We start from the raw sequence: 94,197 nt of genomic DNA, 5'->3' as shown, positions 1-94,197 counted from the left end.
GGGATGGGCATCGTGTACCTCGCCCGCGATCGCGAGTCACAACTGGTCGCGCTCAAGACGCTCCGCCCCGGCCTGGGCGCGATGACGGGGGCCGACCTGGAGGCGCTGGCGGTGGGTGTGGCGACCGCGCTCACCGCCATCCACCAGGCCGGGGTCGTGCACCGCGACCTCAAACCCGCCAACATCCTGCTCAGCTCCGTGGGCGGAGGCGTCGATGACGAACGCGTCAGGGGAGCGGGTGCCGCTCTCCATCACGATCACATCGCTCCACCGTACGGGCGACGAGATCCGGTTCGAAGGGACGCTCACGAACCTCAGCTCCACCGGCGCGACCGCCGACTTCTTCTCGATGCTGGGCAGGCCCGCGTGGAACATCCAGGACGTCACCCTGACCCCGTCAGGTACGGCCGAGCGGTTCTTCCCCCACATGGAGGACGAGGTCTGCTCGTGTACGTCGTGGTGGAGCTACGCCAACGAGATCGACCCGAATGAGTCCGTCACCCTCCATACGATCTTCCCCGATGTGCCGGAGAAGGCCGAGAAAGTCGACCTGGACCTGCTGGATCTGGGCTACCTTCAAGGGCCTCCCCATCGACTGATGAACCCGGGGGACCGTCCTGATCAGCTGCAAGCTGAACCCCGTCACCGTGCCCGCTCGTACGGCTACGTTCGTCGTCATGACCGATACCTGGGATCCCGCAGCGGTGGGTGTCATGCGACTGCCCTCGGGGCGACTGGTGCGCGGCCGGGGGCTCAGACATCCGCTGCCCGAAGGGCCGGAGCCCGCCTTCGCCCTCTATCTCCTGGGCCGGCGCCCGCCGGAGGTCGGCTGGCAGCACCGGTGGTTGCGCTGGCCCGATTTCTGGTTGCCGTCCGACCGGCACGCGACCGCGGAGGCCCTGCGCGAGGCGCTGCGACGTGCCGGGGCGGAGCGGGTCGAGATCGCCTGCGGCGGCGGCAAGGGCCGCACCGGCACGGCTCTGGCCTGCCTGGCCGTGCTCGACGGCGTGCCCGGCGACCAGGCGGTCGCCTACGTGCGCGAGCACTACGTCAAGGGCGCCGTCGAGACCCCGTGGCAGCGCCGCTTCGTCCACGGCTTTCCCCCGGCCTGAGCGTGACCGGCGGGCTCACGTTCGGTCTCGGCCTAAACGTGACCGGCGGGCTCGCGTTCGGCGACGGCCGGCTCCTGACGCGACGGTGAGCGGGCGCCCAGGGCCAGCCCCACGGCCAGGCACACCAGCGGGATCGCCGGGATCACATATCTGACGTCGTAGGCGGCCAGGAAGGGCGGCGAGGCGACCAGCGCGAGCGCCGCGACCCCGGGCAGGAGCGCGTCCCACCGCCGCCGCACCAGCGCCGTCACCAGGGCCCCGCCGAGGGCCAGCATGAGCAGCGGGAAGGGCACATAACCGAACCGCTGGTACGCGCGCAGCCATCCCGCGACCGGCTCCACCACCCGCGTCGTGGCCGGCCCCGCCTCGTACGACTCCGCCACGTCGCGCACCGACTCGTTGATCGGCCGCTCCGACTCGGGGAGCTTGTAGGGGGTCTTCTCGTCCACGGCCGTGCGCTCCCAGCGCAGCAACTGCGCGAGGTCGGTCGCGACCGCGGCCAGATAGTCGCCAGGCTGGGCCAGGATCGCCATCCTGGCGAACTCGCCGGCGAGCTGGTTGCGGTTGGCCTTGCCCGGCACCTTGAGCAGCGGCGAGAAGTCCTCCCAGAGCCAGTGCGGCGGGTAGGGCCGCTGCTCCACCGGCATGTTGGGGCAGAGCACGGCCAGCCGCTCAGGAGGCTTGATCACGCCGCAGTCGGCGAAGCTCATGGTCCGCGACCACAGGAAGTTGCCGTCGGCCTCGGTCAGCCCGAACTTGCCCTTCTCCACCTTCGTCCACGTCGCGTACGCGCCCAGCGGGATCGCGCCGGCGACCAGCAGCGCCACCAGCGGGCGCCAGCCGTACCGGCGGATCAGCAGGTAGCCGGCGACCAGGATGAGCAGCGGCAGCCCGACGGTCCTGGTGATGCCGGCGAGACCGAGCAGCAGCCCGCCGACGGCGGCTGTGGCCGGGCTGACACGCCAGACGATGAGCACGACCGCGGCGGTGACGAGCACGATGAAGATCGCGTCCGCCATGATCATGTGCTCCAGGAGCACCATGAACTCGTCGTACAGCAGCGGCGTGACCAGCAGCGCGGCCCCCCAGCCCGGCAGGCCGCGCCGCCGCAGCAGCGCGTAGACCGCCACGGCGAGCCCCAGCACCAGCAGGTGTTGCAGCACCGTCACCAGGGTCAGGCTGTGTGCGGGGCGAAGCAGCGCCAGGAGCAGCGAATATCCGGACGGCCGTGTGGTGCCCGGCGCCAGCTCCTCGCTCAGGAACGCGAACGAGTCGCCGTAGAAGAGCAGCGCCGGTGGGTACCCGAGCAGGGCGAGCACGCGGACCCCGATCGCGGGCAGCATGGCGATGACCAGTGCGCGATGAGCCAACATGAATCCGCTTCCTCGTGAGCCGGGGCCCCACAATAGTGGGTGTTCCGGTCATCGAGCGGGCGCCGGGATCGCTGTTGAGTTGATCACATGGCCACGGACGATCTCGGGCAAAAGCTTCCTGAAGTGGACCATCGGGCCAGGAGCTGGTCCACATGGTGGTCGCCAACCACATTGCAGGGCAGATCGAGCGCGGAGAACGTGCTGTCGGCTCCCGCCTCCCGAGCGAGCTGGACCTGTCGAACATGTGGGGTGTGGCTCGGATGACCACTCGCCGAGCGATTCGCGAGCTGAGCGAGCGCGGACTGGTCCCAGCCGTGCACGGCAAGGGGACCTTCGTAACGCAGCCGGACGCCTGGGCGCGAGCGGGATCTCGGCTTGCCGGTGCTATTCCCGAATGTCATTCTGGAATTGGTGGCCCGGGCACTCCCCTCAGCGTCGCGGAGGATGCATGACCAATCACCCGATTATCGACAAAGAGGCGCTTCGCCTGAAATATCGGGAAGAGCGTGACAAGCGGCTGCGTCCGGACGGCAACGACCAGTACCTCCGCCTCACCGGCCGCTTCGCGCACTACCTCGACGACCCCTACACCCCGGTCACCGGGCGCCCGCCGAAGACCGACCACGTGACGGTCGCCGTCATCGGCGGCGGCTTCGCCGGGCTCGTCACCGGCGCGCGGCTGAAGGAGGCCGGCGTCGACGACGTGCGCGTCGTCGAGAAGGGCGGCGACTTCGGCGGCACGTGGTACTGGAACCGCTACCCGGGCGCGCAGTGCGACACGGCCTCGTACGTGTACATGCCGCTGCTCGAGGAGACCGGGCACATGCCGACGGAGAAGTACGCGCACGCGCCCGAGATCCTCGAACACTGCCGCCGCATCGGCAAACACTTCGGCCTGTACGACAACGCCCTCCTCCACACCGAGGTCCAGAGCCTCGAATGGGACGCGACTCGCTCCCGCTGGCGCATCAGCACGAACCGGGGCGACCACTTCACCGCCCAGTTCGTCACCATGGGCATCGGCCCGCTGCACGTACCCAAACTCCCCGGCATCCCGGGCATCCAGACGTTCCGCGGGCACGCGTTCCACACGAGCCGCTGGGACTACGCCTACACCGGCGGCGACCCGTCGGGCGCGCCCCTGGACCGGCTGACCGGCAAGCGCGTGGCCATCATCGGCACCGGCGCGACGGCCGTACAGTGTGTGCCGCACCTGGCGCGGGCCTGCGAGGAGCTGTACGTCTTCCAGCGCACGCCCTCTTCGGTCGACGTGCGGGGCAACCGGCCGACCGACCCGGAGTGGTTCGCCCAGGTCGCCACCCCCGGATGGCAGCAGCGCTGGCTGGAGAACTTCACCGCCAACCAGACCGGCGCGCTGGCCGACGAGGACCTGGTCATGGACGGCTGGACCGATCTCGCCCGCCGCGTGCGCTCCCGCATCCAGGCGCTCCCGCCGGGAAGGCGTACGACGGAGCACATGCTGGCCGCCTTCGAGGACTCCGACTTCGAGAAGATGGAGGAGATCCGCGCCCGCGTCGACTCCATCGTCACCGACAGGGAGACCGCGCAGAAGCTCAAGGCGTGGTATCGCCAGCTCTGCAAGCGCCCCTGCTTCCACGACGAATACCTGCAGGCCTTCAACGTCCCCGGCACCCATCTCGTCGACACCGACGGCAAGGGCGTGGAACGCGTCACCGAGAAGGGGGTCGTGGCCGGGGGCAGGGAGTACGAGGTCGACTGCGTCATCTACGCCTCCGGCTTCGAGGTGGGCACCGGCTACACCCGCCGCGCGGGCTACGAGGTGACGGGACGCGACGGGGTCAGGCTGTCGGACCACTGGGCGGAGGGCATGCGCACGTTGCACGGCATCCACGCGCACGGCTTCCCCAACGTCTTCCTCGTCCAGCCGACGCAGGGCGCGAACCTCATCTCCAACATCCCGCACAACCTCACGGAGGCGGGCAGGACCATCGCGCTCACCGTCCGGCACGCCCTCGACCACGGCTACGGCGAGATCGAGGTCACCAAGGAGGCCGAGGGCGCCTGGATCGAGCTGCTGCTGTCGGGCGGCGGCGGGATCCTGGGCTCTCCCGAGTGCACGCCGGGCTACTACAACAACGAGGGCCAGGACCTCGGCCTGCGCAGCTGGCTCAACGTCGGCTATCCGCACGGGGCCATGGCGTACTTCGGCTACATCGACCGCTGGCGTACGTCGGGCGCGTTCGAGGGGCTGGAATTCCGGTACGGGGCCGGTCCCGAGGGCTAGTACCTTCGTCCGGCATGAGCTATGACCTCTATTTCGCCCGTCGCGCGCCCGGTCAGTCCTGGGAGGAGGCGCTGGAGGAGTCGCGGTCGCCCGACCTGGCGGCCTGGGAGCGCGTCGTCGGGAGGGTCCGCGAGATCCTCGGCGAGGTGCGGATCATCGAATATCCGCCCAACTGGGAGATGGACCACGAGGGCACCGGCATCTCCGTGAACCACTGGGAGGGCGGCTGGGAGATGAGCGCCCCCTACTGGACGCGCGGCGAGGGCGCGCGGCGGACCGTCGATGTGCTCTACGAGGTGGCGCGGGCGGTCGAACGCGAGTCCGGTCTCGAGTGCTACGACCCGCAGGTCGGCCTGCCGCTCGCGGAGATCACCGACACGGCGCGCGCGGTGGAGGCGTTCGACACGGTGGCCGACCGGTTCGGCGCGCGGACCGAGGCGACCTGACCGTCCGGTTCGGCGCGCGGAGGAACCCGAGGCGGCCCTCGTAGGGATCCTCGCGAAAGGTACACCCTGGACTACTGCCTGACCCTCCGCCCCTGGTTACCGTCATAAGGTGCTGAACAGGACCGCGCTGGAGGCGTTGACCCGGCGCCCGCTGCCCTTCCTCAGGTCGGCCTGGCCGTGGCGGAGCATGGCGTACCTGCTGGCCAGCGCCGTCCCCGGCGCGGCCTTCGTGCTCGCCGCCATCGCCGCGACGCTCATCGAGCCGCCCCAGGGCTTCGCCGTGGGGGCGGTGGTCGTGGCGGTGGCCGTGCTGCCCGTCGCCTGGTTCGAGCCGCGGCGGTTGCGGCTCGTCGACGACGTGCCCGTACCCGAGACGCCGGACCGGCGCAGGCGTGAGCTGGGGCTCGCGGTCATGACGCTGCTCGCGATGTGGTGGATCGACCTCATCATGGTGCTCTTCACCGTTGTGGGCCCTGTGCTGCTCATCCTCACCCCCGTCGTCCAGCCGAACGTGGCGGCGGTCGTCGAGGTCGCGGCCTGCACGGTGGGCGTGCTGCTGCTGCCCGTCGCCGCGTACACGGCCACCGCCTGGGGCGGCGCGCGAGGGGCCATGGCGCGGGCGGTTCTCGCGCCGCAGGGGTCCGAGCTGTACGAGGTGCTGAGGTCGCGGGCGCGGCTGGTGGACGCGTTCGAGATGGAGCGCCGCAGGATCGAGCGGGACCTGCACGACGGCGCGCAGCAGCGGCTGGTGTCCCTGTCGATGAGGCTCGGCCTGGCCAGGCTGGACCTGCCGGAGGATTCGCCCACCGGACGGCTGATCGGGCTGGCCCACGACGAGGCCAAGCAGGCGCTGGCCGAGCTGCGCGAGCTGATCAGGGACGTGCACTCGCAGGTGCTCACCGACCGGGGGCTGGGCGCGGCCGTGCAGGACGTTGCGGGACGCTCGCCGGTGCCGGTGGACGTCGACCTCCAGCTGCCGGGACGGCTGCCCACCGCCGTGGAGGTCACCGCCTACTACGTGGTCAGCGAGGCCCTGGCGAACCTCGCCAAGCACGCTCAGGCGACCAGGGGCGCCGTCACCGGTCGCTTGGAGCGCGGCACGCTGGTCGTCGAGGTGCGCGACGACGGCGTGGGCGGCGCCGACCCGGCCAGGGGAACGGGGCTGACCGGCCTGGCCGACCGGCTGGCCGTCGTGCGCGGGAGACTGTCCGTGTCCAGCCCGGCAGGGGGGCCGACTCTGGTACGAGTGGAGATTCCGTGCGCATAGTGATCGCCGAGGACGCCGTCCTGCTCAGGGAGGGCCTGGCCGGGCTGCTCGAACGGTTCGGCCACACCGTGGTCGCCTCGGTCGGCGACGCGCCCGCTCTGCTGTCCGCCGTCGCCGAGCACCGCCCCGAGGCCGTGGTGACCGACGTACGCATGCCGCCCGGCTTCTCCGACGAAGGGCTGCGGGCCGCGGTGGAGTTGCGCGGCCTCCGTCCCGACCTGGCCGTGCTGGTGCTCAGCCAGTACGTCGAGCAGACGTACGCCGCCGAGCTGCTCGAGTCCGGCGGCGGCGCGGGCGTCGGCTACCTGCTGAAGGACCGCATCGGTGACGTACGCGAGTTCGTCGACGCGCTCGATCGGGTGGCCGCGGGCGGCACGGTCGTCGACCCCGAGGTGGTGCGGCAGTTGCTGCGCCGGCGGCGCGACCCGCTGGGCAGGCTCACCCCGCGCGAGCAGGAGGTGCTCGGCCTGATCGCCGAAGGGCGCTCCAACGCCTCGATCGCGAAGGAACTGGTCGTCACCGACGCGGCCGTGGCCAAGCACATCGCCAACATCTTCGCCAAGCTCGACCTGCCGCCCGCCGCCGACGGGCACCGGAGGGTGCTGGCGGTCCTGGCGTACCTGCGGGGTTGATCAGGTGATGCAGAGCTCGTTGCCCTCGGGGTCGGCGATGGTGATCCACCAGTTGGGCCCCTGGCGGCCGCGGTGCAGCACCTTCGCCCCCTTCGCGGTCAGCCGCTCGACCACCGGCTCGATGTTGTCGGCTCCCACGCGTACGTCGAGGTGCACGCGGTTCTTGACCGTCTTGGGCTCGGCCGCGAGCTGGAACAACACGCGCGGTGCGCGTTCGAGCCCGTCGGGGTGCCTGATGGCCGCGCCCGCCTTCCACACCAGCGCGCCGTTGTGCGTGGTGGTGTCGTCGTCGGTGGCGTGACCCTTCTCGATCATGCTGCGGATGAACGCCTCGTTCGAGGGCTCCACCTGCCAGCCGAGCGCGTCGGCCCACCAGTCGGCGAGTGGATGGGGGTCGCCCGTGTCGATGACGACTTGGAAGTCATATGCCATGGGTCCAATGCTAAAAGTAGGGTTCGTGGGCATGAGTGAGCAGTGGCAGGAGGTCGGTGACCGGGTCTACGTCCGGCGGCACCGGTCGTTCGACATGAACGTGGGTCTGGTCGTGGGTGACGGGCACTGCCTGGTGCTCGACACGCGTACGTCGTACCGGGAGGCGGCGGACCTGATCGCGGCGATCAGGACGATCACCTCCGCTCCGTGGACGGTCGTCAACAGCCACTCCCACTTCGACCACTGCTTCGGCAACGCCCTCTTCCGCCCCGCCGAGATCTGGGGCCACGCCAGGTGCGCGGAGGAGCTCGAGCTGTACGGCGAGCGGCAGCGCGCCAATGTCATCGGCGGTTCGCCGGAGCTGCGCGAGGACCTGGAGGAGCTCACCATCGTGCCCCCGGACCAGACGTTCAGCGCCGCGGCCGGCCTCGACATCGGCGGCCGCATGGTGCACCTGCGGCATTTCGGGCTCGGGCACAGCAGCAACGACGTCGTGGTGCAGGTCCCCGACGCGGGGGTGGTGTTCGCCGGTGACCTGGTGGAGGAGGGCGCGCCTCCGGCGTTCAGCGACTCCTATCCGCTCGACTGGCCGGCGACCGTGGGGAAGATGCTGGAGGAGATGCCCGATCCGGTGATCGTGCCGGGGCACGGCGCGGTGGTGGACCGGCCGTACGCGCTGGCGCAGCGCGAGGAGCTGGCCCTGGTGGCCGAGCTGGCCGGGCGGGCCCATGTGGAGGGTCTGCGCGACCTGATCAGGCTCTTCCCCTATCCGGAGGACGTGTCCCGGCAGGCGATCGACCGCGCCTTCATGCAGCTCGACGCGGCCTGAGGGGCCGGCGGTCGACACGGCCGGTGTCGCCGCGCTATATTGCATTTTGCAATATTAAGGAGGTGGCATGGCGCGACGGCACGACCTGGTCGGCCTCACCGTGCTGGCCATGCTCACGGTCCGCGCCGCTCATCCGTACGAGCTGCACCGGTTCATCGTCGACACGCACAAGGACTTCATCACCGGCCTGCCGCGCAGCCTCTACCACGCCGTCGAGCGGCTGGCGAAGGACGAGCTGATCGTGCCCGCGGGCACCGACCGCGAGGGCCGCAGGCCGGAGCGCACGGTCTACGAGATCACCGGCGAGGGCCGTGAGGAGCTGGCCACCCGGCTGCGCCGGCTGCTGGAGACGCCCGACCCCAACCGGCTCACGTTCGTCGCGGCCGTCTCCCTCATGGGCTGCCTCCCGCTGGCGGACGCGCAGCGCGCGCTGCGCACCCGCGGGGCCGCGATCGAGGGCATCCTGGCCGGGTTGGACGCCCACATGCGCGCGCTCGACGCCGGCGGCCTGCCGCGCGTCCTCATGCTCGAGATCGAGTACGAGCAGGCGCTCTACACCGCCGAGCTCGACTGGATCACCGGGCTGCTCGACCGCCTCGACAAGGGGGAGCTCGACTGGGCTCCCACGATCGAGATGTGAGAAGGCCGCCGGAGTGCGCCAACACCCCGGCGGCCGTCAATCCGAACAAGGCGCCTACCCTGCCCGAACTCGCCATCACAGGATAGGCGCCGCGACCGAAGGAGCAGTGCCATGTCCGCAGAAGTCACCCACCTGCTCGCCCGCATGGCGGAGACCTGGAACGCCGGGGACGCCAGGGCGTACGCCGAGTTGTTCACGCCGGACGCCGAGTACATCACGTTCTTCGGCCTGCACCTGCGCGGCAGGCAGGACATCGAGTACACGCACAGGGAGCTGTTCAAAACTTCGATCAAGCTCGCGTCCGACGGCGAGAAGCCGCTGGTCAAGGCGTTGTCCGACGACGTCGCCCTGGTGATCTCGGGTGGCGGCTCCACCGTGGACGGCGAGCCCGACCCGAGCCGCAGCTCCATCGTCACCCTCACCGCCCTGCGCACCGCTGAGGGCTGGCGCTTCGCCTCGTTCCAGAACACCCGGGTGCAGCGGCCGTGACGAAGCTGATCAGCGAGAGCTGGGGCGTGCCGCCGGCCAACCAGCAGGCGCGCCGGCCGTTCGCCGAGGGCCTGGCCCGCATCGAAGTTGGGGTGCCCGACCCGGCTCACCTAGGCTTCCGCCATGGAATGGGGACCGCTGACACGGCAGGACGCCCGGCCCTTGGCCGAGCTCTTGGCCGCCATCGAGGCCGAGGACACGACCGGCGACGTCTACGGCGTCGACGACGTGGCGGAGCGGCTCGCCGCCCGCCTGCTGGACATGACCGAGGGCACGCTGGCGGCCAGAGACGGCGACCGGATCGTCGCCTTCGGCTGCCTCCCGGCCAGGCAGGCGGCCGGCGACGTGCACCTGATGCACCTGTGGGGCGGCGTGCACCCGGCCTGCCGCAGGCGAGGGCTCGGCCGGCGGGTCATCGACTGGAGCCTGCGCGCGGCGCCCAAGGTGAGCGCGAAGGTCCATCCCGGTCTGCCGGTGGAGGTCTCGTTCGACGTCTTCGACGAGCGGCCCGGCACGCGGGTGCTCGCGGAGAGCGCCGGGTTCACCGCCGCACGGTTCTTCGCCCGCATGGAACGGTCCCTGGCCGGTGACCTGCCCTCGGCGCGCCCGCCCGAGGGCGTGTCGATCGCCGCCTGGTCGCCCGAGCTCGACGACGGCGCCCGCCACGTGCGCAACGAGTCGTTCCGCGACCACTGGGGCAGCGTGCCGCACACCCCGGAGAGCTGGCGTCACACCATCACCGGCTCCCGCAACTTCGTTCCCGAGGCCACGTTCGTCGCCCTGGCCGGTGACCAGCCGGTGGGCGTGCTGGTCACCCACTTCTTCGACCACAAGTTCGCCCAGACCGGTGAGCGCCAGGCCTGGATCCAGATCGTCGGCACGCTGAAGGAGTGGCGCGGCAAGGGCGTGGCGAGCGCGCTGATCGCCCACGCCCTGTCCGCCTTCGCCGGCCACGGCTACACCAGCACCGGGCTCGGCGTCGACGCCCACAACCCCACGGGAGCGGTCCGCGTCTACACCGCGTCGGGCTTCGCCGTCACGCGTCGCTGCACCAGCTACACCCGCTCCCTCCCCGCGTCCTGACCCCCGGCCCGCGGCCTTACCCAGGGGTCAAGGGAAATCTGGCGATAAATCCGGCATCTTCGTACACCAGGGTCCCGTCGTGCAGGGCGGCGATGTCGCGGGCGATCGGGAGCCCGAGCCCGGCCCCGCCCGCGTCACGGGCGCGGGCCTCGTCCAGCCGGGTGAAACGGTCGAAGACCGCCTCCCTGTGCTCCTGCGGGATCCCGGGCCCGTCGTCGGCCACTTCGAGCACCGCCTGATCGCCTTCGGCGCGCACCGCCACCCGCACGGTGGAGGCGGCGTGCCGGACGGCGTTGTCGACCAGGTTGGTCACCAGGCGGTCGAGATGCGCCCGCGAGCCCTTCATCACCACGTCGGGTTCGACGTCGAGCTCCACCCGCACGTCGGGCCGCCGCCTGCCCCGCAGCGACTCCTCGGCCGCCACCTGCCCCAGGTCCAGTTCCGTCGTGCGCGGCGGCTCGCCCGCGTCCAGCTTGGCCAGCATGAGCAGGTCGGCGGCCAGGGACTGCAGGCGTTCGACGTCGGCCAGTGCCTCCTGGGTGAGCTCGCTCCGCTCGGCCAGCTCCAGCCGGGCGCGCAGGGTGGCGATCGGGCTGCGCAGCTCGTGGGCCGCGTCGGCGACGAACCTCTTGTGGGTGCCGACCGCCGTCTCCAGGCGGTCGAGCGTCGCGTTGACGGTGGTGGCCAGCGCGGCGATCTCGTCCCTGGAGTCAGGTACGGGCACCCGCTGGTGCAGGTCGCGGGCCGTGATGTCGGCCACCTTCGCCCTGATCGCGGCCACGGGGGCCAGCGCGCGGCCCACCGAGAACCACGTCATCCCGGCCACCACGACCAGCACGGCGGGCATGCCGGGCAGCAGCGCCCCATACAGCGTGTTCAGGGCGTCCTCGGCGCTCGCCAGGGAGACCCGGGACCACACCATCGCGGGGCCGGCCTCCGTGCTCACCTTGACGCCGGCGATGGCGTACTCGCCCGGTTCGGCCCACTCGACGGCCGCGGCGGGCGCGGGTCTCGCCTTGGTCACCATGACGTCGGGGTCGGCGATCCTGGCCACCGTGCCGTCGTTCGCGTAGATCAGCTCTCTTGTGCTCTGCGCGCCCGCCGGTGGTTCGCCGTGCGGCTCCGCCTTCTGCGCGGGGCGGAGCCCAATGACGGGTTTGGTGACTTTATGCGCGTCCATGACCGACAAGGTCTTCGCGTACGGCACCGCCTCCGCGGCCTTCCTGACCGCCGCGGCGTCGGCGCTGCGTTCCAGGCTGCCCCGCAGCACCAACACCAGCCCCAGGGCGACGACGCCGAGTGCGAGCGCCACCACGAGCGTCGCCGCGGCGGTCGCTCGCAGCCGCACGGACGACAGCCCCGAAGACGTGGGCGACGTAAACCGTGCCCACGACAGTCTCGGCCGTTTCATGGCGCCTCCAACCGGTAGCCGGCCCCGCGTACCGTCATGAGCGTCGTCAGGCCGAACGGCACGTCGATCTTGCGGCGCAGGGCGCTGATGTAGACCTCGACGATGTTCGGGTCACCGTCGTAGGAGAAGTCCCACGCCTGGGCCAGCAGCTCGCTCTTGGACACCACCTCGCCGGGCCGCCGCGCCAGCGCGTGCAGCACCGCGAACTCCTTCGGCGTCAGCGCGATCTCCGCCGCGCCCCGGTGGCAGCGCAGACCGGCCGGGTCGATCTCCAGGTCGCCCACGCTGATCGACACGGGCCGCTCCCGCCCGCCCCGCCGTACCAGCGCGCGCAGCCTGGCCAGCAGGACCACGTAGGAGAACGGCTTGGCCAGGTAGTCGTCGGCGCCGTTGTCGAGCGCCTCGGCCTCGTCGTAGATGCCGTCCTTGGCGGTGAGCATCATGATCGGCGTCCAGTCGCCCGCCTCGCGCAGCTTGGAGCAGACGGCGTAGCCGTTCATCCTGGGCAACATCACGTCAAGGACGATGACGTCGTACGTGTTCTCGGTGGCCATCCAGAGCCCGTCGCGCCCGTCGTGCGCCACGTCCACCGCGAAGCCCTCACCGGCCAGGCCGCCCTTCACCAGGTCGGCCAGCCGCTCCTCGTCCTCCACCAGTAGCACTCGCACACGCACAAGAGTGCCGCAGCGCACCTAAAGCCAACCTGAAGATCGTTTCGGGCCTCTTCAGGGTCACTTCAGGTACACGCGAGCACGCTCGGAGGCGTTCGATCGACATCGAGTAGGGAGAACCATGTTCAAGCGACGTCTCGCGGTCCTCGGCGCGGTCGCCACGCTGGCCGTAACCGGGCTGGCCGGCTCGGCCCTGGCCGACGAGCCTGCCGGTCCCACCGCCGGCACGAAGGTGATCTGCAAGACGAGCGACGGCAAGACCATCGAGCTGATCAGGGCCAAGCCCGTCAGGGGAGTCAAGGTCGCCACCCGCGACGGCAAGGTGACGAAGGCCGAGCCCGGCACCGAGCCCTCGGCGACGGTGGAGTTGAAGGATGGCGACCACCCCAAGTGGATGAAGGCCAAGCCGCTCCCGGAGGGGGAGGTGTTGCCGGACGTGCCCTTCAAGGACGGTGCGGTGACGCTGAAGCCGGCCAGGCCGGCTGACGGGTCCGCGATCGAGGACGGCGCCACCCCGCCCGAGGGCGTGGCCAAGACCGTCAGGATCACGTGCGAGAAGGCCGAGTAACCGGCTCATCCGGCGGACGCCGGGAGCGGACCCGCGCCAGACCCCGGCCGTAGCCACTGCGCCTGTCTGAGACCCTGGACAAGGGCCCCGGCACAACGGAAGCGCGCCCCCTGTCGACAGGGGGCGCGCTTCCCAGCGAACTCAGGACATCTTGCGGGACGCCTCATCCGCCTTTGTCGAGGCGTTCGCGGCCATCCGGTCCGCGTTCTCCGCGGTCGTGCTCGCATTCTCGTTGACCCAGCGTGACGCATCGGAAGCGGAGTCCTTCATGTGCTCGGTCCACTGCTGGGCGTTTCGGCGGTAGAACATGTAGCCGATCGACCCCACCGTGAGGCCGGTCAGCAACATGAGCATCGGCCATCGCCGCGAACGCGCAGGCTTGGGGTCGATCTTCCTGGCCGCCGTGGTCAGCATGTGGCTGACCTTGGGGGCGAGTTGGTCTTCGAACCCGTGTGCCGCGGACTCCAGCCGCGGCGCCGCCCAGTAGCGGGCGTCCTCGATGCGCCGGGCGGTGACCACTTTGGCCTGGTCCGCCATCGGCGCCATCCGGTGGCCGGTACGTACGGCCTGGGCCCTCATGCGGCCCATCCACGTGGCGGGAACCTTCATGACCACGCGGCGTCTTCTCATTGTCAGGGACACGACAACCTCCCCTGTCGTTGGGTGCCCGAGCGTGACCTTCCCTGGACAAGGCGGCTCAATCATGGCCGTCCGTGGGAGGATGGCCCGGGAAGGCCGTACGGCCATAGTCCTCAAAACATGACGAATCGACCCTGTATATAGAGGGGGGCAGCTGTCTCGTGGCTGAGAAGCTGATCGCTAACCTGCAGACCAATCGCGGCACCATCAAAATTGAGCTCTTCCCCAACAAGGCCCCGAAAACGGTACGAAACTTCGTCGAGCTTGCGGAGGGCACACGCGAGTGGACCCACCCGGGCACCGGCGAGAAGGGCACCGGCCGCTACTACGACGGCACGATCTTCCACCGGGTGATCTCCGGCTTCATGATCCAGGGTGGTGACCCGCTGGGCCAGGGCGTCGGCGGCCCCGGCTACGAGTTCGACGACGAGATCCACCCCGAGCTCCTCTTCGACCGCCCCTACCTGCTGGCCATGGCCAACGCGGGCATCCGCTTCGGCAAGGGCACCAACGGCTCGCAGTTCTTCGTCACGGTCCAAGCGCCGTTGCGGCACCTCAACGGCAAGCACACGATCTTCGGCGAGGTCGTCGAGGGCCAGGACGTCGTCGACGCCATCTCCAAGACCCGCACCGACGCCGGCGACCGTCCCGTGGAGGCCGTCGTCCTGGAGTCGGTCACCATCGACCGCGTCCCGGCCTGACCCAGCACCACGCTCCGGCGCTCCGAGGCCGTCCGATCGGCGGCGGCCTCGCCGGGGTGCGGGTCCCGCGGCGTCCCCGCACAAGCCCTCAGGCCCACGGTCGCGTGGCGTCCCCCCGCAAGCCCTCAGGCCGCGGTCACGCGGCATGCCCGCGCAAGCCTTAGGCTTCGGTCATGACCAGCCAGCCGCCGAGCCCGCCCCCGCAGCCCGAGCAGCCCGCTGAGGCGGTGCCCACCTGCTACCGGCACCCCGACAAGGAGACCTGGGTACGCTGCCAGCGGTGTGAGCGTCCCATCTGCCCCGACTGCATGCGTGACGCGGCGGTCGGCTTCCAGTGCCCCGAGTGCGTCGCCGAGGGCAACAAGGGCATCCGCCAGGCCAGGTCCACCTTCGGCGGCGGGATCGTGCGCACGCCGATCGTGACGTACACGATCCTCGTCATCAACGTCCTTGTCTTCGGCGCCCAATATCTCACCGAGACGATCACCGGTCAGCTGGCCATGTGGCCCGCCGGCGTGGCCCTGCTCGACGAGTATCACCGCCTGCTCACCGCGGCCTTCGTGCACAGCGGCGTGTTCCACATCCTGTTCAACTGCTGGGCGCTTTATGTCATCGGCCCCTATTTGGAGCGCGCCTTCGGCCACGTGCGCTTCGTCGCCCTCTATTTGATCAGCGCGCTCGGCGGCTCGGTGCTCGGCCTCTGGATCGACCCGGTCAACCAGCCCACGGTCGGCGCGTCCGGGGCCATCTTCGGCCTGTTCGGGGCGGTGTTCGTGGTGGGCCGCAAGCTCAACATGGACGTGCGCGGCATCGCCGTGCTCATCGTGATCAACCTGGTGATCACCTTCGTCTTCCCCAACATCAGCTGGACAGGACACATCGGCGGGCTGATCATGGGCTCGCTGCTGGCGGGGGCGCTGGCCTACGCCCCCAAGAACAACAGAACCCTGTGGCAGGCGGTGGCGATCGGAGGAGCGCTGATCCTGCTGGTCGTGCTCGTGGTGGTCAGGGTGTCGGCCATCCTGGCCATGAGCTGAGCTTCCCCAGGCTGTGGAAAAGACTGTGGAAAGAACTAACGCCAGCGGGTGGAAAGCACCACACCGAAGATGATGAAAACAAACCCGATCAGCAGATTCCAGTTCTGGAGGTCGCCGATGAAGGGCGTCTGCGGTGCGACGTAATAGACGGCGATCCACAGGATGCCGATGATCCACGCCGTGACCATGGTGGGCGCCAGCCAGCGAGGGCTGACCTTGACCTGCTGGGACCTCTGCGGCGGGGTGTAAACCGCCTTCTTGCGAGCCTTCGACTTGGGCACTGGGTAACTCCTGCTGAGGGCCTGGGCTTCCGGATCGTCCACAGGCCTTTCGGTAAGCGTAGTTCAAGCACAGTAGTGCGAGCGTGCCAAGGATAGTCGCCACGCGCATGACATGGCGATCCCTGGAGCCCGCATCGTCCAGGAATACCCTGATCGCATGCGGGCCATGCTCCGGGCCGTGGGGGAGACGAGCATCACCGCGGGCCTGATCCTCATGCTGTTCTGCGCCTACCTGCTCTGGGGCACCGGCGCCTACACCCAGAGGCAGCAACTGCTGCTCCAGCGCGAGCTGGCGGCCGAACGGGCGGCACAGGAGCGCCTGCGCACGGTCAGGCCCGGCCAGGCCCTCGCCGAGCTGCGCATCCCCAGACTGGGCCGCGACTACGCGTACGCCATCGTCGAAGGCGTCGGCACCGCCCACCTGAAACGCGGCCCAGGACACTACCCCGACAGCGCCATGCCCGGCGAGGTCGGCAACTTCGTGGTGTCGGGACACCGTACGACGTACGCGGCCCCATTCAACGAGATCGACGAGCTCGAACGCGACGACGAGATCGTCGTGGAGGCCCGCGAGGCCCGCTACACCTACCGCGTCACCTCCCAGGACATCGTGCGGCCCGACGAGGTCGGCGTGCTTGCCCCCGTGCCCGGCAAGCCCGGCATCCGCCCCGTGCGCGCCTTCATCACGCTGACCACCTGCCACCCCGAATACTCGGCCGCCAAGCGCCTCATCGTGTACGGCGTGCTCAAGGAGACCGAACCGAGAAAGGAGTGACATGTACGCCTGGCTCTGGCACAAGCTGCCCGGCAGCCCGCGCACCAGGGTGCTGACGGCCCTGGTGCTGGTCGCGGCGGCGGTGGCCGTACTCTGGTGGGTGGTGTTCCCGCTCTTCGAGCCCGTGGTGAGGCTGGACGAGGTGACCGTGAGGAAATGACCCGTGTGCTGGTGGTGGACAACCACGACAGCTTCGTCCACACCATCGTGCAATACCTGCGCGAGCTGGGGGCCGACTGCGACGTGCGGCCGCGCGACGACGTGGTCGTGAGCGACGCCGACGGCTTCGACGGCGTCCTCGTCAGCCCCGGCCCCGGCACGCCCGAGGCGGCCGGCGTGAGCGTGCCCCTGGTCCACCACGCGGTCGCGCACGACCTGCCGCTGCTCGGCGTCTGTCTCGGCCACCAGGCCATCGCCATCGCCCACGGCGCCACCGTGGCCCGCGCGCCCGAGCTCTTCCACGGGCAGACCAGCGCCGTCGTCCACGACGGCGAGGGCGTGTACGAGGCGCTTCCCTCCCCCGTGCGGATGACCCGCTACCACTCGCTCGCCGTGCTGCCCGGCACGGTGCCCGACGTGCTCGACGTGACTGCCCGCACCGGCGACGGCGTCATCATGGGCCTGCGCCACCGCCGGGCACCCGTCGAAGGCATCCAGTTCCACCCCGAGTCCGTGTTGTCAGAGCACGGCCACCGGCTGCTCGGCAACTGGTTGCGCCGGATCGTGTAACACACCTCTCGCGCCGAGCGACAGACAAGTGAGCGTCCCCGCCGTTGCCCCCGAGCGGCGGGGGCGTTCTTGCGTGCGAGCAGCAGCGCGAAGGGCCGCCCACCCCTGAGGGGATGGGCGGCCCTGCCACGTGTGGCTCTCAGTTCCCGATGCCGCCGTCGCCGATCGGGTTGTCGTCGGCCGGCGGCTCGTCCTCCGTCGGGAAGTCGTCCGTCGGCACGTCGTCCGTGGGGAAGTCGTCCGTCGGGAAGTCGTCCGTCGGCGGTGACTGGGTGTCGGTGGCCTCGGGACCGGTGGACACCACGATCGTGATCGTCGTGTTCTGTGGCAGCTTGGTGCCCTCGCCCGGGTTCTGCTGGACGACCGTGCCCGCGGGCTGCTCGTTGGGCTGCTCGGAGACCTTGACCTTGAACCCGGCGCCCTTGATCTGCGAGGTCGCGTCCTCCTGGGTGAGCCCGATCACGCTGGGCACCTCGCCCAGCTCCTTCGGCACGAAGAGGGTGACGGTGCCGCCCTTCTCCAGCGACTCGCCGACCTTCGGCCTGGTGTCGATGACCGTGCCCTGCTCCTTGGTGGAGTTTCTGGTCTTGACCGTGCCGCGCAACCCCGCCTGCTCCAGGGCCGCCATGGCGTCGGCCTGCGGCATGCCGACGAGGCCGTCGGGCACCTTCACCCGCTCGGTGCCCTTGGACACGAACAGCTGGACGCTGGAGCCCTTCTCGACCTTGGAGCTGGCGGCGGGCTGCGTCTTGATCACGGTGCCCTTCTCGACGTCGGAGCTGAACTCCTGCACCACCTGGACGTTGAGCCCCAGGCCCTTGAGCTGTTGCTCGGCGAACGTGCCCTTCTGCGTCGTGAGCTCGGGGATCGTGACCTGCGTGTCGGCCGGTGTGTCCTTGGAGCCGAACACCAGGTAGCCGGCCGTGATGAACCCGCCGATGATCAGCAGGGGAATGATGATCCACATCGCGGTCTTGACCGCGTTGCCGCCACCGCCGCCGGCGGCCCTGCGCCGGCCGCCCCGGCCGCCGCCGTCGCCCTCGTCATATTCGTAGGGCGGGATCGCTCCGCTGCGCTGCGTGGCCGGCCCGCCGGACGTCTGGGGCGAGGTCATCATGCGCGTGCCCTGGCCGTAGTCGCCGGTCATCGCCATCGTCTGGGCGTCGACCGGCATGCCGGACATCGCCCGCTGGATGTCGGCCCGCATCTCGCCCGCGCTCTGATAGCGGTGCGCCGGGTCCTTCGCCATGGCCTTCAACACGATCGCGTCGGCCCACTGCGGGATCTCGCGGTCGATCTGGGAGGGCGGGATCGGCTCCTCACGCACGTGCTGGTAGGCGATCGCGACAGGCGAGTCACCGGTGAACGGCGGCTGACCCGTCAGCAGTTCGTAGAGCACGCAGCCGGTGGAGTAGATGTCGCTGCGGGCGTCGACCCGCTCGCCCCGCGCCTGCTCGGGCGACAGGTATTGGGCGGTGCCGATCACCTGCGCCGTCTGCGTCATGGTGGCCGCGGAGTCGGCCATGGCCCGCGCGATGCCGAAGTCCATCACCTTGACGTCGCCGGCCCGCGTGATCATCACGTTGGCCGGCTTGATGTCACGGTGCACGATGCCGCCGCGATGGCTGTAGTCGAGCGCCCTCAGGATGCCGTCGACCAGCTCGACCGCGCGCTCGGGGAGCAACCGCCGATCCTGGCGCAGCAGGTCGCGCAGCGTCCGGCCGTCGACGTATTCCATCACGATGTACGGCACGGGGGTGCCGTCGGTGACGTCTTCGCCGGTGTCGTAGACGGCGACCACGGCAGGATGGTTGAGCGAGGCCGCCGACTGCGCCTCACGGCGGAACCTGGCCTGGAACGTGTGGTCGCGAGCCAGGTCGGACCGGAGCGTTTTGATCGCGACTATGCGGTCCAGCCGGATGTCTCGGGCGCGATACACCTCGGCCATGCCGCCGCGCCCGACGACACCGTCGAGCTCGTAGCGACCTCCGAGTAGCCGAGGCTGAGTCATTTCCTGCACTGTCCCTTACCGTTCATCTTGGGTACCGGCCTGCTCGGGGGGCCGCCGGTGTCCATCATCGACCCCATTGCGCGTCACGTCTGCTCCTTGGGCGGGTTTGTCTCACCCGGATCCGGCGAGGCGGTGGGTGTCGGGGTAGTGGGTGTAGTGGTGGGCGTAGGGGTTGGTGTGGGCGTAGGGGTCCGCGTCGTCCGTGTCGGTGTCGGTTTCGGCGTCGGCTTCTTGCTGGGAGTTGCCGACTTGCTTACCGTAGCCGACCGAGAGGGTATAGGCCTCTGCGACTTCACCGGAAGCGCCGGTGGCCGCTTGGTGCGCTTCTTCTTTGTGGGCTCGGCCCGCTCCGGAGTCGGCGGCGCCGACTCGCTCGGCTCGGCCACGTCAGGCGTCGGCGCGGGCGGCTGCCGGTTGGCGAAGGTGACGGCGCTGAGCCCGACCGCGGCCACGCAGCCCGCCGTGGCGACCACGGTCAGCGTCCTCGCGCCCTTGCGGCGCCTGCGGGCCGGCGGGGCATGCGGCTCGGTGGCCGGGGCGATGCGGTCGGTCGCCTGCTGGTCCTCGGGCGAGGGCTCGCGTACGCGGAAACCCCCCGGGTCGGTCAGCATGCTGAGATCGGCGCCGGACTGGGCGCCCGCCAGCGACTCGCGCAGCGCGTGGGCCCGGTCGGCCAGCTCCAGCGCCGTGGCCGGGCGCTGCCCCGGCTCCTTCGCCAGCAGCGTCATGACCAGCGCGCGCACCTGCGAAGGCACATCCACACCGAGCGGCTGCGGCTGCTCGTTGAGGTGCTGCAGGGCGATCGCCACCTGGGTGTCGCCGCGGAACGGCGTGCGCCCCGCCAGGCACTCGTAGGCCACCACGCCGAGCGAGTAGAGATCGGTGGCGGGCGTGAGCGGGAAACCCTGCGCCTGCTCGGGGCTGACGTATTGGGCGGTGCCCACCACCGTGCCCGTCTGCGTCACCGGAGCCGCCTCCAGCGCCCGCGCGATGCCGAAGTCGGTCACCTTGATGGTGCCCTCGGGCGTGACCAGCAGGTTGCCGGGCTTGATGTCGCGGTGGATGATCCCGGAGGAGTGGGCGGCGTGCAGCGCCTTGGCGGTCTGGTGCACGACGTCGAGCGCCACCTCGGCTCCGAGCGCGCCGTTGCGCGCCAGGATGGCCGACAGCGGCTCGCCCTGCACCAGCTCCATCACCAGATAGGCGAGGTCGCTCTCCTCGCCGTAGTCGAAGATCTGCGCCACCCCGGGGTCGGCCAGCGCCGCGGTGAGCCTCGCCTCGTTGCGAAACCGCTCGCGGAAGGTGGGGTCGGCGTGGATGTGGCTGCGCAGGATCTTCACCGCGACCTCGCGCCCGAGCAGCTCGTCGCGGGCGCGCCAGACCTCTCCCATACCGCCGGTGGCGATGCGGGAGATCAGGAGATAGCGGTTACGGAGCCGCATGATCCAGCAGATTACCGTCTCTCACTTGTTCAGCACCGCCTCCATCACGGCCTTCCCGATCGGCGCGGCGGTGCCGCCGCCCGTCGCCTCCGCGCCGACGTTGGCCGCACCGGACTCGACGATGACCGCCAGGGCCACCTTGGGGTCCTCGGCCGGCGCGAAGGAGATGAACCAGGCATGCGGAGGCTGGTTGTCGGACGTCTCCGCGGTGCCCGTCTTGCCCGCTACTTGGACGCCCGGCACCTGCGCCCGGTTGGCGGTGCCGTTACTGACGACGCTCACCATCATGTCGCGCAGCTTGGTCGCCGTCTCGGTGCTGACCGCCTCGCTCAGCTCGTCCTGCTCCGCCTCTTCGATCGTGTCGCCCTTGGCGTCGGTGATCTTCTTGACGAGGTACGGCTTCATCACCGTGCCCTCGTTGGCGATGCCCGCGGAGATCATGGCCATCTGCAGCGGCGTCATCTGGTTGCTGCGCTGCCCGATGGAGGCCATCGCGACGGCCGCTTCGTCCTCACGAGGGCCGAAGTCGCTCTGGGCCACGGGCATCGGGACCGCGAGCTGCTCGCCCATGCCGAACCTGGCCGACTGCTCCTGCACCTTGTCGTAGCCCAGATCGATGCCCATCTTGCCGAACGGCGTGTTGCACGACCTCTCCAGCGCGAAGACCAGCGTGACCTGGCCGCTGCCGCAGGCGGCGCCGCCGTAGTTGGGCAGGCTGATGTTCGTGTTGGGCAGCGGGAGCCGCTGCGGCGCCTCCACGGTGGTCTGGGGGCCCCGCGAGGAGTCGTCCTCCAGGTAGGCCGCCATGGTCACCACCTTGAACGTCGAGCCGGGCGGGTAGGTGCGGTCGATGGTGCGGTTGAGCAGCGGCTGGCCCTTTTCTTTGGCCAGTTCGTCGTAGCGCGGGAACACCTTGCTCTTGTCGGTCACCGACAGCTCGGCGGGGTCGTAGGTCGGCAGCGAGACCATCGCCAGGATCGCGCCGGTCTTCGGGTCGAGCGCGACGACGGCGCCGCGCTTGCCGCTCTGGCTCAGCGCGTCGTAGGCGGCCTTCTGCACCCTGGGGTTGATCGTGACCTCGACGTTGGCGCCCTTGGTCGGCTCGCCGGTGAACAGGTCGATGCTCCGCCTCAGCAGCAGGTCGGCGCTGGAGCCGTCGAGCAGTTTGTTCTGGGTGCCCTCGATGGCGCTCGCGCTCTCCGGCGAGAAGAAGCCGGTGACGTGCGCGTAGAGCTCTCCCTCCGGGTATTTCCTGACGAACCTGAACTGGCTGCTCTCGGTCTCGACGGACTGCGCGATCACCTTGCCGCCGGCGGTGATGCGGCCGCGCTCGATGGCGTAACGGTCGTAGTAGTTACGGGTGTTACGGGCATCGGTGCGCAGGTCTTCGGCCCGTACGGCCTGCAGGAAGTTCACATTGATCATCAGAAGTGCGAACATGGCCAGGCAGGCGACGGCCGTGCGCTTGAGCGTGCTGTTCATCGCTGGAACACCTGCGTCATTCCTTCGTTCTGGATCGCCTGGGGCGGGGGCTTACGCGCCGCATCCGACATGCGTACCAATAGCGCGATAAGGATCCAGTTAGCCAGCAGCGCCGAGCCACCCTGCGACATGAAGGGAGTCACCAGGCCGGTCAGGGGAATCAGGTTGGTCACGCCGCCCACGATGATGAACACCTGCCAGGCGAGGATGAACGACAGGCCGCCCGCGAGCAGCTTGGAGAACGGGTCACGGGCCGCCAGCGAGGTGCGCAGGCCCCGCTGCACCACCAGGGCGTAGAGCATGAGCAGCGCCATCAGGCCGGTCAGGCCCAGCTCCTCGCCCATCGCGGCGAAGATGAAGTCGGAGAAGGCCAGCGGGATCAGCTCGGGATGCCCCTGACCGAGCCCCGTGCCGAGGATGCCGCCCGAGCCCATGGCGAACAGGCCCTGCATGAGCTGCGCGCTGCCGCCGACCCGGTCGAAGAGCGCGGGGTCGCTCGGGTTGAGGAAGACCTCGAACCGTTGCTGGACGTGGTCGAAGACCAGGCCGGCCAGGATGGCGCCGCCCGCGAAGAGCAGGATGCCGATGATCACCCAGGAGACGCGCTGCGTGGCGATGTAGAGCAGGGCGATGAACGTGCCGAACAGCAGCAGTGAGGATCCCAGGTCCTTCTGCATCACCAGGACGCCGAGGCTGACGCCCCACGTGATGAGGACCGGGCCCAGGTCACGTGCGCGCGGCAGGTCGATGAAGAGCAGCCGCCTCCCGGCGAGGGCGAGCACGTCGCGCTTGGCGACCAGATAGCCGGCGAAGAAGATGACCAGCGCCAGCTTGGCGAACTCGGCAGGCTGGAGCTGGCCCAGACCGGGGATGCCGATCCAGATCCTGGCGCCGTTGAGCTCCTGGCCGAGGAACGGGATCAACGGCGAGACCAGCAGGATCAGGCCCAAGGCGCCCGCCGTGTAGGTCAGCCGCTGCAGGGCGCGGTGGTCACGCAGGAAGATCAGAGTGAGGCTGAACAGCACGATGCCGACGAGTGTCCACATCAGCTGGGAATTGGGCGAGGCGAGCGTGGCGGAGGGCAGATTCGAGTCGGACTCGGAGAGCCGGAAGATCATGACCAGGCCGAGCCCGTTGATCAGCGTCACCAGCGGCAGGATCAGCGGATCGGCCCAGGGTGCGAACTTGGCCAGCACCAGGTAGGCGGCCAGCATCAGCCCGCCCAGGCTCAGGCCGTACGTCAGCATCCCCGACGGGATCGCGTCGTCCATCGCAAGGCCCACGTTGGCGTACGCGCCCATGACGACCAGCACCGCGAGAGCGAGCATGATCAGCTGGGCCCCGCGGCGCTTGGCCGGCATCGGGACCGGTTCGGGGGCGACGTCGCTCATCTATTGCTGCTGTTTCGTCTTGGTCGCGCTCGCGGTCGGCGCGGGCGACGTGCTGGCGGACGGGGACGTTTCGCTCTGCTGGTCCTCGGAGAACTTCAACGCGTTGATCCTCGTGATGCCTTCGTCGACAGTGGTGACGGGGAAGGTGCTCTTGATGAGCGCCTGATCCGCCTCCGACAGCTGGGAGAGCTGCCGGCCAGTGGGCCGCGAGACCTCGAAGAGCTGGAAGGGGCCAACCTCGACCTTGATCCCCTGGAACACGACCACCTCGTCGCCCCTCGCACCGACGAAGAACTGGTCCTGGGTCCACTGATATCCAAAGTAACCGCCGACGCCGACGGCGAGCGTGCCGATGCCGAGCACGGTGACCAGCACGGGCCACAGACGACGACGGCCCGACCGCCGGGACGCCTGCGCGACCGGCTCGTCGAAGTCACCATCGTCCGCGATCACCGGCTGGGGTGCGGTCACCGCGCCGGCTCGCCCCGGCGGCTCCGCCTCCTGCGCGGCGCCCCGCAGGCGGTTCATGCCCGCGGCGCCCACGACGGCGGCGTCGGCCGGCACCTGCTGCCCATCATTGATCTCGAGCACGTCGGCCAGCACACACGTGATGTTGTCGGGCCCGCCGCCTCTGTTCGCCAGGTCGATGAGCTGGCGGACGACCTCTTCAGGATCGTCGATGTTGGTGAGCGTGGCGTGCAGCGTCTCCGCGCTCACCACGCCCGACAGGCCGTCGGAACAAAGGAGGTAGCGGTCGCCCACCTGCGCCTCGCGGAGCGTGAGGTCGGGATCGACCTCGCCGCTGCCGTCGAGCGCGCGCAGCAGGATCGACCGCTGCGGGTGCGTGGCCGCCTCCTCCGGCGTGATACGCCCGTCGTCGACGAGCTGCTGGACCAGTGTGTGGTCATGGGTGATCTGATAGAGCTCCCCGCGTCTGAGCAGGTAGGCGCGCGAGTCGCCGACGTGCACCAAGGCCACCTGGGTGCCGTGCCAGAGCATGGCCGTGAGAGTCGTGCCCATGCCTTTGAGGCTGGGATCCCGCCCCACCATCTCGTGCAGCTTGCGGTTGGCGTCGCGTACGGCTGCCTCGATGGCGTTGAGCAGGTCACCCCCCTGTTGAGCCTCTTCCAGAGAGGCCATGGCGTCGATGGCGACTGAGCTCGCCACCTCGCCGTGTGCGTGCCCGCCCATGCCGTCGGCGACGGCGAGCAGGCGGCCGCTAGCGTACGCCGAGTCCTCGTTCCCTTCGCGGAGGAGGCCGACGTCCGAGCGGGCGGCATAGCGGAGTGCGATGGTCATTTGCGCAATTCAATGACTGTCTTGCCGACGCGGATCGGAACACCGAGCGGCACCGGGGTCGGGCGGGTGACTTTCGAGCGGTCGAGATACGTGCCGTTCGTCGAACCGAGATCTTCCACGATCCACTGACCGTCCTGAGGGAAGAGCCGGGCATGCCGGCTGGATGCGTAGTCGTCGCTGACTACCAGCGTGGCGTCGTTCGCCCGGCCAATGGTGATGGGCGTCTCCGTGAGGTTAATGGTGGTGCCTTGCAAGGGGCCACCGGTAACGACGAGCTGGCGTGGCTCACCCTTCTTGCTCTTGGGCTTGGCCACGGGTTTGGCGGGTTTCGCGCCTTTGCGCGGGCCCGCGGGAGCCGTGCGTGAACCGAACAAGTCAGTCCGGATCACGCCGACTGCGGCAATGACGAAAAACCACAGCACCGCCAGGAAGGCGAGCCGGATCAGCAGCAGCGTGAGCTCGGACATGGACCGTCTGTCTACCTCTAATCGCGCCGGAACACCAGAGTCGTGCGCCCCAACGTCACTCGCGTGCCGTTCTGAAGCTCGATCCTGCGTACCGGCTGGCCATTGACAAAAGTGCCGTTCGTCGACCCGAGATCGACGAGGGCCACGAGCTGGCCCTCGACACGCAGCTCCGCGTGATGACGCGAAACGCCCGGGTCGACCAGACGAAGATCGCAGTCGGTGCCCCTGCCTAGCAAGGTCACCGGAGTGGTGAGCTCGTAGGAACGGTCGCCCTGCGGGTCGTCCTGGGTGGAGACGAGCAGCCTGGGCCGCCCTTGGAACGCGTGCGGCCTCGACGGAGGCAGGTCGCTCGCGGGCTGGCGGATCTCGTCCTGCTCCACCGTGGCGCCGCGGATGACGCCTGACCTGATGCGGAACAGGCCGACAGCCAGGTCGCCGGCGGTCTCGAAACGCACCCGGACCGGTCCCACGAAGGAGTAGCCCTGCTCCTTGGCGTACTCCCTGGCGAGGTTGGCCAGTTCGTGGCTGATGCTGTCGGCGTAGACCTCAAGCCGCTCGCTGTCGGTCGTGGACAGCTCAACCACGAAGTCGTTGGGCACGAGTGTGCGGCCTTGGGCGACGATCGCCGCACGCTCATCCATCTCCCGCTGAACCGCGCTGGCGACCTCGACCGGCTGAAGGTCAGATTTGAACGCCCGCGCAAAGGCTCCCTCAACCAAGCCTTCGAGCCTTCGCTCGAAGCGCTGAAGGACTCCCACCGGGTACCTCCCTTCCTCCGTGCATATGATCGCGGCCCCCAGGCGCTCGCGGCGCCCGGTTTCCGCTCGTTCCACTTCACGGCGTCCCTGGCGCTCGTCAGCTGTCGCGCCCAGCTCCTCCGCTCCCGTGTCTTATGCGATCGTATCCGGGTTCAGTACCACTGGCTGTTCCGTGCTACTGTTCTTTCCGCACCCACAAGGGCGGGTGGCGGAACGGCAGACGCGCACGGTTCAGGTCCGTGTGTCCGAAAGGACGTGAGGGTTCAAATCCCTCCTCGCCCACTCGTTGACTGGGGATCCTTGGTCGCAAGCCTTTCAGGCGTTGCTCCCTCGGGTCCCCTCGCCGTGTCTCCCGGGGGATAACCCCCCGGACCTCCAGGCAGGTCGCTGGCGCTCCCGGGGGGAAACCCCCCGGGCCCCCTTCACAACCCCGTCGTGGTTGGGGTTCAACCCCACCTTGTGGTTGGGCCCCTTGTGGTTGAAGTTCGACCTTGTTGTGGTGGTGGCCGGTTGTCTTGTGGCCGGGTCCGGCGGTTCTCCTGGGTTCCTTTGTGCAGACCCACATTGGCGAAGCTTGTTGCGGATCGCAAGGGCCGGGGTCTTCCTTTTCAAGAATCTGTTGGTGATGGGTGCCTGATCGGACTGTACGCCTGGGTGGTTGCAAGACGCTTTCTGGTGGCTTGACGGTTGGTGTGTGTTTTAGTTCACAGTCACGCTGCTTTGGTTCTGGTGTCCAGTAGTTCGCCCACCAGGTCCGTGAGGCTCACCATTCCGATGACCGCGTCTTGCTGATCCGTGACCAGGGCGAGGTGGGCTCTGGCCTCCTGGAGGGCCGTCACCGCTTCGGGGATCTGGGTGGTGCAGCGGAGCCTGGGCACCTCTCTGGCCAGCTCGCGTGCCGTCTTGCCGGGGTTGAGCAGAGCGTCCCTGGCGTGCAGGGCGCCTTCTATCGCCGACTCGTTCTCCACCAGGAGGCGCAGGTGGCTCGTTGTCACCGCGGTCCGCTTGATCTCCGAGGTGTCGGCCGCGGGGGCGACCTTCGCCGCCTGGGCGATGGGGGTCATCAGGCGTTCGATGCCCTCGTCGTCGAGGCGCAGGGCGCGGGTCAGGAGATCGTGTTCCTCTCTGTCCAGCAGGCCCATGCGGCCCGACTCGCCCACCAGCATGGCGAGCTGGCGTGGGGTCCTGGTCGTCGCCAGCTCGTCTCTCGGCTTGACGCCGAAGAGGCGGAGTATGACGTTCGTCAGGCCGTTGAGCGTTGAGAGCAGAGGGCGCATCAGCCACGTGAATCCGCGGAACGGCAGGGTCAGCAGGAGCGCCGCGCGCTCCGGGTGGGTCAGCGCCCAGGACTTGGGGGCCATCTCGCCGATGACCATGTGGAGGAACGTCACCAGGGCCAGGGCGATGGTCAGGGAGATCGGGAGGCGCAGGCCCTCGGGGACGCCGACCATGGCGAAGACGGGCTCCAGATAGTGCTCGATCGCCGGCTCGGTCACCTGGCCCAGGCCCAGCGTGCACAGGGTGATGCCCAGCTGGGCGCCGGCCAGCATGAGGGAGAGCTGGCGGCCGCCGCGCACCGCCGACTTGGCGGTGAGCCTTACCAGGCGGTTGCCGCCCGAGGCCATCTCCTCAAGGCGGTGGCGGCGCGAGGAGACGAAGGCGAACTCGGCGGCCACGAACAGCGCGTTGAAGGCCAGCAGCGCCAGGCTCAGAAGGATCATGGTCATCGGGCGGCCTCCGCGTGTCGCGCCGGAGCCAGGCGCACCCACTCCGGCACCCTGCGGTTGAGTGACATGACCGTGAGCTCAGCCAGGTGCTCCTCGACGTCCTCGGCGAACGGATCGGTGTCAGGTCTGATCGGGACGGTCACCGTGTCGCCTTGGTCGGGCATCCTGCCCAGCTTGGCGAGCACGAGCCCGGCGAGCGTGTCGTAGTCGTCGCTCTCCGGCAGCGCCACGCCGGTGGCCCGCTCGACCTCGTCGAGCCTGAGACTGCCCGGCACCTCCCAGACGCCGTCCGGGTGTTCGAGGGCGCCGACCGGCTCCGGGTCGTTCTCGTCGACGAGCTCGCCGACCAGCTCTTCCGCCAGGTCCTCGACGGTGATCACGCCGGCCAGGCCGCCGTACTCGTCGATGACGCAGGCGACGTCGTCCTTGGCCACCCGCATTCTTTCCAGTACGGCGGGCAGCGGCACCGAGGCCGGCACCAGCAGCGCGGGGCGGGTGATCGTGGAGATCGGGCCCTCCTCCAGGCCGGAGGTGAGCAGCTCGCGCACGCCCGTCACGCCGACGACGTCGCCGTTCTCGGCAAGGACCGGGTAGCGGGAGTGCCCGCACTCGCGCATGGCGTCGAGCAGGTCGGAGATGGGCTGCGAGTCGCGCAGCGCGACCACGCGGGGCCGCGGGACCATGATCTCCTCCGCGTTGCGGTCGCCGAACTCCAGCGCCCGTTCGAGCAGCTCCGACAGTTTGGGAGGCAGCTCGCCCGCCTGGGTCGACTCCGCGATGATGCGCGAGAGCTCCTCGGGCGTCACGCCGTGCTCGACCTTCTCCACGGGTTCGATGCCGACGCGTCTGAGCAGCCCGGTGGCGGCCGAGTCGAAGAACCGGATCACCGGCCCCACCACCGCCAGGTAGGCCAGCGTCGAGCGGGCCAGGAACTTGGCCACCGCCTCCGGCCTGGCGATGCCGAGGTTCTTCGGCGCCAGCTCGCCGAGCACCATCTGCACCACGGTCGCCACGAACACCCCCGTGGCCACGGAGATGCCGGTGATCATGGCGTCGGGGAGCCCCCAGTCGGCCAGCCATGGGCGTACGAGCACGGCGATCGCGGGCTCGGCCAGGAAGCCGACCAGCAGCGCGGTGACCGTGATGCCGAGTTGCGCGCCTGAGAGCATGAAGGAGAGGCGTGACGTCACCTGGAGGGCCTTCTCGGCGGCGGTGTCGCCGGCGGAGGCCTGCTCGCGAAGGATGCCGCGGTCGGCGGCGACGAAGGCGAACTCCTGGGCGACGAAATAGCCGGTCGCCGCCGTGAGGAGGATGAGGGACAGCAGCCCGAGATAAGCGCTCACCGCAGTGAGCCTTCAGGGAAACCCGTGCCTGAGCACGGGCAAAGACTCCACGAGTCCGGAGCGGACACGATCATCCCTTCGATAGAGGTCGTCCATAACCGTAACGATGCCGATGGCCTCTATGTTTCCCGAGCCCGCGGGAGGTCGCCTTTCCGGTTTGGCGGAGACACGGCTCCACCGTTACGGTCGGTTGGTTCTGTGTACTTTCCCGTGGGAATTCCTTGACCGAACGCCTTCACTGCCAAGGGGTTGGACGTAGCGTCTATGTACGAAGCGAAGGGGAGAAGGCGAAGTGTCTGAGGACGACCGCACGCGGGCCATGCGCTCGCCGGGCGACGGCCGCCCGCTGCCACCGCGGCCCAACGACGTCCCGCGCTCAGGGGGCGCCCCCGCGCACCGGTTCCCGGCGGGCGGGCCGGGCGCGCCCACCCACAAGCTTCCCGCCGCCTCCCAGATCCCCGAGCCGCCGCCGGGCCCGCCCGGCTCCGAGCCGCGCCGGTCGAGCGGGCGCGTGTACGGCAGGCAGCGCTCCGGCGGCGGGGGCGGTCCCGTCAGGCCATTGAGGTCCAGGGGCGGGCAGGAGCCGAGGGAACCCCGCAGGAGGCCCTCGGGCAGGACGATCGTGAAGATCGTCGCAGGGCTGCTGGTCGCGCTGCTGGTGGCGGCCGTGGGCATGTTCTTCTGGATCGACTCGAGGCTGGCCGGCATCGACGACGTGCTCACCGATTACGAGGATCGCCCCGCTGACGGTCCCGGCACCAACTGGTTGCTCGTCGGCTCCGACAGCCGCAAGGGGCTGTCGAAGGCCCAGCGCAAGAAGCTGGCCACCGGGCGCGCCGTCGGGCAGCGTACGGATTCGATGATGTTGCTGCACATCCCCGAAACCGATGACAAGCCGACGCTCGTCAGCCTGCCGCGCGACCTGGCCGTCACCGTCTACGGCAAGCAGCGCGACAAGCTCAACGCCGCCTACAACGGCGGGCCGCAGCTGCTGGTCCGCACCATCGAGACGGTCACGGACGTGCGCATCGACAACTACATGGAGATCGGGTTCGCCGGGTTCGTCGACATCGTGGACGCGGTGGGCGGGGTCGAGATGAACGTGACGGCCGCCGTGAACGACCCCAAGGCGGGGCTCAAGCTGAAGAAGGGCAAGCAGGTGCTCAACGGCGCCCAGGCCCTGGGCTACGTACGCACCCGCAAGGGCGGCGCGCTGCCCGACTACGAGCGCACCAAGCGGCAGCGTCAGTTCCTCGCGGCGGTCGTGAAGAAGGCGGCCAGCCCGGGGGTGCTCATCAACCCGTTCACGTCGATCCCGCTGGCGATGAGCGCCACGGACGCGGTCACGGTCGACTCCGGCACCGGCGCCTTTGACCTGCTCTCGCTGGGGCTCGCCATGGGCGACAGCCCGGTGACGACGGTGGTGCCGTTCGGCGGCAACGAGACCCTTCCCAACGGCGGCGTGGCCGTCAAGTCCGACAGGCAGAAGGCGCTGGCGCTGTTCAACGCGCTGAAGGACGACAAGCCCGTTCCCAAGAGCGTGATCGACGCCCGCTGATCCCGTGGCCGTCAGCTGCCGCCGCTGCCACCGCTGGCGGCGGCGGCGGTGGTCGCGGCGCTTATGGCGGCCATCGTGGCCGCGTTGATGGCGGCGATGGCCTTGGCGACGGCGTCGGCCGTCCACGCGCCCTCGGAGATCTCCTTGATCCGCTGCTTGCTCGCTCCGGGGAAGGCCTTGCGGTCGAGCTTGGCCGCGTGCGCGATCGCGATCAGCACCGCCGTGCGGGCGTCGGGGGTGGCGCCCGCGAGCACTGCCGACACCCGCTCGCGCACGTCCGCCTCGACGCGGGGGTGCGCCTCCGGCCAGCGGGTGACGGGGAAGATGCCGAGGGCCCTGCCGCGCTCCTCGGCCAGCACGCCCGACTCCGCCAGCCTGGTCAGCAGGCGCTTACGCAGCTTGCCCGACTGGATCCGCTGCACCCACCAGGCGGGTTTCCTGGCCTTGCCATCGGTGGCGATGCGGGTCAGCGTGGCGTCCAGCTCTCCGTCGCCGAGCGGTCTCGGGTCGGTGACCGTCACCTTCTTGTCCGACAGGTCGAGGCGCCCGCCCACGGCCAGCTCGGCGAGGAGCGCGCCGGCGAGCGCGGAGTCGAGCTGCGTGGAGTTGATGAGCGGCGTGCCCTTGTCGTCCCGGTAGGCCAGCAGGAGGAATTCTTCGGCGATCGTCACAGTCATGTTTTCGACACTAACCTCCCTGCCATGAGCATTTCGGAAAGGTTGCACGCCATCGGCCGCCCCTTGCTCCAGGCGCAGCTCGACCATCCCACGGTGGCCGGGATCGGCCGCGGTGACCTGGCGGAACCGGTGTTCAGGTCGTGGCTGGAGCAGGACTATCTATTCCTGCTGGACTATGTGCGGGTGTTCGCGCGGCTGGCCTGGCAGGCGCCCGACACGCATCTGGGCGACCTGGTGGACCTGGCGCACGCGACGTACCACGACGAGCTGAACCTGCACAGGTCGTTGTCGGCGGAGTTCGGGGCCGACCTGGAGGGCGCGGTGAAAGGGCCGGCGTGTGCGGCGTACACGGGGTTCCTGTTAGAGTCGGCGGCGTCGTACGGGGAGGGATTGGCGGCGCTTTATCCGTGTATGTGGGGATATTCGACCCTCGGGCAGATATTGGCGGAGAATCCGCCTACTGAGCCGAGATATCGGGCCTGGGTGGACACGTACGCCGACCCCGGGTTCGCCGCGCTCGCCGTACGCATCGCCCAGATGATCGACGAGGCCGACCCGGAGCCGGTGCGAGCGGAGGCGAAGTTCACCGAGGGCATGGCGCACGAGCTGGCCTTCTGGAGCGTGCCGTAGCATCCACAGGCTGTGGACGGCGTGGCCCGGACCGTACTCTGGTGACATGCCGGAACTTCCCGAAGTGGAGTCTCTCACCCACTTCCTGCGCGAGCGGGCGGTGGGCCGCACGATTCTGGGGGTCGACGTGGTCGGCTTCCAGGCGCTCAAGACGTTCGACCCGCCGGCCACGGCGCTCGGCGGGCTGACCATCACCGGCGTGGCGAGGCACGGCAAGTTCCTCGACCTCGACTGCGACGGCCTGCACCTGGTCATCCACCTGGCCAGGGCGGGATGGCTGCGCTGGCGCGAGGACCTGTCGGGTGCCAAGCCCGTCCGCCCCGGCAAGGGGCCGCTCGCGGTGCGGGTCCGGCTCGCGCCCGACGACGAAGGGTCGGCGCCCGGTTTCGAGCTGACGGAGGCGGGCACCCAGAAGCGGCTCGCCGTCTATGTCACGAGAGATCCGGGCGAGGTCCCCGGCATCGCCGCGCTCGGCCCCGACCCCCTCGACCCGTCCTTCACGGTCGCCGCGCTCAAGCGCATCCTGGGCGGCAACCGCACGCAGATCAAGGGGCTGCTGCGCGACCAGAAGGTCATCGCGGGCATCGGCAACGCCTATTCCGACGAGGTGCTGCACGCGGCCAGGATGTCACCGTTCAAGATCGCCGCCGCGCTCACGGACGCGCAGATCGCCGACCTGCACGAGGCCATCGTCACCACGCTCGGCGAAGCGGTCGAGCGGGCGCACGGGCTGGCCGCGAAGGACCTCAAGGCGGAGAAGAAGTCGGGGCTGCGGGTGCACAACCGCGCGGGGCAGCCGTGCGACGTCTGCGGCGACACGATCCGCGAGGTGTCGTTCGCCGACTCGTCCCTGCAGTATTGCCCCACGTGCCAGACCGGCGGCAAGCCCCTCGCCGACCGGAGGCTGTCTCGTTTGTTGAAATAGCTCCTTCATTACGGCACAGCCGGCGTCACCGCACGCGCCGACGCCGGCCGCCGTCTGTCATGGCCGGTCGTGAAGGCTCACGGGCTGCTCGCCGTGACGAGCGCCTTCTCGGCCGTGTTCCGTGGTTCCTTCCGGCGACCCGGCCGCCCCGCGGGGAGCCCGGGATTTCCCGTGGGGCCGCCTGGTGAGCAGGGCCGTTGCCGCGACGGCGCTCGCCAGGAGCGCGGCCGCCAGCGGGACCGCCAGGGCCGTGCGGAGGGCGGCCATCCCGGCCTCCTGCGTGGTCGCGGAGCCGAGCGCGGCCACGTTGACCGCGGTGACCATCGACACGCCCAGCGCGGCGCCGAACTGGAACGACGAGTTGATCAGCCCGCCGGCCAGCCCCTGTTCGCCGGCCGTGATCCCGTCCGTGGCCGTGATCATGAGGGGGCCGTAGGCGAAGGCGAACATCAGGGCGATCAGCGCCATCGACGGCACCATCGCGGCGTAGGTCCAGTCCAGCCCGGCGCCCAGGAAGAGTGTGTAGGCCAGCAGGCCCGACAGCAGGCCGCCGAGGATGACCTTGGCGTTGCCGTACCGGTTGACCAGCCACGGGGTGAGCGTCGGGGCGATCACCACGTCGGCCGCGGCCACCAGCAGGGCGAGCCCGGTCTGCATGGGTGACCAGCCGCGCAGCTCCTGCAGGTAGAGCGTGACCAGGAACTGGAAGCCGAAGAACGAGGCTGTGAGCAGGGCGGCCGTCACGTTGGCCCGGACCAGCGCGGCCGACCTGAAGATGCCGAGGCGGACCAGGGGGTGCGGGGAGCGGCGCTCGATGGCCACGAACGCCGCCAGCAACCCCAGGGCCGCGGCGAAGACAGCGAGCGTCAGCGGCAGGCCTTCGGAGGGGTGCTCGAGGCGTACCACTCCATAGACCAGCAACATCATCGCGCCCGTCGCGCTCGCCGCGCCCGGGAGGTCGAAACCGCCTGCCGGGCGCTCGCCGGCGGGCCCCTCCTTGATCAGCACGATCGCCGCGAGCAGGACCACCAGCGACATCAGGACCGGGGCGAAGAAGACCCAGCGCCAGCCGAACTCGGTGAGCACCCCGCCGATCACCAGACCGAGCGCGAAGCCGGCGGCGCCGGTGCTCCCGTAGATGATCAGGGCGCGGTTGCGATCGCGGCCCTCGGGGAAGCTCGTGGTGATCAGCGACAGTCCCGCGGGCGTCATGAAGCCGGCGGCCACTCCGGTGACGAACCTCGCCAGCAGCAGCACCCAGCCGTCGTTCGCGACCCCGCCGAGCCCGGAGAAGGTCAGGAACACCCCCAGCCAGAGCAGGAACATGCGCCGCCGGCCCAGCAGGTCGGCCGCCCGGCCGCCGAGCAGCATGAAGCCGCCGTAACCGAGCACGTAGGCGCTCACCACCCCGCTGAGCATGCTCGTGGGCACCCCGAGATCGGCCCGGATGGCGGGGAGGGCGACGTTCAACATGGCGACGTCGATGCCCTCGAGAAAGATGGCCCCGCAAAGAACGATCAGTACGCCCCACGTACGAGCAGAGACAGGCATGACAACCCCCGGTTACGGAAAAGCAGGTCGGTTCCTTGTTGTAACCGTCCATATCATTGGCCATCATGGGGTGGCATGGAAGAAGGCACTTCTGAATCACTCGGTTACTCCGCGGGCACCGTGGACGACGACTACGACGCGCGCCAGTGGGACACCCGTGAGGACTGCGAGGTGCGCCAGATCCTCGATCGCATCGCCGACAAGTGGTCGCTGCTGGTCATCGCCCTGCTCGACTGCCAGACCCTGCGTTTCACCCAGCTCCGCCGCGAGATCGACGGTGTCAGCCAGCGCATGCTGAGCGTCACCCTGCGCCAGCTCGAACGTGACGGCCTGGTCAGCCGCACGGTCCACCCCGTCGTGCCGCCCAGGGTCGACTACGCGCTGACGCCGCTCGGCCGTACGCTGCACGAGACCATCAAGTCCCTGGTCACCTGGACGGAGGCGCACCAGGAGGAGATCGCCCGCGCACGAGCCGCGTACGACGCCCGTGCTCATGGACCCACTTCGTGAGGCGGGCTCAGTCGCCTGATGCCGTCGCTCCTCCTCCAGACGACGGCACTCCCTCGCCGGGAGATGATGGAGTCATGACCGTTCCTGAGATCGAGCCGAGTGCCATCCCCGCAGACGCCTACCTCCTCGACGTCCGTGAGCAGGACGAATGGATGGCGGGCCACGCCCGTGAGGCGGTGCACATCCCGATGACCCAGATCCAGGGCCGCGTCGACGAGGTGCCCAGCGACCGGACGGTCTATGTCGTCTGCCGGGTGGGCGGCCGGTCGCTGCAGGTGGCGGCCTGGCTCAACCAGCTCGGGCACGAAGCGGTCAATGTCGGGGGCGGCATGCAGTCGTGGGAGTCCGCGGGGCGTGCGCTGGTCAGCGAGACGGGGGAACCGCCCTTCGTGGCCTGAGCCGAACGCCCTGCTATGGCGGTTTTGCCGCCTTTGGGGCATCATGGGGGCGCTAACTCCAGATCGTCGCGGGAGCTCGGGGTGCCGGGCTGAGAGGGCAGCTATTCGATCCGCTGCCGACCGCCTGAACCTGTCCGGGTAATGCCGGCGTAGGGAGAGTGCGATGTCGCACGTCGCCGACGAAGTTCCGCTGACCCTCGACGGGCAGCCCCCCAAGACCCTGGGCGTGCTCGATCAGGGCGCGCTCTGGGCCAACCTCGGTGTCAGCCTCCTCGGCTTCTCGGGAGCGCTGCTCCTGCTCAACCCGACCGGCGACGCGCCGCTCAGCCTGTCCGCCGCACTGGTGGCGACGGTGGTCGGTAGCCTGATCGGCACGGCCATGGTGGGTCTGTCCGCCATTCCCGGCACCCGCACGGGCCAGCCCGCCATGGTGCTGCTGCGCGGCCTGTTCGGGGCCAGGATCTCCTACGCGCCCACGGTGCTGAACATCGTGCAGATGCTCGGGTGGGGCGCTTTCGAGTTGTGGGTGATCGCCAAGGCCGCCACCGCGATCTTCGACGGGGTGGCGTACCCCGTGTGGGTGGTCCTGGCGGGCGTGCTGACCACCGCGCTCACGATCTGGCCGCTCGGTGCGATCCGCCTGCTGCGGCGGTACGTCACCGTCGGCGTGATCGTGTCGATGATCTGGTTCACCTGGTTCTTCCTGACCCAGGCGCCCGCGCCCGCCGGCGGGTCGTGGACCGGGTTCGCCCCGGCCGTCGACTACGTGATCGCGCTGTCGGTGTCCTGGGTGCCGCTGGCCGCCGACTTCGCCCGGCACTCCCGCTCCGGGCGCGCGGCGTTCACCGGGATCGTCGGCGGCTACACGGTGGCCCAGGTGGCCTGCCTCGGGCTCGGCGTCTACGCCGTGGCCATCGCCGGCGCCGCCGCCGTGAACGCCGACAACACGGCCGTGTTCACCCCGTTCGTGGCCGCTCCGCTCGGAGCACTGTTCTTCGGCATCCTGGTGCTGCGCGAAACCGATCAGTCGTTCGCGAACGTCTACTCCACCACCATGTCGCTGCAGAACCTGATGCCGCGCGTCGACCGGCGGGTCATCTCCACCGCCATCGGCGTGTTCACGGTCGTGATCGCCCTGGTCGTCGACGTCACCTCGTACGGCGCGTTCCTGGGCGTGATCGGGGCGGTGTTCGTGCCGATGTTCGCGGTGCTGGCCGTCGACTATTTCGGGTTCGGCCGCTCCGACCGCTGGAACACCGACGAGGACGCCCCCTCGCGCTGGTCGATGCTGGTGCCGTGGGCGCTCGGCTTCGCCGCCTACTGGCTGACCACCTCGACGCCCACCATCGCCGCGTGGGACGGGTTCTGGGCGTCGGCCCGCGACGCCATCGGCTTCACCCGGCAACCGTGGATGAACGGCGCACTCGGCGCGGCGGTGGTGGCGGCCCTCGTGACCGCGCTCATCGGCGTGTCGCAGCGGCGCGCTGTTCGACGTTGAGCAGGTGTTGCTTGGCGTTCGCGCCACCCGCGTAGTCGCCGGGGGCGCCGTCCTCGCGCACCACCCGGTGGCAGGGCACGATCACGCAGACGGGGTTGGAGGCCAGCGCGTTGCCGATCGCGCGCAGCGCGCGCGGCCTGCCGATGCTCTGGCCGATCTCCTCCAGCGTCGTGGTCGTGCCGTAGGGGACCGCCATGGTCTTCTGCAACACCGACCGGGCGAACGTGGTGGCCAGCGCCCAGTCGACCGGCGTGGCGAACGCGCGGAGCCGGCCGGAGAAATAGGCGTCCAGCTCTCTGCGCACCGGGTCGAGCCGCCGCGCGTCGGGCCCTATGAACGTGCCGACATGCCTGGTGACCTGTTCGAAGACGTCGTTTTCCGCCTCGAAGCTGCAGGCCGCGATGCCCTTGCCCGTCACGGCCAGCACCAGCCTGCCGACGGCGCCGTCGTAGGTGCCGAACGCGATGTCGGGCGGCGTCTCCCCGCGGTAGGTGCTGGAGGTCACCCGCAACAGGGCATCGAGATCACCGCTCGCCATTCGCCCTCACCCTCCACACCCACCGGGAATCGCCGTGACCGCAGCGTATCGGACGGATCGCCCGACGCACCTACCAAGCCACGTGCACTATGGAGGTGTGGGGGACGAATGGGCCGGTAGTGACGACGAGATCGCACGCGCGGTGCTCGCCGGTTCGCCCAACGCCGTCGTGGCGCTCGACCGTGACCAGAGCGTGCTGGTCTGGAACGAGGCCGCCGAGCGGTTGTTCGGGTGGCCGGCCGAGGACATGCTCGGGCGGCGGGCGCCGATCGTGCCCGGCGAGCTGACCGCCGAGCTCAATGCCGTGCTCGAGCGCGTACGCACGGGCGAGTCGGTGTCGCTGCGCACCAAACGCCTGCGCAAGGACGGCGTCCTCCTCGACCTCCGGGTGGACATCAGCGCCCTGCGCCTGGGCAACGCCGTGGCCGGATACGTCTGCGTGCACCATCCGGCGCGGGCCGACGAACTGGCCAGGCACCGCATGGCGCGCAGGGAACGCCTCGTGCGCAGGCTGACGGACGTCGTCGGCGACATCAACTCCGAGCTGGAGTTGTCGGCCGTGCTCGACCGGATCTCGGCCAGCCTCACGGAGCTCACCGGCGCGGACGCGGGCGGGTTCGTGCTGATCGAGGGCGACCGGCTGCGGCTGGTCAGCACCTACCAGCTGCCGGAGGCGATCAGGGGCACCACCACCGACCTGCGTACGAGCCTCGTGGACAAGCTGTTACGCACCGGCAAGACCGTCATGCTGGAGACGAACGGGCTCGAAGAACTGGTGTGGGCGCGGCTGGACGGCCTGCACACGATCACCCTGGGTCTGGCCGCCGTCGGCGGGCGCCCGTACGGAGCCCTTTACGCGCTTTTCGCCCGGCGCATCCCCGGGCATCTCGAACTGGAACTGCTGGAGCTGCTCGCCGGCCATGCAGGCATCGCCGTGGGCAACGCGGTCGCCTACCAGGAGGCGGTGCGGCAGCGGGCCCATGAGCGGGCCGTCTTCGACGCCAGCGCCGACGGCATCGCCGTGCTCGACGGGGCGGGCCGCGTGGTCCGCTGGAACCCGGCCGCCGCCGCTCTGACCGCGTTCTCGGCTGACGACGTCATCGGCGGGCCCCCGCCGTTCCCGCTGCCCAAGCCGGGGGAGAAGGTCACGTTCCAGTTGGAGACGGGCCGCTGGCTGGACGTGGTGAGCGCGCGGATCGAGGAGACCGGCGAGGTGGTCATCGACTTCCGTGACGTGACCGCGGCCAAGGAGCTCGAGGAGGCCAAGGACCTGTTCCTGGCGACGACCAGCCATGAGCTGCGCACGCCGATCACGATCGTGCGGGGGTTCGCCAGCACGCTGGACTCGCGCTGGGACAAGCTGAGCGACCCCGAGCGCCGTTCGGCCGTGCACACGATCGCCGAGCGGTCCAGGTCGCTCGGGCAGCTCATGGACCACCTGCTGCTGGGCTCCAGGGCGGGGGCGGACGAGCTCAAGGTCCGGATCGAGGAGTTCGACCTGGCCGAGCGGATCCGGGCCGCCACGCTCGGGCTGCCCGTGTTGTCGGACAAGCACCGGGTCGAGGTGACGCTCCCCGACGAGCTTCCGAACGTGCTGGGCGACGCGCTGGCCACGGACATCGTTCTGGGACAGCTGCTGGAGAACGCCTTCAAGTATTCGCCCAAGGGCGGGTTGATCGCCGTGGAGGCCTGGCCTGAGGCCGGCAACGTGGTTGTGGTCGTCGACGATGAGGGCGTCGGAATCGCCCCGCCTGACCGGGAGCGGATCTTTGAGCGCTTCGTCCAGGTGGACAGCGGCGACCGGAGAAGGTTTGGTGGAGTAGGGCTCGGACTTTACATCGTCCGCAGCCTCGCGAGGGCACAAGGGGGTGACGTGAGCGCCCATCCGAGACCAGGAGGTGGCACCCGCATGCGGCTCGTTCTGCCCTATCGGATCCGACACACCGATGCGGTAACGAGGCGGTCACAGTTGCGCTGATCTATCGTCCAATGTGTACAAGCTGTGATCGAGATGCGGTTTCTGGGGTCGAGTAACGGGGCATTTCGGTCGTACCGGGGAGTGTTCCCGCGGGGGGCACAGGGAACGGGGAGGTGGGTGTGTCAAGCGTGGTGCTGCTGCCGTACGCGCCGTCCAGCGTCGCCGTCGCCCGCCAGCGTCTGAGCACTGACCTGCAGGACAGTGGCGTCTTCTCCGCGGCGATCGACGACGCCGTGCTCGTGGTGAGCGAACTGCTGAGCAACGCGTTGCGGCACGCGCACCCGCTTCCTTCGGGCATGGTGCGGGTCGCCTGGCTGCGCAACGAGGACCACATCGAGGTGGCGGTGAGCGACGGAGGAGCGGCGACGGAGCCACGCGCCGGCCGCCCGACCCTGTCCTCGCTCGGGGGCCGGGGGCTCGGCATCGTCGAATATGTGGCGGAAAGCTGGGGCGTCCGGCACGAGGGCGACACCACGACCGTGTGGGCCATCCTGCCCGCTCCCCACGGCAACGGCTCGGTGAACGGGCAGGTGGCGACGCTCAGAGAGGCCGGCTAGCGAGCACGGCCCGCTCGCTCACGGCCCACGCCGTGGAGACGAGCAGATAGATCCCGGCCGCCAGCGGCAGCACGAGCGCGGCGAGCACGGAGCCGTACGGCAGCAGCGGCATGATCTTCTTCATCAGCTCCGGCTGCCCTTCGGCCACCTTGATCTGCCTCGCGGAGAGCCACGCCACCGCTGCGACCAGTGCGATGACCAAGAAGAAGACCAAAACCGGGGTGCTGACCAGACCGTAATTGGCGATCACGCCCGCCACCTGCTGCCCCAGCGGAGCCCCGAACAGGTCATGCCCGGCCAGCGCGGTCGGATGCGTGGCCACCCGGTACATCAGCCACATGAACGGAAGCTGCGCCAGCATCGGCATGATCCCGGCGAACGGCGAGCTGCCCTCCTTGGCGTAGAGGGCGGAGACCTCCTTGGCCAGCCGCTCGGGATTGCGCTGGTAGCGCTTCTGCAGCGCGCGCAGCCTGGGCGCCAGCCTCTCCTTGATCTTGGTGGTGCGGGCCTGGCGCACGTTGAGCGGCAGCAGCACAAGTCGTACGGCCAGCGTGAAGAGCACGATGCCGAGCGCGGCATGCCCCCCGGACATGGTGATGACGAACGTGACAAGAGAATCGATCATGAGCCCTGCTTCTTCGTGAGAGAGGAAGGGCTCACCCGGCCTACGCCTGAGGAGCCCCGCTTGGAAGGAAGCGGGGCATGCCTAGGGCGCGCGTGGACGCGGGCGTCCGGCCGCGTCGGGATCGCGCAGACGCTGGAACGCCGTGCGCCGCGCGTAGGTGAGCGGGAAGCGCCGCGGCTCGCCGCCGAAGGCGGGCAGCAACGTGGCCGCCCATGTGACCAGCAGCAGGACCGCCACCAGGGTGATCCCCGCCAGCCACGGGTCGAACAGGAGTTGCGTCACCGGCTCAGTGCGACCGGCTCAGTGCGACCGTGAGGACTTGCCCATCACCGTGACCACGACGAAGACGAGCAGAGCGACCACGCCGATGATCAAGGCGATCTTGAGCAGCCACAGCACCATCGGCAGGAGGAAGTTGAACAACACGAAGAGACCCAGCAAGGTCCCGAGAACGAGCATCACGACTCTACCCATGAGGCCACCGTACGTCCTCATGGCATGATCCGCGACGCTTACGAAGTAATGACGTCCATGCCGTCTTCGTGGAGCCGGGCCGTACCGTGAAGTGGTGAACACCCGCATCCTGGTCGTGGACGACGATCCGACCGTCTCCGAGGTCGTTGCCCGCTATCTGGAGCGCGATGGGCACGAGGTCGAATGCGTGGGCGACGGCGTGGAGGCGCTGCGCAGGGCGCTGGCGCGCCCGCCGGACCTGATGGTGCTCGACCTGATGTTGCCGAAGCTCGACGGGCTTCAGGTGTGCAGGAAGCTCAGGGAACGCTGGCCCGTACCAGTGATCATGCTGACCGCGCTCGGCGAGGAGATCGACCGGGTGGTCGGGCTCGAGACCGGGGCCGACGACTACGTGACCAAGCCGTTCAGCCCGCGCGAACTGGCGCTGCGCGTCCAGTCGGTGCTGCGCCGCGCCCGCGGCGCCTCCGTCACGGGCGGCACCGGCGTGCTCCGCGACGGGGACCTGGTGGTGGACGTGGGCGCCCACGAGGTGCACCTGGGGGGTGAGGAAGTGTTGCTGACGGCGCGGGAGTTCGACCTGCTGGCCCACCTCATGCGTAACCCCCGCCAGGCGTTCAGCCGATCCGCGCTGCTCACCCAGGTGTGGGGATGGTCGTTCGGCGACTCGTCCACCGTGACCGTGCACGTGAGGCGGCTGCGCGAGAAGATCGAGCCCGACCCCACCAGGCCGCGCAGGATCGTGACGGTGTGGGGGGTCGGCTACCGGTACGAACCCTTGGAAGACGGCTCCTGATGCCTCACACGACCGCCCTGACGCAGCCGGCGGTGGCCCTCGGCGAACTGGCCATGGTCGTCGCCGTGACCGCAGGGCTCGGGCTGCTGATCGCGTTCGCGGGCGTCGCGGTGATGTGGCGGCTGCGCACCCGGTCGATCGGCGTGATGCTGGCCGTGGTCGTGGTCGTCGCCGTGGCGGCCACGCTGGCGGGCGTCGTGGCGATCATCATGAAGATGATCATCGAGGGGGCGGTCAAGGACTTCGTGCTGAGCGTGGTGACCGTGGGCGGGCTCGTGGGGCTCGGGGTCGCGTTCGTGCTGGCCAAGCGGGTGGTCGGGGAGAGCAGGCGGCTGGTGGCCGCCGTACTCCATCCGCCGTTCGTGGCGCCCAAGGGGCTGCCCGCCGAGCTCCAGACGATCGCCAACACCCTGGAGGAGGCGTACGCGCGCGAGCGGGCGCTCGAAGGGGCGCGGCGGGAGCTGGTGGCCTGGGTGAGCCACGACCTTCGCACGCCGCTGGCCGGGATGCGGGCCATGGCCGAGGCGCTGGAGGACGGCGTGGTCTCCGACCCCGGGACGGTCGCGCGCTACCACGGGCAGATCAAGCAGGAGGTGGAGCGGCTCTCCGCGATGGTGGACGACCTGTTCGAGCTGTCCCGCATCCACGCGGGCGCCCTGCGGCTGTCGCGGGCCAGGGTCGGGCTGGCTGACCTCGTCGCCGACACCCTGGCAGGGGCCGAGCCGCTGGCCCGCGCCAAGGGTGTGGTGCTCACGGCCGAGGCGGCGGACGTCGTGCCCGTGGAGGCCGACGCGGGGGCGCTGGGGCGGGCCCTGGGCAACCTGGTGGTCAACGCCATCCGGCACACGCCGTCTGACCAGGCCGTGGTGCTGCGGGCCCGCGTGGACGACACGGGCATGGCATGCCTGTCGGTGACCGACTGCTGCGGGGGGATCCCCGAGGAGGATCTGCCCCGGCTGTTCGAGGTGGCCTTCCGAGGGGAGGCCGCACGCACTCCTACGGCCGATGGTGGGGCGGGGCTCGGGCTGGCCATCGCGCAGGGGATCGTGGAGGCGCACGACGGGAGGATCGAGGTGGTCAACGACGGGCCGGGGTGCCGGTTCGAGATCCGGCTGCCCCTGGTCGCCGGCTGATCCCTCGGGTGCTCAGGCGCTTTCCGGAAGGTCGACGTCGGAGCGGGGCAGGCCAAACGACTCCGACATTGCCCGAAATGTCGGACAGGGCCAGCGCCACATGCAACTCCTGCACCGCAGGATCGGATGGGCCGTGTCACTCGTGATGCCCCCCGCGTCCCTTGGCTGGTGGAGGTCGAGCAGCCTGAGCCCGAGCTCGGAGAACCTGAGCAGGTCGGCACGCGCGCCGGCGAGGAAGTCGAGGTCCTCGACCGCGAGCCGGGTGCGGATGGGGACATAGCCTTCGTGGTTCACCAGGCCGCGGAGGCGTCCTGCTTCGTCATCCCATGAGGTGGCCTTCTCTGTGCGGATGAGGATGGTCTCCAGCCGTTCGCGGAGCCCCTGACGCTGAGGATCTTCAGGATTGTCTGCGTTCATCGATCCGGGGGCCCGCCAGACGTGCCCCAGCCCCTCCTTCGCCATGACGCGGTTGCCAGTTCCGATGTCACGTTGTCAAGCTTCGCGTACTCTCCGTTTCCATGGAGCCCAAACGGAGGACAAAAACCTGTGGTTGCCCTATCGGCGTGACAACGTGACCGGAAGCCTCCGCGCCGCTAGCCTGCCCATGTGGAGCTCAAGGTCTCGACTCGATCACAGGCCGGGTGCGCGCTCGTCGCCATTACCGGAGAAATCGACCTGTACACGGCGCCCCACCTGCAGTCCGAGTTCACTCGGCTCCTGCAGGAAGGGCCTAGCCGGGTGGTCATCGACATGTCCGCCGTGGATTTCTGCGACTCCACGGGGATGAACGTGCTGCTCTCGGCGCTCAAGCGCATGAAAGAGCAGGGCGGGGCGCTCGACGTGGCCGCACCGCGTCCAGCCGTACGCAAGATCCTGCAGGTCACGGGGCTCGACTCGGTGTTCACCGTGTACGACGAGGTGCCGCAGGAGTTTCTCATAGCCGAGGGATCATGACGGAAGCCCCGCGTGCGGAGGTGACGCCCGATGGGCGGTGACACGGCGGCCGTCATCCCGGCCGCCAACGAGGCCGACCGCATCGCGGCCACCGTCAGGGCGGCGGCGGCGCTGCCCGGCGTCGACCTCGTCGTGGTGGTCGACGACGGCTCGTCCGACCAGACCGGCCGGGTCGCCCGCGCGGCCGGCGCCCGGGTGGTGCGCCACAGCCGCAACAAGGGCAAGGCCGCCGCGATGGAGACGGGTGCGGAGTCCGTACGCCTCCTCGACGAGGACGCCGCTCCCCGCCATCTCCTCTTCCTCGACGCCGATCTGGGCGACACGGCCCAGGCCGCCGCCCCGCTCATCGAGCCCGTACGCGCGGGCGAGGCCGACATGACCATCGCCGTGTTCACCACGCGGGTGCGGCTCGGCGGCCACGGCTTAGTCGTCCGCCTGTCGAAAGAGGGCATCCGCCGGGCCACCGGCTTCGAGCCCGCCCAGCCGCTCAACGGCCAGCGCTGCCTCACCCGAGCCGCTTTCGAGGCGGCCAGGCCGCTGGCACACGGGTTCGGCGTGGAGACGGCGCTGACGATCGACCTGTTGCGCAAGGGGTTCCGGGTCACCGAGGTCGAGGTCGACATGGCACACCGCGCCACCGGCACCGACTGGCGGGCGCAGCTCCACCGGGCCGTGCAGTTGCGCGACGTGGCGCGCGCGCTGGCCACGCGGGAGCCACTTGTCGCGCAAAATCTGGACAAACTTCGCTTCAAGCGCTGACCATCTGCGCTCCGCGACAACGTTCTCACCTTATGTGCGGGAGAACGTCCGGCTCCGGAGCGTGAGGACGGTCGGCTCAGAGGCGTGACGATGTCCGGTTCTGGGGCGTGACGACGTCCGGAGCCACCTTGCGAGTGTGCTGGAATCTTCCGGTGACTTCGCAATCGTGGCGCGACAAGGCACGAGGCCGGCTCGCGTGGGCGGCCACGGCGGCGATCAGCGCGTCGATCCTGCTGACGCTCACCATCGGCCTGCTCGGTCCTTCGCCGATGGTCCCCGCACTGACCGGCCCTGCCTGGCAACCGCCCTACTCCTTCGACGTCCGCCCCGACCCCCATCTCATGATCGCCATGGCCGCCGCCGCGCTCGTCCTCGGCGGCCTCGGCCTCCTGCTCGCTCTGTCCCTCACCCGCAATCTCCGGGTCCACCCTGGTCTCGCGCGCTCGGCGGTCATGATCGGCTGCCTGGCGGCGGGCGTGCTCGCGTTCCTGCCTCCCTCAGGTTCCGGTGACCACCTCAACTACGCCGTCTACGGCCGCATGGTGACGCTGGGCGTCGACCCCTACACCCACGGCGCGGTGGATCTTCCCGGCGACCCCATCGCCGGTGCGGTCGAGGAGCCGTGGCGGGAGGAGCCGAGCGTTTACGGCCCGGTGGCGACGGCCCTGCAGGCGGCGGCGAGCTGGGTGGGCGGCGACTCGCTCCGGCTGACGATATTCGTGCTGGCTCTGTTCAACGCCGCCGCGTTCATCGTGACGGGCCTGCTCATCGACCGATTCGCCAGTGACGACCCGGCAAGGCGCCTGCGCGCCGCGCTGTTGTGGACGGCCAACCCGCTCCTGCTCTACCAGCTGGTGGCGGGCATGCACGTCGACACCCTCGCCATCGCCTGCATGGTCGCGGCCCTGCTGTCCAGGGCTCGCCCCGCAGCTTCGGGTGTCCTGCTCGGTCTCGGCGTGGCGATCAAAATCAACGCCGGTCTCGTCGCTCTGGGCCCGGCCTGGGAGTTGCGACGGCGCCCTGCCCGTCTGGCGCTCATGGCCGGGTGTGCCCTCGCCGTGGTGGTCGCCGGTTACGCGATCGTCGGCACGGCGGCGATCGAGCCGATGACCCGCACCAGCAAGGCGATCTCGCACGCTTCGTTCTGGAAGCTCGTCCAGGGCTGGCTGCAGTCCGTCGTGGGCACCGGCAGCGCCTACCGAGGAGAGATCCAGGTGGGCTCCCTCCTGGTGCTCGCACTCGTCGCCTGGTCCCTGTTCCGCCTCGCATCCGGCGCGGCAGCCGGTCGGGCGGGAACCCAGGCCGGACCGGACCTGGGTTCCCGTATCGGGTGGGCGCGGGGTGGTGTGCCGGATGGGGGAGGTCTGGAGGCTCCCGCCGTGGCGACGGTGTTGGTGGTGGCGTACGTGTTCGCGACCCCCTACATCCTGCCGTGGTACGACGGGCTGGCGCTTGGGCTGCTGGCGCTCGTGGGGGCGTCGGCGCTCGACGGGTTCGTGGTCGCGCACCTGCTGGTCCTGTCGCTGGCCTACCTGCCCGCCCGGGTGGAGAGCCAGCCACAGGACCTCGAATGGCTCAGGACGGTGCTCAGGCCTCAGCTCGCCTGGGCGCTGCTGGCCCTGACCGTGGCGCTGCTGGTGTGGGCGTGGCGAGCTGCAGGGCGCGCACGCACGCCGCCAGCGTCAGCGGCACGGCGACCGTCAACGCCATAGCGGGGATGGCGATGCCCGAGTCGTTCATGAGGAAGGCGACGAACGCGCACGTGAGCGTACCGAAAAGGCCCGCCCTGAGCACCGGGGCCAGCGCGTAGACCTGGCCCAGCGCGGAGGCCCCCCAGCGTGACGGCCGGGCGAGCACCAGGAAGAGGAAGGCCAGCGCGACCACGGAGAGGAGGGTCAGCGACCAGTTGCCGATGGTCACGCCGACCATGGCGCTGAGCTTGCGCCCGACCACCGTCCACGCCTGGCCGTCGATGATCTGCTGCACGAAGGTGCCCAGGTGGGTGCGTTGGGCCTCGGGCCGCAGCCAGTCGAACACGGACAACGTCCCCACGAGCAGCGCTCCCCCAAGGCCGACGAGCGCCAGTTTCAGCAGTGACACGCGCTTGCCCGACAGGAGGATGAGGAAGACGGCCAGACCGATCACGAAGGCCGGCACGCCGCCGAAGTCGGCCCCCCACGACGGCCATCCGTCCGCGAAGACCGCCAGGCCTCCATAGACCGAGCACACCGCGACGATCACGACCCTGGACACTCCCTTGCCGAGCAGCCACTGGGCCACCCCGGCGAGGCCCAGCACGGTGCCGGTGGCGTAGACGGCGAAGGCGATGTTGCTGAAGCCGTAGAACCGTCCTCCGGTGACGGGCTCGTAACCGGTCACGGCGTTCACCTGGAGCTTGGAGCCGGTCATGACGTCGAGGAGGAGCGCGAGCGAGGTGACGGCGGCGACCACGGTGAGGGGGCCGAGCACGTGCGAGCGCCACGGCCCCGCGAACGCCGCCGCGGTGATCAGCGCGGCGATGGCGACGATCGTCACGATCACCGACACCATCGGAACCGGCAGCGTCCACCAGGGCACCAGCTGGGCCAGGAAGGTCGACACGGGAACGGCGCCGCTGACGACCGCGACCGCCTGGACGGCGACGAGCAGCCTGGACGCGCTCGCCAGGCCCACGGCTGAGCCGTCCGGCGGCGTGCGGGGCCGGCCGTTTCCCGAGTGGTTGGTGTCGTCCTGGCCGTTCTTGGAGCGGCGGCGGAGCGCCAGGGCCGCGAGGGCGTAGAAGAGGAGTTGCACCGTCACCAGGACGGTGAAGAAGGGGCCGCGTACGTCGCGGAGCACCTGGCTGGCCAGGTCGGCGTCGGCCAGGTCCGTCACCGCGCCGGCCGGGTCGGGTGGAGCGGCGTCGCCGGACCGCCACGGACGGCCGACGACCTCGCGGGGCGCCGGCAGGCCGAGGAGTTGGACGGTGGTGGCGGTGAGGTCGGTGATCGTGACCAGGGAGTCCTGGCGGGTGGAGGTGGCCGTGAGGCGGCCGTGCGGGAACGGCGGGCCGCCCGGAGCCGACGGGCCGGCGGCGATGGCCACGTGGAGGTGGGCGTTGGGCGTCACGTCGGAGATGCCGGCCAGCAGGACGGAGGTGCCGGTGGGCAGCTTGCCGAGCAGGGCGCCGATCTGCCGGTCGGCCTGGGCCACCGCCGTTTTCCTGGCCTCGGCGGGCATCGGGGCGGGGACTCCGTACTCGTCCAGGGGGCGGGCGGCCCAGGCGGTCGCCAGGTCTGCGGCCTCGAAGACGACGAGGTCGTAGGGGGTCAGGTCGGTGACGGAGCCCGGGCCGGCGGCGTAGGCGGCGACGTTTCCCGAGGTGTCGGCCGCGGCGAGCGCGGCTCCAGGGCCGATCGCGGCAACCTTCCCTCCACCGTCCGTCACCACCCGGCCCAGGGTGCCCAGCCGGGCGTCGAAGCCGGTCTCGCCCTGGTGGGCGCTCAGCGCCTCCCATCCTGGAATCGTGGCGCCTTGACCTGACCGCCGGGGCTCGGGGGCCGGGTGACAGCCCTTGTCCGGCGTACCCGCCCGTTGGCCTGCTGAGACGGTCAGCCAGCCCGCTGCGGGGCAGGTGATGGCCCGGTCGGGGGGCGGCACCGTACGGGTGGAGAGCGAGGCGGAGGAGCCCCGGCCGACGAGGTCCCACAGGTGGGGGGTTCGTGACCGGTCGAGGTCGCTCCACTCCAGGCCGGGCACGCCGACCAGGGCCACGCGCCCCCTGACCGCCTGCTCCTGCGCCGTCTCCGCGCGGGCCGCCGCGGGGACGATGGCCGCGGCCAGGGCGATGCCCAGCAGCAACGTCATCACGCGGTGGAGGAGACGGCCTGATCGCACACGCCGCCGGCCGCGCGACTCGTGCCCGCCGTCGTACGGGTCCGGCCTGGCGTCGTGGGGCATGTGCGGAAACTCCAGCGTCTTCGGGAAGGATGTGCGTTCGATCGTAGATGCTGAGCGCAGACGGGCTCTGGTCACGGTAACGTCACTCGCTCCCGCACAGTGACCACTCGCGAGGAGGCGGCGGCCACGTTGGACAGACGCCGGCAGACCCACTCCACCGTGCCTCCTCAGCGGCGAACCCCGGAGCCCGCGTCGGGGACCGAGTGGGGCTGCTCGACGCCGGCGCGCTGGGCTCCGGCCGCGGGCAAGCCGGCGGCAGGCATGGCGTGCCGGCACGGTACGCTGCTCGGTCATGAGGTCCGTGAGTACGTGCCGCCGCAAGGCGGCAGGGCCTGTGCCAAGTGTGCCGCGAGCGACACTCCGCTGACCCTTGGCCACCTCCAGCCCCGATCCCGGAGCGCCTCCGACCGGCCCGGCACCCTCCGGCGAGCCGACGGCCACGCCTGTGCGATCACCAAGGAAGACCACCCGTGCACACCCTGACGCCGGTACACCCGCCGGAGACCCGCCTGCCCCGCGACGCGGAAGAAACGATGGAGAAGGTCCGATGACCGGGGGCGAGGTGCGGGCTGGACGGCGGCAGTGGTGGGCGTGGGCGGTCGTGGTGCTCGTCGTCGCGGCGGCCGTGACCCCGCTGGTGCACACGTGGCTCACCAATCCGGACGATCAACGCCTGGTCGATCTTGATGTCTATCGCACCGGGGGGCAGATGCTCCTCGACGGGCGGCCGGTGTACCGCTACTTCACCCCCGCGCCGCAGTTGTTGCCGTTCACCTACCCGCCCGTCGCGGCGATGCTGGCCGTCGGGCTGGCCGGGATGTCCTGGGGCGTCGCGCAGTGGGTGTGGACGGCCGGGATCTTCGTGGCGCTGGCCGTGACCGTGGGCTTCGCGTTCAGGGAGGCCCTGGGCACGTGGCGGAAGTACGCTCCGTGGGCGTTCGCCCTGTTCATGGTGGCCTGCACGTACCTGATGCCCATCAGAGACCAGGTGCGGTTCGGGCAGGTCGACATCCTGCTGGTCGCCCTGTGCCTGGCGGACTGCGTGGCCAGGAGGCCGTGGTGGCCGCGGGGGTTCCTGATCGGACTGGCCACGGCGGTGAAGCTGACGCCCGGCGTCTTCCTGATCTACCTGCTGGTCACCAGGCAGTGGCGGACGTTCTTCATGGCGGCGTTCGCGGCGGCGGTGCTCACGCTGCTGCCGTTCGCGGTGATCCCGCAGGACGCGGCCGAGTTCTGGTTCTCGGCGCTGCTCGATCCCGAACGCCTCGGTGCGAACGCGGCCACCACCAACCAGTCGATCCGCGGCATGCTGATCCGGCTCTACCTGCCCGACCTGCTGACGTCCGCGATCTGGGCGGCGGTCGTGGCCGCGGTCGGGTGGTACGGGTTCCGCGGCGCGCGGGACGCGTACCAGGCCGGAGACTCCATCACCGCGGTCGCGCTCGTCGGGCTGATGGCCGTGCTGCTCTCGCCGGTCGCCTGGATCCACCACCTGGCCTACGTGGTCGTGGTGCTCGGCGCGATCGTCGGCGACGGCCGCGATCCGGTCAGGCTGCGGGTCGCGGCGGGTGTGTGGCTGTACTACGTGGTGCCCGTCCCGTGGTGGGGCGTCTCGCTGAAGGCGGCCGACATCCCGGGCGTCAGCCTGGTGCTCGGGAAGATCGTCCAGAACGGGTTCGGGCTGGGAGCGCTGGCCCTCGTGTGGTTGCTGGCGTCCTGGGTGCCGAAACGCCGGATGCTCGCTTGACCCAGCCGTTACCCTCGGTGTCGTGCTCATTACCGCATGGGTCTTCGTGGGCGTTCTGGCCGGGGTCAGCGGCGTGCTCATCGGCTGTCTGGCGCTCCGCCGGGCCCAGGCCACGGTGGAGGACTATCAGCGGATGCTCACCCGGCGGACGCACGAGGGCGGGTGCGATCTCAAGGCCATCAGAGACGTGGCCGTCTGCCGGTACGACGCCCTCGCGGAGATGACCGGGCGCTTGTCGTTCTCGGTGGCGATGATCAACGGACTGGGCGACGGGATCGTGCTGACCTCGATCAACGGGCGCAGCGAGACGCGTACGTACGTGCGGTCGGTGGTGGGAGGAAAGGGCGAGCAACAGTTGTCACCCGAAGAGGAGGAGGCCGTCCGCGCGGCCCGCCTGGGGCTGGGGCCGCTGATCACGGCGCGGGCTTCGTGGCACCCGTAGGCGGCGGTTCGGTCACGGCGTTGTCACACGCCCGGCCGAACGGTCACCATGCGCTGCCCACCTGCGGATACTCTGGACTCATGCCCCGACTCGCCTATCTCGGACCCGAAGGCACCTTCACCGAAGAGGCCCTGCGGCTCCTCGACCCGGCCGCCGAGCGCCTGCCCTGCGCCAACGTGAGCGCCGCGCTCAACGCCGCCCGCACGGGCGATGCCGACGGCGCCGTCGTGCCGCTGGAAAACTCCATCGAGGGCGCCATCACCACGACGCTCGACGAGTTCGCCTGGGGCGAGCCGCTGCTGATCACGGCCGAGCTGCTGCTGCCCGTGCAGTTCTCGCTGCTGGCCCGGCCCGACACCGAGATCGCCCACGTCAAGCGGGTCTACACGCATCCAGCGGCCATCACCCAGTGCCGCGCCTTCATCTCCCGCGAGCTGCCCGACGCCGTCGTCGTGGCCGCCCCTTCGACGGCGGCCGCGGCCCAGGAGGTGTCGCTGCCCGGCTCTCCCTACGACGCGGCGATCGCCGCTCGCATCGCCGGCGAGCACTACGGGCTGGTCGAGCTGGCCTCCGACATCGGTGACAGGTCCGACACGGTGACCAGGTTCGTCCGGGTCGGCCGCCCTCAGCCGCTGCCCGCGCCGACCGGTTCCGACCGCACCACGCTGGTGGTCTTCCTCGCCGACGACCACCCGGGCGCGCTGCTGGAGATGCTGACGGAGTTCTCCGTACGCGGGGTCAACCTGACGCGCATCGAGTCGCGGCCTACCGGCGACGGCATCGGCCGCTACTTCTTCCACTTCGACTTCGAGGGGCACATCGCCGACGCCCGTGTCGGCGAGGCGATCGCGGGGCTGCACCGCGTCTGCGGGGAGGTGCGGTTCCTGGGGAGCTATCCGCGGGCCGACGGGGTGACGACGCAGATCAGGCGCGGCACGTCCGACGACGCGTTCGGCGAGGCGGCCGAGTGGCTGGCGCGGGTCCGCGCCGGCCAGGTCTGAGTTCCCCGACGCGCGACGGCTCATGACGCGGGGTGGCGGCGGGGGTCCGAGCCCGGCGACGCCGGTCGACGGTGAGGTGACGCGGGGTGGCGGCGACTCGGCGTAAATGGAGGGGCCGGCCGCCGCCCGGCGCCGGTAGCCTTTCCTTGTGATTGACCTGCGTACCCTTCGTGAGGATCCCGACCGGCTACGGGCGTCGCAGCGTGCCCGCGGTGAGGACGACTCCGTCGTCGACACGCTGCTCGACCTGGACGAACGCCGGCGTTCCGCGCTGACCGCGTTCGAGTCCATGCGCGCCGAGCAGAAGAGCATGGGCAAGTCGGTCTCCAAGGCGCAGGGCGAGGAGAAAGCCGCTCTGCTCCAGCGGGCCAAAGACCTCGCGAGCCAGGTCAAGGCCGCCGAGGCCGAGGCGGAGAAGCTGGGGGCCGAGCTCGACGAGGTGCTCCAGACGGTGCCCAACATCGTCGATGAGAGCGCGCCGGAGGGCGGCGAGGACGACTACGTCGTGCTGGAGACCCACGGCGAGCCGCGCGCGTTCGACTTCACCCCCAAAGACCACCTGGAGCTGGGCGAGGCGCTCGGGGCCATCGACATGGAGCGGGGCGCCAAGGTGTCCGGCTCGCGGTTCTTCTTCCTCAAGGGCGTCGGCGCCCGGCTGCAGCTCGGCCTGCTCAACATGGCCATGCAGCAGGCGATCGAGGCCGGGTTCACGCCGATGATCACTCCGGTGCTGGTCAAGCCGGAGACCATGCAGGGCACCGGCTTCCACGTGGCCCACGACAAGGAGATCTACCGCCTCCCTGAGGACGACCTCTATCTGGTCGGCACCTCCGAGGTGTCGCTGGCCGGCTACCACGCGCAGGAGATCCTCGCGGCCGACGACCTGCCGCTGCGCTACGCGGGCTGGTCGTCGTGCTTCCGCCGCGAGGCGGGCTCCTACGGCAAGGACACCAGGGGCATCATCCGGGTCCACCAGTTCGACAAGGTCGAGATGTTCTCCTACGTGCGCCCCGAGGACGCCCAGGAGGAGCACCGGCGGCTGCTCGCCTGGGAGAAGGAGATGATGGCCAAGATCGAGGTCCCCTACCGCATCATCGACACGGCGGCGGGCGACCTCGGCATGTCGGCGGCCCGCAAGTTCGACTGCGAGGCGTGGATCCCGACCCAGGGCCGCTACCGCGAGCTGACCTCGACCTCCAACTGCACCGAGTTCCAGGCGCGCAGGCTCGCCGTCCGCTATCGCGACAAGGACGGCAAGCCCCAGCACCTGGCCACGCTCAACGGCACGCTCGCCACGACCCGCTGGATCGTCGCGATCCTGGAGAACCACCAGCAGGCCGACGGCTCCGTGGTGGTCCCGCAGGCGCTGCGCCCCTACGTCGGCCTCGACGTGCTGGAGCCGCCCAAATAGCGACCGCCGTCAGCGCCCGAACCCGAAGAGTCCTCCGACCCGCCCGGCGATCCGGTCGAACTGGTAGTAGAGCGCCGGCGGGACGAGCGGCTGCAGCACCGAGTGCCGCTGGCCCAGCAGCGTGATCACCTGCATGGGCGAGCGGTCGATGTAGCGCGGGAGGTTCTCGAACCATCGGGCGCTGTAGCGGGCGGCCCGCTGCGGCGACCGGAGCTTCGACTTCGACTCGCGTTCGTAGGCGATAAGGGCCGTTTCGCGATCTTTCTCCTGGTAGAGCGCTTTGGCCAGGACGGAGGCGTCCGCCAGGGCCAGGGCGGTGCCCGCGCCGATGGAATAGTGCGTGGTGTGCGCGGCGTCCCCCACCAGCACGACGTTGCCGTGGTGCCACGTGCGGTTGGTCAGCGTACGGAAGTGCAGCCAGTGCGCGCTGCCGTCGGCCTGGGCCCGCCCGATCAGCGGGTGCCCGTCGAGGATGTCGGCGAAGAGCTTCTCCAGGATGGCCAGGCTGTCGGCTTCCTTCCCCTGGTCGAGCCCGAGCCCCCGCCAGGTCTCGGGGGTGCACTCGATGACGCAGGTGCTGTGCTCCTGGCTGTACTTGTAGCCGTAACACCAGATCCAGCCGTGCTCGGTCTCCACGAAGGCGAAGACGAACGCGTCGAAGACCTTGGTGGTGCCGAGCCAGACGTAGATGTTCTGGCCGGTGAGAAACTCGGGGCCGAAGTGCTCGGCGTGGCGCTCGCGCAGCACGCTGTTGACGCCGTCGCCCGCCACGACGAGGTCGGCGTCGCCGAACTCGTCCTCGTCGGTGATCTCGCGCTCCCACTCGATGCGTACGCCGAGCGACTCGGCGCGTTCCGCGAGGATGCCCAGCAACCGGCGCCGGCTGATCCCGTAGCCGGCCTCCCCTTGCTCGACCGTCACCGTGGCGCGGTCGCGGATGTCCGCGACCCAGGAGTCCCACCGGACCGAGCTCTCGCTGATGGCCCGCGCGGAGTCGGCGTCGGCCCGGTGGAGATCGTTGAACAGTTCGTCCCAGTAGGTCACGCCCCAGCCGTACGTCGAGCCGGCCGGGTTCCGTTCGTAGATGGTGATGTCGTGGGACGGATCCACACGTTTCATCAGGATCGAGAAGTACAGGTTGGCGGGTCCACCGCCGACGCAGGCGACTTTCACCGGAGCCCCCATTGTGACGCAAAGTAATCAATCTGTATCACAGAGTAGCAGAGAAGTGGAGTCGCCCACGCGACGCGGCCCGCCCGGGGGGTCAAGGGCCGGAACGGCTCGCGTCGTTCCTGATGAGGGCGGCGCCCGCCACCAGCACGAGAGCGGTGAGCACCGCGGCGATCACGACGGCGACCTCGTACGCGTCGGGCGCGCCGCCGGCCCAGCCGTGGAAGGGCAGGTAGACGGCCGCGTAGACGAGCGGCGCGCCCACGACGCCGACCGCGGCCGTCACGGGACGCGCCCGGCCCGCGAACGCCAGCACGAGGCACGCCAGGGTGCCGAGCGTTCCCGCGCCCACGCCGAGCACGACCACGCCGGACGCGTCATGAGCCAGAAGAGCGGCCTCGGCGACCATGGCGAAGAAGCCCAGGCAGGCGAATGTGGCGAACCCGGTGTACACACGGTGGAACTGGCGCATCCCCGCACCGACGCCGCCGAACAGCATGCAGGCGGCCAGGAAGAGCGCCACGCTCCGCTCCAGGCTCACGTCCACGGTCGCGCCCTCCTCCGCGGCCGAGCCGGGCCAGCCCACCCGCCGCCACGTCCCCTCGACGTCGCGGACCAGGATGCCGTCCAGCCCGTTCGCGACGACCACGACGTGCCCGCCGGGCCGGGGCACCGCGGCGAGGCCCATCGAGTGGTGATCGTGGCGGCCGGAGTAGGTCCTGCGCAGCCGCTCGCGGTCGTCGTCGGACGTGGGCCACGACGGCCGCCACGTCTTGCCGCCGTCGTCGGACTGCTGCACGGCCATCAGGATCGGCATCACCCGGTAGCACCGGGTCGCCTGCATGGGCACGCACGCGGCGCTCTGCAGGCCGCTGGGCTCGTCCGCCGCCACCCGGTTGATCTCCGACCAGGTGGCTCCGCCGTCGCGGGAGACCTGGTCCTGGCCGCTCGAGACGTGTACGACGATCCGGTCGCCGTCCACCTCGACGGACTCCGCGGCGGGCATGTGGACGGCCGACGTGGCGGCCACCGCCAGCACGGTCAGCGGCATCGCCGCGATGATCCGCCACTTAGGGGAGCGCGTACGGAGGCTGCGCCCGCGTACCCACCAGGCCAGGGCGAGCGCCGGAAGGGCCAGGAGGTCCGTGGGATCGGCCAGGACGCGCGACGGGCCCGCCACGAGGGTCCAGACTTGGGAGGCGACCTCAGCGCCCGTCTCCGTCGATTTCGCGAGCGTGAACAGCGCCCCGGTGAGCACGGTGGCTGCCAGATCGGCCCGCCGCCAGAAGAGCAGCGCCAGCAGGGCGGGCGCCACCAGGAGCCCTGCCACGTCGCTGACCTTGCCCGTGACGAACCCGGGCCAGGCCTGCTTGAGCAAGTGGTCGTTGACCAGTAGCACGAAGACCCCGGCGACGGTCACGGGGTGACATGACCACGCATACCTCATATAGAGGTCGATGTATCAGAGGGTCCGGCGGTTCAACGGTTGTGTGAGTCGAGTCACAGCCGTGACCAAGCCGACACATGCGAAGACCGGAGCCCGCTGGAGTGCGGACCCCGGTCTCTGTCGCTGCTACAGGTCAGATGGCTCGGACCTGCGAGGCCTGCGGCCCCTTCTGGCCCTGCGTGATCTCGAACTCGACCCGCTGGCCGTCTTCGAGGCTGCGGTAGCCGTTGCCGACGATCTCGGAGAAGTGCACGAACACGTCCGGCGCACCGCCGTCCGGGGCGATGAAGCCGAAGCCCTTCTCAGCGTTGAACCACTTGACGGTTCCCTGAGCCATAAAAGCTCTCCCTCAGGATGTGAATCTATGGGACCCACACCTCGTGGATCCCGGTGTGTCGTACAGCAAGCACCCGGGGTGGCTCAGACAAAGTCATGCTGGTTTTCACTACGGGATCAGCTAATACAACGCCATCACATCTAACACCATTCTGGAGCGTTGGTGTTCCCGTCCCTAGGAAGATTTCTGTCAGGCGGCATCACCAGGCAAACTGGAACCTGTTATGCAGAGCCTTCCCACGCCCCGTCTAGTGGCCACCGACCTCGACGGCACCGCGTTGCGCACCGACGGAACCGTGTCTCCCCGCACGGCCGCGGCCTTCGCCAAAGTCGAGGAATCGGGGGCTGCGCTGGTGTTCGTGACGGGGCGGCCACCTCGCTGGATGGGCGGGGTCGCGGGTGCGGTGCGTCACCACGGGCTCGCCATCTGTGCGAACGGAGCGCTGATCTACGATCTCCATACCGAACGGATAGTGGAATCTCACCTGATCACGGTCGACGTACTCGAGGAAGTCGTGGCTCAGCTAAGAGCGAACGTGTCCGATCTCGCGTTTTCGGTCGAGTATGAAGCCGGTTTTGCGCACGAGTCGGATTTCCTCCTCAGCGCCCTTGACAAGGCCAAGGGGACCGCCCGCGTCGACTCCCTTACCGCGCGTCCGTGCGCCAAGCTGCTGGCCCTGCACCCGGGCATGGGCGCGGACGAACTCCAGGCCACCGTGCACGAGCTGGTGGGGCATCTGGTGACCGCCACCCACTCCAGCCGCAGAGGCCTGATCGAGATGAGCGCCCAAGGCGTCACGAAGGCCAGCGCCCTGGCGGCGCTGGCCGCACAGAACGAGATCAAACCCGCACAGGCCGTGGCGTTCGGCGACATGCCGAACGACCTGCCCATGCTGAGCTGGGCAGGCACGTCGTACGCCGTCGCGAACGCGCATCCCGCCGTGCTGGCGGCGGTCGATCACGTGACCGCGGCCAACGACGACGACGGCGTCGCGCAGGTGATCGAGAAGCTCTACAGGTAGGGGCCGGAACCACCGGGCGGCCGCGGCTGCGGCTCCTCACCGTGCGGCACGCCGGGCAGCGCCCTGCGCATCTGCTCAAGCTGGGCACGGGCGGCCATCTGCTGCGCGAAGAGCGTGGTCTGGATGCCGTGGAACAACCCTTCGAGCCAGCCGACCAGCTGGGCGTGCGCGATGCGCAACTCTGCCTCGCTCGGCGGGGTGCCGGTCTCGTCGGTGAACGGGAGCGACAGGCGCTCCAGCTCGTCGACCAGCTCCGGCGCCAGGCCGTCCTCGAGCTCCTTGATGGACGACTCGTGGATCTCCTTCAACCGCTTACGGCTGGCCTCGTCGAGGGGGGCCGCGCGGACCTCCTCGAGAAGCTGCCTGATCATGCTGCCGATGCGCATCACCTTCGCGGGCTGCTCGACCAGGTTGGTGACCGACCGATCGTCCTCGCCGCTATCGCCCTGACCTTGGAAGTCGGGGCCCACCACCACGATGTGGGGGGTGTTGTTGTCCTCAGCATTCATAACTCTCACCGTACTAGCAGGATCTTGCCGACGTGCTCCCCGGAATCCAACATTCGGTGAGCCTCGGCGGCGTCCGCCATGGGCACCTCCGCGTGGACCACGGGACGCACCGCACCGGCCCCGACCAGGGGCCAGACGTTGTCGACGACGCTGCGCACGATCGTGCCCTTCTCCTCCACGGGACGCGAGCGCAGCCCCGTCGCGTGCACGGCCGCGCGCTTGGCGAGCAGGGCGCCCAGGTCGAGTTCGGCCTTGCGGCCACCCTGGAGCCCGATGATCACCAGCCGGCCGCCGGTGCGCAGCGCCTTGACGTTGCCCGCGAGGTATTTCGCGCCCATGATGTCGAGGATGACGTCGGCGCGTACTTTGTCCGCGAAGTCCTCCTCGCGATAGTTGATCACCTCGTCGGCGCCGAGCTCCTTGACCCGCTCGGCCTTCTCCGCCGAGCCGACGGTCGCGACCACGTGGGAGCCGAGCGCCTTGGCCAACTGCACCGCGAACGTGCCGATCCCGCTCGCGCCGCCGTGCACGAGCAGCGTCTCGCCCCTGCGCAGCCGCCCGATCATGAACACGTTGGACCAGACGGTGCAGGCCACCTCGGGCAGCCCGGCCGCCTCGCGCGGCGACACCCCGTCGGGCAGCGGCATGACCTGCTGCCAGGGCACGGCTACGCGCTCGGCGTAACCGCCGCCTCCGAGCAGCGCGCACACCGCGTCGCCGGCCTTGAACTGCTCGACGTCGGTGCCCACCTCGGCCACCACGCCCGAGGCCTCCAGCCCCGGGTAGGGCGACGTTTCCGGAGGAGGGTCGTAGAACCCCTGACGTTGCAGGACATCGGCCCGATTGACCGCCGAGGCGGTCACGTCGATGAGCACGTCTCCGCGCCCCACTTCGGGATCGGGCACCTCATGCCACTCCAGCACCTCGGGGCCGCCCGGCTCGGTGATCTCAATGGCTCGCATGCGAACCACGGTAGCCGGGCAAAGAAGTTGTGGGTTGGCGGGCTGCGTAGGAGCGGGTGGCGTTAATCTGCTAGGTATTTGCTGCCCCTTTAGACCCACCCGAGGGGGAACACGGTGGCAAGACACGATCGAGAAGAATCTCTCGAGGAACAGCTGGCCTGGCTCGACGCCATCAAGGAGACGGAGGAGACCCCCGTCTCTGTCAGCGTCTCGACTGCCTCCGCCGACGAGCCGGTCGCCTCGCCGTACCCCCAGGACCCGTGGCTGCTGGTGCCCCAGCAGCACGAGACGCCGACGCCGCCGCTGTTCCGCGCGGCCGTCGACTCCGTGTACGGCACGGCCGCGGCCGAGGACGTACCCGAAGGGGAGAGCGAAGCCGGGGAGTGGCTCGGTGAAGCCGGAGCCGCCAAGACGGAGGAGCCGGCGGCGCCTCCGGCGGACGACCCCTTCCACGCCCCGCTGAAGCCGCTGCCGCGCCCCGACGACACCGAGACCTTCACGCTGTCGTTCGCGCCGCCGGAGACGGCCGAGAAGGACAAGACGGCGGAGCCGGCGGACGATCCGTGGCCCACGCCGCCCGAGTGGCCGCCGCCCGCGGAGTCATCCGCGTCCCGGTCCCCGGAGCCGTCCACCCGGCCGGCCGAGGGATCGGCTGTGGAGGATCCGCTGACGGCCCGGCAGCCGGCTGCCGCGGAGACCTCACGCGTGGAGACCTCACGCGTGGAGACCTCACGCATGGAGACCTCACGCATGGAGAAGAAGGCGGAGGAGAAGCCGGCCGAGGAGGAGCCTTCCTGGGAGAGCACGCCCCCCAGGAACGAGCCTCCGCAGTGGTCCGGATCCGAGGAGACCCTTCCCGGGAACGAGGCCCCGCGGTGGACCGGTTCCGACGAGACCCTGCCGAGGAACGAGCGCCCGCGGTGGGCCGACTCCGGGCCGCAGTGGGCCGGCTCCGAGCAGCGGGCCGAGCCCGAGCAGCAGCCGGAGGACCGTCCCGATGAGCGCTCCCCGTGGGCCGAGCCGGTCCAGGAGGACCGTCCTCGGCACCAGGACCGTCCCATGCGGCTGGAGCACTCCCAGCGCCAGGACCGCCCGCCCCACGACGACCCGCTGAGCGACAGGTCCCCGCACGACGGGCCACAACGCGACACGTCCCCGCACGGCGATCCGCTGCGGGACGGCCCGCCGCACGGCGAGCCCCAGCACGGCGGTTCCCAGCACGGCGGGTCGCGCCAGGAAGGTCCGTGGCACGACGCCCCCCAGCGGGAGCGTCCCGCCGAGCAAGGAGGATCGCCGTGGGCCGGCCAGCCCGAGTGGCGCCCCGCGGACCGGGACATCCCGCCGGCGCCGCGCCGCCCCGCCCCGGCGCCCGTCTTCAGCGCCCCGCCCAGACCCCCGGTCACCGGCCGGCCGACCGCCGAGAGCCTCGACCCGGAGTCCCTGCTCCGCGGACGGCGTAACGCTCCCTCCAAAGGGTGGCGCCGCGTGGTCTACAAGGCGTCGGGAGGCTGGATCAAGCCGGGCGAACCCCCGGAGGTGCGTCGCCGCCGCGAGCTCGTCACCAGGGCCCGCACCCCGGTGACCGCCGGGCACCACCGCGTGGCCGTGCTGAGCCTCAAGGGCGGAGTGGGCAAGACCACGACCACGGTCGGGCTTGGCGCCACCCTCGCCCAGATCCGCGGCGACCGCGTCATCGCCGTGGACGCCAACCCCGACAGGGGCACGCTCTCCGACAAGCTCGTCCTGGAGACCTCGGCGACCGTGCGTGACCTGCTCAACGAGCGCGACCAGGTCAAGCGCTACGTCGACATCAGGGCGTTCACCTCACAGGCGTCCTCGCGGCTGGAAGTGCTCGCCTCCGACCGCGACCCGTCGGTCTCCGAGGCGTTCAGCGGCGGCGACTACCAGGCCGTCTCCCAGGTGCTGGAGAACTTCTACTCCATCTGCATCACCGACTGCGGCACCGGCCTGCTCCACTCCGCCATGGGTGGCGTGCTCGGGCTCGCCGACCAGATCGTGCTGGTCAGCTCCCCGTCCGTGGACGGCGCAAGGGCGGCGTCGGCGACGCTCGACTGGCTGGAGGCGCACCACTACGGCGATCTGGTGAAGAACGCGACCGTGGTGCTGTGCAGCGTCAGGCCGCGCTCGAAGTCGGCGGTCGACATCAAGAAGCTGGAGGCCCATTTCGCCGCCAGGTGCCGTGCGGTGATCCGAGTGCCGTACGACCCGCATCTGGAGGAGGGCGCGGAGATCGACCTCGACCGGCTCCAGGAGACCACCAGGGATGCCTACCTGCAGCTCGCCGCCTGCGTGGGCGACGGCTTCGCGGGCGTCCCCGAGTGAGGGGCCGGGGACTCGCATGGCGAGGGCCGTAAGACGGTGCCGACGGTGCCGGAAGGCCTGGCATGTTGCCCTGCGCGGGCGGACAATCCAAGCATGGCAGGCGCACCGAGAGGGCCAGTATTCGCGATCTTCACCGTCTGCTGGCTCGCGTTTCAAGCGTTCGTCCTGATCGCGATCGTGACGGACGTCGAGGAACAGTCAGGCCCTGTGGCCGGTTTCGTGGCCTTCGCCGTGACCGGAATCATCCTCGTCTTCGCCTACCTGGGCATCGTCTGGGTCGCGGGCGCGGTCACGGAGAAGAGCGAGCACAAGCAGCAGCGGCACACCGAGGGCCCTCATGATCGGTGAGACGGTGCCATCTGATGGCCCAGGCACGCATGGCGCGGCAGGTGCTCAGCATCCGCTGACCGACCGACGCGTCGGCGTCTCTGGCCTGTTCCATGGCGGCGGTCAACTCGCGGAAGAAGTCGTGAATCTCCTCCAGGGTGACCTGGCGCAGCCTCTCTCGCCGGTTGGTGGTGCGCGCGGACATCATCGTCCCCCTCTCACGTTCGGTGCCTCGTGGATTGACACCTTAGACATCGTATGCTCCCTTAATGCCTATAAGGTAGTTTAGTGGCATAAGGGGTTGCTATGGAGTCTCAGTGGTGGATGTCCGGGTCCGCTCGCGTACGGCGCGACCTGTGCGGGCCGCACGGCGAGCGGGAGGACTCCTGACATGCCACGTACGACGCGCAACCCGCTCGCCGGCATCTTCGGCAAGTACGCCGTGGAGTCGACCATCACGCACGTCGAGCAGGTCACGCCCACGATGCGGCGGATCCGGCTAGAGACCGATCAGCCCATCGCCTTCGCCTACACTCCCGGCCAGCACATCAGGATCCAGCTGAAAGACCCGCTGTCGGTGTCGGGCATCCTGCGCCCGGTCGAGACGTTGCGCACCTACACGATCTGGGACCTCTCACCTGAGCGGCGGGCACTGGAGTTGCGCGTCCACCTGTATGACGGCGATGGCATCGGGCTGAGATGGGCGCATGAGGCGCGGGCCGGAGAGGCGGTGACCTTCTGGTGGCCGCAGGGTGACTTCTTCACCCGCGAGGCGGCCTACCACGTGTTCATCGGCGAGGAGACCGCCAGCGCGGCCTTCGGGCCGATGATCCGAGAGCTGGGAACATCGGCCGAGGTGTACGGGGTCTTGGAGAGCGAGGCCCCCGAACACGACCTGCCCATGCCCAAAATCCGCGCACTGCGCCGCGTTCACCGCCATGGTGTGCCGGCCGCCTCCTCGCGGGTTCTGCTCACGGCGCTGTCTGAACTCGACCTGCCGGGCGGCGCCGGGGCCGCCTATGTGGCCGGGGAGGCCAGGACCTGCCAGATGGCACGGGACTTTCTCGTCCGCGAGCGCAACTGGCCGCGCACCTCCATCAAGGTCAAGCCGTTCTGGACACCGGGCAAGCGAGGCCTGCACTAACCCGATCCCTCAACGACCACACGGGAGACTCAGCAGTGAAAGCGATCATCGTGGGTGGCGGCATCGGCGGGCTCACCGCAGCCGTCGCCTTCCATCAGCGTGGCTGGCAGGTGGAAGTCCTCGAACGGGCCCCCGAGTTCACCGAGGTGGGCGCGGGACTGGTGGTACAGCCCAACGGGCTGCGCGCGCTGGACACGCTCGGGCTCGGTGACCCCCTGCGTGCCAAGGGGCTGTCCGATCCGCTCCCGGGCATCCGGCACAAGAGCGGAGGCTGGCTGACCCGCATCGATGTCGACGATCTGAAACGCCGTTTCGGGCAATGGGTGACGGAGCACCGGGCAGACCTGGTCGACCTGCTGCGAGCGGGCGTACCGGAGGACAGCTTGCGACCCGGCACCGAAGTGCGCCAGGTGCGAACCGACGGAACGGTGATCCACAACAACGGCACCTCCACCGGAGACCTTGTGGTGGGCGCCGACGGCGTGCGCAGTGTCACCCGGCGATCCATCTGGCCGCACGCCCCTGCACCACGCTACGTCGGATACACCACCTGGCGCCTCATCGCTCCGCCCCAGCCCATCGAAGGACACAGGGAGACGTGGGGCAGTGGCGAACGGTTCGGGTATCAGCCGCTGCCCGACGGCCGCGTCTACTGCTACATGATCGTCAACGCCCCCGCCGGCTCCCGCGGCGACCTGACCGATCTGCGCGAACGCTTCGCAGACTGGCACGACCCCATCCCCGCGCTGCTGAACTCCGTACCCGAGGACGCCGTCGTGCAGCACGACTCCTACGAACTGCCGAATCTGTCCACCTACGTCGCCGGAAAGATCGCCCTCCTCGGGGACGCCGCGCACGCTATGACCCCCAACCTGGGCCAAGGCGCCTGCCAGGCACTCGAAGACGCGGTCACGCTCGCGACCGTGGTGGACACACTGGGCGTGCCCGCAGGGCTGGAGGCGTATGACCACGCCCGAAGGCCCCGCACTCAAATGATCGTGCGCCGATCCCGCCAATTCGGCACCACCGCGCACTGGACCTCCGCCACATTGACCGCGCTCCGGGACGTCGTCCTCCCCCGCCTGCCCGAGTCGTTCATCGACCGCTCGCTCGCTCCCGCCTACACCTGGACGATCTGACACGCGCAGATGAACGACGAAACCCCCGAACCCGTAGGTTCGAGGGTTTCCGATGTCGTGAGACATCACATGGCGGAGGGTGTGGGATTCGAACCCACGAGGCCATCGCTGACCTGGCCGCTTTCAAGGCGGCTGCACTCGTCCACTATGCGAACCCTCCCGTGCGGAAACCACGATAGCGGCTGTGGTGCCAGGGGTGTACGTTCAGGAGGTGGCGGATCTCGACGTCGAGGTGGAGCGGGGGCGGTGCCGCGTCCTGGTGCGGCTCGACGGCGACCTCGACAAGCTCACGGCGCCGCTGCTCAAGGAGTGGCTGGTCAAGCTCTACACCGAGGGCTGCGTGCAGGTCGTCATCGACGCCTCCAGGCTCGAGTTCTGTGACTCCAGCGGGCTGTGGGTGCTGGTGGAGCACCGGCGCAGGGTGGCCGAGCACGCCGGGTCGTTACAGCTCGTCGGGGTGCACGGCGTGCTGCAGCGGGTGCTCGACGTGACGCGCCTCGCGGCCGCTTTCGACAGCGTCGCGTCCGCCGACTGCTGACGCGCCCCGTCAACCGATCTCTGCGCGCCCCCTGACGCCCGTTCCCGACGCCGACCGACCGGTGACGCGCCTCTCATGCCCGGACCGCCGGCGGTCCTAGGTGCCGAGCTGTGCCAGCAGCCACTTCGGGCCCATGGTCTCGGCCCCCAGCGCGCCGACCCGTTCCTTCAGCCCCCGGTCGGCGGTGACGACGACCACGCGCTCCCACGGCCTGGCCCTGCGCACGACGTCGACGATCGCGTCGTCGCCGCTGCCGGTGGCCGCGACCACCTGGATGCCCGGCACGTCCGGTGCGTTCCTCGCTGCGCCCTCGACGACGGCCACCACCCTGGGGAACCACTGGGCCAGCACCGGATGCGCCAGCCGGCGGCGGGAGACGTCCTGGAGCAGGCGGGTCGCCGCGCCGAGCCGGTCGTGCCACCAGCCGTGCTCGGCCCGCGCGCCGACGATGTTGGCCACGTCGAGGACGATGATCTCGGGCTTGATCGCCGCCTGCACCTCGCCCCAGGTCGCGGCGAAGCCCGGATGGAGATTCCTGCCGGTGACCTCGGGCAGCGGCAGCCAGCGCAGCTCGTCGCTTTCGGCGTTGGCGGGCGCCGCGGCCAGCAGCTCGGCCGATTCGGCGATCACCGTCTCGAACGCCCACCCGCCGTGGTCGTCGAGGTAGACGCCCTGCACGCGCAGCGCGTCGCCGGCGAGCGCGGCCTCCTCGCGGGCCTCGCGCAGCGCGCTGGTGACGGCGTCCTCGTGGCTGTCGCGGGCTCCGCCCGGCAGTCCCCACGTGCCGCCGTGGTGGCTCCACACGGCGCGTTTCTGCATGAGCACGTGCGGGACGCCGCAGTCGTCATGGTGGACGACGAGAAGACCCGACGCGCCGTGGATGCCCCAGTGGCGGTGCCCCAGGGCGCATTCGGTCCAGCCGTCGCCGTCTCTGGCCGTCATGGCGTGATGCTCAGCCTCCGCCCTTGGAGAAATGCTGGTAGTCCTTGGTGCCCGACCAGTAGCCGCCCCACTCCCAGCCGACCCGGGCGAACGCCTTGACGACCTTGTCACCAGGATTTATCACACCTTTACCCTTGATTGGGCGCTCAGTGAACTTTCTCGCGTTCTGGTGTGCAGTGTCGCCACTTGCGGTGACATAGGGGTTCTCGCGGGGATTGATGTCTATCGCTTCCCCATAGGCGTGCTTGGACCAGCTGCTCGATCCGGTGGCCCGGCGGCAGTTGAAAGCCGAGGTGTTGTCGGCGTCGATCGAGTCGTAGTCGTCCGCTTTGTACGCGTCGACCAGCTTCATCTGCCGGATCGGCCAGCGCTGGTCGTACAGCTTCTCGAAGACCGTCACGATGTCGTCGGTGACCGTCTTGCGCACCACCAGCTCACCGGTGTGCGGCTTGTCGTCGAACCCCCAGTACGTCAGCGTGACCAGCCGCAGGTCGCGGTAGGAGACCGGGCAGCCCGCCTTCCAGGAGTACGGCAGGCGGTCGCGGGTGACCCGCGAGACCTTGGCGCTGAACGGCGGCGGGCCCGTCGGCTTCGGCGTGGGCGTGACGGCCACGGGCCTGGGCGTCTCGTGTGCCGGGTCGGACGCGGGAGGGACGGGAACGGAGGTCGTGGGCGACGCGCCCTGCTCCTGAGCCCCACACGAAACGGACGCGAGCACCACGAACGCCATGGCGGCAGTACGTTTCATCTGGCCACCATATGCGACGTCGGAGCAGGTCAGGGGACGACCAGCACCGTACGGCGAGCCCGTTTGGCCAGCTTGGCCGCGACCGAGCCGCCCAGGCAGGAGCGCGAGCGGCCCACCACGATGGCGTCGGCCCTGTAGGCGCCGGCCAGCGTCTCCAGCTCGCGCGCCGCGTCACCGCGTACGCTGACGAACCGCCAGGGGACGCCCGCGCCCTTCAGTTCGTCCCTGAGGTCCTCGGTCATGTCGGCCGCCGCGTCGGGGATGACGGGCGACCCGGCGAAGAACCACAGTGACGGGTTGTAGAGCGACTCCACGAAGGCGATGACCAGCGCTGCGTCGTCTCTCCGCGCGAGCCCGGCCGCGTACGCGAGCGCGTTGCGGCTCGGGCCCGATCCGTCGTATCCCACGATGAGAAGGCCGGCGCCGTCCTTGCCGATCTCGAACCGCCCTGCGGGGAGCCGGCCTTCCAACGGCTCCCAGTGAGGGTCCGTGCCACTGCCGAACACGGCTTGTCTCTCGTCAGGTGTCGGCGTGCTTGCCGCGGCGGGTCAGCTCGCGCAGCGCGTCGGCCGCGTAGATCACGAGGGACGCGAACGAGAGCGCGGCGATCGAGCCGCCGAGCCACAGGTCGTTGACGGTCGCGTCCGCGTAGGCCGCGCCGCGGGGCTGGTAGCCGACCACGAACGGGGCCGCGACGAGCCACAGGCCGCCGAGGAACAACAGGACGAGGGCGGATACGCCCAGCTTTGCCTTCAACGGTTCTCCTCCACTCCCACCAGGGAACCCTTGCCGTTCGGGCGGTGTTCGCCGCTCGAACGCGGGGCGTTGTTCAAGTCCTCACGCAACGCCTCGACGAGCGGGGCGAGCAGGGTGGCCAGCTCCGCGGAGGACGCCTGCGGCGCGGGGACCGGCACCGGCTCGGGGACGCGCTGCTTCATCTCCAGCAGGCCGCGCGCCACCAGGTCCGCGTGGATGGCCAGCCCGAACGCGATCGCGCCCGCCAGCCCCACGACGGCCACGCCGAGGCCGGTGAAGAACTCGGACCTGGTGGTGTCCGTCCAGTCGCCGGTCTCCGGCTGGGTGCCGAGGGCGAAAGGCGCGATCATCAGCCACAACCCGGCCAGGGCGGCCAGGGCGGCCGTGACGGCGCCGACAAACATGCGAATCATTGCGAGATTCCTCCCGTTACAAGGTCTTTCTGCGGTGGCGCGGCCTGCGCGATCAGGGCGCGCGAGGTGGGCCGCAACACGTCCTGGGCGACCGACCTGGCCCGTTCCCGCTCGGAGCGGCCGTCCGGCGGCGCCATCCTCGCGACCGCGGTGAGCAGCGCGGAGCGCTCGCCGTTCGTCCGCTCGATGCGCTGGGCGACGAGCTCCAGCAGCAGCCCGGCCAGCACCAGGTCGTCCTTGCTGAGCGGCTTGGGCTCGGGCGGCGCCGCCATGGTGGACCCGCGCAGCGGCAGCTCCTTGAGAAAGAGCGTGGCCGCGAACCCGAGCAGGGCGATGGGCACGCCCACCATGAACACGGTCTCCAGGCCGCGCGTGAACGACTCCAGCACGATGTGCTTGATCGGCTCGGGCAGCCGCTGGATGGCGTCGGGGCTGCCGAGCTGGACGTCGGAGCCGCCGGGCAGTGCGATGTTCGCGGCCCGCAGCATCTCGGCCATCTCGTCCTTGAGCCGGTTGGTCAGGATCGCGCCGAACGCGGCCACGCCGACGGCGCCGCCCAGCGAGCGGAAGAACGAGACACCCGACGTGGTCGAGGCCATGTCACGCGCCTCGGAACCGTTCTGGGCGGCCAGGATCAGCATCTGCATGGACATGCCGAGCCCGGTGCCCAGCACCGCGACGTCGAACCCGATGAGCCACTCGCCGGAGTCGACGTGCAGCCTGGACAGCAGGAGCAGCCCGGCGGCCACCACCAGCAGGCCGGCGACCGGGAAGAACTTCCACCTGCCGGTCTTGGTGACGATCTTCCCGGAGATTACGCCGGACAGGAACAGCGCCGCCACCATGGGCAGCGTCATCAGACCCGAGTCCGTCGGGCTGAGGCCCTTGACGATCTGCAGATACTGCGGCAGGTAGATCATCGCGCCGAACATCGCCATGCCCACGAACAACGAGGCGAGGCTGGTGAGCACGAACGTACGGTTGCGGAACAACCGCGGCGGCAGGATGGGGTCGCGCGCGGTCCGCTCGGACAACACGGCGAGTGCCAGCATGAGCAGGCTGATCGCGGCGAGGAAATAGGTCCAGACCGAGTTCCACGCGAACTCGTTGCCGCCGAGCGTCAGCAGCAGCATGAGCGCGCTCGCGCTGGCCGTGATGGTCGTCGCGCCCCAGATGTCGACCGAGGTCTCCCGCTTGACGACCGGAAGTTTCAGCACCTTCTGGATCACCAGGAAGGACACGATGGCGAACGGTACGACCACGTAGAAGCACCAGCGCCAGCCCAGCCAGTCGGCGTCCACGATGAACCCGCCGAGCAGCGGCCCCGCGACCGTGGAGATCCCGAAGACCGCCCCCATGTAGCCGGAGTAGCGGCCGCGCTCGCGGGGCGAGACGATGTCCCCGAGGATCACCTGGGACAGCGCCGACAGGCCGCCGACACCCAGGCCCTGCACGGCCCGCGCCGCGATGAGCTGCCCCATGTCCTGCGACATCCCGGCGACGGCCGATGCGGCGACGAACAACCCCAGAGCGGTCTGGAAGAGCAGCTTGCGCCCGAACAGGTCGGACAGTTTGCCCCACAACGGCGTGGAGACCGTCATCGTCAGCATGGTCGCGCTCGCGACCCACGAGTACTGATCCTGACCGCCGAGTTCCCCCACGATCGTCGGCAGCGCGGTGCCCACCACGGAAGTCGAGATCATCGACGTGAGCATCGCGAGCATCAGCCCGGACATGATCTCGAGGATTTCGCGGTGGGTGTACTGCCGCTTCGTGGGGGTTGCGGTATGCGCCTGGGCTACCAAGACACCACATCCCCCTTATAACAGTCCTTATTCAGCGGAGTATACGCCCGTTTACTAGCCGAGCGGCAAGTTGGGCCGCCGCCCACGCGCAGCCGACTAGAGTTCTGCTATGGACGCCCAGGCAGTGAGGGCTGGAGCCAGGCCGCGCGACCGGGAGGCCACGCGCGAGCGCATCTTGCAGGCGGCCCGCACCCTGTTCGGTGAGCAGGGCTACGAGACGGTGACCGTACGCATGATCGCCGCGGCGGCCGAGGCCAACGTCGCCCTGGTGGGCCGCTACTTCGGCTCCAAAGCCGGGCTCTTCCACGCTGTCCTGCAGGGTGAGCCGACGCTCCGCACCCTGTTCGAGGGGGACGCGGAGGCCCTGCCGCGCCGGCTGGCCGAATACGCCGCCGAGCGCATGCGGCGACCGCCGGACAGCCCGATCCTGCGGGCGCTCGAACGTTCCGCGGCCCACCCCGAGGTGCGGGCCGTGGCCCGCGAGCGCCTCATCACCGCCGTGCTCAATCCCATCGCCGAACGACTCGACGGCCCCGACGCGCAGATCAGGGCCCGCATGGCCACCGCGGTCTTCCTCGGCATCGGCGCCACCCGCCGCCGCCTCGGCCCGCAGGAGCCCACGCCGGCCGACGTCGACCGCCTCACCGCGGTCTTCGAGGCCTGCCTGGCAGGCTGAAAGTTTCAGCTCCCGAGGCTGCTCTGGCCTGGGGTTATGGCGTGATGATCGATCCGATGTCTTTGTGCGGGCGGTGACGGCTACCTACCATCCGGGGTGCCGGTGGGAGCGCTCCCACATGACGGACGGAGTAAAACCCATGTCTCGCAGGAAGCCCCTGTTGGCGGTGCTCCTCGCCGCGGCCGCCACGGTCGCCGCGGGGGCGGTCGTCCTCGCCTCGTCCACAGCCAGGGCCGCCGACTCCGCTTTCTACGTGGATCCCCAGACGAACGCCGCCAAATGGGTGGCCGCCAACCCGGGCGACAGCCGTATTCCCGTGATCAGGGACCGGATCGCCGCCGTGCCGCAGGGCAGGTGGTTCGCCACGTACAACCCCTCGACCGTGCGCGGCCAGGTCGACGCCTACGTAGGCGCGGCAGCGGCGGCGGGCAAGAACCCCATCATGGTCGTGTACGCCATGCCGAACCGCGACTGCGGCGGCCCCAGCGCGGGCGGCGCCCCCGACCACGCCGCCTACCGTGGCTGGATCGACGAGATCGCCGCCGGGCTCGGCGGCCGGCCCGCGACCATCGTGCTGGAGCCCGACGCGCTGGCGATCATGTCCAACTGCATGAACTCCTCCGAGCAGGCCGAGGTCCAGGCCTCCATGGCGTACGCGGGCAAGAGGTTCAAGGCCACGTCGTCGCAGGCCAAGGTGTACTTCGACGTCGGGCACGACGCCTGGTTGTCCGCCTCGGAGGCCGCGACCAGGCTGAACGGCGCCGACGTGGCCGGCAGCGCCGACGGCATCGCGGTCAACACCTCGAACTACCGGTCCACGCCCGGCCTGGTGTCGTACGCGAAGAACGTGATCGCCGCGACCGGCGTGTCCGGGCTGAAGGCGGTCATCGACACCAGCCGCAACGGCAACGGCCCTTCCGGCAGCGAGTGGTGCGACCCGCCCGGTCGCGCGACAGGCATCTGGAGCACCACGGACACGGGTGACGCGGCAATCGCCGCCTTCCTGTGGGTCAAGCCGCCCGGCGAGGCCGACGGGTGCATCGCGACCGCCGGGCAGTTCGTGCCGCAGCGGGCGTACGACCTGGCCATGGCCGCGCCATCGCCCACGGTCGGCCCGACCGTGTCCGTGACGCCCACTGTGACACCCACGGCAGGTCCCGGCGGGTGCACGGCGACGTACAAGGTGACGAGCGAGTGGCAGGGCGGCTTCCAGGGCGAGGTCACCGTCACGAACCCGGGCTCGTCCCCGATCGGCGGCTGGCAGGTCGGCTGGACGTTCCCCAACGGGCAGACGATCTCGCAACTCTGGAACGGCACCCTGTCGGGCGGCGGCGGCTCCGTCTCCGTCACGAACCTCGGCTGGAACGGCGCCGTGGCGGCGGGCGGCAGCACCACGTTCGGTTTCCTCGCCGCTCACAGCGGTCAGAACGGCACGCCGTCCACCCTCACCTGCACCGCCTCCTGATCATCGCCGGGCCTGCCCGTGCAGGCCCGGCGAAATATCCGCGCTCCGCGCGATGTTGGACAGAGCCATCCGCACTCCTCGAAAGGCGCGTACCCATGGCTCTGCCGCTGTCAATTCTTGATCTTGCACACATCGGCGAGGGCGAGACGGCGCGCGACAGCTTCACCGCGAGCGTGGCCCTCGCCCAGCGCGCGGAAGAGCTCGGCTACAAGCGCATCTGGTACGCCGAGCACCACAACATGCCGAGCATCGCCTCCTCGGCGACCAGCGTGCTGATCGCCCACATCGCCGCGCACACCAGCACGATCCGCCTCGGCGCGGGCGGCGTCATGCTTCCCAACCACTCGCCGCTGACCATCGCCGAGCAGTTCGGCACCCTGGAGACCCTCCACCCCGGGCGCATCGACCTCGGCCTCGGCCGGGCGCCGGGCAGCGACCAGCAGACCATGCGCGCCCTGCGCCGCAGCCCCGCCTCCGCCGACTCGTTCCCGCAGGACGTGCTCGAACTGCAGGGCTACCTGACGGGCGAGTCCCGCATCCCCGGCGTCGATGCCACCCCCGGCAAGGGCACCGACGTGCCGCTCTACATCCTCGGCTCCTCCCTGTTCGGCGCCCAGCTCGCGGCGGCCCTCGGCCTGCCGTACGCGTTCGCCTCGCACTTCGCGCCCAACGCGCTGGAGGAGGCCGTGGCCGTCTACCGGCGCGACTTCAAGCCGTCCGCGCAGCTCGACCGGCCGCACGTCATCGCGGCGCTCAATGTGATCGCCGCCGAGACGACGGAGGAGGCCGAGGAGCAGTTCCTGGCCTCCAAACGGCTCAGGGTGACCCGGTTCCTCGGCCGGGGGCGCACGTTCTCGCAGGAGGAGGCCGACATGATCCTGGAGTCGCCGGCCGGGCAGCAGATCGTGCAGATGGCCAAATACTCCGCCGTCGGCAACCCGGGCGAGGTCGAGGCGTACGTCGCCCGCTTCGCCGAGCACGCCCGGGCCGACGAGCTGATCGTCGCGTTCTCGGCCGTCGACAGGAAGGCCTGGATGCGCTCGGCCGAGCTCCTGGCGGAGGTCCACGGCCTGCGCGCCTGAGAGATCGGGGCACGGGGTCAGTCGGCGACGAGGCGCATTCTGCGGCCCTCGCGCTCGCGCTGGCGCCGCACCACGTACGTGCCCGGCGCGCACCCCGTGCCTCCATGCTCGGGATGCAGCAGGTAGACGGTGGCCCGCGCCTGGAACAGGCCGATCGCCAGCTGGTCGGAGTCCATCACCCGGTTTGTCCACAGGCACGTGCCGGGGTCGGCGACGAGCGTGTGCGGGTTGCCGCCAGCCTCGCCGCGCAGCAGTTCGACGCCCGCCGACGGCACGGTTTCCCACTCGGCGTCGTGCCGGGCCCTGACGGAGTCGGCGACCATCGCGAGCGGGATGACGATGAGGTCGCCCTGGGCCTGGAGGCCGTCGACGACGGGGATGCGGACCGACTGCTCGAGGTGGTCGAGCACGGTGAGCCCGGTCCGCCGGGTCAGGGAAGCAAGAGTCACGGTCATGGTCATCACCTCAGGTTCTGCGCTGGAGTCGGGAGTAGTGCTCGGCGGACAGCCCGTAGGTCCAGCCGGCGGCGGCGATCGGGTCGTCGAAGGCCGGCACGGTGAGCCCGTAGCGGCGCCGGTGGCCGTCGCGTTCGACGGATCCGTTGACGGCGAGGAGCACCCTCGTTCCCCCTCGCATGTCGTGGAGCTGCAGCTCGCAGCCCGGATTGCCGGGGTCTGGCGCGGTGGCGACGAGTCGCAGCCTGGCCTGGTCGACGTACGAGGCCCAGCCCATGTGCTCGATCGCGCAACGCCTGACCTCCACGTTCGGCTCGTCCGCGATCCGCCGCACGCTCGGATCCGCGATCACCCAGGCGGGCACCGCCATGCCGTGCCAGGCGTGCAGGTCCCAGCCGTCCGCGTAGCGCACGGCCGGGCCGTCCGCGCAGTGCGGCCGGACCTCGCCGTTCTCGCCCCACATCTCGGTGTGCAGGGCGACGGGACGCTCGGAGACCACGCACGTGTCTTCCCTGGGCCACCACCAGCCGCACGACGTGGTCGCGGCCGTCCACAGGCCGAGGTGCCGCCGCTGCTCGTCGGTGAAGACCGCGCCGGCGGCACGGCGCAGGGCGTCGTACTCGGCGACCCAGGAGGCGTACAGCGTGTCGTACCAGACGCGCCGGAGCACCGGCGAGTCGTGCGCTGCGGTCAGCGCCGGGATGAGGGTGCTGGTGACGGACCGCTGGAGCGGTAAGAACGTCGTACGGCGGATGATCTGGTCGAGCGGCTGCTGACGCGGTCTGGTCCGTGCGTCGAGCTCGTGGCGCAGCGTGGTCGCCAGCGCGGACAGCCGTCTGGGTACGGGCCACTCGGCCAGGCGGTCGATGGTCTCCCAGGCGCGGGTCCCCGGCGGCACGGTCGCCAGGCCCTTGGCGGGCGACGAGACCCAGTGGAAACGGGGTGGGGGCAGGCCGATCAGGCGGTAGAGCCCCGAAATGGCGGCCTCTGCTGCCGGACGGTCGGCTGGGCGTGTCGACAACACCCGGCCCAGCCATGCTTCGCGGATTGCGGCAGCTTCCCGCTGCACGTGGACGCTCACCGGATGCGGGTGGCGTCGTCCTTTCTCACGATCATGGATGAATAGTGACAGATTGGCGTCGGCCGTGTCCAGCGGCTAACGGGCCTGGCCCTGCTCCTCGGTCATCGTGTGGGTGGAGGTGCTGCCATCGGGCAACTCGCGGTGGGTGAAGATGTCGATCAGCACCTGCACGGGCATGTCGGCCTCGGTGTGGTGACGGAATCTGACGCCGGGCTGGACGTGGTAGTGGTTGCGGCGTCCGACCCTGTTGCGCTGGATGTAACCGGCCTCCTCCAGGTCCGAGACGATGCTCTGGGCCGCGCGCTCGGTGATGCCGATCGATGCGGCGATGTCACGGACCCGCACCTGTGGGTCGACGGCGATCGCCAGGAGCACCCGGGCGTGGTTGGTTAGGAACGTCCACCCTGCGCGGCGTGCGCCCTCGTTGGCCATCCCTGTGCGACTCCTCCCGATGTTGAGCTGACCAGCAGCATACGATGACGGGCAACTCGTTGTGCGAAGTTTGATTGCAGAAAAGCTATTCCGGTATTGTTCTTACTAGTTTACCGTAGAGGTGTCCGGCCGCCCAGGCTCGGACCCCGTGATGATCAGGGAGGATGCGATGTCGCACGCGAGACACACCGTCAAGCCGCGACCGGCTCACGGATCGCGTCGCCCGATGAACGCGGCTCGGCACGTGCGCCGAGACCGGCACACGACACTCGACACCTCGTGCGCCGACGAGGGCGACATGGTGTTGTCAGCACCTCCGCCCACGCCGGAGCACCTGTTGTACGCGGACCACATCCTGCAGGTCACCTGCACCGTCAACGCCGGGCCTTCCGTGGTCCGGCTCATCGGTGAGATCGACTCCAGCAACAGCGGAGAGGTCCTCCGCACGCTGACCGAGGCACGCTACATCGACGATCATCTGATCATCGACGTCAGCGGCGTCTCCTTCGCCGACGTGTCGGCCGTCCGAGCCCTGCAGTCCTTCGCCTCCGGCGGCTCGGCCACCATCCGCCACGCTCAGCCGCAGCTGAACCGCCTGGCGGGCCTGCTCGGCCTGCCCCTTTTCGACTGACGTACCGCCCCCGTCCCGGCGGGGGCGGGTCAGTCCAGGCAGAACTCGTTGCCCTCGGGGTCCGTCATCACGATGAAGCCGGCGCTCATCGGGAGCTCGGGTTCGTGGCGGCGTACCCGTGTCGCGCCCAACGCGACGAGCCGGTCGCACTCGGCCTCCAGCGCCGCCATCCGCTCGTCTCCCTCCAGTCCGGGAGCCGCGCGGACGTCGAGGTGGACGCGGTTCTTGACCACCTTGTCCTCCGGCACCCGTTGGAAGAACAGCCGCGGGCCCTGCCCGTCCGGATCCTCGACGGCCGACGCCGTGTTGCGCTGGTCCTCCGGCACGCCGGCCCGCGCGAGGAAGTCGTCCCACGCGGCCAGCGGGTCGGCTCCCTCGGGCAGGCCGGCCCCGGGCGGGCCGGGATGGACGTAACCCAGCACGTCACGCCAGAAGGTCGACAGCGCCTTCGGGTCGTGGGCGTCGAAGGTGACCTGGATCTCGCGGCTCATCGGGCGGCTCCGTTCTCGGTGGCCTGCTTGCGCAGGTAGAGGTCGCGCAGCAGGCAGACCTCGGACAGGTGGTGGATCAGCTCGCGGTGGATGTGCAGCACCAGGTCGGCCATGGGCGCGTCGGGGTAGGGCTCCTTCTCGCCGACCGGGACCAGGAGCCCCTCCTCGCCGAGGCCGCGTACCCCGGCCAGCCAGACGTCGAGCTGGGTCTCGAGCTGGTCGAGCGCGGTGGCCGCGCCGCCCGCGTACTCCCAGGTCTCGTACGACGCCGGCGGCGCGCCGAAGTGCGCCGTGTTGCGCATGGCGAGCACGCCGACGATGACGTGGCCGAGTCGCCAGGCGATCGTGGTGAAGGGCGCCGGGGACGGCTCGGGGAAGGCGTAGTCGATCGTGAAAGGACCGGAGCCGGCCTGCACGGGTGCCGTCGAACTGCCACGGGGCCGCACGCTCCAGGCGTCCGGCACCGGGGACCAGAAGTATTCGTCGTCGGTGAGGCCGTCGAACCGGGGCCTGAGGTGATGGTTCCAATGCCACTCCGCCTGCTCGCGCAGCGTGCGGTTCCAGTCGAGTGCTTGTTTGTCCACGAAGTCACTGTCACCCCTCTAGCGGACAGGAACGGTCCGCTATCTGGCAGGGTGGACGACATGGATGTGGCGAACGGTGACGAGCGGGGGACGACCGAACGGGTGCTCACCCTGCTCGGGCTGCTGCAGCAGCGCCAGGTCTGGACCGGCCCCGAGCTCGCCGACCGGCTGGGGGTCACGCCGCGCACCGTACGCCGCGACGTCGAGCGGCTGCGCACGCTCGGCTACCCGGTGCACGCCACCCAGGGCGTCGGCGGCGGCTACCGCCTCGGCCGCGGGCAGGACCTGCCGCCGCTCCTTCTCGACGACCAGGAGGCCATCGCCACCGCGGTCTCGCTGCTCGCCGGCGCGGGCGGCGCGGTCGCCGGCGCCGGCGACGCCGCGCTGCGGGCGCTGACCAAGCTCGACCGGGTGCTGCCCACCCGGCTACGGCACGAGATCCGCGCCCTCTCCGGCTCGGTCGAGTCGTTCGGCACAGACCGCACGCCGGTCGACCCCGAGACGCTCATGACGCTGGCCCGGGCCTGCCGCGACGAGGTCGAGGCCGGCTTCGACTACCCGTCAGGCCCCGAGGTGCGACGGCGGCGGGCCGAGCCCTACCGCCTCGTTGCCTCCGACCGGCGCTGGTACCTCCTCGCCTACGACCTCGACCGCGACGGCTGGCGCATCTTCCGCGTTGACCGGATGACCGACGTGACGGCCAGGACCTGGCGCTTCCGCCCGCGTGCGGCGCCCGACGCGGCGGCGTACGTGCAGGAGAGCGTGGCGAGCCGGGTCTACCCGCGCCAGGCGCGCTTCCTCGTGCACGCCCCGGCCGGCACGGTGCGCGCGCAGGTGCCGGCGTCGGCGGCTGTGGTGCGACCGCGTGGAGCCGAGCGGTGCGAGCTGCTCAGCGGCGCCGGCAACCTCGACGTCGTGCTCATGCACGTGGTCCTGCTGGGGCACGGTTTCGAGGTGCTCGACCCTCCGGAGCTCGGCGGGCGCTGCCGCGAGCTGGCGGAGAGACTGCTCGCGGCAGGCGCGACCGACGCTGGACCGGTGTGATCACCCCCACTGGCCGGGCTGGTAGGCGCCGGCGGGCTGCTGGGTGATGACGTTCAGGCGGTTGACGGTGTTCATGATGGCGATGAGGGACACCAGGGCGGCGAGCTGGTCCTCGTCGTAGTGCTTGGCGGCGTTCGCCCAGGCCTCGTCGGTGACGCCGCCGGCCGCGTCGGCGACGCGGGTGCCCTGCTCGGCCAGCTCCAGGGCGGCCCGCTCGGCGTCGGTGAAGACCGTCGCCTCCCGCTACGCCGCGACCAGGTTGAGGCGCACCGAGGTTTCCCCGCGGTGCGCGGCGTCCTTCGTGTGCATGTCGACGCAGAAGCCGCAGCCGTTGATCTGGCTGATGCGCAGCGCCACCAGCTCCTGCGTCGCGGCGGGCAGGACCGCACTGGTTCTCGCCGGTTGCGGGATGGCGGTGCTCGCGGCCGGCTCACCGGCTGCTTCGGGAGAGCAGGTGCTCCTGGCGGATTCTTCGTCCTTCGCGGCGGAGCCCGGAAATCCCCGGCCCAGAGGAAATGCCAAGAAAGCGGGAAACTATTGGAGTAAGGGCCGGTCCGTCAACAGTGGCAACTTCTCCAATGTGATCGATTCTTACCGGTCCAACAATTCGCTACGCGGCAGCGCCAACTACGTCAACGGCCCGCAACGGCTCATCGTGAAATCCGGCAGAGGCAGGTGAGGCCGCCGCCGTCATCGTGGCCTGGCCCGGAACGCCCGGCGATAGGCGCCGGGCGTTGTGCCCAGGGCGTTGAGGAAGCGCCTGCGGAGGTTGGTGGCCGAGGAGAGACCGACGCGCCGGGCGACGGCGTCCAGCGGGAGGTCGGACGACTCCAGCAGGTCCCGGGCCGTGGCGATCCGCTGGGCGAGCAGCCACTGCCCCGGGCTGGTGCCGAGCTGATCGACGAACCGCCGGGTGAGCGTACGAGGTGAGAGGCCCGCGTGCGCGGCCATGCTCTCGATGGTCACCGGTTCGCCGAGCCTTCCTGTGACCCACTCCAGCAACGGCGCGAGCGTGCCGTCGATCTGAGCGGGATGCGGCGGCGCCGCATACTGCAACTGCCCGCCCTCGCGGTGCGGCGGCATGACCATGGTCCGTGCGATGTGCGCGGCATACCAGGCGCCCTGGTCGCTGCGGACCAGGTGCATGCACAGGTCGATGCCGGCTCCGGCGCCGGCGCTGGTCGCCACGTCGCCATGGTCGACGTACAGCACATCGGGGTCGAGCAGGACGCCAGGCAAGCGCGCGGCGAGCTTGTCCACCAGCGCCCAGTGGGTGGTCGCCCGCCGCCCGTCCAGCAGACCGGCGTGCGCCAGCGCGAAGGCTCCGGAGCAGATGCTGACCACCCGCGTTCCGCGGGAGTGCGCCCGGCGCAGTGCCTGAACGACCGCTGGTGAGGGCGGATCATCGGCGGGCAGCCAGCCCGGGACGATCACGGTGTCGGCACGGTCGAGCGCGTCCAGCCCGTCGGTCACGAGCATGTCGTAGCCGGCCTGCGTCGCGACCTGGCCAGGACGCTCCGTGCACACGTTGAAGGTGTACCGCGTCGGGAGCCCGGTCCGCTCGATCCCGAACACCTGGGCCGCGCAGCCGAGCTCGAATGTCGATTGCGGTGGGCGGATCAGCGCCGTTACCCGATGCATGGCGTGAAAGTACCGCATGATGTCTTTCCTGACACTCGGCGGGGGTCATGGTCGGCCGCCAGGCTGGCACTATGACGACAGAACAGAGCACCTCTGCCTATGTGTGGGCCTCCGTCCAGGACGCCCCGGTTCGCGAACTTTTCCCAGGCATCCGGGCGCGGATGTTGTGGAACGGGGACAACGGCGCGAAGGCTTGTGTGCTGGAGATGGACGCGAACACCTGCTGGCAGGGGATCGACGTCCACGAACCCGGCCCCGAGGAGGTCTTCGTGGTCTCCGGCGTCTTCAACGACGGCGACCGGGACTACCCGGCCGGCTCCTTCATCCACGCCCCCGCGGGCTCCTCGCACGTGCCGCAGACGACGACGGGCTGCGCGCTGTTCCTCTTCTACCCGGAAGGCTGATCGCCGGGCGGGCTCCCGGTGCCATAACGCACCGGTCGCTTCCTCGGACGGCAAGGTGCGCACGAAAGAGCCACCCGGTGGTCCCGGGTGGCTCGGGCAACGGATGTCCCGGTCAGAACACCGTTTCGACGTTCGTGGAACGTACGGTCCACGGCGGCCCGCACGTGCCGCGCCCGGTGAACCGGTTGCCGGCGAAGATGATCGGGCTGGCGAACTGGTAACCGTCGGAGCAGGTCACCACGACCCTGATCGCCCCGCTGAACACCGAGCAGTCGATGTCGATGTAGTACGCGGGGATGGGGACGTTGCGGGAACACGAATAGGTGGCGGCCAGCGACGCCGCCCCGTCCTTGCCCGGGACGTCCGGGAGGGCCGCGGCCGACTGGCCGGTGAACCCGCGTTCGGGCGCCGCGGCGGCCGAACCCGTGTGAAGCGCGACAGAGAACAGCAGCGCCGCGATCGCGGCCAGCACGCCGATGAGCGTTCTTCTCGCATGTACAACCATGTGATCGAACCTCTCGCTGGGTTTCCTGGCGGCCGGCCGAGCCTTGTCAGTGCTACTTTCGCCAAGCCAGGAGCGCCGGTCATCGTCATTTCCCGCAAATCTCCGCCGCGGCGGCCGGGGGACGGTTGTCACTGATGTCAAAGGAGTCAGGCACGGGAACATCAGGCCAGGCCGTGCTCGGTCCACGCGCCTGCCAGCAGCCGGGTGACGGTGGTGCTCAGCACCCGTACGCCGTGCGTGGAGCCCGGCTCGATCCCCACCAGCTCCCGCACCCGCCGCAGCCGATAGTCCAGGGTGCGCGGATGGATGTGCAGGGATTCGGCCGTACGCAGGCGGTTCATGTCGTTGCGGTAGTAGGCGTCCAGCGTGGGCACCAGTTCTGGCCCGTCGCCGAGCCGCTGTGCCGTCTCCCGTAACCACTGGTCCACCTGGGGCGTCTCCACAGCGCCCAGCTCCGCGAACACGTCGGCCACCCCGTACGACCGGTGCGGCACCTGCTCGATCGGCGCCACCCGGCTGACCTTCCGCGCCAGCGCGGCCGCCTGGACGAGCGCGCGACGGCGCCCGTGGGCGGTGCCGACCGAGCACGGGCGTCCCACGACCTCCGCGACCGCCTGCGCCAGCGCCAGTCCCGACCTCTCCGCCGCCGCCCGGTGCTCCGGTCGTGTCCCGTGATACGGCACGAGCGCCACGAATTCGTCCGGTTCCTGCCACCCGAACGGCACGCGGTGCCGCTGCAGCAGGGTGCACACGACCTCCTCCCGGCACTCCTTCGGCGGCGCCGTGGCGACCCGGACCACCGTGACCAGGTAGTGCTCGGCCACCGGCACCCCGAGGCTGCCGGCCAGCTCGCCGGCCATGGGGTCGTCGTGCAGCACCATGGTGGCCAGCAGGTGGACGCGCGAGGCGGTCGGCAGGAAACGCTCATATCCCCGGAAATAGCCGCGGGTGTAGACCGCCTGCGCCGCTGCGCCCTGCCGGGCCAGCCAGTCGATCATGCGCATCGTGTCGGTCAGATCGCCGGGTCCGGCCGCCTCGGAGATCTCTCGCATGGTGAAGGCCGCGTGCAGCGCGAGCGCGCCGCGCTGGCAGCCCGGAGCCACACCCTGCATACCGCGCTGCTCGCCGACCGACTCGATGAAGGCCAGGTCGCTCTCCAGCAGCGGCTCGCCGGAGGCGGCCAGCTCGGCCGTCCGTTGCCGTACGACGACCGCGAACTCCATCATCGACGCCCGCGCTCTCGGCTCGATCGCCTGGAAACCGGCGAGCTCGCCGACGCAGGCGTCCACCACTCTCCTCGCATTGTCGTCGACCCGGTTTTTGAGCATGCCGAAGAGGTCACCCATGAATTCTCCCCGTGACGTCGTTGGTCGTGTCTCCCTGAAACGCGCGTCCGGTATTCGTCGGCCGGGTGCTTTCGTATCAGCGGATTTTCCGGAAAGCGGCGCTTGGCCAGGTGGGGAAGGTGGGCATCTGCATTATGGGCCGTGAGCGCGGTGAAAGTTTCATTCGGCCGGCGATTCGTGATGACCGAAATCGTAACGGACGATCACGAGGCGGATGCATTCCGCCCCGGCGCTCAGGCGGGTCCGGCAAACTATTCGATTGTTTGCCGCATTAAGGATTTTCCACGGATCTAACCCGCTGTGGTGAGGCGGCTTACCACCGTTTCACCCGACAGGCAGGCCGCCACCGTCCCACCGGAGATCACAGATGCCCCTCCAGCAGCCCCTCTCCTGCCGCGCGTTCGTCGCACGCGCCGAAGCGGATTCCGCCGTGGTCGGCCTCGTCCTCAAGGGCTCGCGCGCCAGGATCGCTCGACCGGCTCGACGGAGGCATCGCCCGGATCCTGGCGGCCAAAGCACGGCTCGACGCCGATGAAGCATTCCGCGCCTGCGGCGGATGGCTCGACGCCTATGCCAACTCGTTCTACCGCTCCGTCATGAACGACCGCGACGGACATTCGCTCGCCACCCGCCTTGACGCCGCCGACAGCATCCGGTTCCTGCTGGAACTGCTCTTCGCCATGGATCGCCGCCCCCGGCCCTACAACAAGTACCTGGAATGGGAGCTCACCCGACACCCACTGCCGGGCTGGGACACCGATATGGTGCTGGACGCTGTCGACCGCATCTCGGGAACGGGCGACGTACGTCTGCAGCGGCGGATCTTCGCCCGGGTCGAAGCGGGCGGCCCGGCGCGCCGGGCACGGCGCGGTGCTGGACGCATGGGGTGAGGACCTCGACCTGATGCGACCGTCCTCCACGCCGCCCGGTGAGAACACGTCATGGGCTTGCGGCGGGGCATTTCTGACTTCGCCCGGGACCGCAGTGAATTCGACGTAGGGACGTTCTCAAGGGGGCATCGAGAAACGCGCCCAACTCCTCGGAGGACATGTCACAGATATCGCGTTGCGCTGGGACGTCGCTGGGCTCGCTCACGCGATAGGAGGTGATGATCTCGGTTGTCCGTCGCGCGAAAGCGTCGGGTTCTGGGCTCAGCTTGATGGAGTGCCTGCCCTTACGGACTCCCTGTCCACCGAACGGATCCCGATCACCGTCCCCGCTTGCACGTCAGGCAGGTAACCGCCGCCGGACGCCATCACGGAACGGAGCCGGGCCGGGCATTCCAGCGGGTGCGGACGCGCCTCGCGCTGCTGCGAGCGGCGAACTCGTCGATGGGGATTCGTCCGAGGCTGACGTGCTCTCTCCGTGGCCTTCGCTCGTGTCACTTCTCGGTCGTAACACGGACTTAACCAAACTGCGGCGCTTCTGTAACCCATGACGGACGTCCGTCACATTTGACTGAGCTGCAACACAGGCAAATTATAACAAAACTGTCATAACGGGCATATTTGACAGCTCTTGGCAGCCCGCCGGTGGGAGTGATGTGGTGAAGGTGGAGGAACGCTCGGCTGACGCCATCCTCGAGGTGCTCGCAGGAGCGCCGGAACCGTTGGGCGCGCGACAAGTGTTGCAGGCGCTCAGGCAGGGCACTGACCTGGGGATCAGCGAGGCCACGGTCGCCCGGCGGCTGCGGCTGCTGGACCGGCGCGGGTTCACCGTGGCCGCGGGCACCAAGGGCCGGATGCTCACCTCGTCCGGCCGCCAGCATGTCGCCGCCGTGCTGCGCGGGCGCACCACCGCGACCCGGTTCCTGGAGGGTACGCAGGTACGTACCTCTGAAGGACTGATCAACCTGCTGCGTGCGCGGCGGACGGTGGAGCCCGAGGTGGCCAGGGAGGCGGCGCTCGGCCAGGACAACGTCGCCTCGGCGGAGGCGCTCACCCGGCTGGTCGAGCGGCACGACAGGCATTTCGCCGACGTCCACGAAGTGCCGCGGGACATCGCGCTGACCTTCCATCGCCGGGTGGCCAGGTGTACCCGCAATCCCATCGTGAAGGCCATGCTCGACGTCGTTCTCGATCCGGCGCTCGACCGCCTGGAGGCGGCCCTGGACGTCGTGCTCGACTCGCACCGTTCCGGTGACGTCACGGTGGTCGAGCACCAGCGGATCGCGGACGCGATCGCCGCGGGCCGGGCGGACGCGGCCGAGGAGGCGATGCGCGCTCATATGGATCGATTGCTGGACGAGGCCGGCCGCTTCCTCACCGAGGAGACCGCGCCCATTGTCGAGCGTCTGCTCGCCTGGGGCATGCCCGGACCTACCGGACACGACACGCGCGGAGGGCCTGAGCCGGATGCCGATCATTGAGTTCACCGGCGTACAGAAGTCGTACGGCGACCTTGAGGTGCTGAACGGCATCGACCTGTCGGTCGCCGAGGGTGAAGTGGTGGTCCTGCTCGGCCCGTCGGGATCGGGCAAGAGCACGCTGCTGCGCTGCATCAACGCCCTGGAGGACGTCTCCGGCGGCACGATCGTGGTCAACGGCCGCGATCCGCACAGCAAGGCCACGAACCTGAACGAGCTGCGGAGCGGAGTGGGCTTCGTCTTCCAGCACTTCAACCTCTACCCGCACATGACGGTGGCGCAGAACATCATGCTCGCCCCTGTCAGGGTGAAGAAGGTCTCCAAGGACGTGGCCCGCCGCCGGGCGATGGAACTGCTGGAACGGGTGGGGATGACGGAGAAGGCGGACAGCCTGCCCACGCAGCTTTCCGGCGGGCAGCAGCAGCGGGTGGCCATCGCCCGCGCGCTGGCCATGGACCCCGCGATCATGCTGTTCGACGAGCCGACCAGCGCCCTGGACCCCGAGATGATCCAGGAGGTCCTGGAGGTCATGGTCGATCTGGCCGGCAGCGGGATGACCATGGTCGTGGTCACGCACGAGATGGGTTTCGCGCGCAAGGTGGCCGACCGGGTCGTGTTCATGGACGGCGGGCGTGTCGTGGAGAGCGCCGCGCCCGACGACTTCTTCGCCAGACCGTCGACCGAGAGGGCCCAGGAGTTTCTGCGCCGGGTCTCACATATCTGACAAAGAGGTGTCTGTACGGATGAAGGGGTCGTGTGCCTGGCGCTCGCGCTGCTCCTGCTCACCGCCTGCGGTGACCGCCCGAGGGCGGGGCTTTCCCCGGTGGCAGGGACCAAGGGCGGGACCGGAGTCAACTCGATGGAGAAGATCAGGAAACGTGGGGAGATCGTGTTCGGGGTCAAGTTCGACACCCCGCCGTTCGGGTCGATCGGCCAGGGCAGGACCGAGCCGGAAGGCTTCGAGATCGACCTCGTCACGGAGGTCGCCAAGCGGCTGACGGTAAGGCCGAAGTTCGTTGAGGTCAACCCGAAGAACCGGGTGGCCAACCTGGACAGCGGGAAGATCGACGTGATCACCGCGACCATGATCGCGACTCGGGCGCGGGACAAGGCGATCGACTTCTCCGAGCCGTACTTCGAGGACGACCAGCGCCTGATGGTGCGCGGCGACTCCGAGATAGCTAGGTCCGGATATTTCGACATCGAGGAGGACAGGCGCTACCTCGAGTACGAAACCGCGAACCAGCGGATCGTGGACTGCGGCGACGTCGACATCATCTACTCCAACCCCGAGCAGACCTTCAAGAACATCACCCACAGCACCGCCCAGATCCTGGAAGCCGGGGCCGTTCCCATCGTCCTCGGCGGCGAGCACTCGGTCACCTACGGCGTGGTGCGGGCCTACGAGGAGCCGATCTGCGTCGTCCACTTCGACGCCCACCTCGATTACCGGCCCTTCATCCACGGGGCCCAGCACGGGAACGGCAGCCCCATGCTCAAGATCGGGAAGCTGCCGAACGTCGAGAAGATCGTCCAGATCGGCAGCCGTGGCATGCGCGCCGCCCAGGACGACCTCGCCGAGAGCCGCGCCAACGGCAACGACGTGTTCACCATGAAGGGCTTCAGGAAGGCCGGCGTCGACCACGTGCTCACGACGCTGCCCAAGGGCAGGAAGGTGTACATCAGCGTCGACATCGACGTGCTCGACATGCCGCTCGTGCCCGGATGCGCCTCCGCCGAGGCGGACGGCATGTCCTACGAGGAGCTCCGCCAGACGATCTTCGCGATCGTCCGTGAGCACGAGCTCGTCGGCTTCGACGTCGTGGAGATCAACCCGATGCTGGACGTGGCCTCCAACGTCACCTCACAGCTCGGCGCCCAGTTGGCCATCGAAACCATGGCCCGCGCCGTCGAGAACCCCGGCTACCTGCATCGCAAGGGCCGCCTGTCCTGACACCTGGTTCCGCGCGGGGACATGACCGGCGCCACGATCACGTCCCCGGCGGCGACCTCGTGGAGGACGACCCCAACGCCCCGGCGACGCCGCCGGACAGGCGTAGCGTGACGTACATGCAAAAAGTGCATCTGCGCGGTGAGAAGGCGACGATGCTCGCCACTCTGTACGGCCGGGCCGTCGATGCCGCATCCCCCGCCCCCATCCTGGGCGACACGATGGCGCTCGAAGCGGTACGCGCCATCGACACCGACTTCACCAGGGTCGGCATGAAGCGCGGCGACGCCGTGACCGTCGCCATGCGCGCCAAACACCTGGACGACTGGACGCGCGACTTCCTCGCCGGACACCCGGTGGCGATCGTGCTGCACCTGGGATGCGGCATGGACACCCGGGTCCACCGCGTCGATCCCGGGCCGGGCGTGCACTGGTACGACGTGGACTTCCCCGAGGTCATCGACCTGCGCGAGCGCCTCTACCCGGCACGCGACCACCACACCGTGATCCCCTCGTCGGTCACGGACCTGACCTGGCTCGATCGGGTGGAGGGCGATCTTCCCGTACTGGTCGTCGCCGAGGGCCTGACCATGTACCTCAAGGAAGGAGAAGGCCACGCGTTGTTCCGCGCGATCATCGACCGGTTTCCCACCGGCAGCTTCGTCTTCGACGCGTTCAGCAGGCGCGGCATCAAATGGCAGAAGATCAACCGGGTGGTCCGGCTCGCCGGCGCGACCCTGCACTGGGGGGTGGACAGCCGCGCCGATCTTGAGGCCATCGATCCCCGGTTACGCGCCGTCACCGAGCTGAGCGCCTTCGACCTGCCGGGATACGAGAAGCTCAAGCCCGGTTACCGTGCGCTGGTCGCGGTGGCGAGGTGGCTGCCCTTCATACGCCGGATGGCCGTCTTCCACCGCCTGGACTTTCCCGCGTGAGAGGCAGGCCCGGGTGCCGCTACCCCAGGTAATGACGAGCCTCGGCTCCGAGCACGTTCAGAAGAGCCAGAGCTTCGGCGCCAGAGGATCCTGGCGGCGCGCTGTAGATCACGAGGTGCTGGTCGCGGTCCGTGAGCGTGAGCGAGTCGCAGTCGACGGTGACCTCCCCGACGACCGGGTGACGGAAGGTCTTCGTGAGCGTCGGCGCAGCCTGCACGTCGTGCCGTTCCCAGAGCCGGGCGAACTCGGGGCTGCCGTCGCGGAGCTCGTCGACGAGGCCGGTCACCGCGGGGTCGGACGGGTATCGGGCGAGGGCCTGCCGGAGCCGCATGACGACGTTGTGCCGGAACTCCGCGGCGTCGGAGATCCCGTACAGCGTCGCATCGGCGCGCGCCGACCCGAGGAATGCCCGGCGTGCGAGATTGCGCTCCTCCGGGGCGAGCTCAGCGAAGTCCTCCATGAGCGCGGCCGCGAGGTCGTTCCACGCGAGCACCTCTAACGTGGCGGACGTCACGAAGGCGGCCGTCTGCGGCAGCCGCTCGAGGAGCGTGAGGATGCTCGGGCGGACGTCGCGCCGGTGCAGGCCGGCACGGCTCGGCGCAGTGCCCGCGAGCACGTGGAGGTGATCGGACTCGGCGTCCGTGAGCCGCAGCGCGCCTCCGATCCCGGCGAGCACCTCGCCCGACGGGCGCGGCGCCCTGCCCTGCTCGAGCCGTACGTAATACTCCGTGGAGATGTGCGCGAGAACCGCCACCTCCTCGCGGCGAAGACCCGGTGTCCGGCGTCGCGAGCCTGAGGGCAGGCCGACGTCCTCCGGCCGGAGCCGCTCGCGACGGCTGCGGAGGAACGCCCCGAGTTCCTGCTTGTCCATACCTCTAGTCTGCACGCTGGGCGGCGACGGATCCTGGTACCGCCCGTGCCTGTATCCGGCCCGGAGGCCGGCCCGACTCTGGAGGCATGACGTCCGACAATGACTTCGCTCCCATGGGCCTGCTCACCGGCAAGGTCGTGTTCATCACCGGCGCCAGCCGCGGCATCGGCGCGGCCGGCGCCCGGCTCTTCGCACGGGAGGGCGCCGCCGTCGTGCTCGCCGCCCGCGGCACCGACGCCCTCGACCGCGTCGTCACCGAGATCCGCGCCGGCGGAGGCGTGGCCGACGCCGTCGCCCTGGACCTCGCCGACCGCGCGAGCATCCGCGCCGCCGTCGACCGCGTCGAAGAGCTGCACGGACGGCTCGACGGCGCGTTCAACAACGGCGCGGCCATCCAGCATCGGCCCGGCCCGCTCGACACCACGGCCGACGAGGACATCGACGAGCAGTTCGCCGTGAACTTCCGCGCGCACTGGACCGCCATGAACGCCGAGGCCGCACTCATGCGACGCAACGGCGGTGGGGCGATCGTCAACACCTCGAGCATCGGCAGCCGCCGCGCGAACCCTGCTCTCCCCGCGTACGGCGCCATGAAGCGCGCGCTCAACAGCATCACCGAGACCGCCGCGGTGAGCTGGGCCCGTGACGCCATCCGGGTGAACGGCATCACCCCCGGCGGCACCACCACGGAGATGATGGAGGCGTGGGAGGCGGCGACCCCCGGCGTCATCGAGCGAGCCAAAGCCTCGATCCCGCTCGGCCGGATGGCCGAGCCTCGCGAGGTCGCCGAGGTGGCCGCGTGGCTGCTCAGCGACCGGGCCTCGATGGTGACCGGCGCGATCGTGCCGGTGGACGGCGGCGCCGGCGCCTGAAAAGGGAGAGCCCGCGCCGCGGCGGGTCCCGCCGGAGAGCCGGGCTCAGTTGCCCACGCCGAGGCTGGACATGAACGCGGACGGGTATCTGTCGCCGCGGGCCGCGTTCGGTGGCACCGCCTTCTCGATCTCCGCGAGGTCGTCCGCGGTGAGGTTCAGGTCCATCGCGGGCAGCGCCTCCGCCAGTCGCTCGCGGGTGCGAGCGCCGACCAGCGGCAAGATGTCCTCGCCCCGCGCGGCCACCCAGGCGATGGCCAGCTGGGCGACGGTGCAGCCTTTCGCCTCGGCGACCCGGCGCAGGGCATCCACGAGGGCGAGGTTGTGTTCCACGTTCTCGCCGGAGAACCGCGGGCTGAAGCCGCGGGTGTCGCCGGGGCCGGCGCGGTGGCCGGCGGGCCAGTGCCCGGAGATGAGGCCGCGGCCGAGGACGCCATAGGCGGTCAGGCCGACGCCGAGCTCCCGCAGTGTGGGCAGGACCTCCGCCTCCACCGCGCGGGAGATCAGTGAGTACTCGATCTGCAGGTCGGCGATCGGGTGCACGGCGTGCGCCCGGCGGATCGTCGCCGCGTCGACCTCCGACAGGCCGATGTGCCGCACGTATCCGGCGTCGACCATCTCCTTGATCGCGCCCACCGTCTCCTCGATCGGTACCGCCGGGTCCAGCCGGGCGGGACGGTAGATGTCGATGTGGTCGGTGCCCAGCCGGGTCAGCGAGTAGGCCAGGAAGTTCTTCACCGCCTCGGGACGGCTGTCATGCCCGCCGAACTCGGGGCCCGGCCCCCGCAGCATGCCGAACTTGACGCTCAACTGGTAGCTGTCGCGATCCCGGCCGCGCAGCGCCTCGGCGAGCAGCAACTCGTTGTGGCCCATGGCGTAGAAGTCGCCGGTGTCGATCAGTGTGACGCCGCTCTCCAGCGCGGCGTGCACGGTGGCGATGCTCTCCGTGCGGTCGGCCGCGCCGTAGGCGCCCGACATTCCCATCGCACCCAGGCCCAGCGCGGAAACGGCCGGTCCGGTGCGGCCCAGGATTCGTCGCTGCATCACGTACTCCCTCGTTGTCGGTGTCGTCCTCCCCACCATGGGCCAGGGCCGGGACGCGCGAAAGCGGAGCGTTCATCATGGGATAGCCGCTCCCTGGCCCGGCTGACGGGCCGCGAGGGAGGATGAAGATATGCAACGTGACCAGCTCGCCGACTTCCTTCGCCGCCGCCGCGAGGCGATCCGTCCGGCAGAGGTGGGCCTCGCCGACAACCCCCGCCGCCGCACCGCCGGCCTGCGCCGGGAAGAGGTGGCGATGCTCGCCGGCATGTCGGTGGACTATGTCGTACGCCTCGAGCAGGGCCGCAGCAGTCAGCCGTCGACCCAGCTGCTCGGCGCGCTGGCCCGGGCGTTGCGCCTGTCCGACGACGAGCGCGACCATCTGTTCCACCTGGCCGGCCACCGGCCCCCGCCCGCCGACGGGGTGGCCCGCCTGGCCCGCGCCGGCATGATACGCATGCTCGACCTGCTCGGCGACACCCCGGCCATGGTGCTGTCCGACCTGGGCGAGGTCCTCGCCCAGAACCGGGCGGCCGTCCTGCTCACGGGCGACCACACCGGCTTCTCCGGCGACCGGCGCTACGTCGTATACCGCTGGTTCACCGAGCCCGCCGCCCGCGCCGTCTCCCCGCCCGAGGAGCAGGAGCACCAGGCCCGTCAGCTTGTGGCCGACCTGCGTGCGGCCGCCGGCCGCCGGTCCGGCGACCCTGCGCTCGACGGGCTCGTCGAGCGTTTGCGGGCCGCGAGCGCCGACTTCCGCCGGCTCTGGGCCGAGCACGAGGTGGCGGTCCGGCGCGCCGACCGCAAGACCGTGCTGCATCCGAGGGTGGGCAGGCTGACCATGGACTGCGAGACCCTGGTCGCTCCCGATCAGGGGCAGCAGCTGCTGGTGCTCACCCCGGCGGACGCGGAAACGCGTGAGCGGCTGGAGCTGCTGCGGGTGCTCGGCATCGAGGAGTTCCCCACGGGGGCAACGGGCACGCCCGTACGGTGAAATGATCGGATGTACGTTTGCATCCTGCCGATCAAGGTGCGGCCATGATCACCGACCCAATGATCACCCGGATCGGGCAGGGGGTGGAGCTGCACCACCACCAAGGCCAGCGTGAGGCCGCTCGCGACCTGTTCGCACAGATCTGGGACGGCATCGGCGGCGAGCAAGGCGACCCGCTGCACATCTGCGTCCTCGCCCACGCGATGGCCGACGTGCGAGACGACGTGCACCAGGAGTTGGTGTGGGACCAGCGAGCACTTGCCGCCGCCGATCTGATCACCGATGAGCGGGTGGCGCAAGCCGGGGTGACGCTTTCGGTGGCCGGCCTGTACCCGTCGTTGCACCTCAACCTGTGCGAGTGCTACCGCAAGCTGGGCGATCTCGACCACGCCCGCGAGCACCTCCAGCAGGCCCAGGCCACGATCGGCGCGCTCGGCGACGACGAGTACGCGCAGCTCATCAAGAGCGGCCTGGAGCGGATGACCGAACAGTTGGATGCGGGTGATTCCCCGTTGCCCGCTTAGCCGCTCGCCACATGTGCCGGAGACAGTCGCCAAAGAACCCAACGGATCGTCCGGCCAGGGACGAAGTGGAACCTGTGGAGGGTGGAACTCCCTTCGTCTGAGGTGACGCCGGTCGGTCATCGCCGGGCGGCCGGGCGGAGGAGCGGCATGACGACGTCGTCAATGATCTCGGTGACGGTGCCGGCCGGTAGCGGCCCGCGTGACATCAGGTACTCATTGCGTAGCAGGTCGATGGGCAGCCTGACGATGCGTGCGCACGGCGGGCCGGGCTCGATCTGGCCGCGGTCGGCCGCGCGCCGCAAGATCACTCGAGTGATGTCGTGCACGCCCGCTCCCATCACATAGGCCCGCATCTCCTCGAACAAGGCGGGATCGTCTTGGGTGTCAGTGATGAGGCCGCTGATGAGGTCCCTGGGCAGCAGGTCGAACACCTGCCGGATCCGCCCCAGCAATGCGACCAGGTCGTCACGCACATCACCGGTGTCCGGCACCTCGACCGTGGCGGCGAAGCGTTTCAGAGCTGCGAGGAAGAGCTCCGGCTGGCTCTTCCAGCGCCGGTACAGGACGTGCTTGCTGGTGCCCGCCCGCCTGGCGATGCCGTTCATGGTGGCCTTGGCGTAGCCGGCCTCCCGCAGTTCGTTCCAGGCCGCCTCGACGATGGCCTCTTCCAGGGTGGACCCCCTGCGCCGCTTCGCTTGTTCCATGACCCGCCTCACTGGGAACCGTGAGTTCCTTATACTATACTGGCGTATAAGGACCCAACGGTTCCTTATCGTCTAGAGAGAGTGGACATGGACACGCACGCCTACATCACCATGCGCTTCGAACGGACAGGACAGCTCCTGACCGTCTTCTTCCGCGACCCAGCCGAGGTGAACGCCCAGGACCTTGCCATCCACGAGGAAGTCGGTCGCCTCTTCCACGACTTGCGTGAAGAGCGCGAGGCCCGGGCGGTCGTCCTGACCGGCTCCGGGCACGCTTTCTTCACCGGTCTGAAGGACCCGGTCGGCTCCCTGCTGTGGCAGCGCGAGCAGGGATTGCCGGTGATCGACGCCGGCCGGCAGGTGGCCCGGCGGATCGTCTGGGACCTGCTGGACGTCGAGATTCCGATCGTCGCCGCGCTCAACGGCGACGCGACCGGCCTCGGGGCGACCATCGCGCTGTTCTGCGACGCGATCTTCATGGCGGACACGGCGACCATCGCGGATCCGCACGTGCGGATCGGCGTCGTCGCAGGCGACGGCGGCGCGGCCATATGGCCGATGGCCATGGGACCCGCCCTGGCCAAGCGCTATCTGCTCACTGGCGATCCTGTCACCGCGTCGGAGGCCGCCCATTTGGGCATCGTCACGCACGTGTGTTCCGCCGGCGAGGCGCTGCCCGCGGCGACGGCGTTCGCCCAGCGCCTGGCCGCTGGCGCGCCGCTCGCCGTGCGCTACACCAAGATGGCCGTCAACCGGCTGCTCAAAGACGCGATGGCCGGGGCAATCGAGCAGGGCCTCGCCCACGAGTTGCTGACGTTCACGAGTGAAGACATGGTCGAGGCGCTCACCGCCGCACGCGACGGCCGGACGCCCACCTTCCACGGCAGGTAGCCTGGCGGCCGTTCTCAGTGGCTGAGGCGGGCGAGCGCCCTGGTCCCAGGTCGACGATCGCTTGAGGTGGGCGGGCAGCGTCGCCATGGTCTCCATCAGCGAATCGTCAACGACGACGATTTCCTCGATCCCGTCCCAGCCTGGTGCGGCACCCCTTCACAGGACAGAGATGGCCTTCTCACCTCGGGGCCTCACGTACGAGTACGGGCAGGTGCGGGAAGTAGCACGGTTTCGGCACTCACAGGCGACCGGTGGGAGGCGTGCGCGCAACCCCGGGACCTGCCCCGAAATCCGCTGAGCCACTGCCCGTGAGATGGATCCGCGCGGCCTTGAGGAATGGCGCGAGCAGGCCGTTGTTGTCGCCTGCGCGAGTGGCGAGGACAACCTGGCTCGGCTCCGCACCCTCCAAGGGGATGCTGGTGACGTCGGGATGAAGGGTCTCGGCGCGCAGGCCGGCCGAGACGATGGCCACGGCCTGCCGGGCCGCGATGAGTTCGAACTTCTCCTCAGGAGCCTCGACGAGCGGGCCGTCGGGCGCGCGACTGCCGTCTGGCCGCGGGTCGATCCGCCAGTAGGCGTTCCAGGCCGCGTCGGGCAGACGGGGCAGGGCTTCGTCGCCGATGTCGTCGAGGGTGACGTGCTCCTTGCCGGCCAAGCGATGATCGCGGGCAACGAGCAGGACCCGCGGCTCGTCGTAGAGGACCGTCACGTGGAGCCCGTCGTCGCGGAGCGGCAGCCTGCACACCGCCGCGTCCACCCGGCGCTCCAGTAGCGCGGCGCGTGGTTCGTTCCAGGCCAACTGCACGACGCGTACGTCGGCGTCGGGATGCTGGTGGCGCAGCTCACGCACCGCGGGCACGACGGGCACGTTCAGGGTGTGCCCGATCATGATCTTGCTGGGATGGGCCGCGGCGCGGGTGGCGGCGGCCGCTTGAGCCGATGATCGCAGCAGCGCCTTGGCGCGGGGCAGGAAGACCTCGCCTGCCTCGGTCAGCCGGGTGCCGTGTGGGGTGCGGTCCAGCAGGCGGGCGCCAAGTTGCCGCTCCAGGCCGCGGATCTGGCGGCTCAAGAAGGGCTGGGTGATGTGGAGCGCTTCGGCGGCGCGGCCGAAGTGCCGGTGCTCGGCGACGACCGTGAAATAGCGCACCAGGCGGAGGTCCAGATCCGGCGCCAACTCGGACATGATTGCAGCATAGCTCCGCGGTTGACCTCGGGTGATGCCTCAAACGTATGAGGATGCGGCACAAGCTTTGGACTGCGCGCCCCGACGTTCTGACGATGGGGATACCCAATCCGCAGGAGTCTTCGTGCGTGGTCGGCCAGCCGCTGCAGATCAACGGTGTCCTGGATCTCGCCGGCCAGGTTCCCCAACCGGGCACCACATTGCGGGTGAATCGCGAGGTGATCAGCCCGGACGGTTCGGTCGTCACCCCTTTGCCCGCGGTGACGCCTGCCAGTGACGGGTCGTTCGACTTCACCGACACGCCTGCAGTGCCGGGCAGGTATCTGTACGACGTCACATTCAGCGGCGACAGCGCCTTCTACCCGACGGACGGTCTGACCCGTTACATCATCGTCGAAGCGGCATCCGGGTAACCGCCGCTCTTTGTCGCACCCCGCCGTCGCCGCGTGCACGCCCCGCCCACGGCGACAGCGGGTCCGGCCATCAAAGGGCGCTTCTCGGGCCCGATAGGCGGGGTTCCCACGTGTCAGGACCTACTTCGCCAGGTGCCGGCTGATCGCCAGTCGTTGGATCTTGTTCGTCCCCTCGAAGATCTGGGTGATCTCCGATACCTTCCATGTCCACCTGCGGAAACCTGTCGATCAGGAGCCTGACCAGGAGTTACTGTTGCAGCTGGCTCTCGTCGTTTCTCGCTGTTTTCGGCCATCCGACGGAACAGTGACGGAACAGGGCAGGAGGTTGCTCATGGCGATCCCGAGGAGGGGTTCGCGGCTCATCAGCGTCGATGGCACCGTATTCCGCTGGCGCGTCCGTCGTAAGCCCGCATATTGCCAAGGGAACAGCTGGGGCCCAATGACGTTCACGGTGGAACTGGCCGACGCGTCGGGTCGCGCCCTTCTGGTGTCGGTTGCGTCCACAGGAGTGGTGTACGAGTTTGGCCTGATCACAGGCGTGGCGTCGTGAAATGAAGACGGCCATCGAGTGATCCTTCGAGTAGCTAGATCAAGATCGAAGGAGAACCAGTCGATGGCC

Annotated in this window: 102 protein-coding genes, 2 tRNA genes, 2 pseudogenes and 1 riboswitch; of the genes and pseudogenes, 57 read left to right on the top strand and 49 right to left on the bottom strand. The window is 69.7% G+C overall.

What is annotated here, in order from left to right:
- Together E1294_RS55560 and E1294_RS06980 are read left to right on the top strand one after the other, a co-directional pair.
- Positions 1 to 219 (top strand): annotated as a pseudogene (locus E1294_RS55560) (protein kinase domain-containing protein); the annotation flags it as partial.
- Positions 220 to 677: 458 nt separating this feature from the next.
- Positions 678 to 1,112 carry a protein-tyrosine phosphatase family protein gene (locus E1294_RS06980; RefSeq protein ID WP_132505928.1) on the top strand — a complete coding sequence of 145 codons (435 nt, stop codon included), beginning with the start codon at positions 678 to 680 and terminating at the stop codon, positions 1,110 to 1,112.
- Between the two features lie 32 nt (positions 1,113 to 1,144).
- Here E1294_RS06980 and E1294_RS52490 read toward each other — a convergent pair whose 3' ends face one another.
- Positions 1,145 to 2,485 carry a hypothetical protein gene (locus tag E1294_RS52490; protein ID WP_165977135.1) on the bottom strand — a complete coding sequence of 447 codons (1,341 nt, stop codon included), beginning with the start codon at positions 2,483 to 2,485 and terminating at the stop codon, positions 1,145 to 1,147.
- Positions 2,486 to 2,637: 152 nt separating this feature from the next.
- On the opposite strand from E1294_RS52490, the gene E1294_RS06975 reads away from it, so the two are divergent.
- The 5 genes from E1294_RS06975 (at position 2,638) to E1294_RS06955 (ending at position 7,096) form a co-directional block, all read left to right on the top strand.
- On the top strand, positions 2,638 to 2,937 hold the full coding sequence (locus E1294_RS06975) for a GntR family transcriptional regulator (protein ID WP_132505926.1): 300 nt from the start codon (positions 2,638 to 2,640) through the stop codon (positions 2,935 to 2,937).
- The gene (locus tag E1294_RS06970) at positions 2,934 to 4,751 is read left to right on the top strand and encodes a flavin-containing monooxygenase (RefSeq protein ID WP_132505924.1); all 1,818 of its coding nucleotides are present in this window, start codon (positions 2,934 to 2,936) and stop codon (positions 4,749 to 4,751) included. Before E1294_RS06975 ends, E1294_RS06970 begins: the two co-directional genes overlap by 4 nt.
- 14 nt (positions 4,752 to 4,765) lie before the next feature.
- Entirely contained in the window at positions 4,766 to 5,197 is a 432-nt protein-coding gene (locus tag E1294_RS06965; RefSeq protein WP_132505922.1) for a hypothetical protein, read from the top strand.
- Between the two features lie 109 nt (positions 5,198 to 5,306).
- Positions 5,307 to 6,464, top strand: a complete 1,158-nt coding sequence (locus E1294_RS06960; RefSeq protein ID WP_246082859.1) for a sensor histidine kinase — start codon at positions 5,307 to 5,309, stop codon at positions 6,462 to 6,464.
- Positions 6,455 to 7,096, top strand: coding sequence for a response regulator (locus E1294_RS06955; protein WP_165977134.1), 642 nt, complete (start codon positions 6,455 to 6,457; stop codon positions 7,094 to 7,096). Before E1294_RS06960 ends, E1294_RS06955 begins: the two co-directional genes overlap by 10 nt.
- On the opposite strand, the gene E1294_RS06950 is transcribed toward E1294_RS06955, so the two are convergent.
- A complete protein-coding gene (locus tag E1294_RS06950) occupies positions 7,097 to 7,528 on the bottom strand; it encodes a VOC family protein (protein ID WP_132505920.1) in 432 nt (143 codons plus the stop codon).
- Positions 7,529 to 7,559: 31 nt separating this feature from the next.
- On the opposite strand from E1294_RS06950, the gene E1294_RS06945 reads away from it, so the two are divergent.
- The 4 genes from E1294_RS06945 (at position 7,560) to E1294_RS06930 (ending at position 10,569) form a co-directional block, all read left to right on the top strand.
- Complete coding sequence (locus E1294_RS06945) at positions 7,560 to 8,357, top strand: MBL fold metallo-hydrolase (RefSeq protein WP_132505918.1); 798 nt, start codon at positions 7,560 to 7,562, stop codon at positions 8,355 to 8,357.
- Positions 8,358 to 8,424: 67 nt separating this feature from the next.
- Entirely contained in the window at positions 8,425 to 8,997 is a 573-nt protein-coding gene (locus tag E1294_RS06940) for a PadR family transcriptional regulator (protein ID WP_132505916.1), read from the top strand.
- Positions 8,998 to 9,108: 111 nt separating this feature from the next.
- Positions 9,109 to 9,486: an SgcJ/EcaC family oxidoreductase gene (locus E1294_RS06935; protein WP_132505915.1), complete on the top strand. Its 378-nt coding sequence runs from the start codon at positions 9,109 to 9,111 to the stop codon at positions 9,484 to 9,486.
- A gap of 123 nt (positions 9,487 to 9,609) precedes the next feature.
- Entirely contained in the window at positions 9,610 to 10,569 is a 960-nt protein-coding gene (locus tag E1294_RS06930; protein WP_132505914.1) for a GNAT family N-acetyltransferase, read from the top strand.
- 16 nt (positions 10,570 to 10,585) lie between these two features.
- On the opposite strand, the gene E1294_RS06925 is transcribed toward E1294_RS06930, so the two are convergent.
- Positions 10,586 to 11,917 carry a sensor histidine kinase gene (locus tag E1294_RS06925; RefSeq protein ID WP_220447601.1) on the bottom strand — a complete coding sequence of 444 codons (1,332 nt, stop codon included), beginning with the start codon at positions 11,915 to 11,917 and terminating at the stop codon, positions 10,586 to 10,588.
- Between the two features lie 59 nt (positions 11,918 to 11,976).
- Positions 11,977 to 12,648, bottom strand: a complete 672-nt coding sequence (locus E1294_RS06920; RefSeq protein WP_132505913.1) for a response regulator transcription factor — start codon at positions 12,646 to 12,648, stop codon at positions 11,977 to 11,979.
- Between the two features lie 124 nt (positions 12,649 to 12,772).
- On the opposite strand from E1294_RS06920, the gene E1294_RS06915 reads away from it, so the two are divergent.
- Positions 12,773 to 13,219, top strand: coding sequence for a hypothetical protein (locus E1294_RS06915; protein WP_132505912.1), 447 nt, complete (start codon positions 12,773 to 12,775; stop codon positions 13,217 to 13,219).
- Positions 13,220 to 13,360: 141 nt separating this feature from the next.
- Here the strand turns inward: E1294_RS06915 and E1294_RS06910 are convergent, their stop codons facing one another.
- On the bottom strand, positions 13,361 to 13,834 hold the full coding sequence (locus E1294_RS06910) for a hypothetical protein (RefSeq protein WP_132505908.1): 474 nt from the start codon (positions 13,832 to 13,834) through the stop codon (positions 13,361 to 13,363).
- 185 nt (positions 13,835 to 14,019) lie between these two features.
- On the opposite strand from E1294_RS06910, the gene E1294_RS06905 reads away from it, so the two are divergent.
- Together E1294_RS06905 and E1294_RS06900 are read left to right on the top strand one after the other, a co-directional pair.
- Complete coding sequence (locus tag E1294_RS06905; protein WP_132505905.1) at positions 14,020 to 14,559, top strand: peptidylprolyl isomerase; 540 nt, start codon at positions 14,020 to 14,022, stop codon at positions 14,557 to 14,559.
- 173 nt (positions 14,560 to 14,732) lie between these two features.
- Positions 14,733 to 15,596, top strand: coding sequence for a rhomboid family intramembrane serine protease (locus E1294_RS06900; RefSeq protein ID WP_165977132.1), 864 nt, complete (start codon positions 14,733 to 14,735; stop codon positions 15,594 to 15,596).
- Positions 15,597 to 15,631: 35 nt separating this feature from the next.
- Here E1294_RS06900 and E1294_RS06895 read toward each other — a convergent pair whose 3' ends face one another.
- Entirely contained in the window at positions 15,632 to 15,877 is a 246-nt protein-coding gene (locus E1294_RS06895) for a cell division protein CrgA (protein WP_132505902.1), read from the bottom strand.
- A 157-nt stretch (positions 15,878 to 16,034) separates the two neighbouring features.
- Here E1294_RS06895 and E1294_RS06890 point away from each other — a divergent pair, with 157 nt between their 5' ends.
- From E1294_RS06890 to E1294_RS06885, 3 genes are read left to right on the top strand one after another with little or no spacing between them, the layout of a single operon-like run.
- Positions 16,035 to 16,652 (top strand): class E sortase, encoded by a 618-nt coding sequence (locus E1294_RS06890; protein WP_132505899.1) that lies wholly within the window; start codon positions 16,035 to 16,037, stop codon positions 16,650 to 16,652.
- A 1-nt stretch (position 16,653) separates the two neighbouring features.
- Positions 16,654 to 16,812 carry a hypothetical protein gene (locus E1294_RS52485; RefSeq protein ID WP_165977131.1) on the top strand — a complete coding sequence of 53 codons (159 nt, stop codon included), beginning with the start codon at positions 16,654 to 16,656 and terminating at the stop codon, positions 16,810 to 16,812.
- On the top strand, positions 16,809 to 17,381 hold the full coding sequence (locus E1294_RS06885; protein ID WP_132505896.1) for an anthranilate synthase component II: 573 nt from the start codon (positions 16,809 to 16,811) through the stop codon (positions 17,379 to 17,381). Before E1294_RS52485 ends, E1294_RS06885 begins: the two co-directional genes overlap by 4 nt.
- Positions 17,382 to 17,520: 139 nt before the next feature.
- On the opposite strand, the gene pknB is transcribed toward E1294_RS06885, so the two are convergent.
- From pknB to E1294_RS06850, 7 genes are all read right to left on the bottom strand, one after another.
- The gene (pknB, locus tag E1294_RS06880; protein WP_132505893.1) at positions 17,521 to 19,392 is read right to left on the bottom strand and encodes a Stk1 family PASTA domain-containing Ser/Thr kinase; all 1,872 of its coding nucleotides are present in this window, start codon (positions 19,390 to 19,392) and stop codon (positions 17,521 to 17,523) included.
- An 83-nt stretch (positions 19,393 to 19,475) separates the two neighbouring features.
- Entirely contained in the window at positions 19,476 to 20,834 is a 1,359-nt protein-coding gene (locus E1294_RS06875) for a protein kinase domain-containing protein (protein WP_132505890.1), read from the bottom strand.
- A gap of 21 nt (positions 20,835 to 20,855) precedes the next feature.
- Complete coding sequence (locus E1294_RS06870) at positions 20,856 to 22,316, bottom strand: peptidoglycan D,D-transpeptidase FtsI family protein (RefSeq protein ID WP_132505887.1); 1,461 nt, start codon at positions 22,314 to 22,316, stop codon at positions 20,856 to 20,858.
- Positions 22,313 to 23,707 carry an FtsW/RodA/SpoVE family cell cycle protein gene (locus E1294_RS06865; protein ID WP_132328465.1) on the bottom strand — a complete coding sequence of 465 codons (1,395 nt, stop codon included), beginning with the start codon at positions 23,705 to 23,707 and terminating at the stop codon, positions 22,313 to 22,315. The genes E1294_RS06870 and E1294_RS06865 overlap by 4 nt, the downstream gene beginning before the upstream one ends.
- A complete protein-coding gene (locus tag E1294_RS06860) occupies positions 23,708 to 25,006 on the bottom strand; it encodes a Stp1/IreP family PP2C-type Ser/Thr phosphatase (protein ID WP_132505884.1) in 1,299 nt (432 codons plus the stop codon). It abuts the gene before it with no gap.
- On the bottom strand, positions 25,003 to 25,473 hold the full coding sequence (locus E1294_RS06855) for an FHA domain-containing protein FhaB/FipA (protein ID WP_132505881.1): 471 nt from the start codon (positions 25,471 to 25,473) through the stop codon (positions 25,003 to 25,005). Before E1294_RS06855 ends, E1294_RS06860 begins: the two co-directional genes overlap by 4 nt.
- A 17-nt stretch (positions 25,474 to 25,490) precedes the next feature.
- A complete protein-coding gene (locus E1294_RS06850) occupies positions 25,491 to 26,231 on the bottom strand; it encodes an FHA domain-containing protein (protein WP_132328459.1) in 741 nt (246 codons plus the stop codon).
- A gap of 199 nt (positions 26,232 to 26,430) precedes the next feature.
- On the opposite strand from E1294_RS06850, the gene E1294_RS06845 reads away from it, so the two are divergent.
- Positions 26,431 to 26,513, top strand: a tRNA-Leu gene (locus tag E1294_RS06845).
- A gap of 428 nt (positions 26,514 to 26,941) precedes the next feature.
- On the opposite strand, the gene E1294_RS06840 is transcribed toward E1294_RS06845, so the two are convergent.
- Together E1294_RS06840 and E1294_RS06835 are read right to left on the bottom strand one after the other, a co-directional pair.
- Positions 26,942 to 27,958 (bottom strand): hemolysin family protein, encoded by a 1,017-nt coding sequence (locus tag E1294_RS06840; RefSeq protein WP_132505878.1) that lies wholly within the window; start codon positions 27,956 to 27,958, stop codon positions 26,942 to 26,944.
- A complete protein-coding gene (locus tag E1294_RS06835) occupies positions 27,955 to 29,301 on the bottom strand; it encodes a hemolysin family protein (RefSeq protein ID WP_132505875.1) in 1,347 nt (448 codons plus the stop codon). The genes E1294_RS06840 and E1294_RS06835 overlap by 4 nt, the downstream gene beginning before the upstream one ends.
- Positions 29,302 to 29,593: 292 nt before the next feature.
- Here E1294_RS06835 and E1294_RS06830 point away from each other — a divergent pair, with 292 nt between their 5' ends.
- Positions 29,594 to 30,859, top strand: a complete 1,266-nt coding sequence (locus E1294_RS06830; protein WP_246082858.1) for an LCP family protein — start codon at positions 29,594 to 29,596, stop codon at positions 30,857 to 30,859.
- An 11-nt stretch (positions 30,860 to 30,870) separates the two neighbouring features.
- Here E1294_RS06830 and E1294_RS06825 read toward each other — a convergent pair whose 3' ends face one another.
- A complete protein-coding gene (locus E1294_RS06825) occupies positions 30,871 to 31,536 on the bottom strand; it encodes a GOLPH3/VPS74 family protein (protein ID WP_132505872.1) in 666 nt (221 codons plus the stop codon).
- A 24-nt stretch (positions 31,537 to 31,560) separates the two neighbouring features.
- Here E1294_RS06825 and E1294_RS06820 point away from each other — a divergent pair, with 24 nt between their 5' ends.
- Positions 31,561 to 32,166 (top strand): TenA family protein, encoded by a 606-nt coding sequence (locus tag E1294_RS06820; protein ID WP_132505869.1) that lies wholly within the window; start codon positions 31,561 to 31,563, stop codon positions 32,164 to 32,166.
- A gap of 46 nt (positions 32,167 to 32,212) precedes the next feature.
- Positions 32,213 to 33,091: an Fpg/Nei family DNA glycosylase gene (locus E1294_RS06815; protein WP_132505866.1), complete on the top strand. Its 879-nt coding sequence runs from the start codon at positions 32,213 to 32,215 to the stop codon at positions 33,089 to 33,091.
- Between the two features lie 57 nt (positions 33,092 to 33,148).
- Here the strand turns inward: E1294_RS06815 and E1294_RS06810 are convergent, their stop codons facing one another.
- Positions 33,149 to 34,642 (bottom strand): MFS transporter, encoded by a 1,494-nt coding sequence (locus E1294_RS06810; protein WP_132505863.1) that lies wholly within the window; start codon positions 34,640 to 34,642, stop codon positions 33,149 to 33,151.
- A gap of 75 nt (positions 34,643 to 34,717) precedes the next feature.
- On the opposite strand from E1294_RS06810, the gene E1294_RS06805 reads away from it, so the two are divergent.
- The 3 genes from E1294_RS06805 (at position 34,718) to E1294_RS06795 (ending at position 37,048) form a co-directional block, all read left to right on the top strand.
- On the top strand, positions 34,718 to 35,152 hold the full coding sequence (locus E1294_RS06805; RefSeq protein ID WP_132505860.1) for a winged helix-turn-helix transcriptional regulator: 435 nt from the start codon (positions 34,718 to 34,720) through the stop codon (positions 35,150 to 35,152).
- Between the two features lie 74 nt (positions 35,153 to 35,226).
- On the top strand, positions 35,227 to 35,550 hold the full coding sequence (locus tag E1294_RS06800; protein WP_132505857.1) for a rhodanese-like domain-containing protein: 324 nt from the start codon (positions 35,227 to 35,229) through the stop codon (positions 35,548 to 35,550).
- 58 nt (positions 35,551 to 35,608) lie between these two features.
- Positions 35,609 to 35,723: riboswitch (TPP riboswitch) on the top strand.
- Entirely contained in the window at positions 35,714 to 37,048 is a 1,335-nt protein-coding gene (locus E1294_RS06795) for a purine-cytosine permease family protein (protein ID WP_132505854.1), read from the top strand. Its footprint overlaps the riboswitch before it by 10 nt.
- Here the strand turns inward: E1294_RS06795 and E1294_RS06790 are convergent.
- A complete protein-coding gene (locus E1294_RS06790) occupies positions 37,011 to 37,586 on the bottom strand; it encodes a methylated-DNA--[protein]-cysteine S-methyltransferase (protein WP_132505851.1) in 576 nt (191 codons plus the stop codon). The two genes, E1294_RS06795 and E1294_RS06790, sit on opposite strands and share 38 nt — an antisense overlap.
- 97 nt (positions 37,587 to 37,683) lie before the next feature.
- On the opposite strand from E1294_RS06790, the gene E1294_RS06785 reads away from it, so the two are divergent.
- Together E1294_RS06785 and E1294_RS06780 are read left to right on the top strand one after the other, a co-directional pair.
- The gene (locus E1294_RS06785) at positions 37,684 to 39,564 is read left to right on the top strand and encodes a sensor histidine kinase (RefSeq protein ID WP_246082857.1); all 1,881 of its coding nucleotides are present in this window, start codon (positions 37,684 to 37,686) and stop codon (positions 39,562 to 39,564) included.
- 119 nt (positions 39,565 to 39,683) lie between these two features.
- Positions 39,684 to 40,121, top strand: coding sequence for an ATP-binding protein (locus tag E1294_RS06780; protein ID WP_342775018.1), 438 nt, complete (start codon positions 39,684 to 39,686; stop codon positions 40,119 to 40,121).
- On the opposite strand, the gene E1294_RS06775 is transcribed toward E1294_RS06780, so the two are convergent.
- From E1294_RS06775 to E1294_RS52480, 3 genes are all read right to left on the bottom strand, one after another.
- Positions 40,105 to 40,746: a YidC/Oxa1 family membrane protein insertase gene (locus tag E1294_RS06775; RefSeq protein WP_132505842.1), complete on the bottom strand. Its 642-nt coding sequence runs from the start codon at positions 40,744 to 40,746 to the stop codon at positions 40,105 to 40,107. The genes E1294_RS06780 and E1294_RS06775 overlap by 17 nt on opposite strands.
- Positions 40,747 to 40,827: 81 nt before the next feature.
- On the bottom strand, positions 40,828 to 41,028 hold the full coding sequence (locus E1294_RS06770; RefSeq protein ID WP_132505839.1) for a DUF6412 domain-containing protein: 201 nt from the start codon (positions 41,026 to 41,028) through the stop codon (positions 40,828 to 40,830).
- Between the two features lie 18 nt (positions 41,029 to 41,046).
- Positions 41,047 to 41,220 carry a hypothetical protein gene (locus tag E1294_RS52480; protein WP_165977124.1) on the bottom strand — a complete coding sequence of 58 codons (174 nt, stop codon included), beginning with the start codon at positions 41,218 to 41,220 and terminating at the stop codon, positions 41,047 to 41,049.
- A 94-nt stretch (positions 41,221 to 41,314) separates the two neighbouring features.
- Between E1294_RS52480 and E1294_RS06765 the strand changes: the two genes are divergently transcribed.
- Both E1294_RS06765 and E1294_RS06760 read left to right on the top strand, forming a co-directional pair.
- Positions 41,315 to 42,013: a response regulator transcription factor gene (locus E1294_RS06765; protein WP_132505836.1), complete on the top strand. Its 699-nt coding sequence runs from the start codon at positions 41,315 to 41,317 to the stop codon at positions 42,011 to 42,013.
- Positions 42,013 to 43,146: a sensor histidine kinase gene (locus tag E1294_RS06760; protein WP_132505833.1), complete on the top strand. Its 1,134-nt coding sequence runs from the start codon at positions 42,013 to 42,015 to the stop codon at positions 43,144 to 43,146. The genes E1294_RS06765 and E1294_RS06760 overlap by 1 nt, the downstream gene beginning before the upstream one ends.
- A 12-nt stretch (positions 43,147 to 43,158) precedes the next feature.
- On the opposite strand, the gene E1294_RS06755 is transcribed toward E1294_RS06760, so the two are convergent.
- Positions 43,159 to 43,563, bottom strand: a complete 405-nt coding sequence (locus tag E1294_RS06755) for a hypothetical protein (protein WP_132505830.1) — start codon at positions 43,561 to 43,563, stop codon at positions 43,159 to 43,161.
- Between the two features lie 189 nt (positions 43,564 to 43,752).
- Between E1294_RS06755 and E1294_RS06750 the strand changes: the two genes are divergently transcribed.
- From E1294_RS06750 to mptB, 3 genes and pseudogenes are all read left to right on the top strand, one after another.
- A complete protein-coding gene (locus E1294_RS06750) occupies positions 43,753 to 44,100 on the top strand; it encodes an STAS domain-containing protein (RefSeq protein WP_132328427.1) in 348 nt (115 codons plus the stop codon).
- A 30-nt stretch (positions 44,101 to 44,130) separates the two neighbouring features.
- The gene (locus tag E1294_RS06745; protein ID WP_132505827.1) at positions 44,131 to 44,859 is read left to right on the top strand and encodes a glycosyltransferase family 2 protein; all 729 of its coding nucleotides are present in this window, start codon (positions 44,131 to 44,133) and stop codon (positions 44,857 to 44,859) included.
- Between the two features lie 269 nt (positions 44,860 to 45,128).
- Positions 45,129 to 46,133: pseudogene (mptB, locus tag E1294_RS55555) on the top strand (polyprenol phosphomannose-dependent alpha 1,6 mannosyltransferase MptB); the annotation flags it as partial.
- Between the two features lie 313 nt (positions 46,134 to 46,446).
- Here mptB and E1294_RS55550 read toward each other — a convergent pair.
- Complete coding sequence (locus tag E1294_RS55550) at positions 46,447 to 48,873, bottom strand: hypothetical protein (protein ID WP_246082856.1); 2,427 nt, start codon at positions 48,871 to 48,873, stop codon at positions 46,447 to 46,449.
- A 472-nt stretch (positions 48,874 to 49,345) separates the two neighbouring features.
- Between E1294_RS55550 and E1294_RS06730 the strand changes: the two genes are divergently transcribed.
- From E1294_RS06730 to serS, 4 genes are all read left to right on the top strand, one after another.
- Entirely contained in the window at positions 49,346 to 50,545 is a 1,200-nt protein-coding gene (locus tag E1294_RS06730; RefSeq protein WP_165977130.1) for a glycosyltransferase 87 family protein, read from the top strand.
- 22 nt (positions 50,546 to 50,567) lie between these two features.
- Entirely contained in the window at positions 50,568 to 50,987 is a 420-nt protein-coding gene (locus E1294_RS06725; protein WP_132505824.1) for a DUF4446 family protein, read from the top strand.
- Between the two features lie 80 nt (positions 50,988 to 51,067).
- Complete coding sequence (gene pheA / locus E1294_RS06720) at positions 51,068 to 51,988, top strand: prephenate dehydratase (protein ID WP_132505821.1); 921 nt, start codon at positions 51,068 to 51,070, stop codon at positions 51,986 to 51,988.
- 148 nt (positions 51,989 to 52,136) lie between these two features.
- Entirely contained in the window at positions 52,137 to 53,399 is a 1,263-nt protein-coding gene (gene serS, locus E1294_RS06715; protein WP_132505818.1) for a serine--tRNA ligase, read from the top strand.
- A gap of 9 nt (positions 53,400 to 53,408) precedes the next feature.
- Here serS and E1294_RS06710 read toward each other — a convergent pair whose 3' ends face one another.
- The 3 genes from E1294_RS06710 to E1294_RS06700 form a co-directional block, all read right to left on the bottom strand.
- Positions 53,409 to 54,572 (bottom strand): FAD-dependent monooxygenase, encoded by a 1,164-nt coding sequence (locus E1294_RS06710; protein WP_181958462.1) that lies wholly within the window; start codon positions 54,570 to 54,572, stop codon positions 53,409 to 53,411.
- Between the two features lie 91 nt (positions 54,573 to 54,663).
- Positions 54,664 to 55,989, bottom strand: coding sequence for a hypothetical protein (locus E1294_RS06705; RefSeq protein WP_132505812.1), 1,326 nt, complete (start codon positions 55,987 to 55,989; stop codon positions 54,664 to 54,666).
- A 160-nt stretch (positions 55,990 to 56,149) separates the two neighbouring features.
- Entirely contained in the window at positions 56,150 to 56,353 is a 204-nt protein-coding gene (locus tag E1294_RS06700; protein ID WP_043619750.1) for a cold-shock protein, read from the bottom strand.
- A 250-nt stretch (positions 56,354 to 56,603) separates the two neighbouring features.
- Here E1294_RS06700 and E1294_RS06695 point away from each other — a divergent pair, with 250 nt between their 5' ends.
- Positions 56,604 to 57,374 (top strand): Cof-type HAD-IIB family hydrolase, encoded by a 771-nt coding sequence (locus E1294_RS06695; RefSeq protein ID WP_342775017.1) that lies wholly within the window; start codon positions 56,604 to 56,606, stop codon positions 57,372 to 57,374.
- On the opposite strand, the gene E1294_RS06690 is transcribed toward E1294_RS06695, so the two are convergent.
- Both E1294_RS06690 and E1294_RS06685 read right to left on the bottom strand, forming a co-directional pair.
- Complete coding sequence (locus E1294_RS06690; RefSeq protein ID WP_132505806.1) at positions 57,365 to 57,883, bottom strand: bacterial proteasome activator family protein; 519 nt, start codon at positions 57,881 to 57,883, stop codon at positions 57,365 to 57,367. The genes E1294_RS06695 and E1294_RS06690 overlap by 10 nt on opposite strands.
- A gap of 5 nt (positions 57,884 to 57,888) precedes the next feature.
- Positions 57,889 to 58,845, bottom strand: a complete 957-nt coding sequence (locus E1294_RS06685; RefSeq protein WP_132505803.1) for an NAD(P)H-quinone oxidoreductase — start codon at positions 58,843 to 58,845, stop codon at positions 57,889 to 57,891.
- A 114-nt stretch (positions 58,846 to 58,959) separates the two neighbouring features.
- On the opposite strand from E1294_RS06685, the gene E1294_RS57055 reads away from it, so the two are divergent.
- From E1294_RS57055 to E1294_RS06660, 4 genes are all read left to right on the top strand, one after another.
- Positions 58,960 to 61,188 (top strand): nucleotide-binding protein, encoded by a 2,229-nt coding sequence (locus E1294_RS57055; protein ID WP_281284380.1) that lies wholly within the window; start codon positions 58,960 to 58,962, stop codon positions 61,186 to 61,188.
- A gap of 93 nt (positions 61,189 to 61,281) precedes the next feature.
- Positions 61,282 to 61,536, top strand: coding sequence for a hypothetical protein (locus E1294_RS06675; RefSeq protein WP_132505800.1), 255 nt, complete (start codon positions 61,282 to 61,284; stop codon positions 61,534 to 61,536).
- A 370-nt stretch (positions 61,537 to 61,906) separates the two neighbouring features.
- The gene (locus E1294_RS06665; RefSeq protein WP_132505797.1) at positions 61,907 to 62,659 is read left to right on the top strand and encodes a siderophore-interacting protein; all 753 of its coding nucleotides are present in this window, start codon (positions 61,907 to 61,909) and stop codon (positions 62,657 to 62,659) included.
- Positions 62,660 to 62,694: 35 nt separating this feature from the next.
- A complete protein-coding gene (locus E1294_RS06660; protein WP_132505794.1) occupies positions 62,695 to 63,798 on the top strand; it encodes an FAD-dependent monooxygenase in 1,104 nt (367 codons plus the stop codon).
- Between the two features lie 70 nt (positions 63,799 to 63,868).
- Here E1294_RS06660 and E1294_RS06655 read toward each other — a convergent pair.
- Positions 63,869 to 63,958, bottom strand: a tRNA-Ser gene (locus E1294_RS06655).
- A 36-nt stretch (positions 63,959 to 63,994) separates the two neighbouring features.
- Between E1294_RS06655 and E1294_RS06650 the strand changes: the two genes are divergently transcribed.
- On the top strand, positions 63,995 to 64,336 hold the full coding sequence (locus E1294_RS06650) for an STAS domain-containing protein (protein WP_165977129.1): 342 nt from the start codon (positions 63,995 to 63,997) through the stop codon (positions 64,334 to 64,336).
- A gap of 96 nt (positions 64,337 to 64,432) precedes the next feature.
- Here the strand turns inward: E1294_RS06650 and E1294_RS06645 are convergent, their stop codons facing one another.
- From E1294_RS06645 to E1294_RS06620, 6 genes are read right to left on the bottom strand one after another with little or no spacing between them, the layout of a single operon-like run.
- Positions 64,433 to 65,278 (bottom strand): NUDIX hydrolase, encoded by an 846-nt coding sequence (locus tag E1294_RS06645; RefSeq protein ID WP_132505788.1) that lies wholly within the window; start codon positions 65,276 to 65,278, stop codon positions 64,433 to 64,435.
- A 10-nt stretch (positions 65,279 to 65,288) separates the two neighbouring features.
- The gene (locus tag E1294_RS06640) at positions 65,289 to 66,026 is read right to left on the bottom strand and encodes a M15 family metallopeptidase (protein ID WP_246082855.1); all 738 of its coding nucleotides are present in this window, start codon (positions 66,024 to 66,026) and stop codon (positions 65,289 to 65,291) included.
- A gap of 29 nt (positions 66,027 to 66,055) precedes the next feature.
- On the bottom strand, positions 66,056 to 66,496 hold the full coding sequence (locus E1294_RS06635; protein WP_165977128.1) for a universal stress protein: 441 nt from the start codon (positions 66,494 to 66,496) through the stop codon (positions 66,056 to 66,058).
- A gap of 49 nt (positions 66,497 to 66,545) precedes the next feature.
- Entirely contained in the window at positions 66,546 to 66,782 is a 237-nt protein-coding gene (locus E1294_RS06630) for an SPW repeat protein (RefSeq protein WP_132505782.1), read from the bottom strand.
- On the bottom strand, positions 66,779 to 67,195 hold the full coding sequence (locus E1294_RS06625; RefSeq protein ID WP_132505779.1) for a hypothetical protein: 417 nt from the start codon (positions 67,193 to 67,195) through the stop codon (positions 66,779 to 66,781). The genes E1294_RS06630 and E1294_RS06625 overlap by 4 nt, the downstream gene beginning before the upstream one ends.
- Entirely contained in the window at positions 67,192 to 69,000 is a 1,809-nt protein-coding gene (locus tag E1294_RS06620; RefSeq protein ID WP_281284379.1) for an MDR family MFS transporter, read from the bottom strand. The genes E1294_RS06625 and E1294_RS06620 overlap by 4 nt, the downstream gene beginning before the upstream one ends.
- Positions 69,001 to 69,109: 109 nt before the next feature.
- Here E1294_RS06620 and E1294_RS06615 point away from each other — a divergent pair, with 109 nt between their 5' ends.
- The 3 genes from E1294_RS06615 to E1294_RS06605 all read left to right on the top strand — a co-directional run bounded on the left by E1294_RS06615 (position 69,110) and on the right by E1294_RS06605 (position 72,223).
- Positions 69,110 to 69,676, top strand: coding sequence for a TetR/AcrR family transcriptional regulator (locus tag E1294_RS06615; protein ID WP_132505773.1), 567 nt, complete (start codon positions 69,110 to 69,112; stop codon positions 69,674 to 69,676).
- A gap of 139 nt (positions 69,677 to 69,815) precedes the next feature.
- Positions 69,816 to 71,141, top strand: coding sequence for a glycoside hydrolase family 6 protein (locus E1294_RS06610; protein WP_132505770.1), 1,326 nt, complete (start codon positions 69,816 to 69,818; stop codon positions 71,139 to 71,141).
- A 95-nt stretch (positions 71,142 to 71,236) separates the two neighbouring features.
- The gene (locus E1294_RS06605) at positions 71,237 to 72,223 is read left to right on the top strand and encodes an LLM class flavin-dependent oxidoreductase (RefSeq protein ID WP_132505767.1); all 987 of its coding nucleotides are present in this window, start codon (positions 71,237 to 71,239) and stop codon (positions 72,221 to 72,223) included.
- A 17-nt stretch (positions 72,224 to 72,240) separates the two neighbouring features.
- Here E1294_RS06605 and E1294_RS06600 read toward each other — a convergent pair whose 3' ends face one another.
- The 3 genes from E1294_RS06600 to E1294_RS06590 all read right to left on the bottom strand — a co-directional run bounded on the left by E1294_RS06600 (position 72,241) and on the right by E1294_RS06590 (position 74,191).
- Entirely contained in the window at positions 72,241 to 72,678 is a 438-nt protein-coding gene (locus E1294_RS06600; protein ID WP_132505764.1) for a hypothetical protein, read from the bottom strand.
- 10 nt (positions 72,679 to 72,688) lie between these two features.
- Entirely contained in the window at positions 72,689 to 73,747 is a 1,059-nt protein-coding gene (locus E1294_RS06595; RefSeq protein WP_132505761.1) for a DUF6745 domain-containing protein, read from the bottom strand.
- A gap of 87 nt (positions 73,748 to 73,834) precedes the next feature.
- Positions 73,835 to 74,191, bottom strand: a complete 357-nt coding sequence (locus tag E1294_RS06590; RefSeq protein WP_132505758.1) for a helix-turn-helix transcriptional regulator — start codon at positions 74,189 to 74,191, stop codon at positions 73,835 to 73,837.
- A 226-nt stretch (positions 74,192 to 74,417) separates the two neighbouring features.
- Here E1294_RS06590 and E1294_RS06585 point away from each other — a divergent pair, with 226 nt between their 5' ends.
- A complete protein-coding gene (locus tag E1294_RS06585; RefSeq protein WP_165977126.1) occupies positions 74,418 to 74,822 on the top strand; it encodes an STAS domain-containing protein in 405 nt (134 codons plus the stop codon).
- A 29-nt stretch (positions 74,823 to 74,851) separates the two neighbouring features.
- On the opposite strand, the gene E1294_RS06580 is transcribed toward E1294_RS06585, so the two are convergent.
- Both E1294_RS06580 and E1294_RS06575 read right to left on the bottom strand, forming a co-directional pair.
- Complete coding sequence (locus tag E1294_RS06580; protein WP_132505752.1) at positions 74,852 to 75,313, bottom strand: VOC family protein; 462 nt, start codon at positions 75,311 to 75,313, stop codon at positions 74,852 to 74,854.
- On the bottom strand, positions 75,310 to 75,897 hold the full coding sequence (locus E1294_RS06575; RefSeq protein WP_132505749.1) for a DinB family protein: 588 nt from the start codon (positions 75,895 to 75,897) through the stop codon (positions 75,310 to 75,312). The genes E1294_RS06580 and E1294_RS06575 overlap by 4 nt, the downstream gene beginning before the upstream one ends.
- 60 nt (positions 75,898 to 75,957) lie before the next feature.
- On the opposite strand from E1294_RS06575, the gene E1294_RS06570 reads away from it, so the two are divergent.
- Positions 75,958 to 76,941 carry a helix-turn-helix transcriptional regulator gene (locus tag E1294_RS06570; protein ID WP_132505746.1) on the top strand — a complete coding sequence of 328 codons (984 nt, stop codon included), beginning with the start codon at positions 75,958 to 75,960 and terminating at the stop codon, positions 76,939 to 76,941.
- Between the two features lie 243 nt (positions 76,942 to 77,184).
- Here E1294_RS06570 and E1294_RS55540 read toward each other — a convergent pair whose 3' ends face one another.
- A complete protein-coding gene (locus E1294_RS55540; RefSeq protein ID WP_246082854.1) occupies positions 77,185 to 77,463 on the bottom strand; it encodes a carboxymuconolactone decarboxylase family protein in 279 nt (92 codons plus the stop codon).
- Between the two features lie 168 nt (positions 77,464 to 77,631).
- Entirely contained in the window at positions 77,632 to 78,582 is a 951-nt protein-coding gene (locus tag E1294_RS06560; protein ID WP_132505743.1) for a helix-turn-helix domain-containing protein, read from the bottom strand.
- A gap of 71 nt (positions 78,583 to 78,653) precedes the next feature.
- Here E1294_RS06560 and E1294_RS06555 point away from each other — a divergent pair, with 71 nt between their 5' ends.
- Entirely contained in the window at positions 78,654 to 78,986 is a 333-nt protein-coding gene (locus E1294_RS06555; RefSeq protein ID WP_132505740.1) for a cupin domain-containing protein, read from the top strand.
- Positions 78,987 to 79,098: 112 nt separating this feature from the next.
- Here the strand turns inward: E1294_RS06555 and E1294_RS06550 are convergent, their stop codons facing one another.
- The 3 genes from E1294_RS06550 to E1294_RS57050 all read right to left on the bottom strand — a co-directional run bounded on the left by E1294_RS06550 (position 79,099) and on the right by E1294_RS57050 (position 81,330).
- Positions 79,099 to 79,491, bottom strand: coding sequence for a hypothetical protein (locus E1294_RS06550; RefSeq protein WP_132505737.1), 393 nt, complete (start codon positions 79,489 to 79,491; stop codon positions 79,099 to 79,101).
- Positions 79,492 to 79,652: 161 nt separating this feature from the next.
- Positions 79,653 to 80,837 carry a PucR family transcriptional regulator gene (locus tag E1294_RS06545; RefSeq protein WP_132505734.1) on the bottom strand — a complete coding sequence of 395 codons (1,185 nt, stop codon included), beginning with the start codon at positions 80,835 to 80,837 and terminating at the stop codon, positions 79,653 to 79,655.
- Between the two features lie 361 nt (positions 80,838 to 81,198).
- Positions 81,199 to 81,330: a hypothetical protein gene (locus E1294_RS57050; protein WP_281284378.1), complete on the bottom strand. Its 132-nt coding sequence runs from the start codon at positions 81,328 to 81,330 to the stop codon at positions 81,199 to 81,201.
- A 103-nt stretch (positions 81,331 to 81,433) separates the two neighbouring features.
- Here E1294_RS57050 and E1294_RS54370 point away from each other — a divergent pair, with 103 nt between their 5' ends.
- From E1294_RS54370 to E1294_RS06520, 5 genes are all read left to right on the top strand, one after another.
- Positions 81,434 to 81,727: a hypothetical protein gene (locus tag E1294_RS54370; protein ID WP_220447599.1), complete on the top strand. Its 294-nt coding sequence runs from the start codon at positions 81,434 to 81,436 to the stop codon at positions 81,725 to 81,727.
- A gap of 656 nt (positions 81,728 to 82,383) precedes the next feature.
- Positions 82,384 to 83,205 carry an FCD domain-containing protein gene (locus E1294_RS06535; RefSeq protein ID WP_132505731.1) on the top strand — a complete coding sequence of 274 codons (822 nt, stop codon included), beginning with the start codon at positions 82,384 to 82,386 and terminating at the stop codon, positions 83,203 to 83,205.
- Complete coding sequence (locus tag E1294_RS06530) at positions 83,192 to 83,926, top strand: amino acid ABC transporter ATP-binding protein (protein WP_132505728.1); 735 nt, start codon at positions 83,192 to 83,194, stop codon at positions 83,924 to 83,926. Before E1294_RS06535 ends, E1294_RS06530 begins: the two co-directional genes overlap by 14 nt.
- A gap of 30 nt (positions 83,927 to 83,956) precedes the next feature.
- Positions 83,957 to 85,156: an arginase family protein gene (locus E1294_RS06525; RefSeq protein WP_132505725.1), complete on the top strand. Its 1,200-nt coding sequence runs from the start codon at positions 83,957 to 83,959 to the stop codon at positions 85,154 to 85,156.
- A 116-nt stretch (positions 85,157 to 85,272) separates the two neighbouring features.
- Complete coding sequence (locus E1294_RS06520; RefSeq protein WP_132505722.1) at positions 85,273 to 86,088, top strand: class I SAM-dependent methyltransferase; 816 nt, start codon at positions 85,273 to 85,275, stop codon at positions 86,086 to 86,088.
- 19 nt (positions 86,089 to 86,107) lie between these two features.
- Here the strand turns inward: E1294_RS06520 and E1294_RS06515 are convergent, their stop codons facing one another.
- Complete coding sequence (locus E1294_RS06515) at positions 86,108 to 86,959, bottom strand: helix-turn-helix transcriptional regulator (protein ID WP_132505719.1); 852 nt, start codon at positions 86,957 to 86,959, stop codon at positions 86,108 to 86,110.
- Between the two features lie 86 nt (positions 86,960 to 87,045).
- Here E1294_RS06515 and E1294_RS06510 point away from each other — a divergent pair, with 86 nt between their 5' ends.
- Complete coding sequence (locus E1294_RS06510) at positions 87,046 to 87,831, top strand: SDR family NAD(P)-dependent oxidoreductase (protein WP_132505716.1); 786 nt, start codon at positions 87,046 to 87,048, stop codon at positions 87,829 to 87,831.
- Positions 87,832 to 87,876: 45 nt separating this feature from the next.
- Here E1294_RS06510 and E1294_RS06505 read toward each other — a convergent pair whose 3' ends face one another.
- Positions 87,877 to 88,872 (bottom strand): aldo/keto reductase, encoded by a 996-nt coding sequence (locus tag E1294_RS06505; RefSeq protein ID WP_132505713.1) that lies wholly within the window; start codon positions 88,870 to 88,872, stop codon positions 87,877 to 87,879.
- 130 nt (positions 88,873 to 89,002) lie between these two features.
- Here E1294_RS06505 and E1294_RS06500 point away from each other — a divergent pair, with 130 nt between their 5' ends.
- Both E1294_RS06500 and E1294_RS06495 read left to right on the top strand, forming a co-directional pair.
- On the top strand, positions 89,003 to 89,863 hold the full coding sequence (locus tag E1294_RS06500) for a helix-turn-helix transcriptional regulator (RefSeq protein WP_132505710.1): 861 nt from the start codon (positions 89,003 to 89,005) through the stop codon (positions 89,861 to 89,863).
- Between the two features lie 44 nt (positions 89,864 to 89,907).
- Positions 89,908 to 90,387 carry a hypothetical protein gene (locus E1294_RS06495; RefSeq protein ID WP_132505707.1) on the top strand — a complete coding sequence of 160 codons (480 nt, stop codon included), beginning with the start codon at positions 89,908 to 89,910 and terminating at the stop codon, positions 90,385 to 90,387.
- Between the two features lie 116 nt (positions 90,388 to 90,503).
- Here E1294_RS06495 and E1294_RS06490 read toward each other — a convergent pair whose 3' ends face one another.
- Positions 90,504 to 91,091, bottom strand: coding sequence for a TetR/AcrR family transcriptional regulator (locus E1294_RS06490; RefSeq protein WP_132505704.1), 588 nt, complete (start codon positions 91,089 to 91,091; stop codon positions 90,504 to 90,506).
- An 87-nt stretch (positions 91,092 to 91,178) separates the two neighbouring features.
- On the opposite strand from E1294_RS06490, the gene E1294_RS06485 reads away from it, so the two are divergent.
- A complete protein-coding gene (locus tag E1294_RS06485; RefSeq protein WP_132505701.1) occupies positions 91,179 to 91,982 on the top strand; it encodes an enoyl-CoA hydratase/isomerase family protein in 804 nt (267 codons plus the stop codon).
- A 238-nt stretch (positions 91,983 to 92,220) separates the two neighbouring features.
- Here E1294_RS06485 and E1294_RS06480 read toward each other — a convergent pair whose 3' ends face one another.
- Positions 92,221 to 93,165 carry a LysR family transcriptional regulator gene (locus tag E1294_RS06480; RefSeq protein ID WP_132505698.1) on the bottom strand — a complete coding sequence of 315 codons (945 nt, stop codon included), beginning with the start codon at positions 93,163 to 93,165 and terminating at the stop codon, positions 92,221 to 92,223.
- Positions 93,166 to 93,218: 53 nt separating this feature from the next.
- Here E1294_RS06480 and E1294_RS06475 point away from each other — a divergent pair, with 53 nt between their 5' ends.
- Positions 93,219 to 93,578 (top strand): hypothetical protein, encoded by a 360-nt coding sequence (locus tag E1294_RS06475; protein WP_132505695.1) that lies wholly within the window; start codon positions 93,219 to 93,221, stop codon positions 93,576 to 93,578.
- Positions 93,579 to 94,197 lie beyond the last annotated feature (619 nt).

The organism is Nonomuraea diastatica, assembly GCF_004349015.1.
Taxonomy (GTDB): domain Bacteria; phylum Actinomycetota; class Actinomycetes; order Streptosporangiales; family Streptosporangiaceae; genus Nonomuraea; species Nonomuraea diastatica.
The sequence above is the reverse complement of the archived record's forward strand: the minus strand, read 5'-3'. Positions and strand labels throughout refer to the sequence as shown.

Bases quoted from the DNA above. Each gene is read 5' to 3' on its own strand.
- E1294_RS06980 (WP_132505928.1), top strand. From the start codon at position 678: ATGACCGATACCTGGGATCCCGCAGCGGTGGGTGTCATGCGACTGCCC.
- E1294_RS52490 (WP_165977135.1), bottom strand. From the start codon at position 2,485: ATGTTGGCTCATCGCGCACTGGTCATCGCCATGCTGCCCGCGATCGGG.
- E1294_RS06975 (WP_132505926.1), top strand. From the start codon at position 2,638: ATGGTGGTCGCCAACCACATTGCAGGGCAGATCGAGCGCGGAGAACGT.
- E1294_RS06970 (WP_132505924.1), top strand. From the start codon at position 2,934: ATGACCAATCACCCGATTATCGACAAAGAGGCGCTTCGCCTGAAATAT.
- E1294_RS06965 (WP_132505922.1), top strand. From the start codon at position 4,766: ATGAGCTATGACCTCTATTTCGCCCGTCGCGCGCCCGGTCAGTCCTGG.
- E1294_RS06950 (WP_132505920.1), bottom strand. From the start codon at position 7,528: ATGGCATATGACTTCCAAGTCGTCATCGACACGGGCGACCCCCATCCA.
- E1294_RS06945 (WP_132505918.1), top strand. From the start codon at position 7,560: ATGAGTGAGCAGTGGCAGGAGGTCGGTGACCGGGTCTACGTCCGGCGG.
- E1294_RS06940 (WP_132505916.1), top strand. From the start codon at position 8,425: ATGGCGCGACGGCACGACCTGGTCGGCCTCACCGTGCTGGCCATGCTC.
- E1294_RS06935 (WP_132505915.1), top strand. From the start codon at position 9,109: ATGTCCGCAGAAGTCACCCACCTGCTCGCCCGCATGGCGGAGACCTGG.
- E1294_RS06930 (WP_132505914.1), top strand. From the start codon at position 9,610: ATGGAATGGGGACCGCTGACACGGCAGGACGCCCGGCCCTTGGCCGAG.
- E1294_RS06915 (WP_132505912.1), top strand. From the start codon at position 12,773: ATGTTCAAGCGACGTCTCGCGGTCCTCGGCGCGGTCGCCACGCTGGCC.
- E1294_RS06900 (WP_165977132.1), top strand. From the start codon at position 14,733: ATGACCAGCCAGCCGCCGAGCCCGCCCCCGCAGCCCGAGCAGCCCGCT.
- E1294_RS06890 (WP_132505899.1), top strand. From the start codon at position 16,035: ATGCGGGCCATGCTCCGGGCCGTGGGGGAGACGAGCATCACCGCGGGC.
- E1294_RS52485 (WP_165977131.1), top strand. From the start codon at position 16,654: ATGTACGCCTGGCTCTGGCACAAGCTGCCCGGCAGCCCGCGCACCAGG.
- E1294_RS06885 (WP_132505896.1), top strand. From the start codon at position 16,809: ATGACCCGTGTGCTGGTGGTGGACAACCACGACAGCTTCGTCCACACC.
- pknB (WP_132505893.1), bottom strand. From the start codon at position 19,392: ATGACTCAGCCTCGGCTACTCGGAGGTCGCTACGAGCTCGACGGTGTC.
- E1294_RS06875 (WP_132505890.1), bottom strand. From the start codon at position 20,834: ATGCGGCTCCGTAACCGCTATCTCCTGATCTCCCGCATCGCCACCGGC.
- E1294_RS06870 (WP_132505887.1), bottom strand. From the start codon at position 22,316: ATGAACAGCACGCTCAAGCGCACGGCCGTCGCCTGCCTGGCCATGTTC.
- E1294_RS06865 (WP_132328465.1), bottom strand. From the start codon at position 23,707: ATGAGCGACGTCGCCCCCGAACCGGTCCCGATGCCGGCCAAGCGCCGC.
- E1294_RS06860 (WP_132505884.1), bottom strand. From the start codon at position 25,006: ATGACCATCGCACTCCGCTATGCCGCCCGCTCGGACGTCGGCCTCCTC.
- E1294_RS06855 (WP_132505881.1), bottom strand. From the start codon at position 25,473: ATGTCCGAGCTCACGCTGCTGCTGATCCGGCTCGCCTTCCTGGCGGTG.
- E1294_RS06840 (WP_132505878.1), bottom strand. From the start codon at position 27,958: ATGACCATGATCCTTCTGAGCCTGGCGCTGCTGGCCTTCAACGCGCTG.
- E1294_RS06825 (WP_132505872.1), bottom strand. From the start codon at position 31,536: ATGACTGTGACGATCGCCGAAGAATTCCTCCTGCTGGCCTACCGGGAC.
- E1294_RS06820 (WP_132505869.1), top strand. From the start codon at position 31,561: ATGAGCATTTCGGAAAGGTTGCACGCCATCGGCCGCCCCTTGCTCCAG.
- E1294_RS06815 (WP_132505866.1), top strand. From the start codon at position 32,213: ATGCCGGAACTTCCCGAAGTGGAGTCTCTCACCCACTTCCTGCGCGAG.
- E1294_RS06810 (WP_132505863.1), bottom strand. From the start codon at position 34,642: ATGCCTGTCTCTGCTCGTACGTGGGGCGTACTGATCGTTCTTTGCGGG.
- E1294_RS06805 (WP_132505860.1), top strand. From the start codon at position 34,718: ATGGAAGAAGGCACTTCTGAATCACTCGGTTACTCCGCGGGCACCGTG.
- E1294_RS06800 (WP_132505857.1), top strand. From the start codon at position 35,227: ATGACCGTTCCTGAGATCGAGCCGAGTGCCATCCCCGCAGACGCCTAC.
- E1294_RS06795 (WP_132505854.1), top strand. From the start codon at position 35,714: ATGTCGCACGTCGCCGACGAAGTTCCGCTGACCCTCGACGGGCAGCCC.
- E1294_RS06790 (WP_132505851.1), bottom strand. From the start codon at position 37,586: ATGGCGAGCGGTGATCTCGATGCCCTGTTGCGGGTGACCTCCAGCACC.
- E1294_RS06775 (WP_132505842.1), bottom strand. From the start codon at position 40,746: ATGATCGATTCTCTTGTCACGTTCGTCATCACCATGTCCGGGGGGCAT.
- E1294_RS52480 (WP_165977124.1), bottom strand. From the start codon at position 41,220: ATGGGTAGAGTCGTGATGCTCGTTCTCGGGACCTTGCTGGGTCTCTTC.
- E1294_RS06760 (WP_132505833.1), top strand. From the start codon at position 42,013: ATGCCTCACACGACCGCCCTGACGCAGCCGGCGGTGGCCCTCGGCGAA.
- E1294_RS06755 (WP_132505830.1), bottom strand. From the start codon at position 43,563: ATGAACGCAGACAATCCTGAAGATCCTCAGCGTCAGGGGCTCCGCGAA.
- E1294_RS06745 (WP_132505827.1), top strand. From the start codon at position 44,131: ATGGGCGGTGACACGGCGGCCGTCATCCCGGCCGCCAACGAGGCCGAC.
- E1294_RS06730 (WP_165977130.1), top strand. From the start codon at position 49,346: ATGACCGGGGGCGAGGTGCGGGCTGGACGGCGGCAGTGGTGGGCGTGG.
- pheA (WP_132505821.1), top strand. From the start codon at position 51,068: ATGCCCCGACTCGCCTATCTCGGACCCGAAGGCACCTTCACCGAAGAG.
- E1294_RS06700 (WP_043619750.1), bottom strand. From the start codon at position 56,353: ATGGCTCAGGGAACCGTCAAGTGGTTCAACGCTGAGAAGGGCTTCGGC.
- E1294_RS06690 (WP_132505806.1), bottom strand. From the start codon at position 57,883: ATGAATGCTGAGGACAACAACACCCCCCACATCGTGGTGGTGGGCCCC.
- E1294_RS06685 (WP_132505803.1), bottom strand. From the start codon at position 58,845: ATGCGAGCCATTGAGATCACCGAGCCGGGCGGCCCCGAGGTGCTGGAG.
- E1294_RS06675 (WP_132505800.1), top strand. From the start codon at position 61,282: ATGGCAGGCGCACCGAGAGGGCCAGTATTCGCGATCTTCACCGTCTGC.
- E1294_RS06665 (WP_132505797.1), top strand. From the start codon at position 61,907: ATGCCACGTACGACGCGCAACCCGCTCGCCGGCATCTTCGGCAAGTAC.
- E1294_RS06645 (WP_132505788.1), bottom strand. From the start codon at position 65,278: ATGACGGCCAGAGACGGCGACGGCTGGACCGAATGCGCCCTGGGGCAC.
- E1294_RS06640 (WP_246082855.1), bottom strand. From the start codon at position 66,026: ATGAAACGTACTGCCGCCATGGCGTTCGTGGTGCTCGCGTCCGTTTCG.
- E1294_RS06625 (WP_132505779.1), bottom strand. From the start codon at position 67,195: ATGATTCGCATGTTTGTCGGCGCCGTCACGGCCGCCCTGGCCGCCCTG.
- E1294_RS06615 (WP_132505773.1), top strand. From the start codon at position 69,110: ATGGACGCCCAGGCAGTGAGGGCTGGAGCCAGGCCGCGCGACCGGGAG.
- E1294_RS06610 (WP_132505770.1), top strand. From the start codon at position 69,816: ATGTCTCGCAGGAAGCCCCTGTTGGCGGTGCTCCTCGCCGCGGCCGCC.
- E1294_RS06605 (WP_132505767.1), top strand. From the start codon at position 71,237: ATGGCTCTGCCGCTGTCAATTCTTGATCTTGCACACATCGGCGAGGGC.
- E1294_RS06600 (WP_132505764.1), bottom strand. From the start codon at position 72,678: ATGACCGTGACTCTTGCTTCCCTGACCCGGCGGACCGGGCTCACCGTG.
- E1294_RS06590 (WP_132505758.1), bottom strand. From the start codon at position 74,191: ATGGCCAACGAGGGCGCACGCCGCGCAGGGTGGACGTTCCTAACCAAC.
- E1294_RS06585 (WP_165977126.1), top strand. From the start codon at position 74,418: ATGAACGCGGCTCGGCACGTGCGCCGAGACCGGCACACGACACTCGAC.
- E1294_RS06580 (WP_132505752.1), bottom strand. From the start codon at position 75,313: ATGAGCCGCGAGATCCAGGTCACCTTCGACGCCCACGACCCGAAGGCG.
- E1294_RS06570 (WP_132505746.1), top strand. From the start codon at position 75,958: ATGGATGTGGCGAACGGTGACGAGCGGGGGACGACCGAACGGGTGCTC.
- E1294_RS06560 (WP_132505743.1), bottom strand. From the start codon at position 78,582: ATGCATCGGGTAACGGCGCTGATCCGCCCACCGCAATCGACATTCGAG.
- E1294_RS06555 (WP_132505740.1), top strand. From the start codon at position 78,654: ATGACGACAGAACAGAGCACCTCTGCCTATGTGTGGGCCTCCGTCCAG.
- E1294_RS06550 (WP_132505737.1), bottom strand. From the start codon at position 79,491: ATGGTTGTACATGCGAGAAGAACGCTCATCGGCGTGCTGGCCGCGATC.
- E1294_RS06545 (WP_132505734.1), bottom strand. From the start codon at position 80,837: ATGGGTGACCTCTTCGGCATGCTCAAAAACCGGGTCGACGACAATGCG.
- E1294_RS57050 (WP_281284378.1), bottom strand. From the start codon at position 81,330: ATGCCTCCGTCGAGCCGGTCGAGCGATCCTGGCGCGCGAGCCCTTGAG.
- E1294_RS54370 (WP_220447599.1), top strand. From the start codon at position 81,434: ATGAACGACCGCGACGGACATTCGCTCGCCACCCGCCTTGACGCCGCC.
- E1294_RS06530 (WP_132505728.1), top strand. From the start codon at position 83,192: ATGCCGATCATTGAGTTCACCGGCGTACAGAAGTCGTACGGCGACCTT.
- E1294_RS06520 (WP_132505722.1), top strand. From the start codon at position 85,273: ATGCAAAAAGTGCATCTGCGCGGTGAGAAGGCGACGATGCTCGCCACT.
- E1294_RS06515 (WP_132505719.1), bottom strand. From the start codon at position 86,959: ATGGACAAGCAGGAACTCGGGGCGTTCCTCCGCAGCCGTCGCGAGCGG.
- E1294_RS06510 (WP_132505716.1), top strand. From the start codon at position 87,046: ATGACGTCCGACAATGACTTCGCTCCCATGGGCCTGCTCACCGGCAAG.
- E1294_RS06505 (WP_132505713.1), bottom strand. From the start codon at position 88,872: ATGCAGCGACGAATCCTGGGCCGCACCGGACCGGCCGTTTCCGCGCTG.
- E1294_RS06500 (WP_132505710.1), top strand. From the start codon at position 89,003: ATGCAACGTGACCAGCTCGCCGACTTCCTTCGCCGCCGCCGCGAGGCG.
- E1294_RS06495 (WP_132505707.1), top strand. From the start codon at position 89,908: ATGATCACCGACCCAATGATCACCCGGATCGGGCAGGGGGTGGAGCTG.
- E1294_RS06490 (WP_132505704.1), bottom strand. From the start codon at position 91,091: ATGGAACAAGCGAAGCGGCGCAGGGGGTCCACCCTGGAAGAGGCCATC.
- E1294_RS06485 (WP_132505701.1), top strand. From the start codon at position 91,179: ATGGACACGCACGCCTACATCACCATGCGCTTCGAACGGACAGGACAG.
- E1294_RS06480 (WP_132505698.1), bottom strand. From the start codon at position 93,165: ATGTCCGAGTTGGCGCCGGATCTGGACCTCCGCCTGGTGCGCTATTTC.
- E1294_RS06475 (WP_132505695.1), top strand. From the start codon at position 93,219: ATGCGGCACAAGCTTTGGACTGCGCGCCCCGACGTTCTGACGATGGGG.